The sequence below is a fragment of the Methylobacterium sp. NPDC097929 genome, assembly GCF_049543375.1.
In the GTDB taxonomy this organism is placed as follows: domain Bacteria; phylum Pseudomonadota; class Alphaproteobacteria; order Rhizobiales; family Beijerinckiaceae; genus Methylobacterium.
In genome coordinates this window covers 168348-277580 of sequence record NZ_JBMVEP010000004.1, presented here as the reverse complement: position 1 = coordinate 277580, position 109233 = coordinate 168348, and the positions used below count along the sequence as shown (strand labels likewise).

The 109233-nt window shown below is 70.2% G+C and carries 115 protein-coding genes (2 of these 115 running past the window's edge); 59 read left to right on the top strand and 56 right to left on the bottom strand.

Annotated features, from left to right (window positions below):
• Together ACPCJR_RS13800 and ubiG are read right to left on the bottom strand one after the other, a co-directional pair.
• On the bottom strand, positions 1 to 285 hold the start of the coding sequence (locus tag ACPCJR_RS13800; protein ID WP_391512623.1) for a YbhB/YbcL family Raf kinase inhibitor-like protein. The gene continues 288 nt to the left of window position 1, outside the view; the window shows 285 of its 573 coding nt (coding positions 1–285); the start codon lies at positions 283 to 285; the stop codon falls past the left edge of the window.
• Positions 286 to 342: 57 nt separating this feature from the next.
• Positions 343 to 1086, bottom strand: a complete 744-nt coding sequence (ubiG, locus tag ACPCJR_RS13795; RefSeq protein ID WP_391512621.1) for a bifunctional 2-polyprenyl-6-hydroxyphenol methylase/3-demethylubiquinol 3-O-methyltransferase UbiG — start codon at positions 1084 to 1086, stop codon at positions 343 to 345.
• Positions 1087 to 1263: 177 nt separating this feature from the next.
• Between ubiG and ACPCJR_RS13790 the strand changes: the two genes are divergently transcribed.
• From ACPCJR_RS13790 to prmC, 5 genes are all read left to right on the top strand, one after another.
• Positions 1264 to 2499, top strand: a complete 1236-nt coding sequence (locus ACPCJR_RS13790; RefSeq protein WP_391512619.1) for an aspartate kinase — start codon at positions 1264 to 1266, stop codon at positions 2497 to 2499.
• Between the two features lie 71 nt (positions 2500 to 2570).
• The gene (gene ptsP, locus ACPCJR_RS13785; RefSeq protein ID WP_391512617.1) at positions 2571 to 4832 is read left to right on the top strand and encodes a phosphoenolpyruvate--protein phosphotransferase; all 2262 of its coding nucleotides are present in this window, start codon (positions 2571 to 2573) and stop codon (positions 4830 to 4832) included.
• A 150-nt stretch (positions 4833 to 4982) separates the two neighbouring features.
• Positions 4983 to 5642, top strand: coding sequence for a DUF2268 domain-containing protein (locus ACPCJR_RS13780; protein ID WP_391512616.1), 660 nt, complete (start codon positions 4983 to 4985; stop codon positions 5640 to 5642).
• 180 nt (positions 5643 to 5822) lie between these two features.
• Positions 5823 to 6908: a peptide chain release factor 1 gene (prfA, locus tag ACPCJR_RS13775; RefSeq protein ID WP_391512614.1), complete on the top strand. Its 1086-nt coding sequence runs from the start codon at positions 5823 to 5825 to the stop codon at positions 6906 to 6908.
• A gap of 193 nt (positions 6909 to 7101) precedes the next feature.
• On the top strand, positions 7102 to 7992 hold the full coding sequence (prmC, locus tag ACPCJR_RS13770) for a peptide chain release factor N(5)-glutamine methyltransferase (RefSeq protein WP_391512612.1): 891 nt from the start codon (positions 7102 to 7104) through the stop codon (positions 7990 to 7992).
• Between the two features lie 222 nt (positions 7993 to 8214).
• Here prmC and ACPCJR_RS13765 read toward each other — a convergent pair whose 3' ends face one another.
• Positions 8215 to 8343 carry a hypothetical protein gene (locus ACPCJR_RS13765; RefSeq protein WP_391512610.1) on the bottom strand — a complete coding sequence of 43 codons (129 nt, stop codon included), beginning with the start codon at positions 8341 to 8343 and terminating at the stop codon, positions 8215 to 8217.
• A gap of 106 nt (positions 8344 to 8449) precedes the next feature.
• Here ACPCJR_RS13765 and ACPCJR_RS13760 point away from each other — a divergent pair, with 106 nt between their 5' ends.
• Positions 8450 to 9619, top strand: a complete 1170-nt coding sequence (locus ACPCJR_RS13760; protein ID WP_391512608.1) for a DUF4167 domain-containing protein — start codon at positions 8450 to 8452, stop codon at positions 9617 to 9619.
• A 102-nt stretch (positions 9620 to 9721) separates the two neighbouring features.
• Here the strand turns inward: ACPCJR_RS13760 and ACPCJR_RS13755 are convergent, their stop codons facing one another.
• From ACPCJR_RS13755 to ACPCJR_RS13745, 3 genes are all read right to left on the bottom strand, one after another.
• A complete protein-coding gene (locus tag ACPCJR_RS13755; RefSeq protein WP_391512606.1) occupies positions 9722 to 11524 on the bottom strand; it encodes a hypothetical protein in 1803 nt (600 codons plus the stop codon).
• A gap of 67 nt (positions 11525 to 11591) precedes the next feature.
• Positions 11592 to 13478, bottom strand: coding sequence for a flagellar hook-associated protein FlgK (gene flgK, locus ACPCJR_RS13750; protein WP_391512604.1), 1887 nt, complete (start codon positions 13476 to 13478; stop codon positions 11592 to 11594).
• A 47-nt stretch (positions 13479 to 13525) separates the two neighbouring features.
• Positions 13526 to 14908 (bottom strand): flagellar hook protein FlgE, encoded by a 1383-nt coding sequence (locus ACPCJR_RS13745; RefSeq protein ID WP_391512602.1) that lies wholly within the window; start codon positions 14906 to 14908, stop codon positions 13526 to 13528.
• A gap of 234 nt (positions 14909 to 15142) precedes the next feature.
• On the opposite strand from ACPCJR_RS13745, the gene ACPCJR_RS13740 reads away from it, so the two are divergent.
• Together ACPCJR_RS13740 and ACPCJR_RS13735 are read left to right on the top strand one after the other, a co-directional pair.
• A complete protein-coding gene (locus ACPCJR_RS13740; RefSeq protein WP_391512600.1) occupies positions 15143 to 15610 on the top strand; it encodes a BLUF domain-containing protein in 468 nt (155 codons plus the stop codon).
• 54 nt (positions 15611 to 15664) lie between these two features.
• The gene (locus ACPCJR_RS13735; RefSeq protein ID WP_391512599.1) at positions 15665 to 16117 is read left to right on the top strand and encodes a response regulator; all 453 of its coding nucleotides are present in this window, start codon (positions 15665 to 15667) and stop codon (positions 16115 to 16117) included.
• Between the two features lie 200 nt (positions 16118 to 16317).
• Here ACPCJR_RS13735 and dusA read toward each other — a convergent pair whose 3' ends face one another.
• The 4 genes from dusA to ACPCJR_RS13715 form a co-directional block, all read right to left on the bottom strand.
• Positions 16318 to 17337, bottom strand: coding sequence for a tRNA dihydrouridine(20/20a) synthase DusA (gene dusA / locus ACPCJR_RS13730; protein ID WP_391512597.1), 1020 nt, complete (start codon positions 17335 to 17337; stop codon positions 16318 to 16320).
• 115 nt (positions 17338 to 17452) lie between these two features.
• Complete coding sequence (locus ACPCJR_RS13725) at positions 17453 to 17662, bottom strand: hypothetical protein (protein ID WP_391512595.1); 210 nt, start codon at positions 17660 to 17662, stop codon at positions 17453 to 17455.
• A 408-nt stretch (positions 17663 to 18070) separates the two neighbouring features.
• Positions 18071 to 18223, bottom strand: coding sequence for a hypothetical protein (locus ACPCJR_RS13720; protein ID WP_391512594.1), 153 nt, complete (start codon positions 18221 to 18223; stop codon positions 18071 to 18073).
• A 144-nt stretch (positions 18224 to 18367) separates the two neighbouring features.
• Complete coding sequence (locus tag ACPCJR_RS13715; protein WP_391512593.1) at positions 18368 to 19033, bottom strand: urease accessory protein UreE; 666 nt, start codon at positions 19031 to 19033, stop codon at positions 18368 to 18370.
• 233 nt (positions 19034 to 19266) lie between these two features.
• Between ACPCJR_RS13715 and ACPCJR_RS13710 the strand changes: the two genes are divergently transcribed.
• The 5 genes from ACPCJR_RS13710 to ACPCJR_RS13690 all read left to right on the top strand — a co-directional run bounded on the left by ACPCJR_RS13710 (position 19267) and on the right by ACPCJR_RS13690 (position 23580).
• Complete coding sequence (locus ACPCJR_RS13710; protein WP_110350981.1) at positions 19267 to 19536, top strand: hypothetical protein; 270 nt, start codon at positions 19267 to 19269, stop codon at positions 19534 to 19536.
• A 328-nt stretch (positions 19537 to 19864) separates the two neighbouring features.
• Complete coding sequence (locus ACPCJR_RS13705) at positions 19865 to 20590, top strand: TerB family tellurite resistance protein (RefSeq protein WP_391512592.1); 726 nt, start codon at positions 19865 to 19867, stop codon at positions 20588 to 20590.
• Entirely contained in the window at positions 20587 to 21339 is a 753-nt protein-coding gene (locus ACPCJR_RS13700; protein WP_391512591.1) for an N-acetylmuramoyl-L-alanine amidase, read from the top strand. The genes ACPCJR_RS13705 and ACPCJR_RS13700 overlap by 4 nt, the downstream gene beginning before the upstream one ends.
• Positions 21340 to 21465: 126 nt before the next feature.
• A complete protein-coding gene (locus tag ACPCJR_RS13695) occupies positions 21466 to 23040 on the top strand; it encodes a cation:proton antiporter (protein WP_391512590.1) in 1575 nt (524 codons plus the stop codon).
• A 381-nt stretch (positions 23041 to 23421) separates the two neighbouring features.
• On the top strand, positions 23422 to 23580 hold the full coding sequence (locus ACPCJR_RS13690) for a hypothetical protein (RefSeq protein WP_391512589.1): 159 nt from the start codon (positions 23422 to 23424) through the stop codon (positions 23578 to 23580).
• 224 nt (positions 23581 to 23804) lie between these two features.
• Here the strand turns inward: ACPCJR_RS13690 and gshB are convergent, their stop codons facing one another.
• Positions 23805 to 24773 (bottom strand): glutathione synthase, encoded by a 969-nt coding sequence (gshB, locus tag ACPCJR_RS13685; RefSeq protein ID WP_391512588.1) that lies wholly within the window; start codon positions 24771 to 24773, stop codon positions 23805 to 23807.
• A 101-nt stretch (positions 24774 to 24874) separates the two neighbouring features.
• On the bottom strand, positions 24875 to 25177 hold the full coding sequence (locus tag ACPCJR_RS13680; RefSeq protein ID WP_391512587.1) for a hypothetical protein: 303 nt from the start codon (positions 25175 to 25177) through the stop codon (positions 24875 to 24877).
• A 489-nt stretch (positions 25178 to 25666) separates the two neighbouring features.
• Here ACPCJR_RS13680 and ACPCJR_RS13675 point away from each other — a divergent pair, with 489 nt between their 5' ends.
• From ACPCJR_RS13675 to ACPCJR_RS13660, 4 genes are all read left to right on the top strand, one after another.
• Positions 25667 to 25897: a hypothetical protein gene (locus ACPCJR_RS13675; RefSeq protein ID WP_391512586.1), complete on the top strand. Its 231-nt coding sequence runs from the start codon at positions 25667 to 25669 to the stop codon at positions 25895 to 25897.
• Complete coding sequence (locus tag ACPCJR_RS13670) at positions 25894 to 26700, top strand: hypothetical protein (protein ID WP_391512585.1); 807 nt, start codon at positions 25894 to 25896, stop codon at positions 26698 to 26700. The genes ACPCJR_RS13675 and ACPCJR_RS13670 overlap by 4 nt, the downstream gene beginning before the upstream one ends.
• A 148-nt stretch (positions 26701 to 26848) precedes the next feature.
• The gene (gene rnhA / locus ACPCJR_RS13665) at positions 26849 to 27520 is read left to right on the top strand and encodes a ribonuclease HI (protein ID WP_391512584.1); all 672 of its coding nucleotides are present in this window, start codon (positions 26849 to 26851) and stop codon (positions 27518 to 27520) included.
• A 21-nt stretch (positions 27521 to 27541) separates the two neighbouring features.
• Positions 27542 to 28099, top strand: a complete 558-nt coding sequence (locus ACPCJR_RS13660; protein WP_391512583.1) for a DNA-3-methyladenine glycosylase — start codon at positions 27542 to 27544, stop codon at positions 28097 to 28099.
• Between the two features lie 5 nt (positions 28100 to 28104).
• Here ACPCJR_RS13660 and zapE read toward each other — a convergent pair whose 3' ends face one another.
• The 4 genes from zapE to ACPCJR_RS13640 form a co-directional block, all read right to left on the bottom strand.
• Entirely contained in the window at positions 28105 to 29319 is a 1215-nt protein-coding gene (gene zapE / locus ACPCJR_RS13655) for a cell division protein ZapE (protein ID WP_391512582.1), read from the bottom strand.
• Between the two features lie 230 nt (positions 29320 to 29549).
• Positions 29550 to 30995 carry a pilus assembly protein TadG-related protein gene (locus ACPCJR_RS13650; protein ID WP_391512581.1) on the bottom strand — a complete coding sequence of 482 codons (1446 nt, stop codon included), beginning with the start codon at positions 30993 to 30995 and terminating at the stop codon, positions 29550 to 29552.
• Positions 30980 to 31651: a TadE/TadG family type IV pilus assembly protein gene (locus ACPCJR_RS13645; protein ID WP_391512580.1), complete on the bottom strand. Its 672-nt coding sequence runs from the start codon at positions 31649 to 31651 to the stop codon at positions 30980 to 30982. Before ACPCJR_RS13645 ends, ACPCJR_RS13650 begins: the two co-directional genes overlap by 16 nt.
• Before the next feature lie 152 nt (positions 31652 to 31803).
• Positions 31804 to 32355: a TadE/TadG family type IV pilus assembly protein gene (locus ACPCJR_RS13640; protein ID WP_391512579.1), complete on the bottom strand. Its 552-nt coding sequence runs from the start codon at positions 32353 to 32355 to the stop codon at positions 31804 to 31806.
• Between the two features lie 273 nt (positions 32356 to 32628).
• On the opposite strand from ACPCJR_RS13640, the gene ACPCJR_RS13635 reads away from it, so the two are divergent.
• On the top strand, positions 32629 to 33246 hold the full coding sequence (locus tag ACPCJR_RS13635) for a GNAT family N-acetyltransferase (protein ID WP_391512700.1): 618 nt from the start codon (positions 32629 to 32631) through the stop codon (positions 33244 to 33246).
• A 13-nt stretch (positions 33247 to 33259) separates the two neighbouring features.
• Here ACPCJR_RS13635 and ACPCJR_RS13630 read toward each other — a convergent pair whose 3' ends face one another.
• A complete protein-coding gene (locus ACPCJR_RS13630; RefSeq protein WP_391512578.1) occupies positions 33260 to 33736 on the bottom strand; it encodes a YcgN family cysteine cluster protein in 477 nt (158 codons plus the stop codon).
• Positions 33737 to 34087: 351 nt separating this feature from the next.
• Between ACPCJR_RS13630 and ACPCJR_RS13625 the strand changes: the two genes are divergently transcribed.
• From ACPCJR_RS13625 to ACPCJR_RS13605, 5 genes are all read left to right on the top strand, one after another.
• Complete coding sequence (locus ACPCJR_RS13625) at positions 34088 to 36394, top strand: transglycosylase domain-containing protein (RefSeq protein ID WP_391512577.1); 2307 nt, start codon at positions 34088 to 34090, stop codon at positions 36392 to 36394.
• A 10-nt stretch (positions 36395 to 36404) separates the two neighbouring features.
• Entirely contained in the window at positions 36405 to 37106 is a 702-nt protein-coding gene (locus ACPCJR_RS13620; protein ID WP_391512576.1) for a DUF1214 domain-containing protein, read from the top strand.
• Positions 37103 to 37705: a DUF1254 domain-containing protein gene (locus tag ACPCJR_RS13615; protein ID WP_391512575.1), complete on the top strand. Its 603-nt coding sequence runs from the start codon at positions 37103 to 37105 to the stop codon at positions 37703 to 37705. Before ACPCJR_RS13620 ends, ACPCJR_RS13615 begins: the two co-directional genes overlap by 4 nt.
• Positions 37706 to 37811: 106 nt before the next feature.
• Positions 37812 to 39110, top strand: coding sequence for an HlyC/CorC family transporter (locus ACPCJR_RS13610; RefSeq protein WP_110350922.1), 1299 nt, complete (start codon positions 37812 to 37814; stop codon positions 39108 to 39110).
• 437 nt (positions 39111 to 39547) lie between these two features.
• Entirely contained in the window at positions 39548 to 40030 is a 483-nt protein-coding gene (locus ACPCJR_RS13605) for a MarR family winged helix-turn-helix transcriptional regulator (protein WP_391512574.1), read from the top strand.
• Between the two features lie 88 nt (positions 40031 to 40118).
• Here the strand turns inward: ACPCJR_RS13605 and ACPCJR_RS13600 are convergent, their stop codons facing one another.
• Entirely contained in the window at positions 40119 to 40481 is a 363-nt protein-coding gene (locus ACPCJR_RS13600) for a c-type cytochrome (protein ID WP_110350920.1), read from the bottom strand.
• 339 nt (positions 40482 to 40820) lie between these two features.
• Between ACPCJR_RS13600 and ACPCJR_RS13595 the strand changes: the two genes are divergently transcribed.
• A complete protein-coding gene (locus ACPCJR_RS13595; protein ID WP_391512573.1) occupies positions 40821 to 42254 on the top strand; it encodes an FAD-linked oxidase C-terminal domain-containing protein in 1434 nt (477 codons plus the stop codon).
• A 5-nt stretch (positions 42255 to 42259) separates the two neighbouring features.
• Positions 42260 to 42517 carry a DUF6894 family protein gene (locus tag ACPCJR_RS13590; protein WP_391512572.1) on the top strand — a complete coding sequence of 86 codons (258 nt, stop codon included), beginning with the start codon at positions 42260 to 42262 and terminating at the stop codon, positions 42515 to 42517.
• 13 nt (positions 42518 to 42530) lie between these two features.
• On the opposite strand, the gene ACPCJR_RS13585 is transcribed toward ACPCJR_RS13590, so the two are convergent.
• The 4 genes from ACPCJR_RS13585 to ACPCJR_RS13570 all read right to left on the bottom strand — a co-directional run bounded on the left by ACPCJR_RS13585 (position 42531) and on the right by ACPCJR_RS13570 (position 46281).
• Positions 42531 to 43379, bottom strand: a complete 849-nt coding sequence (locus ACPCJR_RS13585; RefSeq protein ID WP_391512571.1) for a 23S rRNA (adenine(2030)-N(6))-methyltransferase RlmJ — start codon at positions 43377 to 43379, stop codon at positions 42531 to 42533.
• A gap of 501 nt (positions 43380 to 43880) precedes the next feature.
• Positions 43881 to 44552: a ribonuclease T2 family protein gene (locus ACPCJR_RS13580; RefSeq protein WP_391512570.1), complete on the bottom strand. Its 672-nt coding sequence runs from the start codon at positions 44550 to 44552 to the stop codon at positions 43881 to 43883.
• Between the two features lie 96 nt (positions 44553 to 44648).
• Positions 44649 to 45116 (bottom strand): hypothetical protein, encoded by a 468-nt coding sequence (locus ACPCJR_RS13575; protein WP_391512569.1) that lies wholly within the window; start codon positions 45114 to 45116, stop codon positions 44649 to 44651.
• 181 nt (positions 45117 to 45297) lie between these two features.
• Positions 45298 to 46281: an extensin family protein gene (locus tag ACPCJR_RS13570; protein ID WP_391512568.1), complete on the bottom strand. Its 984-nt coding sequence runs from the start codon at positions 46279 to 46281 to the stop codon at positions 45298 to 45300.
• A gap of 122 nt (positions 46282 to 46403) precedes the next feature.
• Between ACPCJR_RS13570 and ACPCJR_RS13565 the strand changes: the two genes are divergently transcribed.
• Positions 46404 to 47639, top strand: a complete 1236-nt coding sequence (locus tag ACPCJR_RS13565) for an amidase family protein (protein WP_391512567.1) — start codon at positions 46404 to 46406, stop codon at positions 47637 to 47639.
• A gap of 58 nt (positions 47640 to 47697) precedes the next feature.
• Here ACPCJR_RS13565 and ACPCJR_RS13560 read toward each other — a convergent pair whose 3' ends face one another.
• The 3 genes from ACPCJR_RS13560 to ACPCJR_RS13550 form a co-directional block, all read right to left on the bottom strand.
• Positions 47698 to 51528, bottom strand: coding sequence for a GAF domain-containing protein (locus tag ACPCJR_RS13560; RefSeq protein WP_391512566.1), 3831 nt, complete (start codon positions 51526 to 51528; stop codon positions 47698 to 47700).
• A gap of 114 nt (positions 51529 to 51642) precedes the next feature.
• On the bottom strand, positions 51643 to 53898 hold the full coding sequence (locus ACPCJR_RS13555) for a xanthine dehydrogenase family protein molybdopterin-binding subunit (RefSeq protein ID WP_391512565.1): 2256 nt from the start codon (positions 53896 to 53898) through the stop codon (positions 51643 to 51645).
• A 35-nt stretch (positions 53899 to 53933) separates the two neighbouring features.
• Positions 53934 to 54389, bottom strand: coding sequence for a (2Fe-2S)-binding protein (locus tag ACPCJR_RS13550; RefSeq protein WP_391512564.1), 456 nt, complete (start codon positions 54387 to 54389; stop codon positions 53934 to 53936).
• 232 nt (positions 54390 to 54621) lie between these two features.
• Between ACPCJR_RS13550 and ACPCJR_RS13545 the strand changes: the two genes are divergently transcribed.
• The 3 genes from ACPCJR_RS13545 (at position 54622) to ACPCJR_RS13535 (ending at position 59612) form a co-directional block, all read left to right on the top strand.
• Positions 54622 to 56163: a sensor histidine kinase gene (locus ACPCJR_RS13545; RefSeq protein ID WP_391512563.1), complete on the top strand. Its 1542-nt coding sequence runs from the start codon at positions 54622 to 54624 to the stop codon at positions 56161 to 56163.
• A gap of 81 nt (positions 56164 to 56244) precedes the next feature.
• A complete protein-coding gene (chrA, locus tag ACPCJR_RS13540; RefSeq protein WP_391512562.1) occupies positions 56245 to 57609 on the top strand; it encodes a chromate efflux transporter in 1365 nt (454 codons plus the stop codon).
• A 509-nt stretch (positions 57610 to 58118) separates the two neighbouring features.
• Positions 58119 to 59612 (top strand): NACHT domain-containing protein, encoded by a 1494-nt coding sequence (locus ACPCJR_RS13535; protein WP_391512561.1) that lies wholly within the window; start codon positions 58119 to 58121, stop codon positions 59610 to 59612.
• A 95-nt stretch (positions 59613 to 59707) separates the two neighbouring features.
• Here the strand turns inward: ACPCJR_RS13535 and cobT are convergent, their stop codons facing one another.
• Entirely contained in the window at positions 59708 to 60733 is a 1026-nt protein-coding gene (gene cobT / locus ACPCJR_RS13530) for a nicotinate-nucleotide--dimethylbenzimidazole phosphoribosyltransferase (RefSeq protein ID WP_391512560.1), read from the bottom strand.
• A 174-nt stretch (positions 60734 to 60907) separates the two neighbouring features.
• Here cobT and cobS point away from each other — a divergent pair, with 174 nt between their 5' ends.
• The 4 genes from cobS to ACPCJR_RS13510 all read left to right on the top strand — a co-directional run bounded on the left by cobS (position 60908) and on the right by ACPCJR_RS13510 (position 63426).
• Positions 60908 to 61735: an adenosylcobinamide-GDP ribazoletransferase gene (gene cobS / locus ACPCJR_RS13525; protein WP_391512559.1), complete on the top strand. Its 828-nt coding sequence runs from the start codon at positions 60908 to 60910 to the stop codon at positions 61733 to 61735.
• A 35-nt stretch (positions 61736 to 61770) separates the two neighbouring features.
• The gene (locus ACPCJR_RS13520; protein WP_391512558.1) at positions 61771 to 62436 is read left to right on the top strand and encodes a DUF6891 domain-containing protein; all 666 of its coding nucleotides are present in this window, start codon (positions 61771 to 61773) and stop codon (positions 62434 to 62436) included.
• Positions 62437 to 62524: 88 nt separating this feature from the next.
• Positions 62525 to 62737 (top strand): DUF1289 domain-containing protein, encoded by a 213-nt coding sequence (locus tag ACPCJR_RS13515; RefSeq protein ID WP_391512557.1) that lies wholly within the window; start codon positions 62525 to 62527, stop codon positions 62735 to 62737.
• A complete protein-coding gene (locus ACPCJR_RS13510; RefSeq protein ID WP_391512556.1) occupies positions 62734 to 63426 on the top strand; it encodes a retropepsin-like aspartic protease family protein in 693 nt (230 codons plus the stop codon). The genes ACPCJR_RS13515 and ACPCJR_RS13510 overlap by 4 nt, the downstream gene beginning before the upstream one ends.
• 34 nt (positions 63427 to 63460) lie before the next feature.
• Here ACPCJR_RS13510 and ACPCJR_RS13505 read toward each other — a convergent pair whose 3' ends face one another.
• Together ACPCJR_RS13505 and ACPCJR_RS13500 are read right to left on the bottom strand one after the other, a co-directional pair.
• Positions 63461 to 64831, bottom strand: coding sequence for a DUF5666 domain-containing protein (locus tag ACPCJR_RS13505; protein WP_391512555.1), 1371 nt, complete (start codon positions 64829 to 64831; stop codon positions 63461 to 63463).
• Positions 64828 to 65694: a DUF6502 family protein gene (locus ACPCJR_RS13500; RefSeq protein WP_391512554.1), complete on the bottom strand. Its 867-nt coding sequence runs from the start codon at positions 65692 to 65694 to the stop codon at positions 64828 to 64830. Before ACPCJR_RS13500 ends, ACPCJR_RS13505 begins: the two co-directional genes overlap by 4 nt.
• Before the next feature lie 428 nt (positions 65695 to 66122).
• Between ACPCJR_RS13500 and ACPCJR_RS13495 the strand changes: the two genes are divergently transcribed.
• The 3 genes from ACPCJR_RS13495 (at position 66123) to ACPCJR_RS13485 (ending at position 67684) form a co-directional block, all read left to right on the top strand.
• The gene (locus tag ACPCJR_RS13495; protein ID WP_391512553.1) at positions 66123 to 66329 is read left to right on the top strand and encodes a hypothetical protein; all 207 of its coding nucleotides are present in this window, start codon (positions 66123 to 66125) and stop codon (positions 66327 to 66329) included.
• Positions 66330 to 66372: 43 nt separating this feature from the next.
• On the top strand, positions 66373 to 67104 hold the full coding sequence (locus tag ACPCJR_RS13490; RefSeq protein WP_391512552.1) for an outer membrane protein: 732 nt from the start codon (positions 66373 to 66375) through the stop codon (positions 67102 to 67104).
• Between the two features lie 139 nt (positions 67105 to 67243).
• Positions 67244 to 67684, top strand: coding sequence for a hypothetical protein (locus ACPCJR_RS13485; protein WP_391512551.1), 441 nt, complete (start codon positions 67244 to 67246; stop codon positions 67682 to 67684).
• A gap of 73 nt (positions 67685 to 67757) precedes the next feature.
• Here the strand turns inward: ACPCJR_RS13485 and ACPCJR_RS13480 are convergent, their stop codons facing one another.
• The 9 genes from ACPCJR_RS13480 to ACPCJR_RS13440 form a co-directional block, all read right to left on the bottom strand.
• A complete protein-coding gene (locus ACPCJR_RS13480; RefSeq protein WP_391512550.1) occupies positions 67758 to 68159 on the bottom strand; it encodes a DUF3775 domain-containing protein in 402 nt (133 codons plus the stop codon).
• Between the two features lie 215 nt (positions 68160 to 68374).
• Complete coding sequence (locus tag ACPCJR_RS13475) at positions 68375 to 68509, bottom strand: hypothetical protein (protein WP_391512549.1); 135 nt, start codon at positions 68507 to 68509, stop codon at positions 68375 to 68377.
• Positions 68510 to 68623: 114 nt separating this feature from the next.
• Positions 68624 to 69190 (bottom strand): NUDIX domain-containing protein, encoded by a 567-nt coding sequence (locus ACPCJR_RS13470; protein ID WP_391512548.1) that lies wholly within the window; start codon positions 69188 to 69190, stop codon positions 68624 to 68626.
• Positions 69191 to 69260: 70 nt separating this feature from the next.
• Positions 69261 to 69539 carry a sulfurtransferase TusA family protein gene (locus ACPCJR_RS13465; RefSeq protein ID WP_391512547.1) on the bottom strand — a complete coding sequence of 93 codons (279 nt, stop codon included), beginning with the start codon at positions 69537 to 69539 and terminating at the stop codon, positions 69261 to 69263.
• A gap of 209 nt (positions 69540 to 69748) precedes the next feature.
• Entirely contained in the window at positions 69749 to 70321 is a 573-nt protein-coding gene (locus ACPCJR_RS13460; protein ID WP_391512546.1) for a hypothetical protein, read from the bottom strand.
• Between the two features lie 169 nt (positions 70322 to 70490).
• Positions 70491 to 70904: a hypothetical protein gene (locus ACPCJR_RS13455; RefSeq protein WP_391512545.1), complete on the bottom strand. Its 414-nt coding sequence runs from the start codon at positions 70902 to 70904 to the stop codon at positions 70491 to 70493.
• A gap of 115 nt (positions 70905 to 71019) precedes the next feature.
• Positions 71020 to 72390, bottom strand: a complete 1371-nt coding sequence (locus tag ACPCJR_RS13450) for a glutamate--cysteine ligase (protein ID WP_391512544.1) — start codon at positions 72388 to 72390, stop codon at positions 71020 to 71022.
• Positions 72391 to 72574: 184 nt separating this feature from the next.
• Complete coding sequence (locus ACPCJR_RS13445; RefSeq protein ID WP_391512543.1) at positions 72575 to 73558, bottom strand: asparaginase; 984 nt, start codon at positions 73556 to 73558, stop codon at positions 72575 to 72577.
• 27 nt (positions 73559 to 73585) lie between these two features.
• Positions 73586 to 74338, bottom strand: a complete 753-nt coding sequence (locus ACPCJR_RS13440; RefSeq protein WP_391512542.1) for a 16S rRNA (uracil(1498)-N(3))-methyltransferase — start codon at positions 74336 to 74338, stop codon at positions 73586 to 73588.
• A 322-nt stretch (positions 74339 to 74660) separates the two neighbouring features.
• On the opposite strand from ACPCJR_RS13440, the gene ACPCJR_RS13435 reads away from it, so the two are divergent.
• The 3 genes from ACPCJR_RS13435 to ACPCJR_RS13425 are packed head-to-tail and all read left to right on the top strand — an operon-like array spanning position 74661 to position 76472.
• On the top strand, positions 74661 to 75254 hold the full coding sequence (locus ACPCJR_RS13435; protein ID WP_391512541.1) for a hypothetical protein: 594 nt from the start codon (positions 74661 to 74663) through the stop codon (positions 75252 to 75254).
• A gap of 35 nt (positions 75255 to 75289) precedes the next feature.
• Positions 75290 to 76240, top strand: a complete 951-nt coding sequence (ubiA, locus tag ACPCJR_RS13430; protein ID WP_391512540.1) for a 4-hydroxybenzoate octaprenyltransferase — start codon at positions 75290 to 75292, stop codon at positions 76238 to 76240.
• A 43-nt stretch (positions 76241 to 76283) separates the two neighbouring features.
• A complete protein-coding gene (locus ACPCJR_RS13425; RefSeq protein ID WP_391512539.1) occupies positions 76284 to 76472 on the top strand; it encodes a ribosome modulation factor in 189 nt (62 codons plus the stop codon).
• A gap of 12 nt (positions 76473 to 76484) precedes the next feature.
• Here the strand turns inward: ACPCJR_RS13425 and ACPCJR_RS13420 are convergent, their stop codons facing one another.
• The gene (locus tag ACPCJR_RS13420; protein ID WP_391512538.1) at positions 76485 to 76970 is read right to left on the bottom strand and encodes a DUF6101 family protein; all 486 of its coding nucleotides are present in this window, start codon (positions 76968 to 76970) and stop codon (positions 76485 to 76487) included.
• Between the two features lie 353 nt (positions 76971 to 77323).
• Between ACPCJR_RS13420 and ACPCJR_RS13415 the strand changes: the two genes are divergently transcribed.
• Entirely contained in the window at positions 77324 to 78151 is an 828-nt protein-coding gene (locus ACPCJR_RS13415) for an inositol monophosphatase family protein (RefSeq protein ID WP_391512537.1), read from the top strand.
• Between the two features lie 32 nt (positions 78152 to 78183).
• On the opposite strand, the gene ACPCJR_RS13410 is transcribed toward ACPCJR_RS13415, so the two are convergent.
• Positions 78184 to 78411 (bottom strand): AsnC family transcriptional regulator, encoded by a 228-nt coding sequence (locus ACPCJR_RS13410; RefSeq protein ID WP_391512536.1) that lies wholly within the window; start codon positions 78409 to 78411, stop codon positions 78184 to 78186.
• A gap of 189 nt (positions 78412 to 78600) precedes the next feature.
• Complete coding sequence (locus tag ACPCJR_RS13405) at positions 78601 to 78810, bottom strand: cold-shock protein (protein ID WP_012452746.1); 210 nt, start codon at positions 78808 to 78810, stop codon at positions 78601 to 78603.
• A gap of 334 nt (positions 78811 to 79144) precedes the next feature.
• Here ACPCJR_RS13405 and ACPCJR_RS13400 point away from each other — a divergent pair, with 334 nt between their 5' ends.
• Complete coding sequence (locus ACPCJR_RS13400; protein WP_110350887.1) at positions 79145 to 79534, top strand: hypothetical protein; 390 nt, start codon at positions 79145 to 79147, stop codon at positions 79532 to 79534.
• Between the two features lie 199 nt (positions 79535 to 79733).
• Here the strand turns inward: ACPCJR_RS13400 and ACPCJR_RS13395 are convergent, their stop codons facing one another.
• Positions 79734 to 79955, bottom strand: coding sequence for a hypothetical protein (locus ACPCJR_RS13395; RefSeq protein ID WP_110350886.1), 222 nt, complete (start codon positions 79953 to 79955; stop codon positions 79734 to 79736).
• 172 nt (positions 79956 to 80127) lie between these two features.
• Here ACPCJR_RS13395 and ACPCJR_RS13390 point away from each other — a divergent pair, with 172 nt between their 5' ends.
• The gene (locus tag ACPCJR_RS13390; RefSeq protein WP_391512535.1) at positions 80128 to 80706 is read left to right on the top strand and encodes a type 1 glutamine amidotransferase domain-containing protein; all 579 of its coding nucleotides are present in this window, start codon (positions 80128 to 80130) and stop codon (positions 80704 to 80706) included.
• A 57-nt stretch (positions 80707 to 80763) separates the two neighbouring features.
• On the opposite strand, the gene ACPCJR_RS13385 is transcribed toward ACPCJR_RS13390, so the two are convergent.
• Both ACPCJR_RS13385 and ACPCJR_RS13380 read right to left on the bottom strand, forming a co-directional pair.
• Positions 80764 to 81063 carry a hypothetical protein gene (locus ACPCJR_RS13385; RefSeq protein ID WP_391512534.1) on the bottom strand — a complete coding sequence of 100 codons (300 nt, stop codon included), beginning with the start codon at positions 81061 to 81063 and terminating at the stop codon, positions 80764 to 80766.
• Between the two features lie 138 nt (positions 81064 to 81201).
• Positions 81202 to 82227 carry a TerC family protein gene (locus ACPCJR_RS13380; protein ID WP_391512533.1) on the bottom strand — a complete coding sequence of 342 codons (1026 nt, stop codon included), beginning with the start codon at positions 82225 to 82227 and terminating at the stop codon, positions 81202 to 81204.
• Positions 82228 to 82508: 281 nt separating this feature from the next.
• On the opposite strand from ACPCJR_RS13380, the gene ACPCJR_RS13375 reads away from it, so the two are divergent.
• The gene (locus tag ACPCJR_RS13375) at positions 82509 to 83729 is read left to right on the top strand and encodes a TIGR03862 family flavoprotein (RefSeq protein WP_391512532.1); all 1221 of its coding nucleotides are present in this window, start codon (positions 82509 to 82511) and stop codon (positions 83727 to 83729) included.
• On the opposite strand, the gene ACPCJR_RS13370 is transcribed toward ACPCJR_RS13375, so the two are convergent.
• On the bottom strand, positions 83726 to 84613 hold the full coding sequence (locus ACPCJR_RS13370; protein ID WP_391512531.1) for a collagen-like protein: 888 nt from the start codon (positions 84611 to 84613) through the stop codon (positions 83726 to 83728). The genes ACPCJR_RS13375 and ACPCJR_RS13370 overlap by 4 nt on opposite strands.
• Positions 84614 to 84819: 206 nt before the next feature.
• On the opposite strand from ACPCJR_RS13370, the gene ACPCJR_RS13365 reads away from it, so the two are divergent.
• The 6 genes from ACPCJR_RS13365 (at position 84820) to ACPCJR_RS13340 (ending at position 87726) form a co-directional block, all read left to right on the top strand.
• Entirely contained in the window at positions 84820 to 85053 is a 234-nt protein-coding gene (locus ACPCJR_RS13365; protein WP_391512530.1) for a competence protein CoiA family protein, read from the top strand.
• Positions 85050 to 85295, top strand: coding sequence for a histone H1 (locus ACPCJR_RS13360; RefSeq protein ID WP_391512529.1), 246 nt, complete (start codon positions 85050 to 85052; stop codon positions 85293 to 85295). The genes ACPCJR_RS13365 and ACPCJR_RS13360 overlap by 4 nt, the downstream gene beginning before the upstream one ends.
• Positions 85285 to 85563, top strand: a complete 279-nt coding sequence (locus ACPCJR_RS13355; protein ID WP_391512528.1) for a hypothetical protein — start codon at positions 85285 to 85287, stop codon at positions 85561 to 85563. The genes ACPCJR_RS13360 and ACPCJR_RS13355 overlap by 11 nt, the downstream gene beginning before the upstream one ends.
• Before the next feature lie 76 nt (positions 85564 to 85639).
• The gene (locus ACPCJR_RS13350; RefSeq protein ID WP_391512527.1) at positions 85640 to 86536 is read left to right on the top strand and encodes a hypothetical protein; all 897 of its coding nucleotides are present in this window, start codon (positions 85640 to 85642) and stop codon (positions 86534 to 86536) included.
• Positions 86537 to 86571: 35 nt separating this feature from the next.
• The gene (locus ACPCJR_RS13345) at positions 86572 to 86775 is read left to right on the top strand and encodes a hypothetical protein (RefSeq protein WP_391512526.1); all 204 of its coding nucleotides are present in this window, start codon (positions 86572 to 86574) and stop codon (positions 86773 to 86775) included.
• 54 nt (positions 86776 to 86829) lie between these two features.
• Positions 86830 to 87726 carry an IS1 family transposase gene (locus ACPCJR_RS13340; protein ID WP_391512525.1) on the top strand — a complete coding sequence of 299 codons (897 nt, stop codon included), beginning with the start codon at positions 86830 to 86832 and terminating at the stop codon, positions 87724 to 87726.
• On the opposite strand, the gene ACPCJR_RS13335 is transcribed toward ACPCJR_RS13340, so the two are convergent.
• Positions 87709 to 88224 carry a GNAT family N-acetyltransferase gene (locus tag ACPCJR_RS13335; protein WP_391512524.1) on the bottom strand — a complete coding sequence of 172 codons (516 nt, stop codon included), beginning with the start codon at positions 88222 to 88224 and terminating at the stop codon, positions 87709 to 87711. The genes ACPCJR_RS13340 and ACPCJR_RS13335 overlap by 18 nt on opposite strands.
• A 720-nt stretch (positions 88225 to 88944) precedes the next feature.
• Between ACPCJR_RS13335 and ACPCJR_RS13330 the strand changes: the two genes are divergently transcribed.
• The 7 genes from ACPCJR_RS13330 to ACPCJR_RS13300 all read left to right on the top strand — a co-directional run bounded on the left by ACPCJR_RS13330 (position 88945) and on the right by ACPCJR_RS13300 (position 96545).
• A complete protein-coding gene (locus tag ACPCJR_RS13330) occupies positions 88945 to 89385 on the top strand; it encodes a hypothetical protein (RefSeq protein WP_391512523.1) in 441 nt (146 codons plus the stop codon).
• Positions 89386 to 89550: 165 nt separating this feature from the next.
• Positions 89551 to 91083 carry a malonate--CoA ligase gene (locus ACPCJR_RS13325; protein ID WP_391512522.1) on the top strand — a complete coding sequence of 511 codons (1533 nt, stop codon included), beginning with the start codon at positions 89551 to 89553 and terminating at the stop codon, positions 91081 to 91083.
• Positions 91084 to 91350: 267 nt separating this feature from the next.
• Complete coding sequence (locus ACPCJR_RS13320) at positions 91351 to 92817, top strand: HWE histidine kinase domain-containing protein (protein WP_391512521.1); 1467 nt, start codon at positions 91351 to 91353, stop codon at positions 92815 to 92817.
• Between the two features lie 167 nt (positions 92818 to 92984).
• Positions 92985 to 94145 (top strand): YihY/virulence factor BrkB family protein, encoded by a 1161-nt coding sequence (locus ACPCJR_RS13315; RefSeq protein ID WP_391512520.1) that lies wholly within the window; start codon positions 92985 to 92987, stop codon positions 94143 to 94145.
• Between the two features lie 116 nt (positions 94146 to 94261).
• Complete coding sequence (gene msrB / locus ACPCJR_RS13310) at positions 94262 to 94678, top strand: peptide-methionine (R)-S-oxide reductase MsrB (RefSeq protein ID WP_110350877.1); 417 nt, start codon at positions 94262 to 94264, stop codon at positions 94676 to 94678.
• A 260-nt stretch (positions 94679 to 94938) separates the two neighbouring features.
• Positions 94939 to 96030, top strand: coding sequence for a hypothetical protein (locus ACPCJR_RS13305; RefSeq protein ID WP_391512519.1), 1092 nt, complete (start codon positions 94939 to 94941; stop codon positions 96028 to 96030).
• A 221-nt stretch (positions 96031 to 96251) separates the two neighbouring features.
• Complete coding sequence (locus tag ACPCJR_RS13300) at positions 96252 to 96545, top strand: hypothetical protein (RefSeq protein WP_391512518.1); 294 nt, start codon at positions 96252 to 96254, stop codon at positions 96543 to 96545.
• A gap of 40 nt (positions 96546 to 96585) precedes the next feature.
• On the opposite strand, the gene ACPCJR_RS13295 is transcribed toward ACPCJR_RS13300, so the two are convergent.
• The 9 genes from ACPCJR_RS13295 to ACPCJR_RS13255 form a co-directional block, all read right to left on the bottom strand.
• Entirely contained in the window at positions 96586 to 97569 is a 984-nt protein-coding gene (locus tag ACPCJR_RS13295; RefSeq protein ID WP_391512517.1) for a DMT family transporter, read from the bottom strand.
• Between the two features lie 97 nt (positions 97570 to 97666).
• A complete protein-coding gene (locus ACPCJR_RS13290) occupies positions 97667 to 98761 on the bottom strand; it encodes a catalase family protein (RefSeq protein ID WP_391512516.1) in 1095 nt (364 codons plus the stop codon).
• A 92-nt stretch (positions 98762 to 98853) separates the two neighbouring features.
• Complete coding sequence (locus tag ACPCJR_RS13285; protein ID WP_391512515.1) at positions 98854 to 100038, bottom strand: hypothetical protein; 1185 nt, start codon at positions 100036 to 100038, stop codon at positions 98854 to 98856.
• Positions 100039 to 100283: 245 nt separating this feature from the next.
• Entirely contained in the window at positions 100284 to 101222 is a 939-nt protein-coding gene (locus ACPCJR_RS13280; protein ID WP_391512514.1) for a tetratricopeptide repeat protein, read from the bottom strand.
• Positions 101222 to 102145 (bottom strand): VWA domain-containing protein, encoded by a 924-nt coding sequence (locus tag ACPCJR_RS13275; protein ID WP_391512513.1) that lies wholly within the window; start codon positions 102143 to 102145, stop codon positions 101222 to 101224. Before ACPCJR_RS13275 ends, ACPCJR_RS13280 begins: the two co-directional genes overlap by 1 nt.
• Positions 102142 to 103179, bottom strand: coding sequence for a VWA domain-containing protein (locus ACPCJR_RS13270; protein ID WP_391512512.1), 1038 nt, complete (start codon positions 103177 to 103179; stop codon positions 102142 to 102144). The genes ACPCJR_RS13275 and ACPCJR_RS13270 overlap by 4 nt, the downstream gene beginning before the upstream one ends.
• Before the next feature lie 6 nt (positions 103180 to 103185).
• Positions 103186 to 103650 carry a DUF4381 domain-containing protein gene (locus ACPCJR_RS13265; RefSeq protein WP_391512511.1) on the bottom strand — a complete coding sequence of 155 codons (465 nt, stop codon included), beginning with the start codon at positions 103648 to 103650 and terminating at the stop codon, positions 103186 to 103188.
• A gap of 63 nt (positions 103651 to 103713) precedes the next feature.
• On the bottom strand, positions 103714 to 104652 hold the full coding sequence (locus ACPCJR_RS13260; RefSeq protein ID WP_391512510.1) for a DUF58 domain-containing protein: 939 nt from the start codon (positions 104650 to 104652) through the stop codon (positions 103714 to 103716).
• A 178-nt stretch (positions 104653 to 104830) separates the two neighbouring features.
• On the bottom strand, positions 104831 to 105868 hold the full coding sequence (locus ACPCJR_RS13255) for an AAA family ATPase (RefSeq protein ID WP_391512509.1): 1038 nt from the start codon (positions 105866 to 105868) through the stop codon (positions 104831 to 104833).
• Positions 105869 to 106191: 323 nt separating this feature from the next.
• Between ACPCJR_RS13255 and ACPCJR_RS13250 the strand changes: the two genes are divergently transcribed.
• Complete coding sequence (locus ACPCJR_RS13250) at positions 106192 to 106908, top strand: MgtC/SapB family protein (protein ID WP_110350866.1); 717 nt, start codon at positions 106192 to 106194, stop codon at positions 106906 to 106908.
• A gap of 74 nt (positions 106909 to 106982) precedes the next feature.
• Positions 106983 to 107669, top strand: coding sequence for an SDR family oxidoreductase (locus ACPCJR_RS13245; RefSeq protein WP_391512698.1), 687 nt, complete (start codon positions 106983 to 106985; stop codon positions 107667 to 107669).
• Position 107670: 1 nt separating this feature from the next.
• Here ACPCJR_RS13245 and ACPCJR_RS13240 read toward each other — a convergent pair whose 3' ends face one another.
• Complete coding sequence (locus ACPCJR_RS13240; protein ID WP_391512508.1) at positions 107671 to 108042, bottom strand: hypothetical protein; 372 nt, start codon at positions 108040 to 108042, stop codon at positions 107671 to 107673.
• A gap of 313 nt (positions 108043 to 108355) precedes the next feature.
• Here ACPCJR_RS13240 and ACPCJR_RS13235 point away from each other — a divergent pair, with 313 nt between their 5' ends.
• Positions 108356 to 109219, top strand: coding sequence for a C40 family peptidase (locus ACPCJR_RS13235; protein WP_391512507.1), 864 nt, complete (start codon positions 108356 to 108358; stop codon positions 109217 to 109219).
• A 4-nt stretch (positions 109220 to 109223) separates the two neighbouring features.
• Here the strand turns inward: ACPCJR_RS13235 and ACPCJR_RS13230 are convergent, their stop codons facing one another.
• A protein-coding gene (locus ACPCJR_RS13230; RefSeq protein ID WP_391512506.1) for an aminotransferase class I/II-fold pyridoxal phosphate-dependent enzyme crosses the window boundary here: on the bottom strand, positions 109224 to 109233 show its final stretch. Its footprint extends 1157 nt past the window's final position; 10 of the gene's 1167 nt are visible here — the last part of the coding sequence; its start codon lies beyond the right edge, outside the window; its stop codon occupies positions 109224 to 109226.

The following is a 109233-nucleotide window of genomic DNA, read 5'->3' as shown; positions in this document are numbered from 1 at the left end:
GATGAGGTGGACGAGCGGGTGAGGGGAGGGCGCGTCCGGGTCTTCCACGAACAGCACCAGCGCCGCTGCCGCCTCCGGCACGCCCGCCACCGCGAGCGGCGGCGACAGGCCCTCGCCGTCCGCGGTGTAGCGGGCGGGGATCGGCGCATCGTTGGCGAAAGCCTCGCTCGTCACGCGCAGGGTCGCGGGAGCCTGCGCCGCGAGCGTGTGGAAGGCGGTCGTCTCGAGGCCGGCCCTCACGCCGGAGAGGGCCTCGCCCACGGCACGGGGCAGCTTTTCGAGCATGGTCCAGGGTCTCCGTTCTCGCCGGGAGACCCGTCAACGACCCTGCGGCCGCTTCGTTCAGGCGTCGGGCGGGCGATGGGCCGCCACCATGTAGTTCACGCCCGTGTCGCGGCTCGCCCGCCAGGAATCGGTGAGGGGGTTGTAGACCACCCCCGTCGTGTCGGTGACGCCGAGCCCGCCCGCGGCGATGTCGGCGGCGAGCTCCCTCGGCGTCACGAACTTCTCCCAGTCGTGGGTGCCCCGGGGCAGCCAGCGCAGGACGTACTCGGCCCCGACGATGGCGAGCGCGAAGGAGCGCATCGTCCGGTTGAGGGTGGCGGCAAACAGCAGGCCGCCGGGCTTCACCGTCTCGCAGGCCGCGCGCAGAAAACCGGCGCGGTCGGCCACGTGCTCCACCACCTCCATGGCGAGCACGATGTCGTAACGCTCGCCCCGGGCCGCCACCGCCTCAATGGTCTCGTCGCGGTAGTCGATGGTCAGGCCTTCGCCTTCCGCGTGGGCGCGGGCGGCCAGGACGTTGCCGGGCGCCGGATCGAGTCCCGTCACGCGGGCGCCGAGCCGGGCCAGCGGCTCGGACAGCACGCCGCCGCCGCAGCCGATATCGATGACGCTCAAGCCTTCGAGCGGGAAGGGGGCGGAGGGATCGCGCGCGAAGATCCGGCAGGCCTCGTCGCGGATGTAGCCGACCCGCACGGGGTTGAACTTGTGCAGGACCGCCATCGGCCCACGCTCGTCCCACCAGCGCGCGGCCAGCGCGTCGAAGCGCGCCACTTCGTCCCGGTCGATCGAGGCGCTCGTCATCCGGCTCACTTTCGCATCGTTTCAACCTGCCGTCCGTCCGATTGACACGGCCGGGGGGCCCTTGTACCCGCCGGGCGCATTCCCGGTACAGCCGCGCCGCGTTCTTTTCCCTGTCGGCGAGTTCCTGCCGGCCGCGAGGCCGGCGCCGTGGAGACGAAAGAGCAGACCGGACGCGACATGCCCCGTTTGGTGATGAAATTCGGCGGAACCTCCGTCGCCAATGTCGACCGCATCCGCAACGTGGCGCGCCACGTCGCCCGCGAGGTCGCGGCCGGCTACGAGGTCGCGGTCGTGGTCTCGGCGATGTCGGGCAAGACCAACGAACTCGTCGGCTGGGTCAAGGACGCCGACCCGCTCTACGACGCGGCGGAGTACGATACGGTCGTGGCCTCGGGCGAGCAGGTCACCTCCGGCCTGCTCGCGATCGCCCTCAACAAGGACGGCATCAAGGCCCGCTCCTGGCAGGGCTGGCAGATCCCGATCCACACCTCGTCCGCCCACGGCTCGGCCCGGATCGAGGGCATCGACCCCAAGAACCTCGACGCCGGCTTCGCCCGCGGCGAGGTCGCCGTCATCGCCGGCTTCCAGGGCGTGAACCCCGAGACCGGCCGGATCGCGACGCTGGGACGCGGCGGCTCGGACACGTCCGCGGTCGCTATCGCCGCCGCCATCGGCGCGGAGCGCTGCGACATCTACACCGACGTGGACGGGGTCTACACCACCGATCCGCGCGTGGTGCCCAAGGCTCAGCGCATGGAGCGCGTGACCTTCGAGGAGATGCTGGAGATGGCGTCTCTGGGCGCCAAGGTGCTCCAGGTGCGCTCCGTCGAGCTCGCCATGGTGCACCGGGTGCCGACCACGGTGCGCTCCTCCTTCGATCCCCCCGATGCCGCGCGGCCGGGCACCCTCATCTGCGACGAGGACCAAATCGTGGAACAGCAGATCATCACCGGCATCGCCTTCTCGAAGGACGAGGCGCAGATCACGCTGCGCGCCGTGAAGGACAGCCCCGGCATCGCCGCGGCGATCTTCGGCCCGCTGGCGGATGCCAACATCAATGTCGACATGATCATCCAGACCGTGTCCGGCGATCAGTCCACCACCGACATGACCTTCACCGTGCCGGCCGCCGAGTACGAGCGCTCCCATGCCATCCTCGACGCGCAGCGCGACACGATCCAGTTCGGCCAGATCGAGGGCGCCACCGACGTGGTCAAGGTTTCGGCCATCGGCGTCGGCATGCGTTCGCATGCGGGCGTTGCAGCCAAAGCCTTCCGGGCGCTGGCGCAAAAGGGTATCAACATCCGCGCCATCACCACCTCCGAGATCAAGTTCTCGGTGCTCATCGACGCTGCCTACACGGAGCTTGCCGTCCGCACGCTCCACTCGCTATACGGCCTCGACCAGGCCTGACCGTTCCCGTCGGCGTCGGCCTCAAGGCTCACAAGCCCAGGTTGCGCCGGCCGACCCGGATTGACGAGACGATGCCCGCTGCGCCCGGAGGCCCGCGCCTGCTGCTGCGCCGGCTCCGCGAAGCCATGGCGGAGCCGGTCAGTCCGCAGCAGCGCCTCGACCGGATCGTCGTCCTCATCGCGGCGAACGTGATCGCCGAGGTGTGCTCGGTCTACGTGGTGCGCGACGACAACACCCTCGAACTGTTTGCAACCGAGGGTCTGAACCGCGACGCGGTCCACATTACCCGCATGCGCGCCGACGAGGGCCTCGTCGGCCTGATCGCCAAGACCGCCGAGCCGCTGGCGCTCTCCGACGCACAGTCGCACCCCTCGTTCTCGTATCGGCCGGAGACGGGCGAGGAGATCTACCACGCCTTCCTCGGCGTGCCGCTGCTGCGGGCCGGGAATACGCTCGGCGTGCTGGTGGTCCAGAACAAGACCTACCGCGTCTATTCCGAGGAGGAGATCGAGGCGCTCCAGACCACCGCGATGGTGCTCGCCGAAATGATCGCCTCGGGCGAGCTGCAGGCCCTGGCGCCGGGCGCCGGCACCGCCGCGCGCCGCCCGGTGAGCCAGCGCGGCGTGGCGCTCGCCGACGGGATCGGGCTGGGCCACGTCGTGCTCCACGAGCCGCGCATCGTCGTGAAGACGCTGATCGCCGAGAACGTCGAGCGCGAGATGGAGCGCCTGGAATCGGCGATCGAGGACGTGCGCTCGGCCATCGACGAGCTGGTCGAGCGCGGCGACGGGATCGGCACGGGCGAGTCCCGGGAGATCCTGGAGACGGTCCGCATGTTCGCCCACGACAAGGGCTGGCTGCGCCGGATGCGCGAGGCGGTGCAGTCGGGCCTGACCGCCGAGGCCGCGGTCGAGCGGGTGCAGTCGGACAACCGCGCCCGGATGCTGCGCCAGAGCGACCCTTACCTGCGCGACCGCCTGCACGACCTCGACGATCTCGCCAACCGCCTGCTGCGCCGCCTCGTCGGCCAGGAGGGGCAGGGCGGGGACGGCCTGCCGGAGAACGCGATCTTGGTCGCCCGCTCCATGGGGCCGGCAGCACTCCTCGACTACGACCGGGGGCGCCTGCGCGGCGTCGTGCTGGAGGAGGGCAGCCCGACGAGCCACATCGCCATCGTCGCCAGGGCGCTCGGCATTCCCGCCGTCGGCGAGGTCGCCAACGCCACGGGCCTGTGCGACTCGGGCGACGCCATCATCGTCGACGGGCTCTCCGGCGAGGTCCAGATCCGGCCGACCCCGGAGGTCGAGGCGTCCTATGCCGAGATGGTGCGGCTGCGCGCCCGGCGGCAGGAGCAGTACCGGGCCCTGCGCGACGTGCCTGCCGTCACCCGGGACGGCGTGAAGATCGGCCTGCACCTCAATGCCGGGCTGCTCGTCGATCTGACGCATCTCAACGAGACCGGGGCGGAGGGCGTCGGCCTGTTCCGCACCGAGCTGCAATTCATGATCGCCGAGCGGATGCCTTCGGCGGCCGAGCAGCAGACCCTCTACGAGGCGGTCTATTCGGCCACCGGCGACCGGCCGGTCACGATCCGCACCCTCGACATCGGCGGCGACAAGATCCTCCCCTACATGCCCGCGCTCGAGGAGGAGAACCCGGCGCTCGGCTGGCGGGCGATCCGCATCGGCCTCGACCGGCCGGCCCTGCTGCGGGTGCAGCTGCGCGCGCTGCTGAAGGCCGCGTCCGGGCGTCCGATCAAGATCATGTTCCCGATGGTCGCCACCGTCGAGGAATTTACCCGCGCCCGCGACATCGTCGAGCGCGAGAAGGCGCACTTACGCCGCCACGGCTACGCCCTGCCGAGCGATTGCCGCCTCGGCGCCATGGTCGAGGTGCCCTCGCTGCTGTTCCAGATCGACGAGATCGCCCGGGAGGCGGACTTCCTCTCGGTCGGTTCCAACGACCTGATGCAGTTCCTGTTCGCGGTCGATCGCGAGAACCGGCGCGTCGCCAACCGCTTCGATCCCCTCTGCGGGGCGGCCATGCGCGCCTTCCGCCTGATCGCCGAGCGCTCCGCCGCGCAAGGGTGTCCGGCCACCGTTTGCGGCGAGATCGGCGGGCGGCCCCTCGAAGCGCTGGCGCTGATCGGCCTCGGCTTCCGCGACTTCTCGATGTCCCCCGCCTCGATCGGCCCGGTCAAGGCGATGGTGCTCTCCGCCCATGCCGGCGAGGTCGCGGCGCTGATCGCATCCGAACTGGGCCGGGTGACCGACGGCGCCTCGGTCCGGCCCGCGCTCGCGGCCTATGCCAAGGCGCAGGGTGTTCCGATCTAGAGCATCGTTCCGAAAGGTGGCCGCCGGCTTTCGGAAAAAGACGATGCGAAACAAGAGGCTAGACCATCGTGCCGGATACGATATCCGGCACGATGGTCTAGGGACGCGGGAACGGACGGACGGCCTTCGGGACAGCGGAAAGGAAGACGATTGGATTGGCGCGTGCACTGGCTGGAGGCCGAGGGCGATCTGGCGCCGTGGCGCGACCGGATCGCGGCGGAGATCGAGGCCGCCCGGCTCGCCGTGGCGGGCCTCCTGCCGCCGTTCCCCCTGGATCTCCTCGTGGAGCGCGTGACCGGGGCGGTCATCCCGGAAATCGGAACGACCGGCCGCGCCTACCGTCCGGGCCTGTGCGCGCTCACGGTCGATCCGCTCAATCCGAACTTCGCGGCGAGCCTCGATACCGGCGACATCCGACGCACGGTCGCTCACGAGGTGCATCACTGCCGCCGCTTCGCCGGACCCGGATACGGCCGCACGCTCGGCGAGGCGCTCGTCAGCGAGGGGCTGGCCGGGCAGTTCGCGGGCCGGCTCTTCGGCGCGCCCCCCGAACCCTGGGAATGCGCCCTGGACGACGCGGCTCTGCGGGCCCATCTCCCGAGTGCGGCGGAGCTGCGGGCGCCCAACGCGGATCACGCCGGCTGGTTCTTCGGAGCGGGCGGGCGCCATCCGCGCTGGCTCGGCTACACTCTCGGCTACCGCATCGTCGGCGACTGGCTCACCGCCAACCCCGCACCCGATGGCGAAACCTGGGTGAACGTGCCGGCCGATGTCGTCCTCGCGGCCTCCGCGTGGTCCGCCACGGCCTGAACGGTGTCGAGACCCCGCTGCGGGTCCGGGCCCATCTTCCCTCCCGCTCCCGGCGCGGGTAACGGGTGCCGGTCGGACCGCCATGAACCCGCCGTTCGAGCGAGCCGGCCGACGCGGTCCCGCGATCCGTCCCGCTCCTTTCAATTTGACGCGCACCGTCCACGAGTGTCCTAGCAGGCGATGACCCCCATTCCTCCCGATCGCCTCGATGCCATCCTGGCCCGGCACGAGTTCGTCACGGCGCAGCTCGCCGACGGCTCCGCCGATGCCGAGAGCATCGTCCAGCTCTCGCGCGAATTGTCGGAACTCGACGGCGTCGTCGCCGCGATCCGCCAGTACCGGGCGGCGGAGGCCAACCTCGCCGGCATCCGGGCGCTGATCGACGAGCCCGGGGGCGATCCCGAGATGCGGGCGCTCGCGGCCGAGGAGAAGCCGGAGGCGGAGGACGCGGTCGAACAGGCCCACCGCGCGCTCCAGCTGATGCTGCTGCCTAAGGACGCGGCCGACGAGAAGAGTGCGATCCTCGAAATCCGCGCCGGGACCGGTGGCGACGAGGCGGCGCTGTTCGCGGGCGACCTGTTCCGCATGTACGCCAAATACGCCGAGTCGAAGGGCTGGCGCGTCGAGGTGATCTCGGAGAACGAGGGCACGGTCGGCGGCTACCGCGAGGTCGTGGCCGAGGTGAAGGGCCGCTCCGTGTTCTCGCGGCTGAAGTTCGAGAGCGGGGCGCACCGGGTCCAGCGCGTGCCCGACACCGAGACGCAGGGGCGCATCCACACCTCTGCCGCCACCGTCGCGGTGCTACCGGAGGCGGAGGAGGTCGACATCGTCGTCAACGAGGCCGACCTGAAGATCGACACCATGCGGGCGCAGGGCGCCGGCGGCCAGCACGTCAACAAGACGGAATCGGCGATCCGCATCACCCACATTCCGACCGGCGTGGTGGTGTTCGTGCAGGAGGAGCGCTCCCAGCACAAGAATCGCGCCCGGGCCATGGCGCTGCTGCGCGCCCGGCTGTTCGACGCCGAGCGCACCGCCAAGGATTCGGCCCGCGCCGCCGACCGCAAGGCGCAGGTCGGCTCCGGCGACCGCTCGGAGCGGATCCGCACCTACAATTTCCCGCAGGGCCGCGTCACCGACCACCGTATCAACCTGACCCTCTACAAGCTGGAGGAGGTCATGGCCGGCCAAGCGCTCGACGAGGTGATCGACGCGCTGGTGACCGAGCATCAGGCGGAGCTGCTCGCCGCCGAGGGCATGGCGTGATCTCTCAGGGTGTGCGTCGCCCCGAGGAAGTCCTTCTCCCTCCGCGGGGGAGGGTGCCCGCGGAGCGGGCGGGAGAGGGGCCGGCTCGGGTCTATTCGGCAATGCCGCTCCCCTCATCCGACCCCCTTCGGAGGCCACCTTCTCCCGCGGAGGAGAGAGGGAGGAGGGACGCATGCGTCCCGATCCTTCGGGCATGACCTCTGACTTCGCGCCGACACTGTCCCGCGAAGCCGCCCTGCGCAGCCTCGCCCGCGCCTTGGAGGCGGCCGGCCTGCCCGATGCGCGCACCGACGCCCGTTTCCTCGCCCTCCACGCCCTCGCGCTCGACCCCCTCGACCTGTCGCTGCGCGGGAGCCAGCCCATCGGGGAGGACGGGGCGCGGAGGCTCGGCCGAGCCGCGGCGCGGCGGCTCGCGGGCGAGCCCGTGGCGCGCATCCTGGGCGAGTGGGAGTTCTGGGGGCTGCCCTTCGCGCTCTCGCCCGAAACGCTGGTGCCGCGGCCGGACACCGAGAGCGTGGTGGAGGCCGCGCTCGGGCTGTTTCCCGAGCGGGGTCAGCCGTTGCGGCTGGCCGATCTCGGAACCGGCTCCGGCTGTATCCTCGTGGCGCTGCTGCACGAGCGGCCCGACGCCTTCGGTCTCGGCCTCGACCGGTCGGCCGGCGCCCTGGCGGTCGCGCGAACCAATGCGGCCGCCAACGGCGTCGGGGCGCGCGCGGCCTTCCTGTGCGGTTCCTGGCTCGACGCGCTCAAGGGACCGTTCGACCTGATCGTCTCGAACCCGCCCTACATCGCCGCCCCGGTCATCGCCACGCTCGATCCCGAGGTCCGCCTGCACGATCCGCGCGCCGCCCTCGACGGCGGGGTTGACGGGCTGGATGCCTATCGCGCGATTCTCGTCGGGCTCGCGCAGCGGCCGGATCTGCTCGCGCCCGGGGGCGCCCTCGTCCTGGAGATCGGTTACGACCAGGGCGAGGCGCTCTCCGCGCTCGCTCGAGACGCCGGATTTGCCGAGGCCCGAATCGGCCGGGACCTCGCGGGCCGCGATCGGGTCGTCACGCTTACGCCATCCTTGGCGGGCAGATGATGCGGCAGGGGGCCGGGGCTGAGCCGTCGGCGCGCGCGCAAATCCGGTAAAAGCCGCTTTGCGCATGAAAAAATGCTTGTTGTCGAGAGCGGCAGTCACTAGCTTAGACGGGCAGATCGCCAACTCTCCGTTAAGACGGTATCGGCAGGATCGGTTTTGACCGCATCCTCCGGGTTCGGACGGTCTTCCCACCATCGAGCGGACGCGGCCGGGCAATCGCGGTCAGGCTCGGTGGGATCGAACCTGACAGTCGAGGGATGTCTCGCGGCGCGCCAAGATCGAGCGCAGCCAGTGGACGAGCGGCAAACAGCGCGGGTTGATCGCGGTCGCGCCGATGCGCTTGAGCGACATCGGACCGGTCCGCACCCGCGAGCGACGCTCCGGTGCTGTCAGTCATGCTGAGCGACAGGTTAACGAGGGTCAATCGAGGCCGATGAGACCAAACCAGAATCGACGGATGCGGGGCCGGAACCGGCCCAAGGGTCCGAATCCGCTGACGCGGTCCTACGAGTCGAACGGTCCCGACGTCAAAATCCGCGGCACCGCTCAGCACATCGCCGACAAGTACGCGCAGCTCGCCCGCGACGCCCTGGCGAGCGGCGATCCGATCGCGGCGGAGAACTACTTCCAGCACGGCGAGCACTATTTCCGGATCATCACCGGTGCCCAGGAGCCCGGTCGTCCGCAGGTCAGCCAGGGCTATGCCCGCAACGGCTTCGACGAGGACGAGGAGGGCGACGAGGAGGCCGTGCAGGGTCAGGGCGGCGAAGGTGGCCGTCAGGGCTACGGCTACGGCGGCGAGGAATACGGCGACCCGACCCAGCAGCCCCAGCCCTTCGAGCGCCACGACTTCGACAATCGCCAGGGGCGCAACGACCGCAACGATCGCAACCCGCGCTTCCAGGGTCGCGACCGCAACGACGGACGTGACCGCAACGATCGCAACGATCGCGGCAATGACCGGGGCCAGCGCTTCGAGGGCAACCGGCAGGATTACAACCGCGGCGAGCCGCGGCAGGAGTTCCGCCAGGATCGCGACCGCCAGGATCGCCCCGACCGGCAGGATCGTTCCGATCGGCAGGATCGTCCCGAACGCCAGGATCGGCAGGATTATCCCCGCCAGGATTACCGGCAGGACCGGAACCGGCAGCAGGAGCCCCGCCAGGATTACGGCTCGCCCTCGCAGGAGGGACGTGAGGGACAGGGCCGCGAGGGGCGTGCGGAGAGCCGCCGCGAGCAGCCCCGTGAGGCGGCCCGCTTCGAACCCGCCGATGCGCCCCCGGCGCCGCGGCCCGCCGAGCCCGTGCGGCCGGACGCGCCCGTGCGTCCCGAAGGGCCCCCGCCCCGGCGTGGACGCGGTCGCAGCAGCGAGGCGAGCCGCGCCCCGGCCGCCGCCGATCCGTCGGCGCTGCCCGCCTTCCTGATGACGGCGACCCGCAATCCGACGCCGCTTCCCGAGGCCGAAGCGCCCCCGCCCCGCGAGGCGGCACCCGCCGCCGAGGCGCCGAGCGCGCCGTCCGCCGACGAGGCCGCCGCACCCAAGCCCCGGCGGCGCCGCACCCGCTACAAGGGCGCCGAGGGCGAGACGGCTCCCGAGCCGAACGATACGCCGAACGCGGCCGAGTAGGCCTTCGAGAGGCTTGAGCAACGAGCAGGAGCGGCCCGGGGGATGACCCCCGGGCCGCTTCTCTTTTTCGAGCCCAGCCTTCGCCGAGCTTTCCCGGACGGCTTATCGGAGGAAGTTGACGAGGCTCATCTCGGAGAGGATCGAGGTGACCTTGTAGCTGGCCTGAAGCTGCGTCTGCAGGCTCAGGAGCTTGGCGGCGACCTCCTCGGTCGAGACCGTGTCGACGCCGTCGAGGGAACTCTCCAGGGTCGCCTTGGTGGCGCCGGCCACCGATTTGGCGTTGGCCATGCTGCTCGCGGCCAGACCGAAATCCGTGCCCATATCCTCAAGGCTCGCCGTTCCCTCGCCCGCGGTGAACAGGGTCGCCGCGCGATTGGACAGGGCCTGGAAACGATCCCCGTCCGTCGCGGCGCCGCCGAAGCGCTCGGCCGCCACCGCGGCGATGCCCGCCAGCGAGCGGCGGATCGCCTCCTCGTTGGCCTGGGCGCCGATCTCCACCGTCCGGCTCGTGCCGACCTGCACCGCCGCGGTCCCCCGCGCATCGGCCGCGGTGTCGCCCTTGTACCAGATCACGGTCTTGCTGCTCGCGGTCTGGGCGTAGCCGTCGCCGTCCGCGTTCACGCGCCGGGGGCTCAGGCCGGCCTCGGGCGATCCCTCGAAGAAGTTGAGGGAGGCGCGGGCGGTCGAGCTTGCCGAGAGGTCGGTGCTGGCGGCCTGCTGAAGCGCCCGCTTGAGCGTCGCGTCGAGGTTCGCCGCCGTCTCCGCGATCCCGGCCGCACCCGGCTTGTCGCTGATGGCGAAGGTCGTGGCCGAGGTCGCGTCGGCCGTGGCTCCCGCCGTGAGGGTGATCGTCCGCGTGGTGCCGTCGTGCATCCCGAGCTTCAGCGTGATGGCGTCGCCCGCCACCGGCTGGCTGCCCAGCGCGAGCGTGGCCGAAGCCGGGCTGCCGCCCGTGAACGCCGCCGCCACGCCGGGCGGGTTCGCGCTCTGCACGCTGGCGATGTCGGCACCACCGAGCGCCGCCTTCAGGTTCAGCGCCGTCGCCTCCTTGGTCGCGCCGATGAGGAAGGCGCCCGGCCCGTTCCCCGCTTCGCCGGCCCGCGCGGTCAGGTCGAGGGTCTTCTGACTGCCGTCGGCGAGCTGGACCACGACCCGGACCTGGCTTCCCTCGGCGGGCTGCGCCGCGAGGCTCAAGGTGACGTCCGCCTTCGTCCCGGCCGTCCGGTTCGCGAATAGGGCCCCGCTGCCCGAACTCGTCGCCGCCTCGAGGGAGAAGCCGAGATTCGCCCGCGCCTCGCCGTTGCCGTCCTCGATCAGGGTCAGGCTCGATCCGGTCAGGCGCTGCGACAGGCGCCCGTTGCCGGCGGGGCCGAGATCGGCCGCCTTCTGCTCGGCGATCAGGGTCTTGAGGCCGTCCAGGCCCTCGGAGGGAACGCCGTTCAGGATGACCTGATCGGACACGACCGGCGAGGTGTCGGTCGCGCGCCCCGAGAACACGTAGACGCCGCCCACCTGCTGGTTCAGGGCGTCGACCGCCGCCGAGAGGTTGTTGGCGGCCAGCTGCACGCTGGTCTGGGGCAGCGCTTGGTTGCGGGAGGAGACGACGTTGGTGAGGTTGGCCTGGGTCGAGTCGGCGAGCGTCTTGAGCTGGGTCAGGCTCGCGCTCGTGACCTTGACCCGGGTTTCGGCGGCGGTGATCGCCGCGAGATAGCCATCCTGGGCGCTGATCGCGGCGTGGGCGCTGAGGCTCGTCGTGCGCCCGGTGCCGAGTCCGCCATAGGTCTCGGCGGTCCGCCCGGTGGAGAGCTGGCGGGCGAGCCCGTCGAGCTGGTTCTTCATGCCGACGAGGCTCGCCGACTGGCGGTCGAAGCGGTAGGTGCCGGCGGCGAAGGCGTTGATGGTCATCGTCGGTTCCGCAAGCTGGAGCGCTCGTCGCGGGAAGGGAGCCGGCGCCTCGGACGGCGCCGGATCGTCAGATCCGGAGCAGGGTGTCGATCATGTCGCGGGCGGCGGTGAGCACGCGGGCATTGGCCGAATAGGCCTGCTGGAGCGCGATCAGGTTCGACATCTCCTCGTCGATGTTGACGCCCGAGGCCGAGGCGAAGCGCCCCTGCGCCGTCGAGAGGGCGATGCTCTGGCCCTCGTTGAGATCCTGGGCCGCCGCTGCGGCCGCGCCCTGCATCGAGATCACGCCCTGGACGAAATCCGCCACGCTCGACCGGGTCGGGGCGTTGATGCCGCCGATGGCGCTCGCGGAGGAGAAGGTGCGTTGCGCGCTCGTCAGCGCGTTGTAGAGCGCCTGCGGCCGGGTCGCGTCGCCGCTGCCCGTGGCGGCGCCCGCGACGGTGACGAGGCTCGCGGCGTTGCCCGCGACCGTTGGGTTGACGGTGATGCGCTGCGCGAAGCCCGTGAGCTGCGCGCCGTCGTCGAAGGAGCCCGTGTAGAGAGCCGCCGACTGGCCGTCGACGAAGAGCGGGATCTGCGTGCCGGCGACCTTCGTGTCGCCGGACGAGGTCGCCTGGGTGACGCTGGCGCCGGCCGCCACCAGCCTGGCGCCGCCGGTCGAGAGGATGCGCACGGCTCCGGCCTCGCCCCCCGGCACGGCCGAAATCTCGTAGCCCGCCCCCAGGGCCGCGGTGATCGCGCTGCGGATCGTGGCCGGGTCGCGGCTCGCGCCGGGCTTCGGGATCGTGAGGGGGATGACCGTGGCGTTCGCGTCGTCCGTGGCACCGGCGGGCACGGAGGGCGGCGGGGACTGGTAGGAGGGCATCAGGACGAGGTTGCGCTGCGTGCCGCTGCCGTCCTGCACGGTCAGGGTGATCGCGTTGCCCGCCGAGAGGCCGGTGAGATCGATGTCGAAGCCCGCCTTCGTCCCGTCCTGGGCGGGCACGCCGGTGGCGAGCCGGTCGGACATGGCGCGCGACAGGCCGGCCGCGAGGTCGTCGAGCTGGCGCTGGGCCTGCGGCAGGACGGTGTCGCGCAGCTCCACCGCCGCGGCGATCGAGCCGGAGCGGATCGCGCCCGAGGCGATCAGATCGATCTGCCCGCCGCCGGGCGTCGTCGCCACGATGGTGCCGACGCCGCTCTTGGCCGGGTCGGTCGCGTAGAGCGCGTTGGCCGAGAGCGTGCCGCGCGCGTTGAAGCTCAAGCTTGCGGCGTTGGAGCGGTCGAGCAGGGTGACGCCGGAGCCCGTCAGCACGCTGACGCTGCCGTCGCTCTGCGCCACGGCGTTGATGTCGATGAGCCCGGACAGGCTGTTGAGCGCCTGATCGCGCTGGTCCTCCAGATCGGGGCGGCTCGGATCCCCGGCCGAGGTCGCGACGATCCGGGTGTTGAGCTTGGCGAGCTGTGCCAGCAGGCCGCTCGCCTTCTCCGTGTCGCCGGAGAGCTGCGATTCGAGGCCGGAGCGCAGGGCCTGAACCCCGTTGGCAGCGCCGCCGATGCGGTTGGCCAGATCCTGGGCCGCGCCCAGCACCGTGGCCCGGGCGGCGGTCGAGGTCGGGTTGGCCGCCAGCGTCTGGAGCGAGAGGGTGAAGGTGTTGAACACCCCGTCGAGCGCGGAGGAATCGCCCGGCCGGCCGTAGAGCGTGTCGAGCTGTGTGCGGACGCCCGACATCAGCGAGGTGTAGGCCGCGCCCGAGGTCTCGGCCCGCAGCTGCTTGAGGGCGGCCGTGTCGAGCGCCCGGGCGATCGTGCCGGTGGCCACGCCCGAATTTCCCGGCCCCGAGGTGACCGACGAGATTGTGCGGCGGACGTAGCCCGCCGTGCCGACATTGGCGACGTTCTGCGAGACGATCCCGATCTGGGCCTGGGTGACCCGCAGGCCTGCGGTGGCCGTGCTGAACGCGTCGAGGGCCAAGGCGGGACTCCTTCTTCAGGGCTTCGTCGTCCGGAGCGTGTCCGCCCTCAGCGGATCACGTTCAGGAGGTCGGAGATCATCGTTTGCGCCGTGGACATCACCCGGGTGTTGGCAGAGTAGGCCTGTTGGGTAACGATCATCTTTGAGAATTCCGCCGCAATGTCGGTATTCGACTGCTCGACATTGGCACCCACCAGGGTGGAATCCTTGAGCCCGCTGATCGGCTCGCCCGAGGCGACGGTCTGCTGGTAGTTGCCGAGCGAATCCGCCTTCAGCCCGTCGGGGTTGACGAACTGCGCCACCTCCACCCGGGCCAGCCCGATCACCGAGCCGTTCGAGTATTTGCCGGAAATAACGCCGTTCTCCCCGACCTCGACGGAATTCAGCGTGCCGGAGGCGTAGCCGTTCTGCTTCAGGTCGTTGGTCGTCACGGTGCCGGCGGCGGAGGCGTACTGGGTCAGGCCGCCGCCGAGATCGATGTTGATCCGGCCGATGGCGGCGCCGTCGACGGTCAGGTTGTTGATCGGCAGCGTGCTCGCCGTCGGCGCGGTCAGCTGCCCGCTCGCGCTGAAGGTGAAGGCCGCCCCGACATTGGTCCAGCTGGTCTGGTTGTCCGTGACGCTGGTCTTGTCGGCGTAGAAGAGGTTCCAGGTGTCGCTGGTGCCGGTCGCCGAATCGGCGGCGGCGACCTTGGCCCAGCGCGTCCGCATGCTCACGGGCGCACCCGCCTCCGTATAGACGGTGAGCGAGGGGCCGGAGACGCTGCTGTCGATGAAGCTCTGCGCGTTGGATTGCGACACGGTGCCGGAGGTCGCGCCGTTGGCCGCGGTCACCCGGGCGTCCGTGCCGTCGGTGAAGGCGGCGAGCAGCCCGCCGCTCGTGGACGCGTTGGCCGTGGCGGGCGATTTCGGGAGGTTTGCCGAGTAGGTGATCGACGTCGTTGCCTTGGCCGGAATGATCGCATTGGAAATCTTGATCGGCCCGGTGCCGTTGGTCTGGCCGCTGACCGGATCGAGGCTGGCGCCGACGAGATAGGAGCCGCCGCCGTTGACGAGGTAGCCGTCCTTGTCCGGGGCGAAGTCGCCGCGCCGCGTGTAGAGGTTGGCGGTCGAGAAGCTCTCGCCGCCGCCCGCATCGGTGGACTTCTTACGCACGGCGAAGAAGCCCTGGCCATCGAGCGCCATGTTGGTCGAGACGCCGGTCGAGACCTTGTTGCCCTGGATCGAGTTGGTCAGCTCCGAAAAGGCGCCGACCGAGCCCGCGGCTTGGTTCCGGGCGTCCCGGTCCGCCATCATGTCGACGAAGCTCGTGTCGATCCGCTTGTAGCCGGTCGTCTGCGAGTTCGCGATGTTGCCGGAGATGTTGCCGAGCGAGAAGGACTGCGCCTTCAGGCCCGAGACCGCGGTTTGCAGCGCGGAAAAGACGTCCATGGCGTTCGCTCGTTCCTTAAGGCCGCTCGACGCGGTCTGCCGGAAAGAGCCGGCGCAACCGCCGTGCCAGAGCCAAGTCCTTGAAAATCCTGAGTCCGGTGCCGCATCGCCCGGCAGATTCGGATGGGCGAACCGGTCTCGGCGGGCAGATTCTGCCGGGTCCCGCGACGTTTACGGCCCGTTATCGCTGCAACCGTTAGGGTCCCTCCCGCGCCGCCGCCCCGGACGAGATCCATGAAGAACAAGAGGACGAGCCTCGTCCACCTGATCTACTTCTCCCGCCTGACCATCTCGAACGACCCGGCCCTGCGCGCGAGGCAGATCGGGGAGATCACCCGTCAGGCTCAGAAGAAGAACGAGTTCGCGGTGATCACGAGCTTCCTGATCATCGACCAGAACTTCGCCCTCCAGGTGATCGAGGGGGAGCGCCAGTCGGTCAACGAGACCTTTCAGCGGATCGCCGTCGATTCCCGCCACCGCGACGTGCAGATCGTCGAGTGGCGCGAGATCGCCAAGCGCGAATTCGTCACCTCGTTCACCACGGTCAGCCGCAACGGCACCAACGAACCGCACTTCTCCAAGTCGGGCCTGCTGCCGATGCTGCAGCGGGGCACGCCCCGGGGCAGTACGATTCACGGGCTGGCCGTCACCCTGCAGGCCGAGTCGATGGCCAAGCAGGGCATCGACCACCTTTTCGTTTGACCGGTCGGGATGCTCCGCCCGTCAGAGATCTGTTGAGACGCGAAGTCGAACGCCATGAGCGATACGCTGCCCATCCTCATCGTCGATGACCAGCCCAAGCTGTTGCGGCTCATCATCGAATTGATGACCCGACTCGGCTTTCCCGAAGTGGACGGGGTCTCGGACGGGGCCGAGGCGCTCCTCCGCCTGCGCGAGCGCCGCTACGCCCTCGTCATCTCCGATCTCGCCATGGAGCCGATCGACGGTCTGCAGCTGCTGCGCGAAATCCGGGCCGACGACGCCCTGATGAACACGCCCTTCATCCTCACGGAGACCTCGTTCGACTTCGAGGACATCAACCACGCCCACGTCGCGGGCGCGGACGCCTTCATCCTCAAGCCGTTCGACATCAACCTGCTCAAGACCAAGCTGAAGCAGGTGCTCAACCGCAAGCCCCGCCGCCGCGAGGCGCCGCTGCCCGCCGAGTCGGCCCTCAGCCAGGATTTCCCGATGCTGGGTAAGTTCTGAACGGCAACGCCTCGCGCCGGTTCGCCCGGGAAAGAGGCTTCTCATATCGTTGCCGGTCGAACGCCTCTCTCCGTCATCGCGAGGCGGAGCCGTCGTGACCCGGAGCGCGACCTGTCCGGACAGTGCGGAGCCCCGGATTGCTTTCGCTGAGCCTCGCAAGGACGAGGGAAGAGACCGAAGCGATCAAACGGAAACCGTTTTCAGGCGGCCTGCGCCGGTGCGCGCTCCCGCGACACCCGGGCGACCGCCTCGCGCAGCGTTCCGAGACCGGCATCCGGGGCCATCCCGGCGGTGGCGAGGTGCCGGCGAAAGGCCCTCGCCCCGGGCCGCCCGTTGAACAGGCCCAGCATGTGACGGGTATAGGCGTGCAGCCGCAGGCCGCGGGCCAGCCCCTCGGCGATCACCGGCTCCAGGGCCTCGACCGCGGCGAAGGCGTCGGCCACCGGCGCCGGCTCGCAGAACAGCTCCGGATCGACCGCGAGCAGCAGGGCCGGGTCCGTGTAGGCGGCCCGCCCCATCATGACGCCATCCACCTCGGCCAGCCGCGCCTTCGCGGCCGGAATGTTCGCGATCCCGCCATTGACCGCGATGGGCAGTTCCGGCCAGGCCGCCTTCAGCCGTGCGACGCGCCCGTAATCGAGCGGCGGCACGTCCCGGTTCTCGCGCGGGGACAGGCCCTTGAGCCAGGCCTTGCGCGCATGCACGACGAGACCGTCGACGCCCGCCGCGACCGCGGCCCCGGCCACGGCGTCGAGCGCCGCCTCGATGTCCTGCTCGTCGACGCCCAGGCGGCACTTGACGGTCACGGGCACGGCGACGGCGGCCTTCATCGCCGCCACGCAGTCGCCCACCAGGGCGGGCTCGCGCATCAGGCAGGCGCCGAAGCGTCCCTCCTGCACCCGGTCCGACGGGCAGCCGACATTGAGGTTGATCTCCGCATAGCCGAAATCGGCGGCGATCCGCGCCGCGGCGGCCAGATCCCCGGGATCGGAGCCGCCGAGCTGCACCGCGACCGGATGCTCGAACGCATCGAAGCCGAGCAGCCGCTCCCGATCCCCGTGCAGCACGGCGCCGGTCGTCACCATCTCGGTGTAGAGCCGAGCCCGGCGCGAGAGGGTGCGATGGAACGCCCGGCACTGCCGGTCGGTCCAGTCCATCATCGGCGCGACGCTGAAGCGCCAATCCTCGGCGGTGATGGAATCTCTGTCGTTGACCGTCACGTTTGACCGGAGCGTTGCCGTGCGGGGCCGCAAGGCCCGGCGAACCCGGGACGCCTAGATCATTTCGGCACCGCTCGGCAACTTCGCCGCCGCGCCCGCATGCCCGGCCGGCGCGTCAGACGAACGGGTTCGAACGGATCTGACCCTTCTGGCCTTCGCGCTGATCGGCGGCCACCACCGCATCGACCGCCTGTTCGGCGAGGGCACGGGCCACGTCGTAGGGGAGACGCGTGTTTCCGTAGATGAGGCGACTGCCCAGGGCTTGTTGGGAAATTGTCGCCGCGACCGCTCTGATGCGCTCTTCCCGGCTGGCTTGGGCCTGCATGTCGCCTCCCTGCGCAGCGCGCCGTCTGCCTTCCGATGCCGACGCCTGCTCATCAAACGACCGTGCTGGCACGCCCGAAAGGCTCGCCACTCCAGCACCGTCGTATTTTCGTCATGATCTACAGCGGATCGGCCCTTTGAGAAACTTCTTTTCTCTTTTGGCGGGTGACAGCGGCTTGAGCCGGTGAAGGCGACGCGTGTCCGCCTCAGCCGCCGCGTCGGTCTCGGGCAGCGACATGCAGCGCGTCGAAGGGCGCGAAGGGCCGTCGGAGCTGTCCTCCCGCTCTTTACCCTTGCCCGCCGACGGGACAGGCCGCGAGCCGGCTTCCGCGGGCGCGATGCCGCCTCCTTGCCGAGGCGTATGCTGGGGGAGGAAGGTGATGCAGCCCGGCCGGATCGAACCGAACGCTCAGGCGGGTCGCGGGGTCTGCCGCTCGTGAAGCCGGCGATAGGCCGCCGCGAAGGCTTCCGCACTCTCCCGCGTCAAGCCGGTGACCACGAGGTTCGGGGCGGCCACGGCCCACAGGCCGTCCTCGTTCTGAAGGAGATGAATCGTGGGCACGGCGGTCGTCCCCGTTGGCCTGCCTGTGGCAACGGGGACGACCCGAGGCATGTTCCGCCCGCGCCCGGAGCTGCGATCCACGCGGACGGTTCGGCGGACCTCTTCGATCCGGGCCGCCTCAATGCGGGTCTCGGTATGCGGGTCTCAGTGCTCGTGGCGATGGTCGTGCCCGCAGGCGCCGTGAGCGTGATCGTGGCTGTGATCGTGCTTGTGACCATGGCTGTGATCATGGTTGTGATCGTGGGCATGGTGGTGATGCCCGTGATCGTCGTGGGCGGCGTGATCGTGCGCGGCAGGCTGGTGCGCGTGGTCGTGGTGATGGTCGTGGCCGCACTGGCTGTGGTCGTGGGCCGCCTTCTCCGGCTTGAAGGGGCGCTGCACCGGCGTGGCGGTGCAGCCGGCGCCGCGCACCAGCTCGGCCGCGCGGGCGGGCACGTAGAGTGCGTCCGGGCCGACCTCGGCAGGAACGTGCTCGCCGCCGAGCTGCCAGGCGAGTCGCAGCAGCCGGGCCGGGCTGCCGGCGCGGACTTCGAGAAGCGCCTCCTCCGCCGCGCGCACCCCGACGAGGCGCCCATCCTCGAGCTTGAGCGCATCGCCGTCCTCCAGCCCCAGGGCCCGCTCCAGGGCGAGGTCGACGGACAATCCGCCCGCCGTCGTCAGGTGGGCATGCGCCTGCGCCCGGGCGGCGTGGTCGAGGATCACCGTATCGACGACGAGATCGGGCCGGACGGCGACCTTGCGGACGATCAGGCGGGCCTTGGACGAGTGAGCCTTGGATGAGTGGGCCTGGGACGAGGTGGCTTCGGACATGGGATCCTCAAGGAGCGTCGGGGCCGGCCGGGGCCGACGTTTTTGCAACAGGCGTGCCTCAGATGGCAGGCGCGGCGTCGATTGTCATGCCCCCGGTGCAACCCGCCCCAATCTTGGCCGTTTCATGTGCCGACGATGACCGCCGGTGACAGACCAAGGCCGTTTCAAGGCTTTCCGGCATCTCGCCGGCAACAATGGCACGATCGCCGATGCACAAGGGAGATCTGACCACCATGAAGAAGCTCATTGCCGCCGCCCTCGCGGGCAGCCTCGCGCTCTCGCTCGGCGCCTGCAACACGCCGCAGGACCGGGCGCTGGGCGGTGCCGCCCTCGGCGCCGGCCTCGGCGCGGCGGTCGGCGGCCTCGCCACCGGCCGAGCGGGCGGCGCGCTCGCCGGTGCGGCGATCGGCGGCGCGGGCGGCGCCATCGCCGGCGCCGCGACGGCGCCCCGCTGCCCCTACGGCACGTTCCGCGACGAGTACGGCAACGTCTACTGCCGCTGATCCCCACGCGCGGATGGCGAGGAAGGGCCGGGGCGGCAGCGCCCCGGCCCTTTCGTTTGGGACGGACCTGCAGGACGACTTGCAGGGTCGGAGTGCACGGTCGGATTGCACGGTCGGACTTGCGCCGCGCGACGCTTTGCGGCGTTAGAGTGCCGCGGGAAACACCCGGTCACGGACCGCCTCGGCCCGCCTGCCGACGGCGCGGCAAGCGCGTCGTGAGTGACACCAAGCCCCTGTGCGCGCGCCGTTGCGCCCGCGGATTACCGGAAGAGCCCTTGTCCCTGCCCGAACCCTCGCGTCACCGCACTCCTTCCGTCGGCATCTCCCGATGAGCGCCGGCCTGTGGGGAAAGATCGGCGGCGCCGGGCTCGGCGTGCTGGTCGGCGGACCGATCGGCGCGCTGGTCGGGAGCGTGGCCGGACACTTCCTCGTCGATCGCGAGGGCGCGCCGTTCGGGCCGACGCCGCGGGACGTGGTGTTCACCACGGGCCTCGTGGCGCTGGCGGCCAAGATGGCGAAGTCCGACGGGGTCGTCACCGAATCCGAGGTCGAGGCCTTCGGGCGGGTGGTGCAGGTCGAGCCCGAGGCGCGCGCGGGCGTGCAGCGCCTGTTCGATCTCGCCAAGGCGACCACCGACGGCTTCGAGGCCTATGCCGGGCAGCTCGCCACGACCTTCGGCGAGGAGCCGGCCCTGCTCGAGGACGTGCTGGACGGCCTGTTCCACATCGCCACCGCCGACGGCGCCATCCACGAGGGGGAGGAGCGCTACCTGCGCGCGGTGGCCGGAATCTTCGGCCTCGACGAGACGGCCTTCCGCCGGATCGCGGCCCGGCACCTGCGGCTGGCCGACGATCCCTACCTCGTGCTCGGCGCCGATGCCTCCGCCGACGCGGCGGCGCTGAAGGCCCATTACCGGCGGCTCGTGACCGAGAACCATCCGGACCGGGCGCTCGCCCGCGGCCTGCCGCCGGAGGCCGTGGCCATCGCCACGCGGCGGCTCGCCGCGATCAACGCCGCCTGGGACAGGATCGCGGCCGAGCGGGGCCTGACGTGAGCTTCGCTGCCGACAGCCGGCTCGTGGAGGCCGTCCTCGCCTCGCCCAATCGCGGCGTGCGGGCCGCGGGCGGCCTCGACATGCTGATCCTGCACTACACCGGAATGCCGACGGCGGAAGGAGCCCTGGACCGCCTGCGCGATCCGGCGGCGGAGGTCTCGGCCCACTACTTCGTGTTCGAGGACGGGCGCATCGTGCAGATGGTGCCCGAGGCCGACCGCGCCTGGCATGCCGGTGCGGGCGCCTGGGCGGGTTCGCGCGACATCAACTCCCGCTCCATCGGCATCGAGATCGCTCATCCGGGCCATGCCGGCGGCCTGCCGCCCTATCCCGAGGCGCAAGTCGCGGCGGTGGTCGCGCTCGCCGCCGACATCGTCCGGCGGCGGGCGATCCCCGGGCCCCGCGTGCTGGCCCATTCCGACGTGGCGCCGGCTCGCAAGGAGGATCCGGGCGAGCTCTTCCCCTGGGAGCGGCTGGCGCTTGCAGGCGTCGGGCACTGGGTTGCCCCGGCCCCGATCCGCGACGGGCGCTTCTTCGCCGCGGGCGATACCGGCGAGCCGGTCGAGGCGCTGCAGGCGATGTTCGCCCTCTACGGCTACGAGCAGCCGATCACCGGTCGCTTCGACGAAGGGATGCGCGCGGTCGTCACCGCCTTCCAGCGCCATTTCCGCCCGGCCCGCATCGACGGGGTGGCGGATTCCTCCACGATCACCACCCTGCGCGACCTGATCGCCGCACGGCCGGCCTGAGGATCGCGCCCCCGGGGGCAACGACCAGGGGCGGGCAGGGCGCGACGCGCAACATCATCCCGGGCCGACCTGCGTTCTTTCGCCACTGTCGCCCGATCCGGCGGCGCCGTCGCCCATTTCCCTTGCATGTTCGTCTTTCACTGGATCGTCGGCGTCCTGATCGGGGCGGTGCTCCTGGCCGCCCTGGCGCGGCGCCTGGGCGCGCCCTATCCCGCCTTCCTCGCTCTAGGCGGCGTCGGCCTCGCCTTCCTGCCCGGCGTGCCGAACCTCTCGCTCGATCCCGAACTGGCGCTCGCCCTGTTCCTGGCCCCCGTCCTGATGGATGCGGGCTACGACACCTCCCTGCGCGATCTCGTGCGCAATTGGCGCCCTATCGCCGGCCTCGCCGTCGGGGCGGTGGCCGCCACCACGGCGGCGGTGGCCGCCGTCGCGACCTGGCTGGTGCCGGACATGCCGCTCTCCGCCGCGATCGTGCTCGGCGCGGTCGTCGCCCCGCCGGATGCGGTGGCCGCACTCTCGGTGCTCAGCCACGTCTCCCTGCCGCACCGCCTCGCCACGATCCTGCGCGGCGAGAGCCTCCTGAACGACGCCGGGTCGCTGCTGATCTACCGGCTCGGCGTGGCGGCGGCGGTGACCGGGCACTTCTCGGTCGGGGAGGTGGCGCCGGCCTTCCTGATCGGCGTCGTCGGCAGCCTCGTGGCGGGGCCGCTCGCGGCCTTCGTCTACCTGCGCATCCTCCGACGGGTCGAGGACGCGGCCAGCGCCATCGTGCTCCAGTTCTCCGCCGCCTTCGGACTCTGGATGACGGCGGAGGCGGTGGAACTGTCCGGCGTGCTCACCGTGGTGAGCTTCGCCATCGCCGTCGCCCGCCGCGCTCCCGGCCAGACCCCGCCGCGGGTGCGGGTGATCTCGAACGCCGTCTGGGAGACCGCGATCTTCGTGCTCAACGTGCTCGCCTTCGTGCTCATCGGCAACCAGATCGGCCCGATTCTGGAGCGGCTGAGCCCGGAGCAGGAACTCTCCTACGCCCTCGTCGCGGGGGCGGTGGTCGCCACCGTGGTGCTCGTGCGCATCGCCTGGGTGCTGCCGGCCAGCCTCATCCGCCATCTCGGCGTCTCCGGTACCGGGCCGTCCGGCGGGGACGGGCCGGACCGCGATCTCGGCCTCGGCGCGGGCGCCGCCGTGGCGTGGTCGGGCATGCGCGGCCTCGTCACGGTCGCCGCGGCCCTGGCCCTGCCGGAGGGCGGCCCCGGCGGCGCGGGCTTTCCCTATCGCGACCTCATCGTGCTCACGGCCTTTTGTGTGGTGATCGGCACCCTGGTCGTGCAGGGCCTGACCCTGCGTCCGCTCCTGGCCCGGCTCGGGCTGGAGGATGCCGATCCGGTCGGCCTCGAGGTCGGCTGGGCACGGGCCGAGGCCTACGGCGCCGCGGTCGAGGCTCTGAAGGCCGACCGATCGGAGGCCGCCGAGGCCCTACGGGGGGAATTCCACTCCGTCCTGGCCCAGGCCGAAGCCCATGAGAAGGGGCTCGCACCGGAGGGATTGCCGACCGACGAGCCACGCCGCCATGCGATCCGTGCGGCCCGCGACCGGCTGCTGGCGCTCCGCTACGAGGGCCGGATCGGCGACGACGCCTACTTCGTGCTGGAGGAGGAACTCGACTGGGCAGAACTCAACGCAACGCCGAGAGCGGAGGCGTGACGCCCGCACACCGCGAGCGGACGGCGCGATCATCACCAATGTGATGTGACCATTTGCAACTTTAAATACAGAACAATGCTCACGGGTCACAATTTATTGTGAGCTATTTCGAGTTCTGCTCAGTGTTCTCGGAACGAGTGGGCCTAAAACTGCTTTCAGTAATTGATTTTGGAATTTGTGGCGTGATAGGCCCGGGCCGATGATCGAACATTTCGCCTTCTTTCAATGTCGCTCGGGCGATCTCTGCAGCACACGGCGAAGACATTCGTACGATGCAACCTTCGTGACGATGCCGGACGTTCGAAAAGATCCCGTTGAAATGTGCGAATGGAGCCGTCGCTACTGCGTGAACGGTGCCGCGTGTCGGCGGAGCCGTTGGTGATGGTCGTCGCCAGCGTTGCTTGTCTTGCCGGCGGCGTCGCTCTGGCGGCCCGGGCGGGCCGGTTCGGAGAGCGTGCCGCCGGGGCCGAGACCCTGGCCGGCGCCCTGCTGATCCTCGGCCTTGTGCTGATCGGTCTCGGCCTGCCGGTCTTCCGCTGACGCTGCGTTCCGGGCCAGCCGATCCGGCCCGAAAGCCGTTGGCGCGCGGAGGTGGTCCGTAGCCGGGTGCTGCGACCCGCTGGAGCATCGTCCCGAAAGGTGGCCGCCGGCTTTCGGCAAAGGACGATGCGAAACAAGAAAAGGTGGCCGCCGGCTTTCGGCAAAGGACGATGCGAAACAAGAGACGAGACCATCGTGCCGGATACGATATCCGGCACGATGTTCTAGGCAGCGGAGCCGGCGCCGCGGCGGGCGGCGACCCGCGCCTCGATCGCGTCCCAGACCGCAACCGAGAGATCGGGTCCGCCGAGCCGCTTGATGGTGCGGATGCCGGTGGGCGAGGTCACGTTGATCTCGGTGAGATGCCCGTCGATCACGTCGATCCCGACGAGGATCAGGCCGCGCCGCTTCAACTCCGGGCCGATGGTCGCGCAGATTTCGCGCTCGCGCTCGGTCAGGTCGGAGGCGCCCGCCGCGCCGCCGCGCACCATGTTGGAGCGGATGTCGCCCTTGGCCGGCACGCGGTTGATCGCGCCCATGGCCTCGCCGTCCACGAGGATGATGCGCTTGTCGCCCTCGGTGATCTTCTCGAGGAAGCGCTGCACCACCCACTGCTCGCGAAAGGTGGCGGCGAACAGGTCGAACATGGAGCCGAAATTCGGGTCGTCCTCCGAGACCCGGAACACCGCCGCGCCGCCATGCCCGTGCAGCGGCTTCATCACGACGGTGCCGTGCTCGGCCCGGAACGCCTCGATCTCCGCCCGGTCGCGGGAGATCAGGGTCGGCGGCATCAGTTCGGAGAAGTCGAGGACGAAGAGCTTCTCGGGCGCGTTGCGCACCTCGGCCGGATCGTTGACGACCAGGGCGCGCCCGGCGACCTTCTCCAGCATGTGGGTGGCCGTGACGTAGGCCATGTCGAAGGGCGGATCCTGGCGCATCAGCACCACGTCCACTTGGCCCAGATCGATGCGCTCGGGTGCCTGCAGGGTCGCGTGCGCGCCCTCGACATCCTGCACCGTCACCGGGGCGGCGTAGGCGGTCACGAGCCGCCCCTGCATCGAGAGCCGGTCGGGCGTGTAGGTATAGAGGCGGTGCCCCCGCGCCTGCGCTTCCAGCATCAGGCCGAAGGTGGTGTCGCCCGCGATGCGGATCGACTGGATCGGGTCCATCTGAACCGCGACGGTCAACGCCATGCTCGTCCCCGATCTGTCGGTACCCGCCTCGGGGCCGGCGGAGCCTGTCGCCCGGCCGGCCTTTCGGCGCTCTTAAAGAGGCTCTGGTCGGCGCTGCGGCCTCAGCGCTGGCCGCGGGGCTGCGAACCGCCGGTGCGACGGTCGTAATCGCCGATGGCGGCCCGGCATTCCGGCGAGAGGCGGGCACGGTTGCGGTTCATGCAGTTCTCGGCATCCGCCTCCCGGCTGGGATCGACGCCGGCGCAGAGGCGGAAGAAGTCGTTGGCGCAGCCGAGCTGCAGGCCCTGATCCTCCCGCTGAGCCTGAGCCGGAACGGCCAGGAGAAGCAGAGCGAAGGGGGCGAGTTTCAGGGCCGCGATCCGTCCGCGCATCGGGCTGCCAAGTCGTGAGAAGTCCGGACGCATCCTGCCTTGTCCTTCGCTCGATCCAAGTTGGGCTGGCCCCGCATATCGGGCATCCCCCCGCGTTAGCAAGCGCAGCACGGCCGCATCGCGGTTGCGAGGACGGGCCGGGGCACCGCGCCGCACGACGATGGCCGCGTGCGACCGGCATGCCGAAAAAAGGCCCCGCGGCGAGGTGCGCGCGGGGCTTGGAAGTCAAGGGAGGAAACGCCCGCCATGGGCCCGTGCGGCTTCGCAAGGACTATGCCGCAGCCCCCGCCGAACTCTCCTCCGCGAGGCTCTGCGGTGTGGCCGCCATGCCGCGCCGGTTCGATCGGGACGCCAGCGGAAGGCGCCTCGAAATGTTCCGTTAACCACGTTGTGCTGAGCTTGGCCTCAATCGCTCGGCCGGGTGGGCGCGTCCCGCCCCTTGGTCGAGACCCGCTTCGGACCTTCGTCGGGACATGCGGCGGGTCGGGGGGCGGCCGCCAGAAGCATCGACGGAACAGCGCCATGACGCCTTCACACACGAACCCGACGCCGCCGATCAAACGACCCACGCCGGCCCAGCGGGACCGTCAGGCCGCAGGCTCGGTCGTGCCCTTCGTCGGAAGCGGTGCACGCCGCTTCCGCCGGGACGAGGACGATGCCCCGCGCGGCCAGGTGCTGCTCTTCACCGGGGTGCGCTACGAGAGGCTGCCGGACGCGGACGCCGCGCCGGTTCCGCAGCGCCGCCGCTCGTGACGCGCCGCGCCGGATCGGCCTTCGCGCCGCTTCGCCGGTTCGGTCCCCTGCTCGCTCCGCTGCTGCTGGTCTCCTGCGCGCAGGAGGGCGATTTCGGCCGCCCGGCCCGCAGCGCCTGGAACGGCCTGATCGAGACCACGGGCACGCTGGCCGCCCGCAACCGCGAGACCCCGGCCTCGTTCTCCCCGCTCACGGACGACGAGGCGACCCTGCGCGACCGCGCGTGGCGCTTCCTGATGCCGGCCGACGGCCGCGCCGCCTTCCAGGATGCCCTCGCCAACCTCACCCGCGCCCGGGTGCTGCCGCCGCGCTGGCGCACCGACGACATCCCGGCCTATCACGCAGGATTGATCTCCGAGCCGTTCCGCTCGCCCGTCTCGCGCTACCGCCGGCTCTCGGACGACGCGACCGCCGACGGCCGTCTGATCCCGCCCTTCGCCGCGCTGGCGCAGCGGGTGTTCGAGGCGGACGGCGTGCGCCTGCGCGCGCTGCCCTTCGCCAGGAGCCTCGACGACTGGGACGTGCGGCAGGCGGCGATGCGGGTGGCGGAGAACCGTTGCCTCGTCGCCTGGGTGCGGCTGGAGGCGGGCCTGCGCATCGCCCGCTACCGCTACGCCCTCGAACATTTCCTGGTCGAGATGCCCGGCCGCGAGGCCGCCCCGGCCGAGCAGGCGATCACCTTCCTCGAAGGCCGGAAGGTGCTGCTCGACCCGCTGCTGGCGGCCGATGCCGCCGCGCGCTGCGGATTGACGGAGCCGCCCGCCCAAGCGGTGCTGGCCGGACCGGTCGTGGTCAAGTACTAGAGCGCTCGCCGCCGAAGCGGATGCCGGTTCGGCGAAAAAGAGCGCGATATAACAATGGCCTAGAGCGGCACCTCGATCCAGCGTGGTCGGGCGCGGCTCTAGGCTCGCCCCGTTCGGCCTGACCCGAGTTCGAGAGCAGACAGAAACGATGCGAACCATCGTCTACGCGGATGGCGGATGCGATCCCAATCCCGGCCCCGGTGGCTGGGGTGCGGTGATCCAGGACCCTGCCGGCACGATCGAGCTGCATGGCGGCGAGCGGGCCACCACCAACAACCGCATGGAGCTGACCGCCGCGATCCGGGCGCTGGAGCATTTCCCGGAAGGCGCGCAGATCGAGATGCGCTGCGACAGCCAGTACGTGGTCAAATCCGTCACCGAGTGGATGCGCGGCTGGAAGGCGCGCGGCTGGCGCACCGCCACAGGGCCGGTGAAGAACATCGACCTGATGCAGCGGCTCGACGCGCTCGCCAGCGCCCGCGACGTGCGCTGGACCTGGGTGCGGGGCCATTCGGGCGAGGCCGGCAACGAGCGGGCCGACCGGCTCGCGACCCTGGGCCGCCGGGAGGCCCTGGGCCTGCCGGTGCCGCCGTCGCCCGATCGTCCGCCCGCGCCGGTTGCGGCCCCCGCGCCGGCGCAGACGCCCGAAACCGTGCAGGTGGCTCTGCGTGCCGATCTCGCCACGGCGCTCGCCCGGGCGGCGGGCCGGGCCGGGATGTCGCCTCAGGCCTATCTGGAGGACGCGGTGCGGCTCGCCCTCGAACTGAAGCCGCCCGGCATCGCCCGCGTCCGCGCCGACCTGCAGCGCAAGGCGTCCTGACGCGAGGGGAGGGAGCGGCCCGTGGACCCGGCCTTCTTCGATCGCCCCGCCGCGACGGTCGCGGCCGAGCTGATCGGCCGCAGGCTGCTGGTGGCTGGCATCGGCGGCACCCTCGTCGAGACCGAGGCCTACGACCGCACCGACCCGGCCTCCCACAGCTTCAACGGACCGACCCGGCGCAATGCCAGCATGTTCGGACCGCCGGGCCGCGCCTACGTCTACCGCTCCTACGGCCTGCACTGGTGCCTCAACCTCGTCTGCGAGACGGGCAGCGCCGTGCTCCTGCGCGCGCTCGCCCCGAGCGCGGGGCTGGAGACGATGCGCGCCCGCCGCGGCCTCGACGCGCCGCGCCTCCTCTGCGCCGGGCCGGGCCGGCTCGCCCAGGCGCTCGGCATCGACCTCTCGCATGACGGCCTGCCCTTGGACCGGCCGCCCTTCGCCTGGGCCGAGCCGGAGGAGCCGGTGACCGTGGCCGCCACGACCCGCATCGGCATCAGCCGCGGGGTCGAGGCGCCCTGGCGCTTCCTCGTGCCCGGCTCGCCCTATCTCAGCCGGCCGCTGCCGCGGCGGACGCCGTAGGGCCGTCAGGTCTCCGCCAGACCGGCACTCGATTCCGAGGCGGCGCGGCCGTGGGGCGTGCCGAGATAGTCTTCCGAGCGCATCTCGATCAGGCGGGAGGCGGTGCGATCGAACTCGAAGGCCTCGCGGCCCTGCTCCGCCCGGTAGAGGTCGGTCGGCTCGGCTTCCGCGGAGGCGACGAGCTTGACGTGCGCGTCGTAGAGCGTGTCGATCAGCGTGATGAAGCGCTTGGCCTCGTTGCGCTCCGCCTCGCCCATCACCGGAATGCCGGAGACGATCAGCGTATGGTAGGCGTCGGCGAGCGCCATGTAGTCGCCCGCGCCGAGCGGCTGGCGGCAGAGGTCGTCGAAGCGGAAGCGGGCGACCCCGCCCGCCTCCTCCGGCACGGGCACCGCGCGGCCCTTCACCCGCACCGTCGTCGGCGTGCCCTTCGCCTTGCCCGTGAGCGCCTTGAAGGCGGCATCCAGCGCGCTCTCGGCGGCCGCGTCCGCCGGCACGTGGTAGACGGAGCTGCCGCCGAGCTTCTCCAGGCGGAAATCCGTGCGGGAATCGAGGCGCAGAACCTCGACCCGCCCCTTCAGCTCCGCCACGAAGGGCAGGAACAGGGCGCGGTTGAGACCGCCCTCGTAGAGCCGGTCGGGCTCGACGTTCGAGGTCGCCACCACGGTCACGCCGCGCTGGAACAGGGCTCCGAACAGGCGCCCGAGGATCATCGCGTCGGCGATGTCGGTCACCGTGAACTCGTCGAAGCACAGCAGCGTGGCCTCCGCCGCCAGCGCGTCCGCGACCGGCGGGATCGGATCGTCGCCCTTCGCCTCGCCGCGCTTGAGCGCCTGCCGGTGGGCGTGGATGCGCTCGTGCGCGTCGGCGAGGAAGCCGTGGAAGTGGACGCGGCGCTTACGCCCGGGCGCGGCCTCGTGGAACAGGTCCATCAGCATGGTCTTGCCGCGGCCCACCGATCCCCAGACGTAGAGTCCCTTGGGCGGACCGGCATCGTCGTCCTTGCGGCCGAACAGCCAGCCCAGCGCGCTGCCCTTCCTCGCCCGGCGGCGGCGCTCCAGGTTCTGCACCAGCCGGTCGAGGGCCTGGACGAGGCGGACCTGGGCCGGATCCCGCTCGATCGCGCCCGAGGCCACCAGGGCGTCGTAGCGCTCGCGCACCGGGCCGGGGGAGACCGCGCCGGCGCGGGCATGGTCGGAGGGGGCTTGGCTGTCGGGCATCCCGGCCGATCGTTCGCGTGAGGTGAGGGCTCCTCCGATGAGCGAACCCGCGGAGGAGGCCAAAGGTTGACGCCGTCGCTCTGCCGCGCCGCTTCACCGCGATCAAGCCGGCAGGGGACAACCTCACGAACATCCCTGCCGATCCGAAGCGGGACCGCCGCGGCGGGCGGGATGCCGCTCGGCCGATCCGGGTCGTAATCGATGGAAAGGCCGCTCCGGGTCCGCACCGCCTACCGGGTCAGGCGGGCCACCCGCAGGGCTTGGTCGAACATCGCGCTCAACGAGGCCGTGATGTCGGCCGGCGTATTGGCCGTAAAGAACAGGCCCTCCGTGGCGCATTTCCGCAGCGGGTCGGCCAGCGTCGGGCTGAAACCGTTGACGACCTTGTTCTCTCTGGCGACCTCGCCGCCCCTGTCGATGAAATCGATCTTGATATAGGGAATGTACAGGATCGAAATGGTTGCCCCGGCTTTTTTCAACTCAGAGCAGTTCTCAGGATCGATTTGTGACGGCTTCGAGCCATCCCAATCGGAGGCGCCGTAGCCCGGGAACTTCGATGGAGCGCCGGTGAACGTCTTTGCATCTTTATTGAGCGAGAAGTTCTGTCCGTTCTGCATTCCGTCCGTGATGAGAAACACGAACGGTTTGGACTTGTCCGCGGTGGCCCCGTTTCCGTAGGACTTGATGGTGTCCTTCATCTGCGGCATGGCCTTTTCGAAGTGGGTTCCGCCGCTGCCCGTGCCGGTCTTCGGATCGTTGTTGGTGTAGAGTTGCGTGACGCCGGTATCGAGCAGCTTCGTGAAGGCAAGCGGCCACGTCTTGTTGCACTCGGCGGAGGTCTTGAGGCTCTCGAGAGCGGTATCGCTCTCGGCGAGCGGGGCCAGCGTCGCGAGGCGGTTGATGAAAGGGTATATGCCGATTCTGTATTGCTTCGGGACGAGCGGCGTCGAGGCCCGCTTCAGAAGCTCGCAGACGGCGTTGTTCACGGCGTCCGATCGAAGCTGGATCTTTCCCGCCGCCAGGTCCCAACCGATATTGTTCGGGAAATGACAGGCGAACTGGCAGCCCTGGCGGTAATCCCAGGACAGGTCTGTATTCTTATCGGCAAGGGACTTCATGCCGGCGGCCGTCGTGGGAAGCCCCATGGAGCCCGAGACATCGACCATCAGGTAGAAGTCGAGGTAGCTCGCCAGGTCCGCGGACGCCGTGACGGTGTTGCTGATCGTCGTGGTCGGTGAGCGGAAGATCCGTCCGAACGTGTTCTGGACCGTCGCCGTGTAGGTCACCGTCGAGGTGAGGGTCTGGCCGTCCCGCTGCACCTGCGGCGGGGACAGGGTGATCTGCGTGAGCGGCATCGAGCCGGCATTGACGGTGAAGGCCCGCGTCGCCTGGTTCCGGCCGGCGCTGAGCGCCGCCTCGACCACGTTGCTCTGCCCCGCATGGTCGGCGAAGTAGCTCTTCGCCGTGACGACGGCCGCCATGGCGGCCGCGTCGGCCGCCCGGTCCAACCGCGTCTTGCCGGCGACCGCCAAGCCGTAATCGACGCCGAGGCCGGTCAGGCCCACGATCGGAACGATGGAGAGCGTGAGCAGGACATTGATGGCGCCGCCCTGATCGCCCGCGAGGGCTCTGGCCCGGCTCTTGAGCCGGCCCGCGCAGGTCAATAGCCGGGGCATTTCGTGGCGATCCCAGTGTCGTTGGTCGTGTCGTAATTCACGAGCGAGGCGTAGCGCGGCTGCATGTAGGCCGAGCGCGCGAGCCGCACCGGCGAGACGATGCGGCTGCCGAAGGTCGGCCGGAAGGTGAAGACCACGTCGACCACGATCAGCGAAGTCGGGCCGTACACCGAGCGCGGAAGGGTGGCGCGGTTGGGCGGCGCGGTGTTGTCGGCCGGCTCCTGATCGATGCCGCAGGGCCGGAAGTTGGGCCCCTCCGGCGGCTGCGCGGTGCCCGTGCTCGTCCACACCACCTTGGCAGTGTAGCAGGCGCTCATGTCGAGGCTGTCGGCGCAGGATGTGGATTTCGGTGTGAACTCGATGCTGGCGTAGTTGATCGAGATGTTCGCGTACCACGGGACGCTGCGACGGACGGAGTCCTGAAGCAGGTAGGGAAACAGCACGAGCGTCGCGTCGAAGCTGAAATGCAGGTCGCCCGCATCGACGAGCGCGACCGACTTGTTGGTCGGGGGCATCGCCTGCGAGAGCATCTGGCTGATCGACTGGGCGATGAGGTCGACCTTGCGGCTCGCATCGACGTAGAGGGTGAGCTGGCTGCCGCCGAGCAGGATCAGCAGCAGGACGGGCAGGCCCACCGCGAACTCGATAGCGGCCAATCCCCCGTCCGCCCCGAGGAACGTCGTCGCGCGAGAGGCGAGGCCGGTCGCGGGGACACGGAACGCCGTGTGCCGGCGGTCGCCGCGGCGGGCTTTCCGGCTGCTGTCGATTCGCGTGCCGGGACCGGGCGGGGGGGTGCGACCGGCCATCGTCAGAACCGCTCGTTGCGGAAGGCCGCGCCCGAGACCGCGACGAAGGCCGGCTTGCCGTCATAGGTCGTGCCGCCGCCGAGCCAGGATGCCACGACGGGCGGCAGGAAGGTGATCGGGTAGATGACCTGCAGGTACTGATAATCGCCGCGATTGCCGAGCTTGAACTGGCCGGAGGCGGCGTCGAGCTTGGGCAGCGCCAGACCGCTCATGTCGGCTTTGACGAAGGTGTAGTAGCCTCCGGGCCCGCGCGCCTTCGGGACGACGTAGAGGTTGATGATCACGTTGTTGCAGGTGAGCACGGCCGGCAGAAAGGTGCAGAGGCTCTCCCTGAACGTCGCGAGAGTCGCCGGAGTCGATTGCGATTGCGCCTTGCCGGTCAGGATCTGGCGCGAGGCGCTCGCTGTCGCATTGTCGAGCGCTTGATTGAGATACAACACGACAGCAACGGCCATCACGAAGAGGATCGTCGCGATGAAGGCGAGGCCGACCAGTGCGAACTCGACTGTCGTCGCTCCCCGTTCGTCTCGGATATATTTCGACGTGCGCCGCATGAGATCAGTCTATCGGCGGGGAGTTTAAGGAACTTATAATTTGATAGGTGGAAGTGCGTTAACGCGTCCCAACCGTCGCGGACCGCCGAGGCACGCCCCCGCGCGGCTCTCGCTCGGCCGTTTGCGGCCCGCACGGGGCCGCGACGGTCCGGCCGGACAATTTGTTGCATTGCAACAGGATCCGGCTCTGACCAGATGCATCGGGTCCGCGTTCGACGAGGGAGGCAGCGCGGGCGGTTGCATTCAGGAACAAGCGGAAGCGTTCGCGTGTCGATGCCCCCTTCGGTCTCCCCTCCGTCCTCTCCCATCCCCTCGGCGCCGCGGGCGGTGAGTTGCCGCCGGCTCTGGCCGAGCGACGGGCCGGCCGTGAGGGCCTTCTTCCTGCGACTCGATGCCGAGACCCGCGCGCGCCGCTTCCGATCGGCGGTGAGCGACCGGATGGCGGAATCCTATGCCGAGCGCGCCATGGTCGCGCGCGGCACGATGTTCGGCGTCTACGTCGATGGCAGCCTGCGGGCGCTGGGCGAATTGCGTCCCCTCGGCGCGAGGGCGAGCGGGACGCAGCGGAGCGCCGAGGTCGCCCTCGTGGTCGAGCGGGGTTTTCGCCGGGCAGGGTTCGGATCTCTGCTGCTGCGGCGCCTGGGCGAGGCGGCCCGCAACCGCGGCATCGCCGCGCTCCGGCTTCACTGCCTTCCCCACAACGCGCCGATGCGGCGGCTCGCGGCGCGCCTCGGGGCGGAGCTGCGCGTGGAAGCCGGCGAGAGCGAGGGGGCGATCCGCCTCGCACGGGCGACGCCGCTCTCGCTCTGGCGGGAGGGGATCGAGGACTGCCTCGATTTCGGCCTCGCGGCGGCGGCCTGTTCCCCGCCGCCGTTTCAGCGGGCAGCCTGACGCGCCGGCCCGCTCAGGCCGCCTCGTCCGGCCACGCCACGATCCGGTCGATCAGCTCCTCGTCGGAGAACTCTTCCTCGTTGCCGGCGACCCGCCCGCGCACCGAGATCCCCGCCTCGTGGACGCTGGCCCGGCGCCCGGTCTTCAGCGGGTGCCAGTCGGGCAGGTCGCGGCCCTCGCGCACGAGGCGGTAGGCGCAGGTGGGCGGCAACCAGGGGATCGTGCGCACCGCCTCCGGCGTCAGGCGCACGCAGTCCGGCACCCGCTTGGCGCGGTTGCGGTAGTCGCGGCAGCGGCAGGCATGGGTGTCGAGCAGGGTGCAGCCGACATCGGTGTGGTGGATCGCGCCGGTGTCGTCGTCCTCGAGCTTCAGCAGGCAGCAGCGCCCGCAGCCGTCGCACAGGCTCTCCCACTCGGTCGGGGTCATCGCCTCCAGGCTCTTGGCACGCCAGAACGGCCGTGGGCTGCGATCGGCCGTGTCGTCGGCCATGTCGGGCGCCTCGCTCTCTTCGATTCCACCGGGGAGGGTCCGGCCGGCGACGGGCGCGCGGCGGATCGTGCCGTTTCGGGACGGGCCGCCCCTCCTGACGCATGACGATTCCGGAGGCAAGCGCGGCCATCCGCCATCCACGCGCCCAGATCGTTCGGCAATCCTGTCGCCTTAAGGTTAACCTGACATCGGGCCGGCTCTGCCGGGACGGCGGCCCGCTCCTCGCGTTCCTTAACGGAAGCGAAAGCTCGCGGGCCGGCGCGTGTCCTGATACAGAACGTATCGGGACGCCGCGTCAGGATCCCGGCCCCAAGCCGACCCGGACGACGTGAAGAGAAACCGGAAAACGCCGTGCGCCTGCCCAGCCTCAAGTCGCTGACGACACGGATCAGCCGCGCGGCGCTGGCTTTCGACGCCTGGGTGAACGCGACCCTCTACGAGGGCGGCCACTCCACCACGGAGGCCTATGAGCGCTTCCAAGCACGGATGCAGGTGTTCTCCGTCCGCGGTTGGAAGCGCGTCGCGCTCGATCTCACCAGCGAGGGCGTCACCCTCGGCACCGCCGGGGCGATGGTGCTGCTGTTCCTGGCCCAGCCCGCCTTCAACCTCACCAGCGACAACTGGCTCAAGGCCCAGGATCTGGCCGTCACCTTCCTCGACCGCTACGGCACCGAGGTCGGGCGGCGCGGCATCAAGCACGACGACTCGCTCAAGTTCGACGACTTTCCCGAACTGATGATCAAGGCGCTGCTCTCGACCGAGGACCGGCGCTTCTACGAGCACTGGGGCATCGACCCGATCGGCACCGCCCGCGCCCTGGTCTCGAACTCGTCGGGCAAGGGCAACATGCAGGGCGGCTCGACCATCACCCAGCAGCTCGCCAAGAACCTGTTCCTGACGAACGAGCGCTCGCTGGAGCGCAAGGTCAACGAGGCGTTCCTGGCCTTCTGGCTCGAGACCCATCTCACCAAGAACCAGATCCTCAAGCTCTATCTCGACCGCGCCTACATGGGCGGCGGCACCTTCGGCGCGGTGGCGGCGGCGGACTATTACTTCGGCAAGCGGCTGCAGGACATCACGCTGGCGGAAGCCGCGATGCTGGCGGGCCTGTTCAAGGCGCCGACCAAGTACTCGCCCAACGTCAACCTGCCCGCCGCCCGCGGCCGGGCCGTGGACGTGCTGCACAACATGGTCGAGGCGGGCTTCGTCACGGAAGGCCAGATCCAGACGGCCCTGCGCAACCCGGCCACACCGGTCACCCGCACCAAGGACATCACCGCCGACTACTACCTCGACTGGGCCTTCGGCGAGGTGAAGCGGATGGCCGACGCGGGCAAGCTGCGCAGCGACCGCGTGCTCACCGTCAAGACGCCGCTCGACCTCTCGATCCAGAGATCGGCCGATCAGGCGGTCGAGAACATGCTGCGGCGCCTGGGAGACCAGTACGACGTGGACGAGGCGGGCGTGGTCATCCTCGATCCCGATGGGGCGCTGCGCGCCATGGTCGGCGGCGCCGATTACGGCGAGAGCCAGTTCAACCGCGCCACCGACGCCCTGCGCCAGCCGGGCTCGTCGTTCAAGCCCTACGTCTACGCCGCAGCACTTGCCTCGGGCCTCTACAAGCCGGATACGGCGGTGGTGGATTCGCCGGTCTGCGTCGGCAACTGGTGCCCGCAGAATTACGGCCGCTCCTATTCCGGCCGCCAGCCGCTCTGGCTCGCGGTGGCCAAATCGGTCAACACGATCCCGATCAAGATCACCACCGCCATCGGCAAGGGGCTGGGGATCACCCACGAGTGGAACGCGGCCAAGGCGGGTCGGGCCAAGGTGATCCAACTCGCCAAGGCCATGGGCGTGACGACGCCGCTGACCGACACGCCGTCGCTGCCCATCGGCGCCACCGAGGTGACGGTGATGGATCAGGCGGCGGGCTTTGCCGTGTTCGCCAACGGCGGAAAGGTCGCCAAGCCCTACGCCGCCACCGAGGTGCGCAATTCCAGCGGCGAGGTGATCTACCGCCACGCCGACGAGAAGCCGGTGCAGGTGCTCTCGTCCCAGGTGACCGCGGACATGAACTACATGCTGAACAAGGTCGTCGAGGAGGGCACCGCGCGCAAAGCCCAGATCGAGGGCGTGAAGGTCGCGGGCAAGACCGGCACCACCAACGGCTACCGCGACGCGTGGTTCGTCGGCTACACCGGCAATTATGTCGGCGCCGTCTGGTACGGCAACGACGACCACAGCCCGACCAACAAGATGACCGGCGGTTCGCTCCCCGCGATGACGTGGCACGAGATCATGGCGCCCGCCCACCAGGGCATCGAGCTGAAGCCGATGCCCGGCCTCAACGAGCGCAACCGCGGTGCGCAGGTCGTCCAGGCCCAGGCCGACAACGCGGCGGCGAGCACGGCGGGCAAGCTCTCGCGCCGCTCCTTCGAGGTGCTGTCGAGCCTCAACGGCCTGTTCCGCACGGTCGAGTCGAGCCGCTCGGCCGCCAAGATCGAGCCCGGCAAAACCGAGCCCGGCAAGAACGAACCCGGCAAGCCGGAGCCCGCCCGCTCCGGCGCGCTCAGCCCGGACAGGATGCGGGCTCCCGGCATCGCCCCCGTCGACGTCGCCGAGGGCGCGCGCGCCTCCGGCGGCTTCGGGACGCCCTGAGGCAGCGTCCATGGCGTCCTCGAGCGAGATCGGCCCGGCGGCCGGCACGTCCCCGCGCGGCCCGTCCACGGGGGGACGGAACGGTGCGGCGCGGCTGCGGCGCTTCGCCCAGGGGGCCGCGCGGCGCACCTCGCGGGTAGGGTTGTTCGTCTACGCGCTGAGCCTGGGCGGCCTGCTCGGTCTGGCCACCGCCGACTATGCCACCAGCGGCGGCTATCCCTTCGGCGGCACGGGCATCGGAAGCTGGACCGCCTGGCCGCGGGCCGGCTCGCTCGATTCCGACCCCTATGCCCGCGCCGTCAACGCCCGGCGCGGCGATGTCCCGCTCGCGGTCGGCGAGGGCATGCTGCTGACGGCGGCCAGCGACGATACCGGCCGGACGCTCGATGCCCGCTGCACCTATCGGCTCGCTGGGGTCACGCCGCCGGCGCGTGCCTGGACGCTGACCGTCACCGGCCGCGGCCGGCCGGAGCCGGGGCAGGAACCCGTGCGGACGGGCTACACCTCGACCGAGATCCTGCGCGAGACGGACGGGCGCTTCGCCATCAGCCTCAGTCCCGAGGTCCAGCCGGGCAACTGGCTGCCGATGCCGCGCCCGCGCGGGCCGGTGCGGCTGGCGCTGCGCCTCTACGACACGCCGGTGGCGGCGAGCGTCGGCTCGCTGGACCGGGACAGCCTGCCCGCGATCGAGCGCGTGGAGTGCCGCTCGTGAGCCGCAGCGCCTTCCTTCTCGCCACCGCCTGCGGCCTCGTCATCGCGGGGGCCGTCCACATCGCCACGGTGCTGGCGATCCCGCGATTCGCGGAAGGGGACGCCTTCACCCGGGCGCGGGCGAGCGAGACGCTCGACCACCCCCTGCGCATCCACGGGCTCGCGCCCGGCGAGGCCGCCGCGGGCGGCGATTGGCTGCCCAATCCCGACCCGTCGGTCTCGGTCGGCGTCTGCTCCTACGATCTCGACGACGGCCCGATGCGCGTCTCGGCCCAGACCGGATCGCTGATGCTCTCGGTCTCCATGCATACCCAGCGGGGCGCCTTCTACGCGGTGACCGATCAGGCGGCGGTGCGCGGCGGCCTCGATCTCGTGGTGATGACCCGCGCCCAGTTCGACGAGGCGCTCGCCAACGACGTGGCCGGCGAGGTCACCCGCGACGTGCGCATCATCGCTCCCGCCCGCCGGGGATTCGCCGTGGTCCGCGTGATCGCCGCGTTGCCGAGCGAGCGCGCCATGGCGGATGCGGCCGTGCAGGCGGTCTCCTGCACCATCGACAGCCCGGCGGAGCCGACCGGCGAGGGCGACGGCAAGAGCTGACCACGGCAAGAGCTGACCGAAGCATCGTATGGACCCGGGAGGCCGGGCGCCGCATCATGGCGGGAGCCCCGCTCGACCCGGCGTCCCGAGATCGTCCCGACCGTCCATGGAATTCACCGAACTCTGGCTCGCGGCGGGCATCGTCCTGATCTCGCTGGTGCTGTCCGCCTTCTTCGCCGGGGCCGAGACCGCCTTTACCGCCGCCTCGCGGGCGCGGATGCTCTCCCTGGAGACCGGCGGCAGCCGCCGGGCGGCGATCGTCAACCGCATCCTCGGCGACCGGGAGCGCTTCATCGGCGCCATGCTGATCGGCTACAACGTCGTGGCCATCGGCGCCTCCGCCTTCACCGCGGCCGTGCTCACCAGCCTGTTCGGCCGGGAGGGCGTGCTCTACGCCACCCTCGCGACCTCGGTGCTCGTCATCGTCTTCGCGCAGGTGCTGCCCAAGACCCTGTCCATCAACAATCCCGACCGGATCGCCCTGGCCTCCGCCCGGCCCGTCGCCTTCGCCGTCGGACTGCTGGGGCGCCCGGCGCTCGCGGTGGAGGCGCTGGTGCGCGCCGTGCTGCGCCCGCTCGGGCTGTCGATCGATGCGGGCCGCTCGATCCTGACGCCCCGGGAGGAGATCCGCGGCCAGGTCGCCCTGCTGCACCGGGAGGGCGGGGTCGAGAAATCCGACCGCGACATGCTGGGCGGCCTGCTCGATCTCAACGAGCTCACGGTCTCGGCGGTGATGGTCCACCGCACCAAGATGCGCACCATCGACGCGCGCCTGCCCTCGGAGGAGATCGTGCGCGAGGTGCTGGCCTCGCCCTATACCCGCATGCCGCTCTGGCGCGACGGCCAGGAGAACATCGTCGGCGTGCTCCACGCCAAGGATCTCCTGCGCGCGCTCGCCGCCGCCGGGGGCGATGCCGGTTCGCTCCAGGTCGAATCCCTGGCGCTCGAGACGTGGTTCGTGCCCGGCACCACGACCCTGCGCGACCAGCTCAAGGCCTTCCTGGCGCGCAAGACCCACTTCGCCCTCGTCGTCGACGAGTACGGCGAGGTGATGGGCCTCGTGACCCTGGAGGACATCCTGGAGGAGATCGTCGGCGACATCGCCGACGAGCACGACGTCACCGTCTCCGGCGTGCGCCCGCAGGCCGACGGCTCGGTCCACGCGGACGGGAGCGTGCCGATCCGCGATCTCAACCGAGCGATGGACTGGAGCCTGCCCGACGCCGAGGCGACGACGGTGGCCGGCCTCGTCATCCACGAGGCCCGGGCCATCCCCGATGCGGGTACGGCCTTCAACTTCCACGGCTTCCGCTTCCAGGTGCTGCGCAAGGCCAAGAACCGGATCACGACGCTGCGCATCACGCCGCTGGCACCACCCCCCGCCGCGCGGCACGAGGACGCGTAAGCGCACCGTCCCGGGGGGGGCGGCCGTCACGTGCGGTCGATGGCCGGGGCGGCCGCATCGCCGCATGCGGGTGGGCGCCCATCGCTGCGCGAGGCGCCAAGCGAAAAAAATTAACGCTCTTCATGCGGATGAAGGCGAAAGCCATGCGCGTGGTTCGATTGTACGCGCCACGATTTTTCTTTACGGTCCGCGTCTTAGGTCCGCCGCAAGGTTTCCGCCGCGCGGCCGCCGCCGATCGTGACGCCTGTCACGCGAAGGCGGGGAGCCGCACGGACCGGTTGCTTTGCCGAGCAGGGTCTTCTTCGAGAGGGTGCAGTGGGCGCGCGGGCGTCCGAACGATTCGTGAAGGCGGCTTGCCGCCTCCTGTCCGAAGGGCCCGGGTTCGTGCGCCGGGCCGCAAACGCCAGTGCGCCGTGTGCGCACCGAGGAAGAGTGCCATGAGTCGACCGGGCCGCGATGACCCGCAATCCCTGGACAACCAGCTCTGCTTTGCCGTCTACGCTGCGGCGCATGCCTTCGGCCGCGCCTATCGCAGCCTGCTGGCCCATCACGAGCTGACCTACCCGCAATATCTCGTGCTGCTTGTGCTCTGGGAAGAGGAGGGCCTTTCGGTCAAGGAGATCGGAAGCCGGCTCTTTCTCGATTCGGGGACCCTCACGCCGCTGCTCAAGCGTCTGGAGGCGTCGGGCCATGTCCGCCGCGCCCGCGACCGGCCGGACGAGCGGCAGGTCAGCATCTTCCTCACCGACAAGGGGCGCGGGCTCAGGGGCAAGATGGATTGCCTGCCGCTGACGGTGGGCGGCATGACCGGGATGACCCTGGAGGAGCGGCGCGGGCTGCTCGAGAATCTCGCCTCGATGCGCGACGAGTTGCATGCCCGCGCGGGCAGCGTCGGAGTGCCGGTCGACCCGCCCTGCTGACGGCGCCTCGTTCCAAAGTAAGGCCCCGAGACGAGAAAAGCCGCCCCGAGGGGCGGCTTTCATTTTTTTGACGGACGGACGCGATGCCTCAGGACTTGGTCTTGAGGTAGGCGATGATGTCGTTGACCTTCTTCTCGTCCTTGATGCCGGGGAAGACCATCTTGGTGCCGGGCACCTTCTTCTTCGGGTCGATGAGCCACTCCTTGAGGTTGGCCTCGTCCCAGGTGATGCCGGACTTCTTCAGCGCGTCGGAGAAGGCGTAGCCGTCGGCACCCTCGCCGGCCTTCATGCCGACCACACCCTTCAGGGTCGGGCCGACGCCGTTCTTCTCGAAATTGTGACAGGCCTTGCAGGGCGCGAAGGCCTTCTCGCCGGCGGCGGCATCGCCCTCGGCGTGGGCGGCGACAGGCAGCAGCAGCGCGAACGCGGCGCCGAGGATGAGGTGACGCATGTTGTTTTCCTCCTTGGGTCGGCCGTAGCCGCCTTGCTTATGGCAAAGCTTTTTGCCTTAGAACAGATATAGACTTCGCCCGCCCGGCGTCCAGTCGAGGTTGCTCCGACCAAGACGCTGCGGCTCCCGTCGGTGGCTGCATGGCTCGGTGGGAACGACCGTGCGTCCCCGAGCGCTTTCGGCTAGAGTCGCGGCTTGCATCGTCCGTCCGAGCCTGCGGCGCGGCGGCTGAAGCGGGGCTGAAGGCTCTGCTTGCACGGCCGGGACGGCGCCGCCCTGTACGGGCGACAAGGTTGCGAAGCCGCCCCCAAGGCGGCGCCTCTGGAGGAGATGCCGGCCATGTCGATAGCCTTCCCCGCCCCGAATGCCGGCGTCGTCGCCCGCCGCGAGGCGATCATCGAGGGGCTGTCCGCGCTGGTGGCGCCGGAGGCGCTGGTGACGACGGAGGACGAGCGCCGCGCCTTCGAGACCGATGGGCTGACGGCCTACCGCAAGATGCCGCTCGCCGTGGTGCTGCCCTCCACGACGCAGGAGGTCTCGGCGGTGATGGCCTTCTGCCACGCCAACGGCGTGCCGGTGGTGGCGCGCGGCGCGGGCACCTCGCTCGCCGGCGGCGCCATCGCCCAGGAGGATGCGATCATCCTCGGAGTGGGCAAGATGACGCGCATCCTCGATCTCGATTTTTCCAACCGCACGGCCCGGATCGAGGCCGGCATCACCAATCTCGCGATCTCGGGCGCGGTGGCCCACGAGGGCTTCTTCTACGCTCCCGACCCGTCGAGCCAGCTCGCCTGCACCATCGCCGGCAACATCGCCATGAATTCGGGCGGGGCGCACTGCCTGAAATACGGCGTGACGACGAACAACCTCATGGGCGTCACGCTCGTGACCAACGACGGCACCGTGGTCGAACTCGGCGGCGAGCACCTCGATGCGCCCGGCTACGATCTGCTCGGGCTGATCTGCGGCTCGGAAGGGCAGCTCGGCATCGTCACCGAGGCCACCGTGCGCATTCTTCGCGCGGCCGAGGGCGCGCGGCCGGCGCTCGTCGGCTTCTCCTCGGTGGAGGATGCCGGCGCCTGCACCGCGGCGATCATCGCGGCGGGCATCATCCCGGTCGCCATCGAGTACATGGACCGCGAGGCGATCCTCATCACCGACGACTTCGCCAAGGCCGGCTATCCGCGCGACGCGGCGGCGATGCTCATCATCGAGGTCGAGGGTTCGGACGAGGAATGCGCGGACATGCTGGCCCGCATCGAAGCCATCGCCGCGCGCTTCAACCCGACCAGCATCCGCGTCTCGAAGTCCGAGGCCGAATCCGCCGCGATCTGGAAGGGCCGCAAATCCGCCTTCGGCGCCACGGGGCGCATCTCCGACTACATCTGCATGGACGGCACGATCCCGACGGGCCAGCTCGGCCACGTGCTGGAGCGCATCGAGGCGATCTGCGCCGAGCAGGGGCTTCGCGTCGCCAACGTGTTCCATGCCGGCGACGGCAACCTCCACCCGCTGATCCTGTTCGACATCAACACGCCCGGCGAGCTGCAGAAGGCGGAGGCGGCGGGCGACGCGATCCTCAAGCTCTGCGTCGAGGTCGGCGGTTGTCTCACGGGCGAGCACGGCGTCGGCATCGAGAAGCGCGAGCTGATGCGCTTCCAGTACGCGCAGGAGGATCTGGAGCAGCAGATGCGCGTGCGCAACGTGTTCGACCCCGCCTGGCTGATGAACCCGGCCAAGGTGTTTCCCCTCGAAGGCCGAGTCGCCGCGTAAGACCGATGCCGCGCTACTTCTTCCACACGCAGATCGGCGACGACATCCTCACCGATGAGGAGGGCGCGGAGCTGCGCGACCCCGACCATGCGTGGCGGGTGGCGCAGGCGACCATCCGCGCGAGCCTGGAGGAGGAGGGCAGCGATCCGCGCCTGATCCGCGCGATCCTCGTCGTCACCGATGCGGCGGGCGAAGTGGTGCTGGAATTTCCCTTCGTCGAGACCGTCACCGGGACCGGGCCGGAGGCGGGGACGCTGCACTGAGGCGTGACCCGTCCTATCCTTCCCGCCCGAGCCGTTCGCAGCGGAAGGCGCCGTAGCCGCTGCGGGCCAGCCGCTCCGCGAGGGCGGGCAGGAACAGCTCCGCTTCCGCCGACAGGGTCCAGGGTGGGTTGACGACGACGAGGCCTGTCCCGGACAGGCGCGTCGGGTCGTCCGGCCGCTCGATCATCAGGTCGAGGCGCAGGGCCGGGCGCTCCAGCCCCGCATCGAGCGCGGCGGCCATGCGATCGACCGCCGACAGGTCCTTGATCGGATACCAGCCGAGATAGATCCCGGTCGGCCACTTCCGGGCGGCCCTGAGCAGGCTCTGGCCCAGCCGGTCGATCTCGCCGCGCTCCTCGTAGGGCGGGTCGATCAGCACGAGGCCGCGGCGCTCCGGCGGCGGGATCAGGGCGTTGAGCGCGGTCCAGCCGTCGAGATGCAGCACCTTGGTGCGGGAATCGCTGGCGTAGCGATGCGCAAGCGTCTCCGCGTCGACCGGATGGAGTTCCACGAACACGCCCTTGTCCCCGGCGCGCAGATGCTCGCGGATGATCGCGGGCGAGCCGGGATAGGTCGTGGCGCCGTGCCGCGCTCGCACCGCCTCCACCGCCGCCCGGTAGGGCGCGAGCAGCGCCTCGACCTCGGCCGCGAAGGGCGCGTCGAGCCGGCCGAAGCCGTCGTGCCACTCGCCCGTGCGCCCGGCTTCGTCCGCTTGGAGATCGTAGACCCCGAGGCCCGCATGGGTGTCGATGGCGCGGAACGGCTTGTCCTTGGCGCAGAGATGCACGAGCACGCGGGTCAGCACGACGTGCTTGAGCACGTCCGCGAAATTGCCGGCGTGGAAGGCGTGGCGGTAGTTCATACCGTTTCCGTTCGGTCGCTGCGTCGCGCTTCCGCACGCCGCCGTCGCGAGCGTCAGCGAAGCGATCCTGAAGCGCGACTGTCCCGGAGATGGCGGCGCGCTGGATTGCTTCGGCTTCGCCTCGCAATGACGGGGAGAAGACCGGAGCCAGCGGTCGGTTGTCGTCTTAGGGGGGCAAGTCCGGATCTGGAAGGGGGCGCGGCTTCGAGCCGGCAAGGGCCGGCGCCGTCATCGTCGACCGGTCGCAAGACAGCCCGTCTTGCTCGGCCGTATCAGACGCACCCTTTCCCGATTGCGATCGGCATCACCGTGACGAGAACGCGAGATGGTTGGCGCCTCGCCATCCACCTCGCGCTGATCTGATCAGGATCGTCTGACAAAAGCCCGGCGGGCTGCCACCTGCCGGACTCTACCCACACCATCATGTCGTTCGGCGGAAATCCACGATGCATGGACGTCCGGCTTCACAAAATTCGCTGCCGAATTGGCGCTATCGGAGCGTCAGCGCCCCGCCTCGATCGAGACCTCGCCCGCGCGGCAGTTCTGGCGCGCCACCTCGGGGCAGGGGGTGAAGCCGCGCAGGTCCTTGGAGAAGCAGATCCGCACCTCCTGCAACTGTCCGCGGCGGCAGGTCACCGACATCATGTCCGGGCGCAAGCCCTTGTTGGCCGCCACGAACTGCCGGGCGATGTCGATGGGGGCGGCCCGCAGGCTCGCTTCCGGCTTGGCGAAGGCTTCTGGGATCGTCACCGCCTCACGGGCGGTCTTCACGGCCTTGAAATAGGCGAGCGGATCGAGGCCGGAGCAGGTGCCGTGGGTGCGCCACTCGTGCCGGGCCAGACCCTCGCTCGGCATGATCTCGCCCGCCGCCTCGACCGCGTTGCGGGTGAGGGGGCGTTCCACCGTGGAGCAGTTCGAGGGGAAGCCGCGCTCGTATTGCGGCCAAAGTCCGTGCACCACGAAGCCGAGGCCGCGGCCCGGCGCGCACTGGCCGTTGCGGTCGCGGCGCGCGCCCTCGCCGTCGCAATAGGTCGGCGACCAGGACAGGGCCAAGACGTAGAAGTCGAAGGCGCCGGGCTCGCCGCCGCGTCGAAAGCCGCCGAAATCCTGCGCGCCCGCCCCGGTGGCGAGCGTCAGGCCGAGGGCCAGGGCGGCGAAGCGGCGAGGGATCATCGGGCGGTCTCGGGCAAGCACGGCCGCGACGATGCCGAGCCGGACATACAAGTCAAGCGTGCATCCCCCGCCGGCCCGGTCTTTTCCGCACCCGGATCAGGGCCGCGCCATCCGGCAGGCGGTGGCGTAGGCGTAGGCGAGGTTGCGGTCGAGCCCGTGCACGCAGAACTCGACGCCCCAGGTCGAGCCGATGATGCCGAGGCTCTCGCGCACGGAGTAATCGACCTTGCGGCGCACCCCGTCCGAGGTGGTGGCGAGAGCCGAGCAGTAGCGGCGCGGGATGAAGTCGACGCCGTAGGGCCGCCAAGCGGTGCGCTCGATCTTGTCGTAGGCGACGATCGTCAGCGACGAGTTCCAGAACTTCGCCTCCTTCTCGGCGAACTGGGTCGAGACCTTCTCGAGCACGTCCGCGTCCTGGCAGCCGGGGATGTCGGCATCGTAGGGGAAGGTCTGCTCCTCGGCGGGCGAGATCTCCTCGCGGCCCGAGCGGGCGAAGGCGGGAAGCACGGAGGAGGCCGCGACGAGGCCGAGAGCCAGGACGGCGAGAGGAAGGTTCGGGCGCATGCCGCTCAGATCCGCCTGTTGAGGGTGCCCCGCATCGAAAACCCCTTGCCAGAGAAGGAGCACGGCGGGCACCGGATGGGCGAGAGACGATGCTCCGCGCTCGTTCCAAGTCAAGCTTGGACCGGGCATGGGCGCCGCTTTTCGGCAGGGTTGGGGTGTGCCGGGCACACCTCAGGATGGATCAGTAGATCGGCTCGTCCGGGGCGTGGTCGGCGGCATGGGGCGCGGCCAGCGACAGCGGCGCGTAGGCCGCGTCGTGGGCCGGGACCGGACCGCGCGGGCGGCTCGGGGGCGGGGCGGCGGCGTAGGCCGTGGGAGCCGCCGGCGAGCGGGCGACCCGCGTCCCGGTCGTGCGGGAGGAGGTCGGGGCGACGCCGTAGGGATCGTCCTCCTCCACGTCGATCGGGGCCTGCGACGGCAGGGTCTGGCGCGTGGGCGGACGGGGCGAGGCCAGCGGCCGGGCCGAGCCGTCGGCGGCGGCCAGCTGCGACTCGAACTTCAGGAGCGGCTTGCAGACGCGCCGCAGGCCGCGCGGGTCGTGCATCGCCAGATCCACGTGGATGTGGTCGTAGTGATAGATGTTGGAGCCCGGCGCCAGCACCGTCGAGAAGCGGGCGCAGGCCCCGACGAACACCTCGCGCAGGAAGGCCTGCTCCGCCTCCGTGCCGCGCCAGCCGCCCTTCACGGTGATGACGTGCCCGTCGGCCAGGGTGAAGGACATGATGTCCAGCGCGTTGCCGAACGAATGCTCCGAGAGCTTGGCGCCCACTTGGTTGTTGCGGCCGCGGCAGGAATAGGAGCCCGCGTTGATCTCGGCCACCGGAACGCCGAAATAGAGGTTGGCGGCGGGCTGGATCGTGTCGGCGAGCCACGCCTCGGCCTCGGCGAGCGCCGGGCAGGCCAGCGTCATGCGCTGCTTGAGCGCGACGCTGCCGCCGCCGAGCTTCGTCACCCGGAAGGGCTGCTGCATGCCGCAGGGGCCGGGGCCGTCGATCTCCTTGGCGAGGGAGACGTAGGCCGTCGGCTGCACGAGCTTGCGGGCGATGCACATCTGCTCGGCTTGGTCGCGCCAAGCCTCCCGGCGCTCGAACCGGTTGATCGCACAGCCCGTGAGCCCCGCGCCGAACAGCACCAGGGCCGAGAACGCTAACGCTTTACGCCACATGGCCCGACGATGCGCAGCGTTGCGTAAACGCGCCGCTAACGATGCGCCGCGGTGCCGGTCCCGGTCCGGCAAGCTGTGGAACGGTGTTGACAGATCCGGCGGCTTGCGACGACTCGGGGTGCATGATTTCGCTCCTCGACACGCGCGCCCGCGTCGCTGACGGCACTCTCACGGCGGCGGGGGCGGTCCGCGCCGCCCGCGAACGCATCGCCGAGCGCGATCCCGCGCTCCGGGCCATCCTGCGCAGCGCGCCGCCCGAGACGGCGGTACCGGAGAGCGGGCCGCTCGCCGGTATCGCGGTCGGGGTGAAGGACATCATCGACACCGCCGACATGGCGACCGAGTTCGGCTCGGGCATCTATGCCGGCTGGCGGCCGAGGGCCGATGCGGCCATCGTCTCGCGGCTGCGGGCGCTCGGCGCGGTGCCGCTCGCCAAGACCGCGACCACGGCGTTCGCCGGCCTCGACCCCGCGGCGACGGTGAACCCGCACGATCCCGGCCATACGCCGGGCGGCTCCTCCTCCGGCTCGGCCGCCGCCGTGGCCGCCGGGCTCTTGCCGCTCGCGCTCGGCACGCAGACCGGCGGCTCGGTGATCCGCCCGGCGGCCTTCTGCGGCGTCGCGGCGATCAAGCCCTCGTTTCGGCTCCTGCCGACGGTGGGGGTGAAGACCTTCTCCTGGGCGCTCGATACGCTCGGCCTGTTCGGGGCCTCGGTGGCCGACATCACCCGGGCGCTGGCGCTGATCGCCGACCGGCCGGAGACCGAGGCGCGCGAGCCCGACCGCCCGCGCCTCGCCCTCTGCCTCCAGGATTTCGCGGCTGCGCCGGATGCGGATGCGCTGGCGGCCCTGACCGTCGCGGCGCGGGCCGCGGAGCGCGCGGGCGCGCGCCTGCGCGATCTCGTCCTGCCGGAGCCCTTCGCCCGGGCCTGGGCCGCGCATCCGACCGTGCAGGATGTCGAGGCGCGCCAGGCGCTCGCCTGGGAATATACCGGGCATCGGGAGGCGCTGCCGCCGGTGCTGCGCGGACAGCTCGACCGTGCGCAGGCGCTGAGCGCGGCGGATTACGATGCCGCCCGACGGGATGCGCACCGGGCGCGCCGCCTCCTCAAGGAGATGTTTTCGGAGTTCGATGCGATCCTGACGCTGTCGAGCGTGGGCCGCGCCCCGCGGGGCTTGAGCTCGACGGGGGATGCCCGCTTCAACCGGCTCTGGACCCTGATGGGCGTGCCCTGCGTCAACGTCCCGGTGCCCGGCGACGGCCTGCCGCTCGGCGTGCAGGTGATCGCCCGCTTCGGCGATGACGGGCGCGCGCTGGCCGTCGCGCGGATGATCGAGGGCGCGCTGGGGCGCGGGTAAGGCCGGCCGTCCCACGGTCCGGCTCGGCTTTCCGCGCCGCGCTGCGAAGGGGCCGGCATCAGGGATGGTCGGTCGCGCGCTCGCTGCCGCGCCGGTCCGTCAGCGGCAGGTCGATGGAGCAGTGCAGGGCATGCTCGCCCAGCGCGTAATGCGTGCGCGCGTCGAGGGCGTAGGGCAGCGCCTTCTCGATCAGTTCGCGCCCGTAGCCGTACCGGGCGGGGGGAGCCGTCGCGGACGGCCCCTCGATTCCCTCCTCGGTCCATTGCAGGGCGAGCCGCGTCCGGCCGTCCTCGTCATAGGTCCGCCACGTCACCTGCAGGCGCCCCGAGGGCACGGCGAGGGCGCCGTACTTGCGGGCGTTGGTGGCGAGTTCGTGCAGGGCGAGCGCGAAGGTCTGCACCGTCGCCTTGCGCAGGCGCACGGAGGGACCTTCGAGCAGGATGCGCTCGGCCGCCTCCCAGGCGCCCAGGGCGTCGAGTTCCGCGGTGATGACGGTGTCGAGCAGGACCGGCTCGACGTTCGAGCGCGAGAGCAGCCCCTGCACCCGCGAGAGCACGGCGAGCCGGTCGTAGAAGCGCCTGCGGAACACGTCGAGCGAGGCGCTGCTGGCCATGGTCTGCTCGGCGATGGAGCGCACCACGGTGATCAGGTTGCGGGTGCGATGCTGCAGCTCGGCCACCATCACGTCCTGCTGCTCCTGGAGGCGGCGCAGGTCGTCGATGTCGGTGGAGGTGCCGAGCCATTCCGAGTTTTCGCTCTCCCGGAGAAGCGGCAGCGCCCGCGACTGGAACCAGCGGTAGCGATCCTCCGCGTCCGACCGGATGCGGAAATTCAGGGTCAGCCCGCTGGCGGCCTCGGCTTCGGTCCAGGCCGTCCGCACCCGCTCGCGGTCGTCGGGATGGAGCGCGTCGAGCCAGCCGAAGCCCAGGGGCTCCGCCTCGCTCTGGCCGGTGTAGCGGCACCATTGCGGGCTGGCCCAGGTCCAGCCGCCGCCCATCGCCGAACGCCAGACCAATTGGGGAATGCCCTCGATCAGGGCGCGCTGCCGGGCCTCGCTCGCGCGCAGCTCCGTCTCGGCCTGCGCCCGCTCCGCCGCCTCCCAGGTCCGCGCGGCCACCTCCTCGACCAGTTTCGTCTCTGAGCGTGTCCACGCGTGGGGCTCGCGACGGATGGCGTAGAGCACGGCGCGCAGCCGGTCCTCGCGCACCAGCGGGACCGCGAGGAGGCTGCGGATCGCCGACTCGCTCCAGATGGTGAAGGTCGAAACGCTCGCGACATCCTCCGCGAGGACCGTCTCTCCATTCCGGAGCCGTTCGTGAATCCCCTCGCCGAACACCCTGATCGGCAATGGCCCGAGCCGTGTCCTGGCCTGCGCGGGATAGCCGACCTGCCTCTCGACCCTCTCGCCGTCGTCGCTGACGCGCGCGTAGCCGAGCCGGCTGACGCCGAGATGGTGCCCCAGCGCCTCGGCGACGGTTTGGAGCGCCGCCTGTGGATCAGTCAGCCTCTGCAGCCGGTCGGCGAGGTCGAGCAGGAAGGCTTGGCGTGACTCCTCCGCCCGCAGGTTTTCCGAGGCGACGTGCTGGTCGTGGATGTCGGTGGCGGCGCCGTACCAGCGCAGGATTCCGCCCTCCGCGTCGCGCGCGGGCGCGTGGCGAACGAGGAACCAGCGATAGACGCCGTCCCGGCGGCGAATCCGGTGCTGCCGCTCCAGGCCATGGCCGGTCGCGTAGGCGTCGGCGAAGATGCGGGCGGTCTCCTGCGCGTCGTCGGGGTGGATCACGGCAAGCCAGCCGCCGTTCTGCACTTCGGCGAGGGTCTGCCCGGTATATTCCGTCCACCGCCGGTTCACGAGGGCGGTCCGCCCCTGCGGATCGGCGTCCCAGAGCAGGCTCGGCACCAGTTCGGTCAGGGTGCGGAAGCGCTCCTCGCTCTCGCGCAGGGTGTCGGCGGTCCGTTTCCTCAGGAGGGCCTGGAGGATCGCCGGAGCGAGCGCCTCGGCGGCCTCCAGATCCTCGGGCCGGTAGCCGCCCGCACGGTTGCCGAGGCCGATCATGCCGATGGTCCGGCCATCCCGCCTCAGCGGCACGCCGAGGAAGGCCTTGAGCGGCGGGTGACCCGGCGGCGTGCCGATCCGGTCGGGATGCGTCTGCGGCTCGTTGAAGATGAGACCCTTCCCGTCGCGCAGCACCCGCCCGTAGAGGCCGTGGATCGGAAGGCCCGTCGGCGCCTTCCCCGCCGGGAAGACCGAGCCGTCCATGGCGAAGTGCTGCCAGCCCCGGTCGCTGATGGAGAGTTCGTCGAACCGGTCCGCCTCGACGTTGATCTCGCCCATGAAGCTGAAGGCGCTGCCCGTCACCTCCTCGGCGATGGCGAGGCAGGCGCGGCCGAGTTCCTCCTCCGTGGAGGCGCCGAGCGCTTCGCGGAAGATGCGGTTGATCCCTTCCAGCACCGCGTTCTTGTGGCGGATGTCCGCCTCGGCCCGGCCGCGCTCCACCGCGGCCCAGATGCGTTCGGCGACGTCGCGCAACAGCTCGACCTCGTCGCCCGTCCACTCTCGCGGACGGGACTGGGTGACGCAGAGCGCTCCGACGAGCTGGCCGTCCTTGACGAGCGGCGCGCCCATGCAGGCGGCGATCCGCAGCGCGGCCAGGGCCGGACGGTCGGCCGGCGGCACGGCCGGCGAGGTCTGCGTGTCGGCCACGACGTGGCACTCGTCCCGGCGCAGGATCGCGACGGACCACGCGAAATCCGCGATCCGGTGCTCGCCGGCCAGGGAGGGGGCGTCGCCGCGGACGTAGTCGCGGGCGACCCGGGCCAGACCGAGGGTCTCGTCGACCGCGACGTAGTAGGCCCGCTCCACGTCCAGCCGCCCGGCGAGAAGCCGGCAGGCCTCGCCCTGGATGGCGGCCGGATCGGTCAGCCGACGCACGGCGTCGCTCATCGCCAGGAGAAAGGCCTGCCGCTCCTCACGCTCCCGCAGGGCCGCCTCGGCCGTCTTGCGCTGGGTCACGTCGTCGTAGAGGACGAGCAGACGGTCGCCCGCCTGCGGGTAGACCGAAACTTCGTACCAGCGGCCCTGGGGCGTCTCCGTGTGCTCCAGCCGCCTCGGCACGCCCGTCGCGACGATGTGCTCGTAGGTCTCGAACCACCAAGGGTCGATCTCCGGCACGAAATCCCGCCCGCGCCGCCCGCGGGCCAGAGCCGCCGGCGGGCCGACCAGCCGCTCGAAGGCGGGGTTCACCTCGATGTAGCGCCAATCGACCGCCCGGCCCGTCGTGTCGCGCACCAGTTCGAGTTCGCAGAAGCCCTGGCCCATGGTCTGGAACAGGGTGCTGTACTTCTCCTCGCTGACCCGCAGCGCCGCCTCGGCCCGGGATTCCCGCGCTTGAGGTTCCTGCGCCGGAGGTTCCGCGCCGGTCGCGCGCGTATCCGTGACGATGGCGAGCAGGCCCGCCACCGTTCCGTCGGCCCGGCGCAGGGGCGTGAGCGAGAGCGCGACGCGCGCGCCCGCATCGCCGGCCGGCCCGCCGCCGAGCGCGAGGTCCGCGGCGGGGACGGCCTCGCCGCATCGGACGCGTTCGACGAGGGCGGCGAGCGCCTCGCTCCCGGACACGCCCCCGAGGGCGGCGAAGGGCTGCCCGAGCGGGTCCGTCCCCCCGTCGAGGAGAGCGGCGAAGGCGTCGTTGCACAGGAGGGTCGAGGCTTCGCCCCAGCCGAGGGCGGCGGGCAGGGCCATGTCGAGCACGAGCCGCGCGGCCGAGCGCAGCGCCTCGGGCCAGTCGGCGATGGGGCCGATCGGCGTCGCGGACCAGTCATGCGCGCGGACCCGCGCCTCCATCGCGCCCTCGCCCGATCGCCACGCAGTCGGGTTCGTCCGCTCGCCCATCCCACGTCCCGCGCTGGCTCGACGGGGCTGAACCTAAGCGATGGTTGGGCCGGGTTGTAAAGCCGGTCGGCGCCATCGCGCCGGCCGGCCTTTTCACAGGGAGTGCCGGAGGCCTCAGGCCCCGCGCAGGCTCGACAGATCGAGCGGCAGCGAGCGCAGGCGCTGGCCGGTGGCGGCGAAGACCGCGTTGGCGATGGCCGGGGCCAGCACCGGAACGCCGGGTTCGCCGATGCCGGTGGGCGCAACCTCGGAGGGGGTGATGTGCACCTCGACCCGCGGCATCTCGGTCAGCCGCGTCGGCTGGTAGCTGTCGAAGTTCGTCTCCTGCACCACGCCGTCCTTCAGGGTGATGCGGTTGCGCAGCACCGCCGAGAGGGCGAAGCCCACCGCGCCCTCGACCTGAGCCCGCACCACGTCCGGGTTCACGGCGATGCCGACATCGACCGCCGCGACGATCCGGTTGACCCGCACGCTCGAATCGCCCGCCGTCACGTCGGCCACCATGGCGACGTAGGAGCCGAAGGATTCGTGGACGGCCACGCCCAGGCCGCGACCCTTCTCGGACGGCTTCTGGCTCCAGCCGGCCCGCTCGGCGGCCAGACGCAGGACGCCCGACAGGCGCGGCGCGCGGGTCAGCAGCGACAGGCGGTAAGCCACCGGGTCGGCGTTGGCAGCATGCGCCAGCTCGTCGATGAACACCTCCATGACATGGGCGGTGTGGGTGTGGCCGACCGAGCGCCACCACAGCACCGGCACGCCCTCGCGGGCGTTGTGCACCTCGAAGCGATAGGCGGGCAGGGCGTAGGGCGTGTCGGAGGCGCCCTCCACGGTGGTGGAATCGATGCCGTTCTTGACGAGCATCGCCTCGAAGGGCGAGCCGATCATGATCGATTTGCCGACCATGGCGTGGCGCCAGCCGGTGACCTGCCCCTTGGCGTCGATCCCGGCCTTGACCGTGTGGTAGACCTGCGGGCGATAGTAGCCGCCGGCCATGTCGTCCTCGCGGGTCCAGACGAGGTGGACCGGGGCCTTGCCGTCCCAGGCCTTCACGATCGCGGCCGCCTCGGCGAAGTAGTCCGCGCCCGGCGTCGCCCGCCGGCCGAAGGAGCCGCCGGCCCATTGCGTGTGCAGCCGAACCTTGTCGGTCGTGACGCCCAGCGTCGCGGCCAGCACCGCCTGCTCGACGGTCTGGATCTGGCAGCCGGCATAGACGTCGTAGCTGCCGTCCGCCGCCCGCTCGATCGTGGCGTTCAGGGGCTCCATGGCGGCGTGCGCGAGGTAGGGGAAGGAGAACTCCGCCTCCAGCACCTTGGCCGAGTTCTTGATGGCGCCATCGGCGTCGCCCGCCTGCGAGGCGACGAGGCCGCCCGTCTTGGCCATCTCGCGGTACTCGGCCAGGATCGCGTCGGAGGAGCGGGTCTCGGCCGCGGAATCGTCCCAGGTGACCTTGAGGGCTTCGCGGGCCTTCATCGCGCTCCAGGTGTCGCGGGCGATCACCGCCACGCCCGTCGGGATCGTGACGACGGCGACCACGCCGGGCATGCCCTGCGCGGCCTCCGCATCGACCGCCTTCACCGTCGCGCCGAAGCGCGGCGGGTGGGCGACCAGCGCCGTGACCTGGCCGGGGCGGCGGATGTCGAGGGAGTAGATCGCGCTGCCGTCGGTCTTGGCCACCGAATCGATCCGCGGCACCCGTCCGCCGATCAGGGTCCATTCGGCCGGGGTCTTGAGGCGCGGCTCCTGCGGCACCGGCCGGGCGGCCGCAGCCTCCGCGAACGCGCCGAACCGGCCCTGCTTGCCGGATGTGTGGCTGATCACGCCCTTCGAGACGCTGACCTCGCCCGCGGGCACGCCCCAGCTCTCGGCCGCGGCGGCCACCAGCATGGCGCGGGCGGCGGCCCCCGCCTTGCGCAGCTGGAACCAGGAATTGGCGATCGCCGTCGAGCCGCCGGTGCCCTGCACGGGGCCCATCAGCAGGTTGGCGTAGAGTTTCGCGTCGGCCGGCGCGAAGGCGACCCGCATCTGACCCCAATCGGCGTCGAGCTCGTCGGCGACGATGGTGGTGAGCCCCGTCGTGTTGCCCTGGCCCATGTCGAGATGCTTGATCATCACCGTCACGGTGTCGTCGGCACCGATCCGCACGAAGGCGTTGGGCTGGGCCGGCGCCTTGGACAGCGCGTCGTTGCCGCCCGCGGCGCGGGCGCCCCGCAGGTCGAGGCGGAAGGCGAGCAGCACGGCGCCCGCCGCCGCGCCGCCGAGGAAGGCGCGCCGCGAGGGAACGGGCGCATCATTCCGTTTTGACGCGCTTTCTCGCGCCGAACCGGTGGCCACTTCGGCGGAAAGCGCTTCGGTCACATCGAGCTTGAGCATGCCGGGCTCCAAATCGTGAAAGGCTGCGGGGCGGCTCAGGCGAGCGTGCGGGCGGCTTCGTGGATGGCGGCGCGGATGCGCTGATAGGTTCCGCAGCGGCAGACATTGCCGTCCATGGCGCCGTCGATGTCGGCGTCGGTGGGCTTGGGGTTGTCGCTGAGCAGGCCGATGGCCGACATGATCTGGCCGGACTGGCAGTAGCCGCACTGCACGACATCGAGGCCGCGCCAGGCCGCCTTCACCGCGTCGGCCACCTTGCCCTGCACGCCCTCGATCGTGGTGATCTTGGCCTCGCCGACATCGCCGATGCGGGTCTGGCAGGAGCGCACGGGCTGGCCGTCCATGTGCACGGTGCAGGCGCCGCACTGGGCGATGCCGCAGCCGTACTTGGTGCCGGTCATGTCGAGCCGGTCGCGGATCACCCACAGCAGCGGCATGTCGGGATCGGCGTCGACCTCCCGGGCCACGCCGTTCAGGTTGAGGGTCAGCATGGCGGTCGGCTCCGGGATTTGGAATCGTTCCGATTCTGATCCCTCGCGTCCGCCTCCGATGTGCGCGGGCGCACCTGCATTAAGAACACGTCCGCCGCGGCCGGGATCGGCGCAATTCGCCCGATCGGCGAAGCCGCTTCTTAACGGTTCCCGGGGCACCCTGAGGGCTCCCCGACCTGCCCCGGGCGCCGCACCTCACGACCGGGCTTCCCTCGCGTTCCGATCCCGATTGATGCCCGACCTCACAGCGGAGATGGTTCAGCGCGGGCGCGGTCCCTCCTCGCAGGAGGTGGCCAAGCGTCGCGGCATCGCGCGCGACATGCGCTCGGCCCGGGAGCGGCTGACCTCGACAAGCGGCCTGGAGCGGGCCTTCGACACCGAATTGCTGCGTCTCTACGCCCAGTACCGGGTGGGAGCCGGCATCCCGCTGCTGCTGCTGGCGCTGGTGGTGGCCGGCGCCTCGACGATCTGGGTGCCCGCCGTCACGGCCGCGGCCGCCTCGGCCGGGGCGCTCGCCGCCGCCGCGATCATGATGCTGCTGTGCCGCCGCTTCCTGCGGCAGGCGCCGGGCAGTCTGCCGCTGGCCCGTTGGCGGCGGATCTTCATCGCCGCGGAGTTCGGTCAGAGCCTCGCCTGGGCGATGCTGCTGCTGGTCGGCATCCCGGAGGCGCGCACCTTCGCCCTGTTCGGGCTCGTGATCGTCGCGGCGGTGACGACGATGCTGGCCGCGACCGTGCCGGTCGCCGCGCTCTCCGGGCTGCTCCCGCTGATGCTGGCGGCGCTCTCGCTGCTGCTGTCCTCGCGCGACATGGACACGATGCTGCTCGTGGCGATGACGGTGGCGAGCCAGATCTTCTTCGCGGGGTTGGCGCGCCGGCTCTACGCCTCGGCCGTCGGCACGCTGCAATCGCGGGCGGAGAAGGACGCGATCTTCGCCGAACTCGAACAGGCCAAGGCCAATTCCGACGAGGCCCGGCGGCGTGCGGAAGAAGCGAATCTCGCCAAGTCCCGCTTCCTCGCCACCATGAGCCACGAGCTGCGCACGCCCCTGAACGCCATCCTCGGCTTCTCGGAGGTGATGAAGAACGAGGTGTTCGGCGCCCACACCGCCCCGGCCTACCGGGAATACGCCACCGACATCCACGACAGCGGGATGCACCTGCTGAATCTCATCAACGAGATCCTCGACCTCTCGCGCATCGAGGCGGGGCGCTACGACCTGAGCGAGGAGGCGGTGCAGCTCGCCCACGCGGTCGAGGAGTGCCGCCACATGATGACCCTGCGCGCCCGCAGCAAGGGTCAGACCTTCGCGAGCCTCATCGACGATTCCCTTCCGCGCCTGTGGGCGGACGAGCGGGCCCTGCGCCAGATCGTGCTCAACCTGCTCTCGAACGCAGTGAAGTTCACGCCGCCGGGCGGCGAGATCACGATCAAGGTCGGCTGGACCTCCTCGGGCGGGCAATATGTCAGCGTCAAGGATTCCGGCCCCGGCATCCCCGAGGACGAACTCGGCACCGTGATGTCCTCGTTCGGGCGCGGCTCGCTCGCCATCAAGACCGCCGAGCAGGGCTCCGGCCTCGGCCTGCCGATCGTGAAGGGGCTGGTCGATCTGCACGGCGGCGGCTTCCAGCTCAAGTCGAAGCCGCGCGAGGGCACGGAGGTGATCATCACCTTCCCCGCGAGCCGCGGCATGGACACGCTGCCCGCCGTCGATCTGGCCGCCGCGCCGGCTCCGGCCGAGACGGCGCCGCCCCGGCGCGCCCGGGCGGCGTGATCCGCGCGCCCGATTGACGGGGAGATCGCTCCTCGCCCAAGGGGAGGGTCCGCGCGGCGCAAGACGATCCATCGAAGTCCGGTGAAGAGCGAACCCCCTCACGGCGTCACCCTGGCCGAGGCCACCCGCGTCTGGGCGCGCATCGCCCTCTTGAGCTTCGGCGGTCCGGCCGGGCAGATCGCGGTGATGCACCGCATCCTCGTGGACGAGCGGCGCTGGATCGGCGAGGCGCGCTTCCTGCACGCCCTGTCCTACTGCACCCTGCTGCCGGGGCCGGAGGCGCAGCAACTCGCCACCTATATCGGCTGGCTGATGCACCGCACGCCCGGCGGGCTGATCGCGGGCGGGCTGTTCATCCTGCCGGGCGCCGTCTCGATCATGGCGCTGAGCGTGATCTACGCGGCCTTCGGCGGCGTCGGGATCATCGGCGGCCTGTTCTTCGGCCTCAAATGCGCGGTGCTCGCCATCGTGGTCCAGGCCGTGGTGCGTCTCGGCGGCCGGGCTCTGCGCAACGGCGCGATGCGCCTGATCGCGGCGGGCGCCTTCGCGGCGATCTTCCTGTTCGACGTGCCCTTCCCGCTGATCGTGCTCGCCGCGGGCCTGATCGGCTACGGCTTCGGGCGCGCGGGCGCGCAAACCTTCCGGGCCGGCGGCCACGGCCCGGCGGGCCCCGGTCTCGCCGAGGCGGACAGCCTGCTGGGCGCCGAGGTGCCGGCCCATGCCCGGCCCGATCCGCGCTGGTCGCTGCGGATCGCCGCGGTGTTCCTGGCGCTCTGGCTGGTGCCGGTGCTGGCCCTCGTCGTCGGGCTCGGCCCGGGCCATGCGCTGGCCGACATCGCCGTGTTCTTCTCCAAGATGGCGGTGGTCACCTTCGGCGGGGCCTACGCCGTGCTGGCCTACGTCGCGCAGGCCGCGGTCGAGACCTATGGTTGGCTCAAGCCCGGCGAGATGCTGGACGGGCTGGGGCTGGCGGAGACCACGCCCGGCCCGCTCATCATGGTCACGCAGTTCGTGGGCTTCCTCGGCGCGTTCCGGGCGCCGAACGGGATCGACCCCTATCTCGCGGGGGTGCTCGGGGGGCTCGTCACCACCTGGGTGACCTTCACCCCCTGCTTCCTCTGGATCTTCGCGGGCGCGCCCTACGTCGAGGGCCTGCGGGAGAACCGCGCGCTCTCGGGCGCGCTCGCGGCGATCACCGCCGCGGTGGTGGGCGTGATCCTCAACCTCGCGGTCTGGTTCGCGCTCCACCTCTTTTTCGCCGAACGCGTCGCCCTTCGCCCCGGCCTCGGCCTGCGGCTCGAATGGCCGGTCTGGACGAGCCTGAACGGGCCGGCCCTGCTCTTGGCGTCCGCCGCGATGCTGGCGGTGTTCCGCTTCCGCCTCGGCGTGATCCCGACGCTGCTGGCCTGCGCGGCGATGGGGGCTTGCCTAAATGCCTTGAATTAAGGACTAAATACTGATCCGATTGTGGTTGCGGCTATTGCAATCAATGTATCTTGCCGAGATAGTTCGCATAAATCCAACTGTGTCTGAAAATATCAATATATGAAATACAAAATAAGAAAGTAGAATTCCCTGCAAACAACGATCTTGCAAAAATTAGCGAAACAATATAGATTTTATGGAAGATTTCGTCATGTTAGGAATTGATAATTGAAGGCTTAGAGGCCGCGTTGGCTAAAGGCGCTATTTCTTCTGTGCAAGAGATAGGCAGAGATCTTCTGAAATTCCTTGGTTCCAAAGGAAAGAAGGAAATCGGGAAGATAAAAGTTGATTTCGAAATCGGTTTTGCCACATTTTTGGAAAGAAATTATAAAGCCCTATCAAAAATAAAAACACCTCTTAATCCGAAGTCTCCAGTTTCGCTTGAGTCAACTTTCGAGGCGCCAACAATCACTCTGGATGGAAAGTCATAAACTGAGCAAGAGTTAATCAATAATATTGAAGTATTTAGATTGGTTGTCATTTCGGGCATCGGAGGGTCTGGTAAATCAATTCTGTTGAAGCATTTGTATGTTCGTTTTTATAATGAGTCCCTAGGGAGAGTACCCTTCTTCATCGAGTTGCGAAATATCCCTCATAACAAAAGTTTAACAGAGTATTTGTTCGAGCGGATAAGCTCACTAATTCCCTTTCTTGATTTGGAAGGATTTGAATATGCGTTGAATTCTGGAAAGTTTTTGTTTCTATTCGATGGATTCGATGAAGTCGATTTTTCGCACATGCCGTCCCTTTCTAAGCAGATAGGTGATCTTGCATATAGATATGACAAAAACTCTATCATCATGACGAGCAGGCCCGACAGAGTATTTGACTCTTGGGGAGAATTTTATGTTGCGGATATCAATGGATTTTCAAAAAAACAGGTAATATCTTTGGTTAAAGAAATGCGATATGACAAATCTATAAAGAAAAAATTTATAGTGGCAGTGCAGGCAAGTTTATATCAAAGCCACACCCCATATTTGTCCAATCCATTGCTTTGTACAATAATGCTTCTTACCTATAATTATGGGGCTGATATTCCATCAAAAATGCACCTTTTTTATCAGCAAGCTTTTGATGCCTTATATTATAAACATGATGCGACAAAGGGGCCTCATTATAGGAGAAAATTCAAAACAGCTCTAGATTTTGACGATTTTAGAAAGTTGTTCGAATCTTTCAGCATGTTCACATATCTAGATCATGGCTCTGTGTTGTCCTACCGTGAGGCAGTTGAATGCGCTTCAAAGGCTCTAGAATTCAACAAAAAAGACCAAAAAGCTGAAGATGTAATTTATGATTTATGTACCTCGGTTTCAATGTTGCTGCGAGAGGGCGATGATATTACTTATATTCATAGAAGCTTTCAGGAATATTTTGTTGCGCTTTTTCTTTCGTACGGAGATTTTTCAGGGTGGGGGAAAGTAGTTCAGCATATTTGCATAAATATACATAATGACATAGTCATAGAATTGATAAGAGATATAAATGGCGATCGATTTGATAGAAGATTTTTAATGCCTAGGTTGCGCTCTTTGATAAAAAAAATGAATTCAATTGACGCAAAGAGCAATCCAGAAGAATTTTTTTACCTATTTTATTTAGATTTTCCTGTAGGAACTGGCGCTCGAGGGCGACGTGTTTTGTCTTGGACAGTAGGAAAAGGAAGTGTAAGGCCGGAATTTGCATATTTAATACGCTACATAGAAGAACATGGAAAAATAATTCGCTATAATGCAACTGAGTTTAACTGGGAGGAATACGCGAAAAGCTTGAGTCCTGACCATATTTTTCGATCGCAAGACGAAACGATAGAAATACGCAAAGTTACTGGAGAAATTATTAAACAAACTCCGCTATTGACGTATTTTAATTTGGTAAAAGATGCCGCTATCGATCTAGAACAAAATATATATCTCGGCGATTCAAGCAAAATAACAAAATGGTATCGCAATCTCTTATGAGCAAAAACTATCGACGCAGCCTATTCGATTAATCGCAAAGATTGATCTGCTGAATTTTGATGCATATACCAGTATGGATGTGCATACAAACAAAGCTAATCATCTGACTTCCCGGCGACGCCCGCCTGCTCGAAGGTCGCCATGTCGCGGTGGCAGGCGAGCGCCCCCTTCAGCAGGCCGAGGGCGAGGGCCGCGCCGGACGCCTCGCCCAGGCGCATGCCGAGCGCGAGCACGGGCGTGAGCCCGAGGCGCGCCAGCACCTCCCCGTGGGCGCCTTCCGCCGAGAGGTGGCCGGCGATGCAATGGTCGAGGGCCCGGGCGTCGAGGGCGTGCAGCACCGCCGCCGCGGCGGTCGCAACGTAGCCGTCGAGCACCACCGGCACCCGCTGGAGCCGCGCGGCGAGGATCGCGCCCGCCATGGCCGCGATCTCCCGGCCGCCGAGCCGGGCGAGGATCGCCAGCGGATCGGTCAGATGCCCCGCATGGGTTTGAAGCGCCAGCCGCACGGCCTCGGCCTTGCGCGACAGGCCGGCATCGTCGAGCCCGGTGCCGCGCCCGACCCAGTGCTCGGCCTGCCCGCCGTAGAGCGCGGCGTAGATCGCTGCCGCCACCGTGGTGTTGCCGATGCCCATCTCGCCGACCGCGAGGCAATCGGTGCCCGCCGCGACCGCCTCCATGCCGAAGGCCATGGTGGCCACGCAGCCCCGCTCGTCGAGGGCGGGCCCCGCGCAGATGTCGCCGGTCGGCAGGTCGACGGCGAGGTCGAACACGCGGAAGCCGAGCCCGTAGGCGGCGCAGAGCTGGTTGATCGCCGCACCGCCGGCGGAAAAATTCTCCAGCATCTGCCGGTTCACCTCGGCCGGGAAGGCCGAGACGCCGCGGGCCACCACGCCGTGGCTGCCCGCGAAGACGCAGACCATCGGCCGGTCGAGGCTCGGCACCGCCTTGCCCTGCCAGGTGCCGAGCCATTCCACGAGCCCTTCGAGCCGGCCGAGCGCGCCCGGCGGCTTGGTCAGGCGCGCGTCGCGGGCGCGGATCGCGGCGGCGGCCTCTTCATCGGGGCCGGGCATCTCGGCGAGCAGGCGGCGGATATCGGCGAAGGGCGCGGCGTCGGAGGTCATCGGGGTCTCGTTCGCGTCGGGTGCGGGGCGCCGAACGGATCGCTCGATCGGCGGGGACAATCGACCGGTTCGCCGGTAGGCCCGCGTAGCAGGCAGAAGGCTTCCGGGGCTATAGAAGGGGGCGGGCCCGCGGTACAGGCGGCCGGGCCGCGAGGGGAGCGGCGAGGGGGCGGAATGGTCGGGCGCAGCGGCAGCGATCTGGGACCGCCCTTTCCCGGGGCGGATCTGGTCTACGACCTCGCCGCCTGTCTGCGCTTCTTCACCCGCCTGCCGATTCCGCCCCTGCCCGACGAGCCGGACCCGTTCGGCGTGCCGGATTTCCGCACCGTTCCGCGCATGCTGCCCGTGGCCGGGCTGCTGTTGGCGCTGCCCGCCGCCCTCGTGCTGGTGCTGGCCTGGGAGCTTCGGCTCGGCCCCTTCGTCGCCGCCGCGCTCGCGCTCGTGGCGACCGCGCTGATCACCGGCGCCATGCACGAGGACGGGCTGGCCGACGTGGCGGACGGTTTCGGCGGCGGTCAGAGTCGCGAGCGCAGCCTGGAGATCATGCGCGACAGCCGCATCGGCGCCTATGGCGGCACCGCCCTGTTCCTCGGGCTGGCCCTGCGGGCGGCGACGCTCGCCACCCTGCTCGACCGCAGCGGTGCCCTCGCGGCCGCCGCCCTGCTCCTTGCCGCCGCGCTCTCGCGCACCGCCGCCCTGATCCCGATCGTGCGGCTCGACCCGGCCCGGCCCGGCGGCGCGGGCGCCGCGGTGGGCCGTCCGACCCGGGCGACGCTCGGGATCGCGGCTCTGCTCTGCCTGATTCTGGCCGGGCTCGGCGCGGCTCTCGGCCTGCCGCCGCTCGGATTGCTGCTCGCGCTCGTCCTCGCTCCGCTGGCGGCCCTGGGCCTGAGCGCGCTGGCCCGGCGAAAGATCGGCGGCCAGACCGGCGACGTGGTCGGCGCCTGCCAGCAGGTGGGCGAGGTGGCGGTCCTGCTCGCGCTGGTGGCGGCGACGGCGTAGCGCCAGGGAGTCGCGCACTGGGATCGGGATCGCACATGCGGGAATTCTTTCGCCGGCTCTTCGGCGGCCAACCGATCGAGAGGCCCCGGGAGGCAGCCTCCGGCGCGTCCGTGGAGCCGGTCGATCGCGCCGACACGGCCGAGCGGATCGAGGTCCTGACCTGGGGCGGCTTCGAGACGCCGGCCTCGACCCTCGAGGCGATCCTGGACGAGTATCTGATGCCCGAGGCGATCGGCCCCGACGACCGGGGCTGGATCGAGGCGGAGGTCGCCCGGGCCTTCGCGCGCAAGCGGGACGAGGAGGCGACCTGGCCGGCCCAGACGGATGTCGATCGGCTCGCCGTCGCCTTCGAGGTCTTGGACGCAGCCGGGATCATCGCGCTCCACTGCGCGGGTTACACGCGCTCGGACGGCATCTCGGACGCGGCGGAGGTTTTTCACGCGCGCCGGGAGCAGGGGCGGGCATCCCGCGGCTTCGTCTTCTACCACGGGCAGGATGTCGAGGCGGTCCTGGTCGATCGCGGGCTCTACCTCGCCTTCGGCGCCTATGACGACCGGGACGAGACCGCGGCCGGCATCGCCGCCGAGATCGTGGCGGCGGTGGAGGCGCACGGGTTGCGCACGACCTGGGAGGGCGATGTGGACAAGCGCATTCTCGTCCACCCCATCCTTTGGCTGAACCGCAGCCCGTCCGATCCGTGAGCGGACCGCCCGCGCAACGCCTGGGACGAAAGGAGCCGTCGGCAAAACCCTTGATTCACGGCCCCGCTCCGCCCCATCTGCGCAAGCGATGACGGCGATCCCTTCCCAAAAACCTTCGAGCCCCTGCACCAAGGTCTGCGTGCTCGATGCCGCCAGCGGCCTGTGCGAGGGCTGCGGGCGCACCCGCGACGAGATCGGCCTGTGGGGCTCGTTGCCCGAATCGCAGCGGCTGGCGATCATGGCGCTCCTGCCCGAGCGGCTGCGCCGGGCCTATCCGGGGCGAGGGGCGCGCACGCGATGATGTGGCTCGGGCTCGCCATCCTCGGGATCGGCCTCGTCGTCCTGATCGCCAACCACGACGGCGGCCCCGTGATGGGGCTCGACTCGGACCAGATCGCCGGCCTCGTCTCCATGGGGGCGCTGCTGATCCTGCTCACCGCCGGCCGCTGGCGTCAGGCCCTGGCCATGCCGGGCGCGACCGTGCGCGCGATCCTGATCTGGCTCGCCATCGGCGCGGTGCTCGTGGCGGGCTACGCCTATCGCGACGACGCGCAGCGGGTCGGCGCGGGTCTGGTCGGGGCCCTGCGCCCCGGCACCGCCGTGGTCGGCCCTGGCGGCGAGGTCACGATCACCCGCCGCTCGGACGGCGATTTCGCGGTTCTGGCCGAGGTGAATGGCGGCCGGGAGCAGCGCTTCGTCTTCGATACGGGGGCGAGCAGCGTGGTGCTGACCGCCGAGAGCGCCGCGGCGCTCGGCATCCGCCCGCCGGAGAGCGCCTTCACCCAGCGGGTCTCGACCGCCAACGGCACCGCGCTCACCGCCCCGATCCGGCTCGACGCGATCACCGTCGGGCCGATCACCGAGCGCAACGTCGACGCCATGGTGAGCCGGCCCGGCGTTCTGACGGTCAACCTGCTCGGGCAGAGCTTCCTCACGCGGCTGCCCTCCTACGAGGTCCGCGGCGACCGGCTGATCCTGCGCAGCCGCTGACCCGCTGCCCGAGACGGGCGATAGCCGCGCCGGCTCAGCGCGGGCCGCCCCCGCCCGGCCCACCTCCGCCCGGACCGCCACCTCCGCCGAATCCGCCCGGACCTCCGCTCGGCCGGCCGAAGCCGCCGCCGAATCCGCCTCCGGGGCTTCCCCCGGGGCCGCCGAACGCGCCGCCGAAGCCGCCGCCCGGCGCGGCGCCGCCCGATCCGGGTGCCGGCCGGGTGTCGATCGGGTAGCCGCCGGGCATCGAGGAGCCGCCGCGACCGGGACCGAAGCCCCCGGCATCGCCGCCGGGGCGAGGGGAGGGCGCGCCACTCCCCGCACCGCCGCGGCCCGAGCCCGCAGGATTCTGCGCGCCGCCAGAGCCGGCGGGACCGCTGCCACCGGGACCGCGACCGCCCATGCCTTGCCCGGCCGGTCCCTGTCCGCTCGGGCCTTGCCCACCGATACCTTGCCCACCCGATCCGCCTCGTCCCGGTCCGTCGCCGCGCACCGCTTCCACCCGCATGCGGCCGTCGCGGCCGATGTCGGTCTCGATCACGGCGGGGCGTCCGCCCTGGGGAAGCGCCGCGGGATCGATCCGGCCCGAGACCGAGAGGCCCGAGCCGAGCCGCAAGCCGCCGTCGGTCCGTGCGACGTAGGCCTCGATGGAGGCGCGGGTGAGCCCCGGGAAGGGTCGGCTGAGATCGCGGGCGGCGGCGACCCTCAGGCCCGCCGCATCCGCCTCGCCCTCCACGAGGGCGCGCCGGCCGACGAGGGCCGGCGCCAGCCCGTCGAGCCGCAGGCCGCCGATGCGTAGGCTGCCGTCCCGGCCGCGCCGCACCGGGCCGGCGAGGCGGGCGGGGCCGTCGGGGCGGGGCTCGATCAGGCTCGCGACGATGGTGCCGTCGGGGCGCCGCAGGCCGCTCACCGCGACGCGCTCGCCCAGGGCGAAGGTCTTGGACCTCGCGATCCCCGCGGTGGCGACGCTCTGCCCGAGCACCGTGAGCCGGTTGCGGGCGACGGCCTCGACCGGGCCGATCACCTCGCTCGTCACGTCGATGGCGCGGGTCGAGAGGCCGCCCTCGGCGCCGCGGGCCACCACGCGCACGACGTGACCGAGCTTCAGGTCGGCGGCGCGGGCCGGCACGCCGTCGATGCGCACCCGCACGTCGGCCGGGTAGGCGATGCGCAGGTCGTTGACGACGATGGAGCCGAAGCGGCGGATCGTGCCGATCACGCCGGTGCCGCCGATGCCGCGGTCGCCGCCGGGCGTCTCCTCCTCGCTGGGCCGCGCTCCGGTGCCGCCGATGCCGCGGTCGGACGGCACGTCGTCCGCCTGCGGCCAAGCGGGTTGGGGCTGCCACAGGGCGGTACCGGCCAGCAGCGCCAGCAGGCCCCGGCGGGTCGGGTTCGGGCGGCTCAAGACGCGCGGCCCCGCCCGGCCTCGGCAGCGGGTTCCGGCTCGCCTGCCGGCACGTCCTCGCGGTAGATGTAGATGCCGAAGTTCCAGCGATGACGCCCGCCCGCGTCGTCGGCGCAGGCGGCGTGCGCCTCGGCATTGGCCTGCTTCAGCGCCTCCATGGCGATCTCCCGCGAGCGCGCCTCCAGCTGCGCGGCCAGCGCCTCGGACAGGCCGTCGTAATGCACCGCCCGCTCGAAGAAGCGGGGCGAGGGGCCGGCGATGTTCTCCGCCGCCGCCGCGAGATGGTCGTGGAGGTTGCGCCCGAAATAGTAGAGCTGCGGCTCGGCGCCGCCGCGGGGCAGGTAGGCCGCCTCGAGCAGGCGCACGCGGCCTCTCTCGTCGAGCACGGCCACGCCCCGGTCGAGCCATTCGTCGAGCACGGCGCGGGGGCGCACGTCCTTGGTCACGCCCTCCACGAGGCTCTCGAAGGAGGGCGCGTCCCCCTCGGCGGAGCGCGGCAGCGGCAGCGGCCGGCCCTCGCCGTCGGTGAACTCGGGTGCCGCGACCCAGCGCGCGATGATCCGGCCGGTGCGGGACACGGTGGCGGGCACTTGGCTCACCGGGGCACCCGCTCCGCGCAGGCGGCGCACCTCCTTGCGGTGGATGCCGGTGAGCAGGCTGACGCGGCTGTCGGTCTGCTCCTTGCCGGGCAGGGCGAAATCGTACTCGGCCACGTTCACGTAGAGTTCGCGCAGCAGGTTCGTCAGCGCCGGGAAGGTGATGCCCCGCTGGACCAAGAGGCGCACGAGCGGACGCAGCAGGCGCGCCACGGGCCCGTGCAGGGCGCCACCGTCCAGCGGCGCGCATTCGGTCTCATGAGACATGCCCCGAGTGTAAGCGTGTCGCCGTGGGAGACAATCCCACAACGTGCGCCGACGCACCTTGGCTATTGGATTCTCCATTGACGTGGGATTTTTGCACACGTAGCACTTTTGTGGTCAATTTTCCCACGAAAGGCTGAGGTCGCGATGGACGCCACCATGATCGAATTGAGGCCGTCCCGGCTTGCGGGCGATGCGCCGCTGCGGCTCACGGCGGGTTCCGCACCGGTCCTGGACGCCTCCGCCCGTCCCCTGCTCCGTGCCGCCGCCCTCGCCGCGATCCTCGCCGCCGCCCTCGCCCTGCCGGCCTTCGCGGCGGCCGTCACCGGGTCCTATCCGGCGCGCGGAGCTTCGGTCGGGGCCGGGAGTCCGGCTGCTCCGTCGGACTCCGACGCCTCCCTGACTCGCGCCGGCCTTCGGGGGAGCGCGCGATGAAGACCGCGTTTCCGACGAGCTTTCCAACCGCCGGTCTCGCCGCCAGCCGATTCCGGCCGCGCCCGTATCCCGCTCGGCCGGCGCGAGGCCGCCCGGACAGCCGCGGCGCGGGCGAGGCCTGCGGCGGCGAGACGGTGATCGACTTCGCACTCTGCCTGCTGCTGGCCGTCCTCGTGGTCGGCCTGCTGCTGCTCGCGCTCTGAACCCGTCCCACCCGCAACAGACTCACCCGCAAGAGAGATGACCATGATCCGACGCTCGCTGCTGCCGGCCCTGACCGGCTTCCTCATCACGACCGGGGCCGGCGCCGCCGACCTTCCGCGCCGCGCGGCACCCCCGCTCCCTCCGGCCCCGCCCGTCTTCACCTGGACCGGCGTCTATGTCGGCGCCAATGCCGGCTACGGCTTCCGCGGCGGGTCATCGAGCTTCACCGACGCCACCTACGGCACGGTGACCGGGAGCGGCGGCAGCGGCGGCTTCGTCGGCGGCGGTCAGATCGGCTACAATTATCAGATCACGCCCGGCTCGGGCTGGGTGCTGGGCGCGGAGGCGGATTTCCAGGGCACCACCTTCGGCCGCCGGGGCGACGGCACCATCGGCACCACGCCCTATTACGGCGTCGCGCCGAGCCTCGACTGGTTCGGCACCGTGCGCGGGCGCCTCGGCTACGCCTTCGACCGCTGGCTCGTCTACGGCACGGGCGGCTTCGCCTATGGCGGTGGAAGCGCCTCCCCCTACGCCTCCGCCTATACCGCCACGTTGCCCGACACGACCCGGCTCGGATACGCGGCCGGCGGCGGCGTCGAATATGCCCTGACCGACCGCATCTCGGTGAAGGTCGAAGGGCTCTACGTCGATCTGGGCAAGCGCAGCACCGGCGTGACCGTCTACGACGCGACCGTCCCCGCCTATTACGGCACCGGCCGCTCGGAATCGGGGTTCGGCCTCGTGCGCGGCGGCCTGAACTATAAGTTCTGACGATCCGCCGGAGGGGCCGATGGTGCGGTGCAAATGAACTTAAGCCGGAAGAGATCGTTTGAACGGCGCAGCCTTTCCGATCGCGGGTTGGATTCCGCTGGCGGCTGTGAGGGGAGCATTTCGAACGGAGCGTTTAACCTTGGCCCTTTCTTCGCACCGCGCCGAACGGCGCTTCCCTCTGATCCTCGGCCTTTCGGCCGCACTCGTCGGCTTCGCGCCGCTGGCCGCCTCGGCCCAGACCATCGCCGTTCCCGAGGAGGAGGCGCCGGTCATCGAGGCTCCGGCCGCCCCCGCTCTCGGCAAGGGGCTGCCCAAGGGCGCCCTGGTGTTCCACGGCAATTACTGCGGTCCGGGCAGCCGCGGCGCCGGCCTTCCTCCGGTCGATGCCCTCGACCGGGCCTGCATGCATCACGATGCCTGCTCGCCCCCGGTGGGACGAGGGCTGCCGACCTGCTCCTGCAACGATGAGCTGGAGCGGGAGGCCTCCCTCGTCGCGCACTCGCCGCGGGTCCGCGAGGATCTGCGCTCGACGGCGGAATTCGTCGCCATGGGCGCGAAGGTGCTGGCCTGCGAGCCCTGAGCATCGGGCATTGACGTCACGAACCGGCCCGGATCGCCTTCGCGTCCGGGCCGTTCCCGTTTGAGGGGCCGGCTCAGGTCGCGTCCGACACGTCGAGGCTGAGGCCGAGCGCATCGAGGCCCTCGTCGAGCAGCGATCCGGCATCCGGCGAGCCGAGCAGCTCGCGCATCACCGTGTCGCCCGCGGCCTCGCGCTCCTTGGCGAAGCGGACCGCCTCACCCCATTCCGCCGCCTCGTAATCTCCGCGGCCGATATAGAGCAGCGCCCCGAGATCGGCCCGCTCATCCTCGTTGAGGCCGGCGATCATGCTGCGGATCTCCTGCTCGGTGGCGTCGTCGGTTCCGCCCACCAGCACGTCGGTCGCACCGTCATCGGTCGGGTTCGAGCCCGAATCCGGATCGGTCGGGCCCTCCTTCGCCTCGATCGCCCGCAGCCGCAGGATGATCTCGGAGACCTTGTCGAGGGCGATGTCCATGCTTCACTCCAAACTTCGGCGCCCCCGCCGGGGATGGGCCGGGGCGCCCTGTGCGAACGAAACGCGCGGGATCGCCGGGGCGCTCCGGACAAGCCGGTCTCGTCGGGCCGCGGCGGGGCGCAGAGCCTCGACAACCCGTGGCGTGGGCGTTGGTTCGCCGCGGTGCGAGCGGTTGGACCGCCGGCGCCGTCAGGGTCTGGCGTTGGGGGAGGCCGCTACGCCCGGGGCGGGTATCCGCCCGGTTCGGCGCTCACGGCCCGGACGGGGCACTCCTCTTCGCGCCGGTGCCACATCAGCAGCAGGAAGGAGACCACGAGCCAGGGGCCGGCAATCCCGATGAAGAACGACATGGGCGCATCTCCCGCGCGGCGGAGCCATTTTTCGGATCGCGCTCCGATCCGCTCGACGCGTGATGATAGACCGACCCCGCCCGCCCGCAAGCCGGGCGTCGGGCCGGGCCGGCCTCAGGCAAAAAGGTCGGGCCGGCGCAGGCGCAGGCCGAGGATCAGCGCCAGCGTCTTCATGTCGGTGATCTCGCCGGCCTCGCTCATCGCGGCGAGTTCGGCGAGCGGCATCTCGACCACGGTGATCGCCTCGTTCTCCTCGGCTAGTCCGCCGCCGGGTCCCTCGCGGTCGGCCTCCCCGTAGGGGGCGAGATAGAGGTGCATCCGCTCGGTGGAGATGCCGGGCATGCTCCAGACCGTGGAGAGAGGCTCCAGGTGCGACAGGCGCAGGCCCGTCTCCTCGTAGGCCTCCCGGCGCACGCCGGCCTCCGGGTCGGCCTCGTCGAGCAGGCCGGCGGGCGCCTCCATCAACTCCGCCACGCCGGCGGTGAAGAAGGGCGGCGCGCGGAACTGGCGGATCAGCACGGCGACCCGGCGCTCGGGATCGTAGGGCAGAACGCAGACGGCCTCGCCGTGATCCTCGATCTCGCGGGCGACCTCGGCGCCGTCCGGCGTCGTCACCTCGGCGACGAGGAAACTCGCCCAGCCATCGTGGATGGTGCGGGTGCCGCGAATCTCGGGGGGCATGGCGTCTCCGGGCTGAGGCGCGCTTCCGGATCGAGACCCGGGGCGCGGCGGAATGGCGTCGAGGCCAGCCCTAGCTAGGGCTGCGATCCGTCCGGGCGATGGGACGGATCAGGAAGCGCGAGACGGGGCCGTGCCGCTCCTGCGCGTCCAGCGCGGCGCCTTCCTCGCGGACCACGTTGGGAATGTCGATGCCGGCGAGCGGATCGGTGCAGGTCACGGCAAGCCGCGCGCCGGGCGCCAGCCCGCGCAGGGCCTTGCGGGTCCGCAGGGCCGGCAGGGGGCATTTCAGGCCGCTGAGGTCGAGTTCGACCGTGCCGGCATCCGGGGTCTCGGGCGGGATCTCGGGCATCGCCCCGGCGCCATAGCATGAAAAAGCCCCGTCGGCGGCGATGCAGGGCGCGCGTTTGAAGGGACGGGATTCCGACCTTGCGCTTCTCGGCTTCGTCGGGCGCCTGCGCGCGACGGGGCGTTCGATGTCGGGCCGGGCGCCCCTGGACCGCTATTCGGCGTCGGACGATCTGAACCGGTGCGGGCCGGTGATCGACCTACCGTCCGAAATCATGCTGCGGTCACACCGACCGCTCGAAACCCTTCGAGCGATGGCCCGGCCGGTGCCGGTTCGGGCGCCTCGCGCAGCCAGCGCTGCATGTGCGGGAACGGCAGGGCGCCCCGCGCCTGCGCCGTCGGCGGATCGTAGGTCAGCCCCATCCATTGCAGCAGCGGCAGCCCGGGCGCGTGGCCCGACCCGAACAGCTCGGTGAACCATGCCGAACTGCCGCGATAGCCGCCGGGGTGGAACACGACCGTGGGGTCGAGACTCAGATGGGTCAGCGCCGCCCAGGACCACGCGATGGCAGCGATCTCGTCGCCGAGGTTCTGGCTGATGTCGAGGCTGCGGCGGGCCCGCACCGCCGGCGTCATCACGGCGATGTGCCCGGCCTCGTGCAGGAGGTCGCCTGGATAGGTCATGCGCGCCTCGTCGACGAGGAGCCGCCCGCGCTCGATGCGGATGCCCGGTACGAAGCAGCGCCCCGGGAGGTCGGCCGCCTCGACGGGGATGCCGATCCCGGCCAGAAAGGCGGCGATCCGCGCGGTCAGCGGATCGGCGAAAATGGGGCCGGCGGAAGCCATGATGACTCGCGTGAGAGGCGCGGGACATCCATCCTGCAACCGCGATCGTCACCGATCAACGCCGGCTCGGGCTTCCCGGCGTGCCTCGGTCGCCCGCCTCCGCCTCCGCGGACCGACGCGTTCGCGACGATCCTCGGGCGGCGACGGGATTCTCGCGGGCGGGGCGCGCTTACCAGCCGTAGGGGTAGTACCCGCCGCCATAGCCACCATAACCGCCATAGGCGGGGTAGCCGTAGCCGTAATAGCCGACCGGGCGGGCGTAGCCGTAATCGTAGTAGCCGTATCCGCCGTAGTAGCGGGGCGCCGCGCTCGCCGCGATGGCACCGCCGATCAGGCCCAGCGCCGCACCCGCGAACAGGGCGCCTGCGGCGTTGCGGCGGCGGTATCCGTAGCCGTAACGGGGGCCGTAATAGCCGCCGTAATAGCCCCGGCGCCAGCCGACGGTATCGACGGTGGTGTGGGCGCCGCCGACCTGGGCGGCGCTCAGAGCCGGCAGGGGCGCCGCATCGGCGGAGGGAACGGCCGCGATGGTCAGACCGGTCGCGGCGAGGCCGGCGAGCGCCAGGGTCGTGATACGGGACATGGCTGCGGACTCCTCAACATCATCAAGGAACACACGCAGGAACAACGAGGCGCCGAACGCGTTCCACCGGCCCCGCTTGCCCGGCGGAAGAATCTGCTCCGGCTGTCGCGAAGGATCAGAAGGTGCAGGCCGTGAAGGCCGGCTCGACGGATTTCTCCCACGGCCCCTCGTAATCGGCCAGCCGCTCCTCGGCCTGGCTGCGGCCGGCGGCGATGATCGCCTCCAGCGGCTGGAGGTAGACCGCCTCGTCGCGCCCGCTTCCGTCGCGGCGGGCCCGCGCCTGGAGGCCGGAGCGGGCGATCGAGAGGGCTTCCGCCGCCACCGCGCCGAGGCAGCGCCCGCCGATGCTGGTGTGGAGCCCGAGACGGGGCACGGCGGCGCGGATCGATTCCCGCTCGCTGGCGGACCAGCGGCGCACGAGGTCCCAGGCGGCCGACAGGGCGGTCTCGTCGTAGAGCAGCCCGACCCAGAAGGCCGATTGCGCCGCGATCATCGCCCGCCCGCCCACATCGGCGCCGCGCATCTCCAGGAAGCGCTTGAGCCGCACTTCCGGAAAGACGGTCGAGGCGTGGTTGGCCCAATCGGAAACGGTGGCCCGCTCGCCCGGCAGCTGCGCGAGGCGGCCCTCCATCAGGTCGCGGAAGGAGGCGCCGGAAACGTCGTGATAGGTCTCGCCGCGCTTGACGAAGTACATCGGCACGTCGAGCAGCCAGTCGGCGTAGGCCTCGTAGCCGAAGCCCTCCTCGAAGGCGAAGGCCAGCATGCCGGTGCGGTCGGGATCGGTATCGCGCCAGATCTCGGAGCGGCGCGACAGGAAGCCGTTGGGGCGCCCGTCGGTGAAGGGGGAGTTGGCAAAGAGCGCGGTGGCGATGGGCTGGAGCGCGAGGCTGACGCGCATCTTGCGCACCATGTCCGCCTCGGAGGCGAAATCGACGTTCACCTGCACGGTCGCCGTCCGCAGCATCATGTCGAGGCCGAGCTTGCCCACCTTCGGCATGTAGCCGCGCATGATGCGGTAGCGGCTCTTGGGCATCTGCGGCGTGGCCTCGCGGGTCCATTTCGGACTCATGCCGAGGTCGAGGAAGCCGATGCCGAGCGGCGCCGCGGCGCGCTTGGAGGCGGCGAGGTGCTCGTCGAGTTCGGCCACGGTGGCGTGGATGTCGGCCAGCGGCGCCCCGGAGAGTTCGAACTGTCCGCCGGGCTCGATCGAGATGGCGCCGCCGCCCTCATGGCCCGCGAGACCGATGATGTTGCCCGCGTCGAGGATGGGCTCCCAGCCGGTCTCGCGCGCGAGGTTCTCCAGCAGCGCCCGGATGCCGCGCTCGCCCTCGTAGGGCACGGGCGCGTGGTCGGCCGTGTAGAACGGGATCTTCTCGTGCTCGGTGCCGATGGCGAAGCGCTCGCGCGGCTTCTCCCCCGCGGCGAACCACGCGATGAGTTCGTCACGCGTGGTGAGCGGGGTCGTGTCGGACGTATCGCGCGCCATGCGCTGCCTCGAAGGTGACGTCGGTCGAAGAAGTCAGCGGGCGCGCCGGTCGTCCGCCACCGGACGGGCCGGTGGCGGCCTCACCGGATGTCGTGTCCTTAGAGGACGCAGCAAGGGTGAACAACGCGCCCGCGCCGCGCATGGCTGACATGAATCCGCCTTGTGCACGATCATCGTGCGGGCCTCACGGATCCGAGAAGAAGGCTCCGTACGCGCTTGGCGCGAGGCCCGCGCGCAGCAGAAGCTGGAGCAGCAGCCGCGCTTTCAGCCCCGACAGCGAGCCGGCCGAGAGGGCGCCGCGGCGCAGGAGGTCGATCTCCCCGCCCGGATACCCGTATGTGCGGCAGAACACAGGTCCGCTCTGGGCGCGGCTGGCGAGGACCACCGGCATCCGCTCGACCAAGCCTGAGACGGTCTGCGCCAGCGCCTCCGGCACGTGGCCCGCGCCCATCCCCTCGATCACCGCGCCGGCGAAGCCAAGCCCCGGCAGGGCCGCGAGCAGCCGTCCGTCGTCACCGAGCCCGATCTTCAGGAGAGCGACCGGCGCCGCTTCTTCCGACAGGCGCCCCGTGACGAGGGGAGCGCGGGGGGCGCGCAAGAAGATCCGGGCCTCGCCCTCGATCACGAGGCCGAGCGGGCCGGCCAGCGGCGAGCGGAAGGCGGAGGGCAGGGCGGTGTGCGCCTTCTGGACGAGGCGGGCGGCGTGGATCTCGTCGTTGAGGACGGCGAGCGTGCCGAGGCCTCGCGCCGCCCGGCTCCCCGCGACGATCGCCGCGGCCAGCAGGTTGGCGGGACCGTCGGCCCCGGCGCTCTCCGGCCCGCGCATCGCCCCCGTGACGACGACCGGCTTGTCGCTCGCCACGAGGCGATCGAGCACGAAGGCGGTCTCCTCGATCGTGTCGGTGCCCTGGATCACCACCGCACCGTCGAGATCGCCCGCGAGGCGTTCGGTCAGCGTGCGCGCCACCCCGATCAGATCATCGAGGCTCAGCCCCGCGCTCGGCCGGCGTAAGGGAGACAACGTCTCGATGGCCGCCACCGCGTCGAGCCCCGGCACCGTGGCCGCGAGGTCGGACGCCGTGAGCGTCGGCACGATGCCGCCCCCGCTGCTGCGGGTCATGGTGATCGTCCCGCCGAGGGACAGCAGCAGGAGGCGGGGGAGGTTCATCTCTTCAGACATCCTTCGGACCCGCGCTCACCGCGCGTCACCCAGCACCGCCTGCACCAGCGCCAGCACGGCCACGGCGGCCGTATCCGCCCGCAGGATGCGCGGACCCAGCGAGAGTGCCACCGTGTTGGGGCGGGCGGCGATCAGCGCGCGCTCCTCCTCGTGGAACCCACCCTCGGGGCCGACCAGGACCGCCAGCGGCGGTACTCGATCTGGGTCGGCGGCCCCGCGCAGGGCTGCCACGGGATCGCGCACAGCCGCGTCCTCGTCGCAGAAGACGAGGAGGCGGTCAGCCTCCAGCGCGTCGAGGCAGGCGGGAAGCCGGGCCGGCTCGCCGACTTCGGGCACGGCGAGAATGCCGCACTGCTCGGCCGCCTCGATCGTGTTGGCCTGCAGCCGGTCGCGCTTGATCCGCTCCCCTTGCGTGAAGCGGGTGAAGACCGGCTGGAGCCGGCCCGCGCCCATCTCCACCGCCTTCTGGGCCATGTAGTCGAGCCGGCCGGTCTTCAGGGGCGCGAACAGGTAGTGCAGATCGGGCCGCGCCGGCTGCGGGCGGGTTTGCGCGACCACGCGCAGATCGGCGCTCTTGCGGCCCTGCGGCACGATCTCGGCCCGCCACTCGCCGTCGCGGCCGTTGAAGAGCAGCACGGGCTCGCCCTCCGCGCGGCGCAGCACGGTGAGCAGGTAGTTCGCCTGCGCCCGCTCCAGCGGCAGGACGCGCCCCTCCGCCAGATCCGCTTCGACGAAGAGGCGCGGGGCGGTGAAGTCGTAGGCAGCCATGGTCTCTCGCAGCGAAGGCCGGTCTCGTCGCGTGGCCGCCCCGGCCTGTCAATCGGCGCCGAACCCGGCGGGATGTGGTGCAGAAATGTCACGTCGGTCGCGTTTCGAACGATTTCCCACCGTCGTGGCCGGCGGAAGCCGCGCGGCACCATTGGCGCCACATTCCCATGCGCAACAAGCTTCCGCATCGAAACACGTTCAAGCCCCTCGCCGGGGCCCGCGGCGCAGCAGCGTTCGGGCCGAGGCCGGGCGGGCGCTGCGGGATCGGGGGCTACACCCGTCGCGGCACGCGGGGAGAAGGACCGGCCGAATGTCTGCCTGGATGTCTGCATCGTCGAAGACCGTCGCCGCCGCTTTCGCCGGCCTCGCCCTTCTGGCCGGGCCCGCGCTCGGCCAGGGCATGAGCGGCATGCCGCTGCCGTCGATGGATACGCCGGCCGAGCCCGCCCCCTCGGCGGGCGCGCCGATGAGCATTCCCGCCCCCATGGCGCCGGCGGCTCCGGCTCAGTCCGTGCCGCAGCAGGCGGGTACCGATTGCGGCTCGATCCAGAAGACGCTGATCGAGCGCAAGAATCTCGTGGCCAAGGCGAACTCGGCCTCGAACTCCAAGAAGAAGATGACGCCGCAGGAGGCCTGTTCCCTGTTCGGCCAGCTCCAGGCCAACGGCGCGACCGGCATCAAGTGGATCACCGCCAACAAGGAATGGTGCTCGATCCCCGATTCGTTCGCGGAAGGCTTCAAGGCCGACCACAACAAGGTCGGGGCGATCCGCACCAAGGTCTGCGGCATCGCCGCCCAGGCCTCGAAGATGGAAGCCCAGGCCAAGGCCCAGGCGCAGAACGGCGGCGGGGGCGGCGGTCTGCTCGGCGGTCCCGGCCTGTCCGGCGCCTTCCGCATGCCGCAGGGCGCGCTCTAAACGGCGCGCTCCGACCCGGCGAAACCGCATCCCCATTGCCTTCTCCGTCCGAGCCCGGCTCCGGCCGCGTCGCCGACGCGGTCGCCGGCCACTGGGCCGACCGGCTCGCGCCGGCCGCGGCACGGCCCTATCTCCGGCTCGCCCGGATCGAGCGGCCGGTCGGCTGGTGGCTGCTGCTGCTGCCGTGCTGGTGGTCGGCGGCGCTCGCCGCGACCGCCGCCGGGCGCCCGGGCCCCGATCCCGTCCACCTCGCCCTGTTCCTCGTCGGCGCGGTGGCGATGCGGGGCGCCGGCTCGACTTACAACGACATCGCCGACCGCAAGCTCGACGCGCAGGTCGAGCGCACCCGCTCGCGCCCGCTGCCCTCGGGGCAGGTGATGACGAAGGGCGCCGCTACCTTCCTTGTGGCGCAGGCGCTCGTCGGCCTCGCCGTGCTGCTTCAGTTCAACACGACCGCGATCCTCGTCGGCATGCTCTCGCTGGCGCCGGTGGCGATCTACCCGTTCATGAAGCGGGTGATGCCGATGCCCCAGGCGGTGCTCGGCCTCGCCTTCGCCTGGGGGGCACTGATGGGTTGGGTCGCCGTGTTCGGCCGCCTCGACCCGCCGGCCCTGTGGCTCTACGCGGGCACGATCTGCTGGATCGTCGGCTACGACACGATCTACGCGGTGCAGGACATCGAGGACGACGAGATCGTCGGCATCCACTCCTCGGCCCGGTTGTTCGGCGCGCGCCTGCGGCTCGCGGTGGGGCTCTGCTACGCAGGCACCGTCGCCCTGTTCGTGCCGGCGCTGATCGGGGCCGGCGCCGGCCCTCTCGGCTGGCTCGGCCTCGCGCTGTTCGCCGCCCACCTCGCCCGTCAGGTCGTCCTGCTCTCCGAGCGCGACGGCGCGCGCGCCCTGACGTTGTTCCGCTCGAACCGCGATGCCGGGCTGATCCTGTTCGCGGGGCTGGCGGCCGACGCGCTCTGGCAGGCGTGGCGCTGATGCCCCGGTGGCCGGGCCCGCGGCCCGCGCCATATCGGGCGGCATGAGCGAGACAGATCCGCACCGACAACCCGACGACACCATCGCCGAGGGCGCCCGCGCCCGGGCTCAGGGGCGTCCGCGCGACGCCTGCCCCTATCCGCGGGACACGCCCGAGCGCACGGGCTGGCTCGAGGGCTACGACGGCTCTCCGGCCGACCGCGCGCCGGATCAGCGGCTGGATGCCGGCTGAGACACTCGCGTCTCAGCCCCGGGAAATGATCTCGCTCTCGCCCCGGTGGATGCAGGGCCGGGCCGGGAGACGGGCGGTCTTGCGCCGCACGAGGAAGCGCGGGCGGCGGCCGCTGAGTGCGGCGTGGCGGCGGCGCTGGCGGCCCTTGCCGAGCACGACCGGCCCGAGCTGCTGCGAGACCGGGACGATGGAGCCGTCCTCGCGCAGCAGCATCCGGGCGAGGCCGCCCTTGGCCGAGACATCGCGCCACACGGCCACGACATCCTCCTCCGCGAACGGCCCGAGCCGCATCGCCACCTCGCCCTCGGCATCGACGAGCAGGAGCGCGAAGCGGTCCTCCCCGCAGGCATCGGCGGCCTCGTCGGCAAAGGCGAGGGCGACGCCGACGGGGGCACCGAGCACGAGCAGCGGGGTGGCGGGCACCTGAAGGGTGCTCACGAGGGTGCCGTCTTCGGAGCCGGGGCGAGAGTTCTGATTCAGGATCTCGAAAGTCATCATCGGTGCGACGCCCTATCCCTGGCCGCGGTCTCTGTCGGACGCGCTGATCTGACAAGCACAGTGCCGTTCGTCCTCCCCAAGCTGCCTTAAAAGTGACAGTTAAGCGTTCGTGGATCGAGCCGAAGCCTGCGGAATGCTCAACGGACCCTTGCCGCGATCGGCACAAATGCGCGCAAACGGGGCCGGAGCAGGAGGCCGTAGCGCGGGCACATGAGGGCATGGCGGCGCGGCCTGCATCGCACGGTCCCGAAAACCGATGGCCACATTTTCGAGGGATGCTTTAGAACGGAACCGCGCCGATGCCGTTGAAGCGGAACGTGGTCGGCTTCGCACGGCGGCTCCAAGCGGCTCTCATGACTCAGACGACACCCTCTCTCGAGGCGCTGCGGCCGGATCTGCGCGAGGCGATGCAGGCGGCGGCGGCCCTGGCGCTGCCCTACTTCCAAGAGGGCGGGCACACGAGCGCGAAAGTCTGGTCGAAGGCGGGCGGGTCGCCGGTCACGGAGGCCGACGTCACCGTGGACGCCTTCCTCAAGGTCCGCCTGTCGCAGATCGAGCCGCGGGCGGCATGGCTCTCGGAGGAGACCAGCGACGATCCCGTGCGGCTCGGCCACGACCTCGTCTGGATCGTCGACCCCATCGACGGCACCCGCGCCTTCCTGTCCGGGCATCCGGACTGGTCCATCGCGGTGGCGCTCCTGTCGGGGGGCGAGCCGGTGCTCGGATCGGTCTTCGCTCCGGCGCTCGGGGATTTCTACGAGGCTGCGGCGGGAGCGGGGGCCACGCTCAACGGCGCGCCGATCCGCGTCTCGACGCTGGCTGGGCTGGAGGGTGCGCGGGTCACCGGCCCCAAGCCGCTTCAGGACCGTCTGCTGGACGGCGCGGCGCGCGGGGCCGGGGGCGCGCGGCCCTCGGTCACGGTGATCGAGCGGATTCCCTCGCTCGCCCTGCGGCTCGCGCGGGTGGCCGAGGGACGGATCGACCTCGGTCTCGTTTCGAAGGATTCGCGGGACTGGGACCTTGCCGGCGCCGACCTGATCGTGCGCGAGGCGGGGGGCGCCGTCTGCAATCTCGATGGGACTCCGGTGGCCTACAACCGACCGGAGCCGCGTCACGGCGAACTCATCGTTGCGCCGCTCTCCCTGCGCGAGGCCGCCTTGGCGGCCCTGGCCGGGCGGTAGACCCCGCTCCCGAGGGCGCGGGGTTCAGGCTTTCAGGCCGCTTCCTTCAGTCGAACCGCGGCGGGGGCGAGGCCCAGCCGGTCGGCGAGGTGCCAGCGCAGCTCGCGCGGCGAGTGGTACTCGTAGGAAGAGTCGATGAGGTGGCTGAGGTCGGCGGACGCGTTGCGCGTCGGCGTTTCGACCAAGCGGTCCACCCGGAAGGTCACCGCATTGGTGACGGGTGAAATGGCGCCGACATGGCGCCGGAACTCGAAATGCATTGTCTTTTCTTCTCTCTTCACCGAATCCCGCGCCATCCGTGGCGTGGCCGGCGTCGTTTCTGGTTGTTGTGATGCTCGATCGGCGGCGGCGCCCGCCGCCGGATCCGGGCTGGATCCTGGGTCGGTGGGTGCCGCTTGATGTGTCAGGCTACGCGGTTGGGCCGGTCTGTCACCGGCCCCTTTGCGGGATCAGACCGCCTGGAGGTTTCCGGCGGCATCCTTGCCGCTGCGCTTGTCCGTCAGAACCTCGTAGGAGATCTTCTGGCCCTCGACGAGGTTGCGCAGGCCGGCCCGCTCGACGGCGGAGATGTGGACGAACACGTCCTTGCCGCCGTTATCCGGCTGGATGAAGCCGTAGCCCTTGGTCTCGTTGAACCACTTAACAGTCCCAGTATCCACGAATAGTTCCTTCGTATCTCACGAGCCAAGCGCAAGCATCTGCTCGAAGCGAGCACATGGTCTCGTCCGCCGATTTTGCGGGATGACGGGTCACATGAGGGTGGCAGCGGAATCGACCGCCTTGCCGTGCCCGTCAGGACTACATGTAGGCCGGCCGTGCGGCCTTAACAAGGCAGGACGAGCCGGCGGGAGCGGGCGGGAAGGCCGCAGGGGCGGCGCGGCCGCCCGCGCGCGACGCTTCGGCCACCCTGTGACAAAGCCTCGAGCCGGTGCATATATGACCGTCAATCCAGGCGGTTACGCACCGCCCTCAGGCAGTGCAGTCAGGCAGTTCATGGCGGGCATCTCGGTTTCCCTCGAAGGCGCGAACATCCAGCTCTCCTTCCAGAAGGACGACCAATCGACGGCGGTGGTCATGGACGCCCGCGCCGCCCGCGCCCTGGTGCGCGCCGTGGGCCAGCTCCTCACCGCCATCGACGACGACGGCGAGGCCGACCTGCCCGACGAGACGGGCGACGAGGAGATCGCCATGCTCGACGTGACCTCCTCGGCGATCGAGGTGGGCACCGACGAGCAGGGGCAGGCCGTGGTGGCCCTGCAGGCCGGCGCGCTGCCGCCGTTCCAGCTGCGCCTCACCGACGAGGAGGCCCGCCACGTGGCCACCAGCCTCAGCGAGATCCTGGCCGCGCCGCGGGATGTCCGCGCCTCCCACGGCGGGCATTGAGGCTGCGCCCCACGCGCCGCCTCGCTCGGGCTCTCAGGCCTCCGGCCTGCCGCGGCGGCGCTTGGGCACGGCGGACTGAAATGTAATGTCGATCAATTCTACCGGCCCGGAGAGTGCAAGGTCTTCCGGGCCGGCAGGAAGGCGTCGGCCTCCGGCGCTTGGTCTGACGGCGCCGGAGGCCGGTCCTCGCAACGAGGGTTCAGAGCCGGATGCCGGGATCCGTCGGGCCGCCGGGCAGATAATCGGGCTCGGAGCCGGGACCCTTGGGCTCGTCGATCCCCGGGTCATCCACCGGATAGGGCGTGCGCGGACCGGTCGGGCCGATATCTGGCATGTCGTCCGGCTGCGGCGGTGGGGGAAGGTCGCCGGGGATGTTGCCGCCGGGGGTCGGATCGGGTGTCGGGACGCCGGGATTGGCCATGGGCCGCCTCCATTCTGGTGTCGGGGATGGGCGTCCAACACATGCCTGCCGGTGCGGTTCCGTTCTCTCTTCGTCTCGCTCCGCCCGGGTGCGGCCGGGTGTCCGGCGCCGGAACCGCCTGCGGGGCGACCTGTTGGCCCGGCAAATCCCTCACTCGATCCAGAGAGACGCCATGCCCGACATCCGCGACGCCAAGATCCTCATCCTGGCCACCGACGGCTTCGAGGAGAGCGAGCTGACCGTGCCGCAGGCCAAACTCGCGCAGGCCGGCGCGACCGTGACGGTCGCGAGCCCGCAATCGCGCCAGTCCAAGGGCACGATCCGCGGCTGGGACAAGACCGACTGGGGCAAGGAGGTCGCGGTCGACCTCGATGTCGAGAGCGTGAACCCGGACGCCTACGACGCGCTGGTGCTGCCGGGCGGGCAGATCAACCCGGACAAGCTGCGGGGCGAGCCCAAGGCGCTGGAGGTGATCCGCAGCTTCCTCACCTCCGGCAAGGTCGTGGCCGCGATCTGCCACGCGCCCTGGCTGCTGATCGAGGCGGGTGCGGTCAAGGGCCGGACGCTGACATCGTTCTCCTCGATCAAGACCGACGTGATCAACGCGGGCGGCCACTGGCAGGACAAGGAGGTCGTCACCGACGGCGGCATCGTCACGAGCCGCAACCCCGGCGATCTCGACGCCTTCTGCGCCAAGATCGTCGAGGAGATCCGCGAAGGCCGCCACGAGCCGCGCCGGCTGGCCGCCTGACGCACCGTCCGAACGTCGGAGGCCGTCGGGCTGCCGCCCGGCGGCCTTTTCGTCGGCTCAGCGCTTGGCGACGGCTTTCTGGACTTTCGGCCGGTCCGTGGACGCGCCCGCCATCAGCTTGGCCAAATGCTGCTGGTCGAGGCCGGCCCCGAGGCTGGCGGGCATGACCGACGCGTCGGCCGCGCGCTCGACCTTGCGCGGGGCGATCGAGCCGGTCGTGACGGGATCGGGGAGGGCGGCCACCGGCAGGGCGGGCGCCGCCGGCTCCCGCTGGAGGCGCATCGCCCAGTGGGCGGCGGTGGACAGAGCGGCGACCGCCAGGATCGCCTTGATGCCGCTGGTCAGGAAACGCCGCATGATCGGCCCCGGGAAACGCAAGGAACGCGGCTGGTTCCCCAGCCCGTCCCCAGGATTGCCCAAGATCGTGAACGAAGCGCTCTCGCCCCGTCCGGGCGCGACGTGCCGGATCGGGATGGCGGCCCGATCCGGATGGGGTCAGCCGCGCTGGGCGGCCTCCCGGTGCGGCTTCTCGGGCTCCGTCTCCACCGCGCCACGAGTGCGCCACAGGCTGTAGACGACGCCGATCGTGAGCAGCACGAGGGTGACGAGCAGGGACACCCACGGCGGCAGGTGGACCAGCTCCAGCGTGTCGGCCACGACGATCTTGCCGCCGATGAAGAGCAGGATGAAGGCGAGCGCCGTCTTGAGGTAGGCGAAGCGGTCCACCATCGCCGCGAGCGCGAAGTAGAGCGCGCGCAAGCCCAGGATCGCGAAGATGTTGGACGTGTAAACGATGAACGGATCGGTGGTGATGGCGAAGATCGCCGGCACGCTGTCGACGGCGAAGATCACGTCCGCGATGTTGACGAGCACCAGCGCCACGGCGAGCGGCGTCAGCCACCGCACCATCCGGCCGGTCTCCGGATCGGGCCGGCGCACGACGAAGGCTTGGCCCTCGGGCTTGTCGGTGACGCGCACGAACCGCTTCAGGAAGCGCATCGAGGCGCTCTCGCGGATGTCGTGCTGGTCTTCCTCCTTCGAGACCAGCATCTTGATGCCGGCATAGATCAGGAAGACGGCGAAGATCGACAGCACCCAGTGGGCCTGCTGCACGAGGATCGAGCCGAGCCCGATCATCACGCCGCGCAGGATCACCGCCGCGAGGATGCCCCAGACCAGCACCCGGTGCTGGGCCGCCCGCGGCACTCCGAGGGAGGTGAGGATGACCGCGATGACGAAGACGTTGTCCATCGACAGCGACTTCTCGATCACGAGGCCGGTCACGTATTCCTGGGCCGGATCGGCCCCGAGCATCCACCAGATCCAGCCGCCGTAGAGCAGGCCGAGGGTGAAGTAGAAGGCGGTGAGGAGAAGGCTCTCCTTCACCCCGATCTCGTGGTTCTTGTCGCGGTGGAGCAGGCCGAGATCGAAGGCGAGCAGGCCTGCCACGAGCGCGTGGAAGCCCAGCCACATCCAGACGGGTTTGCCGAGCCACTCGTAAGTGAGAAGTTCCATCGTCATGCGGGACCCCGATGCTTCACTCAAGGAGAGCATCGGCTCCGACATCACGGACGCGTCTTCCGGGCCTCTCACGGTTTGGGCCGCCGCGACGGCGCGGACGGGGGAGGGCTCCCGTATGCGGGCAGCCTCGTGAGACGCACGGTGCGCGTTCCGCCAGAGGGGCCCGCAGCCGATCCGAGGCAGTTAGAGAGCCGGCCGCGTCGATTCAAGGGCCGCACGGCTTTCCTCTCGTCTGGGTCATCCCGCTTGACAGCGGGGTGCTCTCGGGGCCTCCCCGGGGCATGAGCAGGGATCGGGAGCATGCGGTCGCCGTCGTCGGCGGCGGGCCGGCGGGGTTGGCCGCGGCGGAGGTGCTGGCCGGGGCGGGGCTTCCCGTCACGGTCTACGAGCGGATGCCCTCGGTCGCGCGAAAGCTCCTCATCGCCGGCCGGGGCGGGCTCAACCTCACCCATTCCGAGCCGCTGCCGGATTTTCTGCGCCGCTATAGTCCGGCCGAGCCGCGCCTCACGGCCGCCGTCGAGGCGTTTCCGCCCGCGGCGTTGCGGGAGTGGTGCGCGGATCTGGGCCAGTCCACCTTCGTCGGTTCGAGCGGGCGGGTCTTTCCCGAGAGCTTCAAGGCCTCGCCCCTGCTGCGGGCCTGGCTCGCGCGGCTCGACGGGCTCGGTGTGACGATCCGGACCCGGCACCGCCTCGTCGGCTTCGGCGGCGGAGGCCTCCACTTCGAGACGCCGGAGGGGCCGCTCGCCGTCCGGCCGCGGGCGAGCCTGCTGGCGCTGGGCGGCGCGAGCTGGCCGCGCCTGGGATCGGACGGGGCCTGGGTGCCGCTCCTGACGGCGGAGGGCGTCGCGGTCGCGCCGCTCAAGCCCGCCAATGTCGGCTTCACGGTGGCGTGGTCGAGCCATTTCTCGGAACGCTTCGCCGGCGAGCCGCTCAAGCGCGTCGCCGCGCGGATCGGCGAGCACCGCGCCCGCGGCGAGGCGGTCGCGACGAAGGACGGCATCGAGGGCGGCCTGATCTACGCGCTCTCGCGGCCGATCCGTGAGGCGATCGAGCGCGACGGGGCGGCGAGCCTCGTCCTCGACCTGCGCCCCGATCTCGACGTGCCCGCGCTCGCCGCCCGGCTCGCCCGCAGCCGCTCCGGCGAGAGCCTGTCGACGCGCCTGCGCAAGGCCGCCGGCCTGAGCCCCGCCGCCGCGGGACTGCTGCGCGAGGCGCATGCCAACAGGCCGCCGGGCGAGCCGGCGGCTCTGGCCGCGGCGCTCAAGGCGGCACCCCTGCGGCTGTCGTCGCCGGCCCCGATCGCGCGGGCGATCTCCTCGGCGGGTGGGGTCGCCTTCGACGCGCTCGACGCGCGCTTCATGCTGCGGGCGCGGCCCGGCACCTTCGTCGCCGGCGAGATGCTCGATTGGGAGGCCCCGACCGGCGGCTACCTGCTTCAGGCGGCCTTCGCCGGCGGCCGGGCGGCAGCCGCCGGCCTGATGGCGTGGCTGTCCGCGCGTTAGGGACGAGCGCAGATCCCGACCATGCCGCCGCTGTCGGCGGGGCAGGTGCCCTCCCGCTCCGAGCTCAGGCTCGCCCCGGCGCCCTTGAGGCAGGTGGCCGAGGCCAGCACCTCGCCCGTCTCGCAGGCCAGCGTGCAACCGCTCTCCCCGCAGGATTGCGCCCGCACGACGCGGAACGGCGCGGCGCTCGCCCGGGCGGCCTCGCCCTTCGGTCCGGCCGCGCCCGGCGCACCGGCCTCGCCCTTGGAGCCCGGCTCACCCTTGGAGCCCGGTTCCCCCTTGGGGCCGCCGGGGCCGGGCGGTCCGGCCATGCCCGCCTCGCCCTTCGGACCTTGTTCACCCTTAGGCCCTTGTTCGCCCTTGGGCCCCTGGTCACCCTTGGCCCCCGGCTCCCCTTTCGGTCCGGCCGCGCCCGCCGGGCCGGGCGGTCCCTGCAATCCCGCCGTGCCGGCCGGTCCGGGCTCGCCCGCCTTGCCGACCGGGCCTTCCGGCGCGCAATTGGCGACCACCGCCTCCCGCTCGTCCTCGCCCGCCTTGATGACCGCGACGCAGGTCGCCGGGCGGTAGGGCAGCCGGAACTCGAAGCGTCCGCGCCGGTCGGACAGGACCGAGATGTCCTCGTCGAGGATCACGGTCACGCCGCTCTTGCGCACGCTGCCGCTGATGCGTAGGTCCCCGCCCTCGATGCGCGCGTCCCAGATCTGGATCGGTTGCGCCGGCTGGCTCGGCGCCTTGCGGGCGGCGCGCTGCGGGGCTGCGCGTTGCGGGGCGGCGGAGGGCTCGCCCGGCCCGGGCTGCTGGGCCGCGGCCGGCGCGGCGAGCGCGAGGCTCATCGCGATCAGGATCGGCCACGGCCGTCGTCCCAGGCTGCGCGTCGTCGGCATTCCCGTTCCTTCCGATCGTTTCGTCCCAGGCCCGCGCGTCTCGCGGCGCGGCGGCGGGCAGGTTTCCGCCGCCCATTTGCCGGGGTCAAGCCCGGCGCTCCGTCCACATCCGTCCACAGAGCGTATCCACGGTAGTGGGTCAGTTTGAAATTTGTGAGGGTTGACCCGCCCTTGGTCGCGGCGGGTGCGCGTGGCATGATGAGAGCATGATTATCGAAGCCCTCGTTCAGGACGGCGATCAGTGGATCGCGGTCAGCCCAGTGGAGGCACGCGCCATGCTCGGAAAGCCAATGCGCTGCCCGTCCTGCAGCGGGCCGGTCCACCTTTATACGGGCGTCGGCACCAAGCCGCATTTCGGGCACAACGCCGCCCATACGGGCTGCAAGCTGTCGCACAATTTCTCGGGCACAGCGTCGCTTCACCCGGACGCTATCGCATGACCACGCCCAAGCGCCCCCGCGATCCCAACCAGCTCGCCAAGTTCATCGTGGATGTAGCGACGGCGGTCGAACAATCGACTCGACAACCTGAAGTCACCGCCCCAGTTTCTCCCGCGACCGAATTCGCAAGAAGCGGCGGCTTAAAGGGAGGAAGGGCGCGCGCTGACAAGCTGTCGGCGGAAGAGCGCTCGCAGATTGCCCGTCAAGCCGCTGCCGCAAGGTGGCGCAAAGATGACGGCTGAAATTGCAGTAGCAAACAAGCTCGGCATAGCAATTGCCGCTGATAGTGCCGTTACTGTCGAGCAACTACACAAAGATCAGATAGTAACTAAAGTATATAACTCAGCGAATAAAATATTTACGCTATCGAAATGGCGACCGGTCGGCGCCATGATATACAACACAACCACTCTCGGCGGAACTCCGTGGGAAATAATCATCAAAGACTACAGAAAGGGACTTGGCCAATCGTCCTTTCGAACACTTGAGGAATACAAAAACCATTTTTAGCACAATCCAGTCTTCAAGCTACTTATTTCCCCAAGAAACAGTCAAAGAAATAGTATTATTCAACGTATACCGACTTTTGAAGGACATTCTCGACTCTTCGAAAACGGTATCCGACTTCAAATTAAACTTAGCGGCAAAAATCACAGAACTTGAAACCAAAGATTTTGTCGAAGGCTTCGACGCAAATTTTGAACGACGCATCTCAAGAGAATATGGAACCGAGATATCAACTGCAACAAATTACGTGCTTAAGCCCGCCTATAGCCGCGGGTGCGCTCGTTCAATCGACCGGCTAGTTCAGGTAGCTTTTTCCCGAAAAGAGCGCCTGAAAGGATATTCCGGCTTGGTACTTTGCGGCTTCGGAGAAGAAGAGGTTTTCCCGAGTCTGCTTGAATACACATGTGATATCGTTGTTTGCGGACGTGTCAGATCCTGGAAAAAGCAAAATGCGATTATTGGGAGAAACAAATCTTCTTTCGTGCTCCCATTCGCAGATACGTCTGTAATTCGCACAATGATTGAGGGTATTAATCCGGATTTTAGACAGAAGCAGTATGCCGAGGCAATAAGAGTTATGGCTTCAATGCCGGCAGAAGTCCTGTCGCAAGTCACTCAGCTTTCTCAGACAGAAAAAGACGCGTACGCACTCGCGGCCAACGCATCCATTATCAATGCATTCAGAGAATTTGCAAAAGCGATGGATAGCTACCGCCGAGAAGAATACACCGTACCAATTGACCAAACAATCAGCCTCCTCCCACTAAGCGACTTAGCTACAATTGCCGAGACACTTCTAACCGCATCCCACATACACAAACGATTAACCCCAGACTTGGAGTCGGTTGGCGGGCCAGTAGACGTTGCAGTTATTTCAGAAGGGGATGGATTTGTATGGATTAAGAGGAAGCATTACTTTGAAGAAAAACTAAATCGTTCATATGCCGCAAGATATCTTGACTCTGCCGGCCCGTAGTCTATATCATCGGGTATGTCAAGGAGGGCTCCCGCATGATTTTGGATAAATTTGAGGAGACTCGGCGGTCAAGCCAACTCGTCGATGAAGTGATGCGTGAGCTTGGCTTGCATGGACAGGACCAGCCTAAGGATTTGAGCCTAGATCGCGACGAAGGAAAAAAATCACCGTCCGAGATCGCCGTAGAGCGCTTCCGGCAGGAGTACGAGAAGCGAGTGAAGGCGGCAGCGGCGGATTGAAAAGCACCCTTGATGCTTGACTGACAAGCAAAAGGGTCATATTGAAGGAGGGCCATGAACAAGCTCTCCTCCGAAGATCGTGCGCGCATCCTGCTGCTCCTATGCGAAGGCATGTCGATCCGCGCGATCACTCGGGTGACGGGCGCCAGCAAGAACACCGTCGCCAAGCTGCTTGCCGATGCCGGCCGCGCCTGCGCGATCTATCAGGACCAAGCCTTCCGCGAGCTGCCCTGCACGCGCATTCAGGTCGATGAGATTTGGAGCTTCGTCTACGCGAAGGCAAAGAACGTCGAGACAGCCAAAGCAGCGCCGGAAGGCGCGGGCGACGTGTGGACGTGGACGGCCCTGTGCGCCGACACCAAGCTGCTTCTGTCGTGGCTGGTTGGCGGCAGGGACGCCGAGTACGCGACCGTCTTCATGCATGACATCCGGGGCCGGCTCTTGGAGCGCCCGCAGATCACGTCAGACGGCCATTACGCCTATTTGTCCGCCGTCGATGAGGCGTTCGGCAAAGAGGTCGATTACGCGCAGATCATCAAAACCTACGGCGAGTCGGCAGATAGCACCCGGCGCTACAGCCCGCCGATCTGCACGGGCGTGAAGAAGCGGACCGTTACCGGCAATCCCGACAAGGATCACGTCTCCACGTCGTTCGTAGAGCGCCAGAACCTCACGATGCGGATGCACATGCGCCGTTTCACGCGGCTGACGAATGGCTTTTCAAAGAAAGTCGAGAACCACGTCCACGCTGTCGCGCTTCACGCGATGTACTACAACTTCGTCAAGGAACAGCGAGGCATCCGCATGACATCAGCCATGAAAGCGGGCGTTACGGACACGCTTTGGACCATCGACCACATCGTTCGTGTCGTGGAACTGTTTGACGCGAAGCCGGGTAAGCGCGGGCCTTATAAGAAGGCATCGCAGACGGGGTTAGGCGCCCTCGACTAATTCGAGGATTGTTCTGATTGGCATCAGCATCTTTGGAGAGTGCTCGTTTTCCGAATAGCGAGCGAAGCCGAGGCTTTCGTAAAACGCCGTGGAGTTTTTATCATAAGATTGCAGCGTAAGTGCGTACATGCCTGCTAGCTGGGAAATTCTGTAAACCTTATCGAAGACATCCGACAAGAGCGCCGTACCAATACCCTTGCGCTGAAATTCTTTCTGCACACCCAGAAACGCTAAATGAACCGCCGGGAAAGCGGTGTAATTTTTAGTATAATCTGTAGGCTTGGTATTTAAGGCATCCATGCTCTCGTTCCCAATTTGAAGAGCATAATAGCCTATTACGCGACCGTTCGCATCGCCAATGGCTTCGAAAACGCGATACTCAGCGCGATCGAAGCACTTCTTTGAATTATTTTTGTACCAATTATCGATTGGCTTGCGTCCGCACTCAAAAAAATTGCGCGGACGCGCGCGATCGTATGGCTCGATATGAAATACCAATGTATATTAGCGCGCGTACGCCGCCCCACGATCAGAGGCATCGCTAACGTTACGGATTTCTCGGCCGCGACGATACACTTCTTTGAGCTTCGCGTTTGGAGCGCCATTCTCGTTGTAGATGCGCCGCACGAACTCAGCTGCCTCGCGTTGATTTTTGAACGCAAGCTTCTCCGACTTGTCGCTGCTGCGACTTAGCCATGATAGGAATGTTTGCAGCACGTGCATGGTTGCACCACTCAGCTCGACCCGTGATACCCTTGGACCGTTAGGTGCTGATTAACGGGGGCGCCTCTTGCGACGTTCCCTCAGTACGCGCAATCCGGCTGGCCGTCCATTCCAACTGAACGGCTCCCGGTTGCGCAGGTGACGTATCTCACAGGCAATTTAATCAAGCCGTCCGCGATGCGAGGAGGCGCGGCGGCAGGGAAGCTCTTTCCGGAAGACCCATCACTTACTCCTCTCGTCAACCCCTCCCGCCCCCTCCGAAATTTCAAACTGACCCACTACCGTATCCACAGGCCAAGGGGCTGTGACGCCTCGTCTTTGCCCGCGCGGTCCACAGGTGCCGCAGGTCTTCGCGGTGTCCCGTCGACACACCCGATCCGTCCGCGATCGAAATCGGGAAGCCAGGGACGGGACGATGATCTAAACGGGTTTCACGAAGCTCCCGGATGATCGGCCCGTCCGCGGCCGGGAGCGGAAGGAGTTCGATCCGCCGCCATGCTCGTCCCGCTTCTCGCCGTCCTGCTTCTTCTCTCGACCGCCGCCCGGGCCGACGAGTGCGACACGCTCGCCGCCCAGGTCGCCGCGGCCACGGGGGCGAAGAAGCTCGGGCGGCGGGTCGGTCCGAGCATCGAGGTGCGGGCCGCGAGCGGGGTCAAGCTCGACCTCACCTGCCGCGCCCAGCCCATCGTGCAGGCCGCCTCCGGCGATCCGTCCCCGTCCGCGGCCTATTTTCGCGAATTGACGGTCGCCGCCGAGATCGTGGTCGGCGAGCCCGCATCGACCGTGCGGCCGATCCTCGGGCGCGCCTATAAGACGGCCCTGCGCGAGGGGCGCAAATCCTTCATCCAGCAGAACGGCTGGTCGGCGAGCTGCTACACCGACAGCGCGGGCGCTCTGCGCACGCTCTGCTCGGTCGGGCGCATCCCGACGGATTGAGCGGTTCAGGGCGGAACGCTCGCCTCGCCGACGCCGGGCGGCCCTTCGAGACACTTCGGGCGCGCTTTGAAAGCGATCCTGCGTGCGCGCGGCGCGGTTCACGCTTGAACCGAGCGCCCGCCCGCGCCAATGCGGGACCCAAGAACTTCCAGGGAGGAACCCGAGATGGCCCGCCCGTCCGTCAATCACCTGTTCGACCTCGTGCGGGCCCACCTCCCGGCGGACCCGGCCGCGAAGGCCTTCATCGAGACGCCGGACGGCGTCCGTTACAGCTACGCCGACCTGATCGCCCGCTCCGGCGCCTATGCGGCCGCCCTGCGCGCCCTCGGGGTGAAGCCCGGTGACCGGGTCGCGGTGCAGGTCGAGAAGAGCCCGGAGGTGATCTTCCTCTATCTCGGCGCGGCGCGGGCCGGCGCGGTCTTCCTGCCGCTCAACACCGCCTATACCGCACCCGAGATCGCCTACTTCCTCGGCGATGCCGAGCCCGCCCTGTTCGTCTGCGATCCCGCCCGCGAGTCCGAGCTCGCCCCGGTCGCCCGCGAGGCCGGCGTGCCGGAGTTGCGCACCCTCGACGCCGCCGGGCGCGGGAGCATGGCGCAGGCCGCCGACGCGGGCGATCCCGACTTCGCCGACGTGCCCCGCGGGCCCGACGACCTGGCCGCGATCCTCTACACCTCGGGCACGACCGGGCGCTCCAAGGGCGCCATGCTGAGCCACGACAACCTCGCCTCGAACGCCCTGACGCTGGCCCAGTACTGGCACTTCACCGAGAGCGACGTGCTGATCCACGCCCTGCCGGTGTTCCACACCCACGGCCTGTTCGTGGCCACCAACATCGTGCTGGCCACGGGTGGGACGATGCTGTTCCTGCCCAAGCTCGACCCGAAGAAGATCCTCGAGGTGATGCCGCGGGCGACCGCGATGATGGGCGTGCCGACCTTCTACACGCGCCTGCTCAAGGAGCCGGGCCTGACCCGCGAGGCCGCGGCCCATATGCGCCTGTTCGTGTCGGGCTCGGCGCCGCTGCTGGCCGAGACCCACCGGGAATGGTCGGAGCGCACGGGCCACGCCATCCTCGAACGCTACGGCATGACCGAGACCAACATGAACACCTCGAACCCTTACGAGGGCGCACGGCGGGCCGGCACGGTCGGTTTTCCGCTGCCGGGGGTGACGCTGCGCGTGGTCGCGCCCGAGACCGGGGCGCCGCTCGGCCCCGAGGAGGTCGGGATGATCGAGGTGAAGGGTCCCAACGTCTTCGTGGGCTACTGGCGCATGCCGGAGAAGACCGCCGCCGAGCTGAAGGTGGACGGGTTCTTCATCACCGGTGATCTCGGCAAGATCGACCGCGACGGCTACGTGCACATCGTCGGCCGCGGCAAGGACCTGATCATCACCGGGGGCTACAACGTCTACCCCAAGGAGATCGAGGCCGAGATCGATGCGCTGCCGGGGGTGATCGAATCCGCGGTGATCGGCCTGCCGCACGCCGATTTCGGCGAAGGCGTCACGGCGGTGGTGGTTCCGGGCGCCCATCCGCCGGACGAGGCGGCGGTGATCGCCGCCCTTGAAGGGCGGCTCGCCAAGTACAAATGCCCCAAGCGCGTGCTGTTCATGCAGGAACTGCCGCGCAACACCATGGGAAAGGTGCAGAAGAATCGTCTGCGCGAGACGCATGCGGATCTCTATCGCGGCTGACTTCGCCCGTGCGGCGCCGGATGATCGGGCGACGTTCCGTTTCGCGGGCCGAGTCGGTTCGGCCCTCGGAGGATTGCCGGCCCTGCAGGGTAGAGAATACCTGGGTCGCGCCCCGTGCCGGTGCTCTCAAGCCTGTGATGTGCCGCCCGGCGACGGACGGTGATATGAGCCGTCCCGTCTTTTCGGGGCGCCTCCCTCCTGCCGACGCGGATGCCGCCGCGGCCCGCGCCGCGTATGCTTTTTCGAACCGCGGAGATTCGTCCGACCGTGACCAGCAGTGCCGAGCATGACCGGATCGAGGCCGAGCTGGTCAGTGTCTCCGAGAGTTCCGACCCTTTCGCCGCGGCCGTCAAGGCGACCCGGATGCCGATGCTCGTCACCGATCCGCATCGGCCCGACAATCCGATCGTCTTCGCCAACGACGCCTTCACCCGGCTGACCGGCTACACGCGCCCGGAGATCCTGGGACGCAATTGCCGCTTCCTGCAGGGGCCGGAGACGGACCCGCGCGACGTCGCCCGCATCCGCGACGCGGTCGAGCGGCGGGTGCCGATCGAGATCGATCTGCTCAACCACAAGAAGGACGGCGCGGTCTTCTGGAACCGGCTGCTGATCTCCCCGGTCTTCGACGCGGAGGGGCATCTCACCTACTTCTTCGCCTCGCAGTTCGACGTGACGCTGGAGCGCGACCGGCTGGTGCGGCTCCAGCGCGATCACGATGCGCTGGAGCAGGAGGTCGAGCGCCGCAACGACGACCTGACCCGCAGCGAGCACCGCCTCGAATTCATGCTCGCCGCCGGCCGGCTCGGCGCCTGGAGTCTCGACCTCGCCGAGCGCCGTCTCGTCGCCTCGGATCTGTGCAAGCAGAATTTCGGGCGGCCGCTGGGCGAGCCCTTCACCTATGACGACCTCGTGGCCGCCGTGGTGCCGGAGGACCGCGAGCGCATGCGGGCGGCCATGCAGGCGGCCATCGAGCGGCGCGCCGACTACGACGTGGAGCACCGGGTGACCGCGCCCGGCGACGAGGTGCGCTGGGTGCAGCTGCGCGGCCGGGCCTATTACCGGGCGGACGGGGCGCCGCTCTCCATGGCGGGCATCTCGCTCGACGTGACGGAGCGCAAGCGCGCCGACGAGCAGCGCGCCCTGCTCGCCGCGGAGATGAAGCACCGGGTCAAGAACTCCATCGCCACCGTGCAGTCCATCGCCCACCAGACCCTGCGCAACGCCGCCTCCCTGGAGGATGCGCGCAAGACCCTCGACGCGCGCCTGAACTCCCTGGCCAACGCGCACGACATCCTCACCTCGGAATCCACCGCCGGCGTCACCCTCGCCGAGGCGGTCGAGAGCGCGCTCCAGCCCTTCCGCGTCAGCCCGCGCAACCGCATCCGCTGCGGCGGGCCGGAGGTGCGCCTCACCTCCCGCCTGACGGTGGCCGTCGTGATGGCCCTGCACGAACTGGCCACCAACGCCGTGAAGTACGGAGGCCTGTCGAACGAGTCGGGCCGGGTGATCCTGAACTGGGAGGTCGAGGCTGGACGGCCCGGCCAGCTGCTGATTCGCTGGGAGGAACTCGACGGGCCGCCGGTCGAGAAGCCGTCGCGTATCGGCTTCGGCACGCGCATGATCGAGCGGGTGCTGGCCGCCGAGTTCGGCGGCACGGCGCGGATCGACTACAGGCCCCGCGGCCTCGTCCTCACCGTCGCGGCGCCGCTGCCCGAGCGCGAGTGCGGCTGATCCTTCTCTGCAGCGCCTCGGTTTCGCCGCGCGATGAGGGCGCGGCGCCAGATCCTTGTCCGGTCTCGGCTTTTCCGGGGACGGCAGCCTGTTCGAGGGAACGGCCAAGCCTGGCTGGCGTTTGATCGGCGTCCGCCCCAGGCGCCTGCGCCCGACCGCACCGAACCATGCCCTCCTCGCCCCCTTCCCCGTCGCGCATTCCCGCGGAGGGCACGGCCTCCGTGCTCTGGACCCTGATGATGGGGGCGGCCCTGGTCGCGCTCGCCGCCGCGCATCGCCGCAGGGCCGATGAGGACGTGCATGAGCCGGCGCGCGCCGTGTCGAAGGAGTCCAACGGCGGCGCGCATTCGCACGAGGGCCGTGCCGCCCGCTGGGTGGCGGCGACGCAGCCCGAGCGGGGACGCGACGCCAACCATCCGGGAGAGATCCCGGCGCCCGGCTGGTGGGACATCGTCGTGCGGGTCTACCAGGAGTTCAACAAGGACCGGGTGCTCTCGGTGGCGGCCGGCGTCACCTTCTACTCCCTGCTCTCGCTGTTCCCGGCCATCGCCGCGCTCGTGACCTGCTACGGGCTGGTCGCCGACGTGAACACCATCAACGTCCACCTCGCCACCCTGCAGGGCGTGCTGCCGAGCGGGGCCATCGAGATCATCGGCGAGCAGGTGAAGCGCATCGCCGCCAAGGGCAGCGGCACGCTGGGCGTCACCTTCTTCACGAGCCTCACGCTCTCGCTGTGGAGCGCCAACGCCGCCATGAAGGCGATGTTCGATGCGCTCAACGTGGTCTACGAGGAGGAGGAGAAGCGCAATTTCTTCTGGCTGAACGTGCGCTCGCTGACCTTCACCGCGGGCGCGCTGCTCTTCATCATCCTGGCGCTCACCGCCATCGTGGTGCTGCCGGTGGTGTTCAACTTCCTCGGCCTCGGCGACGGGGCGCGGCTCATCGCCTTGGCCCGCTGGCCGGCCCTCTTCCTCGTCCTGCTCGGCGGGCTCGCCGTGCTCTACCGCTACGGCCCGAGCCGCGAGCGGGCGCGCTGGCGCTGGGTCGGCGCGGGCAGCGTGATCGCCGGCCTGCTCTGGCTCGTCGCCTCGATCCTGTTCTCGTGGTACGTCGGCAGCTTCGGCAATTACAACGAGACCTACGGCTCGCTCGGCGCCGTGATCGGCTTCATGACCTGGATCTGGATCTCGGCCACGATCGTGCTGCTGGGCGGCGAGATCAACGCCGAGATCGAGCACCAGACCGCCCGCGACTCCACCACCAGCCCGCAGCAGCCCCTGGGCCGGCGCGGCGCGCGCATGGCCGACACGGTGGGCGCGGCGGCCTGAGGGCCGGATATCGGTGCGGCGACCTATCATCGGTTCTTGCGCGGCCGGGTCGCACTCGCGACAAGCGGTGCCCGGCACCATCTCGGACAACGAGAGAGGCACGGGAGGAACGCGACATGGCCGGATCGAACGTCGTCGAAGGCGATCCCGACACCCGCACCGACGCGGAATGGCGCGCCGCGTTGACGCCGGAGCAGTACCGCGTGCTGCGCGAGCACGGCACCGAGCGGGCCGGGACGAGCTGCCTCAACGCCGAGAAGCGCCCGGGCACCTTCTTCTGCGCGGGCTGCGGCGCGCCGCTGTTCGAGACCGGGACGAAGTACGAATCGGGCAGCGGCTGGCCGAGCTTCTTCGCCCCCCTCGAGGGCGCGGTGGAGACGCAGGTGGACCGCAGCCACTGGATGACCCGCACCGAAGTGCATTGCGCCCGCTGCAAGGGCCATCTCGGTCACGTCTTCGAGGACGGACCGGCGCCCACGGGCCTGCGCTATTGCATGAACGGCGTCTCCCTCGCCTTCGAACCGGAGGGATGACCCCCTACCCACTTCGGGCAATTCTCCCGGGAATTCCACGCCTTTTCGGGCTTCCGGGTTGCTGCCCGGTTGTTTCGGGGCCTTCACTTCGTCATGAAGGACCCAGTGAAGAACAGGTTAACGCCCCGGTCTTCGCGATCCGCCCGTCTGTGAAGACGGTCGGCGCTCGTCGGTCCTTGAGGGTCGACCTCGCGCGCGAAGGCCGAGCATCCGGTGGCGATCCCGGGCTCAGGGGCATGCCGACCCGCGGAGGGAAGTGAATGAGTGTCGTTCGCCGGTTTCTCGTGGCGCCCTCGCTGGTCCGCCTCCTGCGCAAGGAGCGCGGCGGCGCCCGCGTCACCGAAGGCTACTTCGCGCCGCAGGCCGGGCGGACCTCCTTCGTGCGGTTGCAGGGCACCAACTGCTTCCTCGTGCTGATGACCGGCGCCGAGGGTGCCATGGCCGAGGAGCGCACGGAGGTGCCGCGCGCCCACGGCGACGCGCTCCTCGACGTCTGCGCCGGCCGCGCCGTCTACGAGCGGACCACGGTCGCGCTCGGCGGCGGCGGCGAGGCGCTGGTCGATCGCTACGTGCGTCCGGCCGGGCTCGACGTCGTCAGCCTCGTCTTCCCCGATACGGGTGCCGCCCAGGCCTTCACGCCGCCGGTCTGGTTCGGTGCCGAGGTGACGACGGACAAGGCCTATGACGGCCAGTCCATCGCGCTCACCGGCATCCCGACGCCGGGCGACATCCCGCTGAACAACGCCGCTCTCGACGCGGTGCTGGACCTGATCGAGCCGCGCTTCGGCTCCGGCCGGCCCCCGCTGGGCTCGCCGAAACCGCTGTCGCCGCGGGACACGGGCTTCCCGCCGCGCGCCTCCGAGCCGCCGAAGCCGGCCCCCGTGCCGGAGGCACTGCTGGCCGGGGCCGCCGCGGATTCCGCCGCACCGGCCGAGCCGAAGGCGGAGGAGCAGCCGCAGTCCAGCGAAGAACCTCTCCCGGCCGCGTCCGGACAGGCGGAGCCGAGCGCGGAGGCCGCCCCCGAGGCTTCCCCGGTCGAGGCGCCCGCGCCGGCCGAGCCGGTCGTCGAGGAGACGCCCGTGCCCGCCGAGGAGCCGCAGCCGGCCGAAGCCGTCCAGGTCGAGGAGCCGCAGCCGCCGGCGCAAGCTCCCGAGGCCGAAGGCCGCCCCGCGGCTCCGGCGGAGTCGCAGGAGCGCCTGCCGCCGGATGCGCGCATCGACGACGTGATCGAGAGCCTGTCCAAGGCCCTCGGCGCGGCGATCCGCAATCCGCAGGAGCCCGGCCGCGACGAGGAGGTCACCGAGGCCTTCGAGCGCTGGCAGGTCCGCCCCCGCCGCACGCAGCAGACTTGAGCGGGCCGGGCCTCGGAGCCCGTCTCGATGCGCACGCATCGTTTGCAGGATCGGGCGACGGCTCTACCGAGGGTCGGCGCCCGTCTCGTTTTTACCATCACGCGGGTCCGGGTCGGCGGGGCCGGAACCGGCGCGGATCAGGCTTCGTTGGCAGGCACCGGTCGCGGCTCACCATCGAGAGGGCGGCCGGCACGCTTTCGCTCCCAAAGAGGAACGCCGCCATGAAACGCTTCGCTGCCGTCGCCGCAGGGCTGATGCTCTGCCTCCTGCCTCTCGCCGGTGAGGCCCAGGCCCAGGGTATCCCCGGCGGCATGCGCCGCGGCGCGGCCGAGGGCGACCGGGTCGCCGGTCCGATCGGCGGCATCGTGGGCGGCGCCGTCGGCGGCGCGGTGGGTGGCGTCAACGGCGTGCTCGGCATCGATCCGGGCCGGCGCGCCTATCGCACCCGGCTGCGTTCGAACCGCCACCATCACCACCGCCGCCACCATCACCACAACCGTCGCCACTACCGCTGAGCGGTAGCCACGACCGCTGAGCGGTCAGCGCGGCGGGGTCTCAGCCCCGCCGCGCGCGCCGGCGCCGGAGGGAATCCTCGGCCAGCAGAGCGAGGCCCGAGGCGACGATGACGCCCGTGCCCACCACGGTCCAGAGGCCTGGCACGTCGCCGAAGACGAGGTATCCGAGCAGCACCGACCACAGGATCTGCGTGTAGATGAAGGGCGCGAGCAGACTCGCCGGAGCGCGGGCATGGGCCAGCGTCAGGAGCCAGTGTCCGGTCGTGCCGAACAGCCCAACGGCAACCAGCATCGCCCAGACGCGGGGCGAGGCCGGCGCCGACCAGATCCAGGGCAGGAGCGGGCTCATCACCGCGAGGCCGCCGAGCCCGGTGAAGAACACCGTCGTGGCCGTGGAATCGTAGGCGGCGAGCTTGCGCGTCACGATCACGTAGACGGCGTAGCAGAGCATCGCGCCGAGGCTGAACAGCATGGCGGGCTTGGCCGCCAGCGCGTCCGGCCGCACGATGATGAGGACGCCGAGAAAGCCCGCCGCCACTGCCGCGAGCCGCGCCCGCGACGACCACTCGCCGAGCAGGGGCCCCGCGAGCAGAGCCACGGTGAGCGGAGCCGCGAACTGGATCGAGACCGTCTCGGCCAGCTGGAGCGAGCCCAGCGCCAGGAAGTTGAAGGCGGTGGAGCCGAACAGCAGGAGCGAGCGGACGATCTGCAGCGGCAAGCGCCGCGAGCGCGCCACGCCGGGCCGCGTCACCGGATTGAGGAAGGCGGTCACCAGCGCGACGTTGACCGCGTAGCGCATGAAGGTGGTCAGCAGCGGATCGACGCCCGCCGCCGCCAGCAGCTTGCCCGTGGTGTCGAGGCTCGCGAAGAAGACCGGCGCGACGCACATCAGCAGGATGCCGGCCAGATGCCGCGGATCGCGGCCCGTCATCCGCCCCGCCTCGGCGGCCTGTTTCGCGGACACGCTGTTCTCCCGGTCTCCGGCCCGTCTGAGGCTCTGGCCGTAGACCAAGCCGGGGCGCATGGCATCCCGGCGCCGCGCGGGTCTCCTCTGTGGGGAGGGGCGATCCGAGGCTCCGCATCGCCGCCTCCCATGCCCGCGCGAAAACGATCGTCGCGGGTCAGCCGTCCTTGGAGGCCGGTCCGCCCGGCTCGTGGATCGGGCAGCCGTTATGCTCTGCCCGGAAGCCGGCGGATGCGGGATAGGCCGCCCGGCGCGCCCGCATGATCGAGCCGAGGGGGCGGTGCGCGGCCAGCGCGTGCCAGGGATTGAAGGCGAGCCGATCGTCGATCCGCTTCACGTTGGCCGCGCTCCACGCGTCCTGCCGTGGCACGGTGAGGCGGGCCACGGCGACGTAGGGGCTCGTCTCTTCCGGCCAGGGCTTCGAGGCGTCCTCCACCGGCATCGTCTCGGCGTCGGTGCGCAGCTGCGCCCGCAACTCCCACACGCCCTCGTGCTCGGCGAAGAAGACGGTGACCGCCTCGCGCAGGCCGTTCGGCCGGCCGTTGACGTCGAGGGCCGCCCCCGTGAGCGCCGTCAGCGCGGGCGAGACCGGGGCGACGGCGACCTTGGCGACGTAGTCGCCCCAGCGCAGCGGCACTTGGCTGTAGAAGGTCTCGCCGAGGATGTGCGTCTCCGGGTGGCCGCCCATCGCGATCAGGGTCGGGCTCTTGGTGCCGAGGCTCTCCAGCACGGTCTCGACCCCGCGCAGCATGGCGGAGAACGCCCTCTTGAAGATCTGCGGCGTGTCGGTGGTGGCCGCGAGCAGCTTCAGGCTCTTCAGGAAGGCCGCGTCGTCCGGGGCCGTGAAGGAGGGAGCGTTGGCCATCACGAAGTCCTGCGTCGTGCCCTCGGCGCCGTCCAGGCGCTCGCCCGGAACGCCGACGATCTTGAGCGCGAGGCCGCGCGGGGTCGAGACGCTGTCGTCGAGGATGTCGCCCGGATTGGTGGAGAAGCGCAGAACCGCCTCGTAGGAGCCCGGCCGGGTGCACAGGCCCTGCGCCAGGGCCGGCGGCAGGCCGTCCAGCACCTCCAGACGGCCGGTGAGCAGGCCGTGCGCCTTGGCGTGGACGCCGCGCACCGCTCGGCCGTAATCCTCGAAGGTGGTGCACTGGATCTTGGCGAAGGTCGCCAGCATCTGTGCGTGAACGTCCTCCTCGTCGTCGCGCGGCTGCTCCACCGACGGATGGTAGGGAATCGGGCTCGCGGCGTTCACGTCCAACCTCGTCTCGCTGGCTCTCGGACCGCGTCGGAGCGATCGTTCGGGGCCAACCGAGCTCGGGGCGCGGCCGTTCACCGGCTCGAGGCTCACGCCTGCGCGATGGGTCCGTCGAGGGGCGCGAGCCGGGGCGCGGGGGCGAGCGCGCCCGGAACGGGCGGGCGCCGCGCCTGCCCGAGCCTGCGGGCGAGGCCGGGAAGGTCGGGCCGGGCGTCCCCGGCGGGAACCCGGCCGAAGACCTGCCGGTCGAGGGCGGCGAGATCCCGCGCGAGATCCGGCTCCGCCCGCCAGAGGGCGGCCAGCGCCGGATGGGCCTGCTCGGCGCTGGCCAGCGCTGCGCGGAAGGCCGCCGCATCGCCCGCGGCTGCGGCCCCGCGCAGGGCGCGGGCCCGGGCGCGTTCGAGGCGCAGGCGTCCCGGTCCGGTTCGGAAACCGATCAGCGCCAGCCCAAGGCCGAAGGCGGCCAGGGCCGCGGCGCCGAGGACGCCCCAGGAGGCGGGGGCGGCGGGCTTCAGGTCGTCCTCGCGCTCGGCAAAGCCACCGCCGATCTGGCGGGCGGGGATCTCAGCCTCGCGCATGGTGCGCGTGAGCGTGTCGAACCAGGGGATCTTGATGGCGTCGAGCGGGATCACCTCGGCCACGCCCTTCTTGATGTCCCACTGATAGGTCGCCCGGGCCACGGGGCCGGTGGGGGTGATGATGGTCTCGCGCTTCACCGGCCCGGCGAAGGTGATGATGCCGCGGGTGCGCATCACCGGACGCGGCGGCAGCCCCTCGGCCAGCATCCCCTGCGCTTCGAGGGTGACGATTCGCCGGGCGGTCTCGCCCTGGTTGATCGTCTCCGGGTCGGGGTCCCAAGAATCGCTGATCGCCACGTCGCGCGCCGGGAGCCACCAGGGCTCCGCCGCGTCGGGACCGCCGCCCTCGCCCTTCCAGGGCGCCACGGGGAAGGGGACGGGTTCCGAGCGCACGTCGATCTGCTTGCGCTCGCCCCCGTCGTTGATGGTGAGCCGATGCACGAACGGGTCGATGGTGAAGTGGCCCGTGTGCTGCGGGAAGATCGCGATGGTGCGCTCGAATTCCAGCGCCATCTGCCCGTCGGGCATCCGCGTGCGGCCCCAGCTATCGCGGCCGAGCTGCGTCCAGGAGAAGTTGACGAGCGCCGGCTGGCGCACCTCCTCCAGCAGGATCTGCGTGCGGTAGACCCCCCGCAGGCGCAGGAGCACCATCTCGCGGGCGTAGGGCGGCGCGCCGCCGGAGAGATCGGGCGTCACCGTGAGGGTGAGGTCGCCGGGTTCGATGGCGTGGGCGGGAGAGGCGAAGGCCAGCAGGACGAGGAGCGTGAGAACAACCCTCCCCCCTCTGCGGGGGAGGATGCCCGCGGAGCGGGCGGGAGAGGGGAGCGACCGTCCCGGAACGTGCTGAGTCGGCCCCTCACCCGTCCCCCTTCGGGGGCCACCCTCTTCCGCGGAGGGGCGAGGGCGTGCGGCCGAGCTGCGCCCGAAAAATTCCAAAACCATCACCACGGGTTGCTGCCTCCCGGGATCGCGGTGCCGGCCTCGACGCGGCGGGCCTGCTCGGCCTTGAGGCGCAGCTTCAGGTAGCGGCCCGGCTCGTCCGGCAGGGTCTGGAGCCAGAGCCGGTCGGGGTGGATCTCGTGCGCCTCGAAGCTCTTGGTGACCCGCCGCGCCTCCCGCTCGGGGGCGGCGGCGACCATGGCCGAGCCGGCGCCCTGGCGTCCGCGGCCCGCCGCGTCGCTGGCCGAGCCGCGGGCCTGGCCCTTGCCGGAATCGATCGCCTGCTGCTCCGCCTTGCCGCGGCGCGCCACGGGGCTGGTGCCGGGCAGGGACGCGGAGGAACTCGCCTCCTTGTTGCCGGCCAGACCCTCGCCGCTGGAGGTGGCGCGGATGTCGTCGTTCTGGTCCTGGTTGGCGGTGTTGTTGTAGCGGGCGCCGTACTGGGCCGCGGCATTGGCGATGCCGCCGCCCTTGCCGCGGTCGATCTCCTCCTCCAGCGCCCGCGCGATCAGCGAGCGGTTGGCCTGGGCGTCGGCGTCGCGCGGATTGTAGAGGAGCGCCTCGTCGTAGGCGTCGAGCGCGCCCTTGAGGTCGCCCGAGCGGGCGAGCGCGTTGCCGAGATTGTAGGCGCCGCGCTTCCCCTGCGCCCGGAACAGCGGGATCGCCTCGTGGGTGCGTCCGGCCTCGTAGAGGGCGGCCGCCCGCCACGCGGGCTGATCGAAGACCGAGACCGCCGCACCCGGAAACCCGCTCGCCATCAGGAGCCGACCGAGGCTGGTACGCGGCTCGGACAGCAGCATCAGGCCGAGGATGCCGGCCCCCGCGAGCGCCAGCCCGGCGATGCGCGCGAACCGGCGCCAGTGCCGGGGGAAGGCCCGGGGCATGCCCCGCAGCAGCGGCGTCGCGGACGCGAAGGCGCGGGAAGGCAGCGGCGCCGTCATCACGCGCTCCGTCGGAACAGGAAGAGGGCTGGCACGAGGGCGAGCAGCAGGAGCCAGCGGCCGAGATCGGCGAAGGCGAGCACGCCGTAGCCGCCCGCGGCGAGGTGCTGCGCGGTCGAAGCGCCGACCCGGTCGAGCACCGGCCCGGCGGCCTCGATGTCGGCGGCCCGTCCTCCGCCCGCGGCGGCGAGGCGGTCGAGGGCGGCGCGGTCGGTCTGCGGCGCGCCCGGCGGCAGGGCCCTGGCGGCGGGCACGAACAGGCCGTGAAGCTGCCAGCCCAGAGCGCGGATCGCGGCGGCCTCGCGCTCGGCGGCCTGCCCAATGCCGTCGCCGTCCGAGATCAGCACCACGTCGGCGGAGACGACGTTCGATTCCGCGAGCGTGCGGCGGGCCAGCGCGAGGCCGCGCTCGGGATGGGTGCCGCGGTCGGGCACGGTGTCGGCGTCGAGGGCGAACAGGGTGGTGGCGATGCTGTCGCGGTCGGTCGTGGGCGAGACGGCGGTGTAGGCGTCGCCCGCGTAGACGATCAGCGCCGCCGAGCGGGTGCCGGCGGCTTCCGCCACGGCCTGTGCCGCCTGCCGCGCCTCCTTGAAGCGCCCGCCCTCGGTGACCGAGCGGGAGAGGTCGAGCACGATCACCGTGGCGTCGAGGTTGCGGAAGGTGGCCGCCTCCGGCCGCTCCACGGCCGGGCCGGTCAGCGCCAGGGCGAGGAGCCCCGCCGCGAGCGCCGCGGCGAAATTCGCCTGCCGCCGCCCGCCGAGCACCGCGCCGCGGCGGGCGAGCAGCGCCATCAGGTGCGGATCGACGGCCTTGCCCCAGTCGCCGAGCGGGGCCGAGCGCCACGCGGCGCGCAGGGCCAGAGCCGCCACGAGGGGAATCGCCAGGAACCAGAGCGGGCGCAGGAGGGCGAAGGATTCGATCACAGCCGGCGCCTCGTCGCGAGCAGTCCGCAGGCGCAGAGAAAGGCGAGGGCCGCCGGCCAGGGCCAGAGGTCCCGGCGCAGCGGCAGCGGCGGCGCCTTGGCGCGTCCGCCCTCCAACTCGTCGATGGCGGCGGCCACGCTCTCCAGATCGTCGGTGGTCTTCACCCGGAAGGCGCGGCCACCGCTGACCTCGGCCATGGCGCGCAGGGTCTCGACATCGACGACATCCTGCTCGTTGTTGGGATTATCGGCCATGTCGATCGGCCCGAGGGCGATGGTGTAGACGCGCACGCCCAGATCCTTTGCCAGTTCCGCGACCTCCTTGGGGGCGGTCTGGCCGGCATTGTTGGCCCCGTCCGAGAGCAGCACCACGACCTTGTCGCGGGACGGGGGAGGGCCGCCGCCCTCCGCATCGGCGATCTGTGCGGGCGCGAGGCGCTTGAGGGCGAGGCCGAGCCCGTCGCCGATGCCGGTGGAGCGCCCGACGAGGCCGATGGTCGCCTCCTCCAGCGTGCGGGCGACGGAGGCCGTGTCGAAGCTCGGCGCGGCGGCGACGTAGGCCTGATCGGCGAAGGCGACGAGGCCGATCCGGTCGCCGGCCCGGCGGCGGATGAACTCGGCGCCGACGCGCTTGACCGCGGCGAGCCGGCTCACCGTCTCGCCGTCGAGGGAGAAATCCTTGCGCTCCATGCTGCCGGAGAGGTCGAGCGTCAGCACGATCTCGCGGGCGGAAGCCGGCAGGGCCGTGGCGGGCAGGACGAGACGGGGACCGGCCAGCGCCACGACGAGCGCCGCCCAGAGCGTGCCGGTGAGCCAGAGCCGGCGTCGGCCGCGCGCGGCCACGCTCTCGGCCCGCTCCGCCGCGCCGACGAGGGAGGGCGGTACCCGTAGGGCGCCGCTGCCGCCCTCCCGTTCCGCCGGGATCAGCCGGGCGGCGAGCAGGGGCAGGGGCAGGAGCAGCAGCGCAAGGGGGCTCGCGAAGTCGAAGGCGGAGGCGAGCGCCGTGAGCCAGGCGGGGACGAGATCGACGGGCATGGCGGCTCAGGCCCGGATCTTGGCGACGAGGCGGCTCAGGCCGGCATCGATCCCGGCGGGGTCGCCGCTGCCGGGCCGGCGGTAGAGGTCGTCGGCGAAGGCGCGGCCGGCGCCGTTGCGGAAGAAATCGGTGCCGAAGGTCGCGTCCAGCGTCTCGGCCCAGGCCGGGCCGCGGGCGCGGGCCGCTTCCTCGCCCCTGAGCGTGCGCACCACCCGGCGCAGCAGCCGGGCCTGGGCCACGCGCCGCGCCTCCGGCTCGAGCCGGCTCGCCAGCGCGAGTTCCCGCAGGGCCGCCCAACGCACGGACGCGCCGCGCCGCGCCCGAAGAAGGCGCAGGCCGCCGACGAGCAGCGCGAGGGCGAAGCCGAGCGCGATCGCGGCCACCATTTCGGGGTTCACCGCGCCGCCGCCGCCCGTGGGCAGGTGCAGGCCGCGCAGGGCGGAGAGGTCGGGGGAGGGGGTGACAGTCATCCGCGCCCCCTCCGAGTATCCTCTCTCCCTCGCACGCGGGGAGAGGGGAATGCGCCTCCGGCCTCACAGCACCGCATCGAGCCGCTCCATCAGCGGGGCGTAGCTCTCGGGGCCGCCCTCGACATCGATGCGCAGGCTCTCGACGCCGCAGGCGTGAAGGCGGGCGAGGCGCGGATCGTCCGCGCCGCCGGCCTCCGCCGCCGGAGCGCCGGGGCGGGCTTCCACCGTGCCGCGGCGGCCGTCGGGCAGGGCGTAGGGGTAGAAGCCCGGCCGGCGCTGCCGCTCGAAGGCGTCGCTGACGAGGAGCAGGCGGATCGAGAGCCGCTCGGCCAGGGCGGTGAGCAGGCTCTCCCAGTCCGGACCCGGGGCGTCGAGGGCGCTCGCCAGCACCAGATGGCCGCCGGAGGGCAGCAGCGAGCGGGCCAGCGCCAGGGTGTCGGTGAGCGGCGGGTCGTCCTTGGCTGTGCCTGCGAGCGCTGCCGCGTGGGCATGGGCGAGCGCGCCCGTCACCGCGGTCATCGCCCGCTCGCCGCCGGCCGGGCGCACCACGGCGGGCTCGCCCGCGCGCGCGACGATGAGGCCGATGCGCCCGCCGTCGCCGACGATGCGCCAGCCGAGCAGGGCGAGCGCTTCGGCCGCCGCGACCGAGCGCAGAGCCCGGCGGGTGCCGAACAGCATGGAGGGCCGGAAATCGGCGAGCAGCACCACGGCGCGGTCGCGCTCGTCGTGGTGGGTGCGCACGTGGAGTTCGCCGGTGCGCGCGGTGGCGTTGCGGTCGATGAAGCGGCGGTCGTCGCCCTCCGACCAGGGCCGCACGTCGTCCGGCTCCGAGCCGCGCCCGCGCTTGCGCGTGACGATGCCGCCGGGCAGGCCGGCGATGGTGCGGGTCGAGGGCGAGACGCCGCGCCGGGCGAGGTGGCGCAGGCTCATCAGGCCGGCCCCGGAGAGATGGATGCCGGGGGCGTCGGTCGAATCGCTTGCAGGCGCCGCGGTCGCGGTCATGGCGTGCCCGTCCCGTCATGCGTCCCACCCGCGCCCTCATCCTGAGGTGCGAAGCGCAGCGAAGCCTCGAAGGGTGCTCCAGCGATCGCGCGCCTTCTGGAACACCCTTCGAGGCCCGCTGATGCGGGCACCTCAGGATGAGGGTGTGGGTGGGAGGACCGGTCGAAGCCTCTCACGTTCAGAGCGCCCGCGTCCGCTCGACCAGCCCACTGACGATGCCCCGCGTGGTGCGCCCCTCGGCCGCCGCCCGCCAGGTCAGGCCGATGCGGTGGGAGAGGGCATCGGCGGCCAGTTCGGCGATATCCTCGGGCACCACGTGGTCGCGCCCGTGCAGATAGGCCCGCGCCTTGCCGGCCACCATCAGGGCCAGCGTGCCGCGGGGCGAGGCCGGGTGCTCGATGGAGGCACGCAGGTCCGGCGCCACGGCGTCGGTGCGCGTCCCCGACACGAGCCGCACGAGGTAGTCCTTGAGCGCGGGCGAGACGTAGGTGGCGAGCGCGGCCTCGCGGGCGGCGATCACCTCGGCTACCGAGAGCTTCACCGGCATCGCCTCGGCGTGATGGGTCAACTCGCCCTCCACGAGGTCGAGGATGCGGCGCTCGGAGGCTTCGTCGGGCATCTCGACGACGACGTGGAGCAGGAAGCGGTCGAGCTGCGCCTCCGGCAGCGGGAAGGTGCCCGCATGCTCGATGGGATTCTGCGTCGCCACCACCATGAAGGGATCGGGCAGGCGGTGGGTGTGACCCGACACCGTGATCTGGCTCTCGGCCATGGCCTCGAGCAGGGCCGACTGCACCTTGGGCGGCGCGCGGTTCACCTCGTCCACGAGGATCAGCGAGTGGAACAGGGGCCCGGGCAGGAACTCGAACGTGCCCGCATCCTGACGCCAGACCGTGGTGCCGGTGAGGTCGGCGGGCATCAGGTCGGGCGTGCACTGCACCCGGGCGAAGGAGCCGTCGAGCCCGTCCGAGAGGCGCTTGACCGCGCGGGTCTTGGCGAGCCCCGGGGCACCTTCGATCAGCAGGTGGCCACCGGTCAGCAGCCCGATCAGCAGGCGCTCGACGAGCTTCTCGGCGCCGATCAGCCCGTGGCTGAGGCCGTCGCGCAGCTGGAGGATACGGTCGCGGATGCCGGCATCGGCTTTGCGGGCGGGTGCTTCGGCCAAGGGGGCAGCCGGGTGGGCGGCCGGGGGGTCGGCGAGGGCCTGACCGCTCATGCGCGGAGGCTCCCGGCGTCCGCCGGACGGACTACCGGACTCGTCGCAGGGGAAAGATCCTGCCGCATCGGCATCTCCTCGCCGTGGGTTCTTCTTATCGGTCCCACAATCTTGCCGGTTTGCCCGCTGCCCACGCGCCCCGTCAATCCCGCCGCGTCGCCGCTCCCTCGGGCAAATTGACCGCCCGGTCTTCGTGGCCGAAGAGGCGGGCCGCGCCCTTCCTGCTTCACGAATACGCGGGCCGCCGCACAACGCGGCGCATGTCACGCAACCGTCACGCTCCTGCGACAGCGGAGAGCCTCTTCGCCAGACACCAGGACATCATGGCCGGCCCCTTTCCCGTTCCGACTCCCGAAGCGCTCAATTCCGGCATCAGCCTCGTCGTCGCCTTCGGCCTCGGCACCCTGATCGGGGCCGAGCGGCAGTACCGGCAGCGCACGGCGGGCCTGCGCACCGCCGTGCTGGTGGCCTTGGGCGCCGCCGCCTTCGTGGATCTCGGCATGCGGCTGACCGGCGGCGAGGGGGCGACGCGCACCGTGGCCTACGTGATCTCGGGCATCGGCTTCCTGGGCGCGGGCGTGATCATGAAGGAGGGCATGAACGTGCGCGGCCTCAACACCGCCGCGACGCTCTGGTGTTCGGCCGCGGTCGGCGCCTTCGCCGGGGCCGACCTGCCGCTGGAGGCCTGCTTCGTCACCGCCGCGGTGCTGGCCGGCAACACCCTGCTGCGCCCGCTCGTCAACCTGATCGACCGCATCCCCATCGACGAGAGCGCGACGGAGGCGACCTACGAGGTGCAGGTGAGCGTCGCACCCGAGGCGGCGGGCCCCGCCCGCGACCTGCTGGTCGAGCGGCTGGAGGCAGCGGATTATCCCGTCGGCAGCACGGAGGTGGAGGAGCGCGGCGAGACCAGCGTCGACGTGATCGCCACGCTCACCGCGACGGCGGTGGAGGCAAAGGATCTCGACGCCGTGGTGGCCGATCTCGCGAAGCGGCCGGAGGTGCGCCACGCGACATGGTCGGTGCAGACGGGGGATTGATCGATCGTCGCGCGCCGACTTACCCGATGCATGCCCATCCCGCACGGGCGCAGTCGCAGGTGCAGAGTACGACCATGCCCGACCGCAAGAAATCCGCACTGATCGTCGGAGCCTCCCGCGGGCTCGGGCTCGGGCTCGCCGAAATCTTTCTCGATCGCGGCTGGCGGGTGACGGCGACGCGGCGGGGGGCCTCGCCGGGCCTCGAAGCGTTGGCGGCGCGCGGTCTGCGGGTCGAGACGGTGGAGATTGACGACGACGCCTCGGTCGCCGCCCTACGGGAGCGGCTGGCGGGCGAGACCTTCGACCTGATCTTCGTCGTGGCGGGCGTCCTGATCGAAGCGGAGAAACCGCTCCACGCGGTGCCGCGGGCGGTCCATGCGCAGGTCTACCTCACCAATGCGGTGAGCCCGATCCTGTTCGCGGAACGCTTCGCCGACACCCTGGCGCCCGGCGCCACGCTGGCCTTCATGTCCTCGGTCCTCGGCAGCGTCGCCCTCAACGCCGAGGGCGGCTGGGAAAACTACCGGGCGAGCAAGGCGGCGCTCAACACCCATGCCCGCAGCTTCGCCGCGCGCCACGCGGCGCGCGATTTCGGCGTGCTGCTGCTGCATCCGGGCTGGGTCGCCACCGACATGGGCGGCGAGGGCGCCGACCTCGACGTGGCGACGAGCGCCGCCGGTCTGGCGGACGTGATCGAGGCGCGGGCCGGCCGGGCCGATCCGGCCTTCCTCGATTACCGGGGCGAGACGCTGCCCTGGTGACTCAGCGGCGCGGGTCGAGAGGGCGCCCGCGGCGCTCGATCACCACGGTCGGCCGGCTGCGCCGCTCCACCACCACCGTCCTCGGGGGGGCGCGGTTGGGGCTGGAGGGCGCCAGGATGCGGTGCTCCTGCGGGCGGTGAGCCGGCCGGGCCGCCGCGGCCTTGGCGGCCGCGACCACGTGCGGGCGCACCTCGTCCGGGCTCAGGCCGATCAGCCCGGCGGCGATCTCGACCTGCTGCTCGACGTCGTCGGCGAGATCCTGCGCGGCGGTCACCGCCTCGGTGATCGTGGGCGGCTCGCGCCGCACCCGGATCGGCGGCAGATCCTGGAAGCTCTTCTGGGTTTTTTTCACGGCACGACTCGCGGTCTTCATGCACCGATCTTAGGACGGTCCGTCCGGTTTGTGCAGTGCACACAGATCGGACGTGACGGACCGTCAGCCGCATGGCTTGACCGACGGACGCTCCCGCTCGTCTCCCATGCAGGATGCGCGCCGGTTGCAACGAGGCGCCAGTACATTCGATGACGATGCGAGCCGGCCGCTCGGCGCGCTTCGGGGCAAAGTGTCGCGGCGCTGCGGCAAGGCCAGGCTTCGAGCGCAAGATGTCATCCGCTTCCACGCCATTGCGTCGGCATGGGCCGGCGATCCCCAATCCCGCCCCGATCCAGGGCGAAGCAGGGCCATCATGTCCGATACGCACGATCCCCGCCTCACCCCGGCCCGGCCCGACCTCGCCGACATCCGCCTGCGCGGGATCGTCGAGGCAGATCGATACGTCGCCGGGGAGCCGGCACGGGTCGTCGCCCCCGCCGCGCCCCTGCGCCGGGCGCCGCGCCCGGCGTCGGGGCTCGACACGCAGGTCGTGATGGGCGACGCCGTGACGGTGTTCGACCGGCGCGACGGCTTCGCCTGGGTCCAGATCGCCCGGGACGGCTATGTCGGCTACCTGCCCGAGGCCGCGCTCGGGCCCGCCGATCCGGCGCCGACCCACCGGGTCGCGGCTCTGCGAACCTTCGTCTACCCGGCGCCCGACCTGAAACGCCCGCACGTCGCGCATCTGAGCCTCGGCGCCGCCCTCGCGCTGGAGGGGGACGAGGGCGAGTACGCGCGGCTCGCGCAGGGCGGCTACGTCTTCGCCGGCCACGTCGTGCCCCTGGGCTCCGCCGAACCCGATTTCGCGGCCACCGCCGAGCAATTCGTCGGCACACCCTATCTCTGGGGCGGTCGCACCAGCCTCGGCCTCGATTGCTCCGGCTTGGTCCAGCTCTGCCTCGAGACGGCGGGCCGCGCCTGTCCGCGCGATGCCGACCAGCAGGAGCGGGCCCTCGGCGCGCCGCTGCCGCCGGGGCTCGACGGCTTGGCGCGCGGCGATCTCGTGTTCTGGAAGGGCCATGTCGGGCTGATGCTCGACGCCGACCGGCTCATCCACGCCAACGGCCACCACATGGCGGTGGCGGTCGAGCCGCTGCGCGAGGCGGTCGAACGCATCGCCGCCAAGAGCTTCGGCGCGCTCACCTCGATCCGCCGGCTCGCTCCGCGCGCCGCCTGATCCGTCAGGGGGCG

Bases quoted from the DNA above. Each gene is read 5' to 3' on its own strand.
- ACPCJR_RS13380 (WP_391512533.1), bottom strand. From the start codon at position 82,227: ATGACGATGGAACTTCTCACTTACGAGTGGCTCGGCAAACCCGTCTGG.
- ACPCJR_RS13610 (WP_110350922.1), top strand. From the start codon at position 37,812: ATGGAATTCACCGAACTCTGGCTCGCGGCGGGCATCGTCCTGATCTCG.
- ACPCJR_RS13255 (WP_391512509.1), bottom strand. From the start codon at position 105,868: ATGAGCGGTCAGGCCCTCGCCGACCCCCCGGCCGCCCACCCGGCTGCC.
- ACPCJR_RS13570 (WP_391512568.1), bottom strand. From the start codon at position 46,281: ATGTGGCGTAAAGCGTTAGCGTTCTCGGCCCTGGTGCTGTTCGGCGCG.
- cobT (WP_391512560.1), bottom strand. From the start codon at position 60,733: ATGACCTCCGACGCCGCGCCCTTCGCCGATATCCGCCGCCTGCTCGCC.
- ACPCJR_RS13585 (WP_391512571.1), bottom strand. From the start codon at position 43,379: ATGAACTACCGCCACGCCTTCCACGCCGGCAATTTCGCGGACGTGCTC.
- ACPCJR_RS13695 (WP_391512590.1), top strand. From the start codon at position 21,466: ATGTTCGTCTTTCACTGGATCGTCGGCGTCCTGATCGGGGCGGTGCTC.
- ACPCJR_RS13385 (WP_391512534.1), bottom strand. From the start codon at position 81,063: ATGCGGCGTTTCCTGACCAGCGGCATCAAGGCGATCCTGGCGGTCGCC.
- ACPCJR_RS13500 (WP_391512554.1), bottom strand. From the start codon at position 65,694: ATGTCTCATGAGACCGAATGCGCGCCGCTGGACGGTGGCGCCCTGCAC.
- cobS (WP_391512559.1), top strand. From the start codon at position 60,908: ATGGTCGGGCGCAGCGGCAGCGATCTGGGACCGCCCTTTCCCGGGGCG.
- ACPCJR_RS13475 (WP_391512549.1), bottom strand. From the start codon at position 68,509: ATGTCGTTCTTCATCGGGATTGCCGGCCCCTGGCTCGTGGTCTCCTTC.
- ACPCJR_RS13260 (WP_391512510.1), bottom strand. From the start codon at position 104,652: ATGACCGCGACCGCGGCGCCTGCAAGCGATTCGACCGACGCCCCCGGC.
- ACPCJR_RS13395 (WP_110350886.1), bottom strand. From the start codon at position 79,955: ATGGCCAATCCCGGCGTCCCGACACCCGATCCGACCCCCGGCGGCAAC.
- ACPCJR_RS13565 (WP_391512567.1), top strand. From the start codon at position 46,404: ATGATTTCGCTCCTCGACACGCGCGCCCGCGTCGCTGACGGCACTCTC.
- ubiG (WP_391512621.1), bottom strand. From the start codon at position 1,086: ATGACGAGCGCCTCGATCGACCGGGACGAAGTGGCGCGCTTCGACGCG.
- ACPCJR_RS13690 (WP_391512589.1), top strand. From the start codon at position 23,422: ATGGTCGTCGCCAGCGTTGCTTGTCTTGCCGGCGGCGTCGCTCTGGCG.
- ACPCJR_RS13590 (WP_391512572.1), top strand. From the start codon at position 42,260: ATGCCGCGCTACTTCTTCCACACGCAGATCGGCGACGACATCCTCACC.
- ACPCJR_RS13555 (WP_391512565.1), bottom strand. From the start codon at position 53,898: ATGCTCAAGCTCGATGTGACCGAAGCGCTTTCCGCCGAAGTGGCCACC.
- ACPCJR_RS13765 (WP_391512610.1), bottom strand. From the start codon at position 8,343: ATGTCGCTCAAGCGCATCGGCGCGACCGCGATCAACCCGCGCTGTTTG.
- ACPCJR_RS13455 (WP_391512545.1), bottom strand. From the start codon at position 70,904: ATGTCCCGTATCACGACCCTGGCGCTCGCCGGCCTCGCCGCGACCGGT.
- ACPCJR_RS13745 (WP_391512602.1), bottom strand. From the start codon at position 14,908: ATGGACGTCTTTTCCGCGCTGCAAACCGCGGTCTCGGGCCTGAAGGCG.
- ACPCJR_RS13360 (WP_391512529.1), top strand. From the start codon at position 85,050: ATGACCACGCCCAAGCGCCCCCGCGATCCCAACCAGCTCGCCAAGTTC.
- ACPCJR_RS13295 (WP_391512517.1), bottom strand. From the start codon at position 97,569: ATGCGCCCCGGCTTGGTCTACGGCCAGAGCCTCAGACGGGCCGGAGAC.
- ACPCJR_RS13445 (WP_391512543.1), bottom strand. From the start codon at position 73,558: ATGAACCTCCCCCGCCTCCTGCTGCTGTCCCTCGGCGGGACGATCACC.
- ACPCJR_RS13675 (WP_391512586.1), top strand. From the start codon at position 25,667: ATGACGCCTTCACACACGAACCCGACGCCGCCGATCAAACGACCCACG.
- ACPCJR_RS13760 (WP_391512608.1), top strand. From the start codon at position 8,450: ATGCGGGGCCGGAACCGGCCCAAGGGTCCGAATCCGCTGACGCGGTCC.
- ACPCJR_RS13740 (WP_391512600.1), top strand. From the start codon at position 15,143: ATGAAGAACAAGAGGACGAGCCTCGTCCACCTGATCTACTTCTCCCGC.
- ACPCJR_RS13370 (WP_391512531.1), bottom strand. From the start codon at position 84,613: ATGCCGACGACGCGCAGCCTGGGACGACGGCCGTGGCCGATCCTGATC.
- ACPCJR_RS13545 (WP_391512563.1), top strand. From the start codon at position 54,622: ATGCCCGACCTCACAGCGGAGATGGTTCAGCGCGGGCGCGGTCCCTCC.
- ACPCJR_RS13600 (WP_110350920.1), bottom strand. From the start codon at position 40,481: ATGCGTCACCTCATCCTCGGCGCCGCGTTCGCGCTGCTGCTGCCTGTC.
- ACPCJR_RS13520 (WP_391512558.1), top strand. From the start codon at position 61,771: ATGCGGGAATTCTTTCGCCGGCTCTTCGGCGGCCAACCGATCGAGAGG.
- ACPCJR_RS13635 (WP_391512700.1), top strand. From the start codon at position 32,629: ATGCCCCCTTCGGTCTCCCCTCCGTCCTCTCCCATCCCCTCGGCGCCG.
- ACPCJR_RS13425 (WP_391512539.1), top strand. From the start codon at position 76,284: ATGAGCGAGACAGATCCGCACCGACAACCCGACGACACCATCGCCGAG.
- ACPCJR_RS13315 (WP_391512520.1), top strand. From the start codon at position 92,985: ATGCCCTCCTCGCCCCCTTCCCCGTCGCGCATTCCCGCGGAGGGCACG.
- ACPCJR_RS13340 (WP_391512525.1), top strand. From the start codon at position 86,830: ATGAACAAGCTCTCCTCCGAAGATCGTGCGCGCATCCTGCTGCTCCTA.
- ACPCJR_RS13240 (WP_391512508.1), bottom strand. From the start codon at position 108,042: ATGAAGACCGCGAGTCGTGCCGTGAAAAAAACCCAGAAGAGCTTCCAG.
- ACPCJR_RS13575 (WP_391512569.1), bottom strand. From the start codon at position 45,116: ATGCGCCCGAACCTTCCTCTCGCCGTCCTGGCTCTCGGCCTCGTCGCG.
- ACPCJR_RS13595 (WP_391512573.1), top strand. From the start codon at position 40,821: ATGTCGATAGCCTTCCCCGCCCCGAATGCCGGCGTCGTCGCCCGCCGC.
- ACPCJR_RS13515 (WP_391512557.1), top strand. From the start codon at position 62,525: ATGACGGCGATCCCTTCCCAAAAACCTTCGAGCCCCTGCACCAAGGTC.
- ACPCJR_RS13390 (WP_391512535.1), top strand. From the start codon at position 80,128: ATGCCCGACATCCGCGACGCCAAGATCCTCATCCTGGCCACCGACGGC.
- ACPCJR_RS13460 (WP_391512546.1), bottom strand. From the start codon at position 70,321: ATGGCTTCCGCCGGCCCCATTTTCGCCGATCCGCTGACCGCGCGGATC.
- ACPCJR_RS13365 (WP_391512530.1), top strand. From the start codon at position 84,820: ATGATTATCGAAGCCCTCGTTCAGGACGGCGATCAGTGGATCGCGGTC.
- ACPCJR_RS13450 (WP_391512544.1), bottom strand. From the start codon at position 72,390: ATGGCGCGCGATACGTCCGACACGACCCCGCTCACCACGCGTGACGAA.
- ACPCJR_RS13355 (WP_391512528.1), top strand. From the start codon at position 85,285: ATGACGGCTGAAATTGCAGTAGCAAACAAGCTCGGCATAGCAATTGCC.
- ACPCJR_RS13755 (WP_391512606.1), bottom strand. From the start codon at position 11,524: ATGACCATCAACGCCTTCGCCGCCGGCACCTACCGCTTCGACCGCCAG.
- ACPCJR_RS13300 (WP_391512518.1), top strand. From the start codon at position 96,252: ATGAAACGCTTCGCTGCCGTCGCCGCAGGGCTGATGCTCTGCCTCCTG.
- ACPCJR_RS13705 (WP_391512592.1), top strand. From the start codon at position 19,865: ATGAGCGCCGGCCTGTGGGGAAAGATCGGCGGCGCCGGGCTCGGCGTG.
- ACPCJR_RS13375 (WP_391512532.1), top strand. From the start codon at position 82,509: ATGAGCAGGGATCGGGAGCATGCGGTCGCCGTCGTCGGCGGCGGGCCG.
- prmC (WP_391512612.1), top strand. From the start codon at position 7,102: ATGACCTCTGACTTCGCGCCGACACTGTCCCGCGAAGCCGCCCTGCGC.
- ACPCJR_RS13480 (WP_391512550.1), bottom strand. From the start codon at position 68,159: ATGGACATCGCCCTCGACAAGGTCTCCGAGATCATCCTGCGGCTGCGG.
- ACPCJR_RS13550 (WP_391512564.1), bottom strand. From the start codon at position 54,389: ATGCTGACCCTCAACCTGAACGGCGTGGCCCGGGAGGTCGACGCCGAT.
- prfA (WP_391512614.1), top strand. From the start codon at position 5,823: ATGACCCCCATTCCTCCCGATCGCCTCGATGCCATCCTGGCCCGGCAC.
- ACPCJR_RS13280 (WP_391512514.1), bottom strand. From the start codon at position 101,222: ATGACGGCGCCGCTGCCTTCCCGCGCCTTCGCGTCCGCGACGCCGCTG.
- ACPCJR_RS13400 (WP_110350887.1), top strand. From the start codon at position 79,145: ATGGCGGGCATCTCGGTTTCCCTCGAAGGCGCGAACATCCAGCTCTCC.
- zapE (WP_391512582.1), bottom strand. From the start codon at position 29,319: ATGCCCGACAGCCAAGCCCCCTCCGACCATGCCCGCGCCGGCGCGGTC.
- ACPCJR_RS13265 (WP_391512511.1), bottom strand. From the start codon at position 103,650: ATGACTGTCACCCCCTCCCCCGACCTCTCCGCCCTGCGCGGCCTGCAC.
- ACPCJR_RS13440 (WP_391512542.1), bottom strand. From the start codon at position 74,338: ATGGCTGCCTACGACTTCACCGCCCCGCGCCTCTTCGTCGAAGCGGAT.
- ACPCJR_RS13465 (WP_391512547.1), bottom strand. From the start codon at position 69,539: ATGCCCGAGATCCCGCCCGAGACCCCGGATGCCGGCACGGTCGAACTC.
- ACPCJR_RS13680 (WP_391512587.1), bottom strand. From the start codon at position 25,177: ATGCGTCCGGACTTCTCACGACTTGGCAGCCCGATGCGCGGACGGATC.
- ACPCJR_RS13735 (WP_391512599.1), top strand. From the start codon at position 15,665: ATGAGCGATACGCTGCCCATCCTCATCGTCGATGACCAGCCCAAGCTG.
- ACPCJR_RS13490 (WP_391512552.1), top strand. From the start codon at position 66,373: ATGATCCGACGCTCGCTGCTGCCGGCCCTGACCGGCTTCCTCATCACG.
- ACPCJR_RS13560 (WP_391512566.1), bottom strand. From the start codon at position 51,528: ATGGGCGAGCGGACGAACCCGACTGCGTGGCGATCGGGCGAGGGCGCG.
- ACPCJR_RS13510 (WP_391512556.1), top strand. From the start codon at position 62,734: ATGATGTGGCTCGGGCTCGCCATCCTCGGGATCGGCCTCGTCGTCCTG.
- ACPCJR_RS13250 (WP_110350866.1), top strand. From the start codon at position 106,192: ATGGCCGGCCCCTTTCCCGTTCCGACTCCCGAAGCGCTCAATTCCGGC.
- ACPCJR_RS13650 (WP_391512581.1), bottom strand. From the start codon at position 30,995: ATGCCCCGGCTATTGACCTGCGCGGGCCGGCTCAAGAGCCGGGCCAGA.
- ACPCJR_RS13620 (WP_391512576.1), top strand. From the start codon at position 36,405: ATGGCGTCCTCGAGCGAGATCGGCCCGGCGGCCGGCACGTCCCCGCGC.
- ACPCJR_RS13605 (WP_391512574.1), top strand. From the start codon at position 39,548: ATGAGTCGACCGGGCCGCGATGACCCGCAATCCCTGGACAACCAGCTC.
- ACPCJR_RS13725 (WP_391512595.1), bottom strand. From the start codon at position 17,662: ATGCAGGCCCAAGCCAGCCGGGAAGAGCGCATCAGAGCGGTCGCGGCG.
- msrB (WP_110350877.1), top strand. From the start codon at position 94,262: ATGGCCGGATCGAACGTCGTCGAAGGCGATCCCGACACCCGCACCGAC.
- ACPCJR_RS13470 (WP_391512548.1), bottom strand. From the start codon at position 69,190: ATGCCCCCCGAGATTCGCGGCACCCGCACCATCCACGATGGCTGGGCG.
- ptsP (WP_391512617.1), top strand. From the start codon at position 2,571: ATGCCCGCTGCGCCCGGAGGCCCGCGCCTGCTGCTGCGCCGGCTCCGC.
- ACPCJR_RS13710 (WP_110350981.1), top strand. From the start codon at position 19,267: ATGAAGAAGCTCATTGCCGCCGCCCTCGCGGGCAGCCTCGCGCTCTCG.
- ACPCJR_RS13630 (WP_391512578.1), bottom strand. From the start codon at position 33,736: ATGGCCGACGACACGGCCGATCGCAGCCCACGGCCGTTCTGGCGTGCC.
- ACPCJR_RS13415 (WP_391512537.1), top strand. From the start codon at position 77,324: ATGACTCAGACGACACCCTCTCTCGAGGCGCTGCGGCCGGATCTGCGC.
- ACPCJR_RS13270 (WP_391512512.1), bottom strand. From the start codon at position 103,179: ATGCCCGTCGATCTCGTCCCCGCCTGGCTCACGGCGCTCGCCTCCGCC.
- ACPCJR_RS13715 (WP_391512593.1), bottom strand. From the start codon at position 19,033: ATGTCCGAAGCCACCTCGTCCCAGGCCCACTCATCCAAGGCTCACTCG.
- ACPCJR_RS13495 (WP_391512553.1), top strand. From the start codon at position 66,123: ATGAAGACCGCGTTTCCGACGAGCTTTCCAACCGCCGGTCTCGCCGCC.
- ACPCJR_RS13435 (WP_391512541.1), top strand. From the start codon at position 74,661: ATGTCTGCATCGTCGAAGACCGTCGCCGCCGCTTTCGCCGGCCTCGCC.
- ACPCJR_RS13790 (WP_391512619.1), top strand. From the start codon at position 1,264: ATGCCCCGTTTGGTGATGAAATTCGGCGGAACCTCCGTCGCCAATGTC.
- rnhA (WP_391512584.1), top strand. From the start codon at position 26,849: ATGCGAACCATCGTCTACGCGGATGGCGGATGCGATCCCAATCCCGGC.
- ACPCJR_RS13305 (WP_391512519.1), top strand. From the start codon at position 94,939: ATGAGTGTCGTTCGCCGGTTTCTCGTGGCGCCCTCGCTGGTCCGCCTC.
- ACPCJR_RS13245 (WP_391512698.1), top strand. From the start codon at position 106,983: ATGCCCGACCGCAAGAAATCCGCACTGATCGTCGGAGCCTCCCGCGGG.
- ACPCJR_RS13410 (WP_391512536.1), bottom strand. From the start codon at position 78,411: ATGCATTTCGAGTTCCGGCGCCATGTCGGCGCCATTTCACCCGTCACC.
- ACPCJR_RS13345 (WP_391512526.1), top strand. From the start codon at position 86,572: ATGATTTTGGATAAATTTGAGGAGACTCGGCGGTCAAGCCAACTCGTC.
- ACPCJR_RS13640 (WP_391512579.1), bottom strand. From the start codon at position 32,355: ATGCGGCGCACGTCGAAATATATCCGAGACGAACGGGGAGCGACGACA.
- ACPCJR_RS13420 (WP_391512538.1), bottom strand. From the start codon at position 76,970: ATGATGACTTTCGAGATCCTGAATCAGAACTCTCGCCCCGGCTCCGAA.
- gshB (WP_391512588.1), bottom strand. From the start codon at position 24,773: ATGGCGTTGACCGTCGCGGTTCAGATGGACCCGATCCAGTCGATCCGC.
- ACPCJR_RS13330 (WP_391512523.1), top strand. From the start codon at position 88,945: ATGCTCGTCCCGCTTCTCGCCGTCCTGCTTCTTCTCTCGACCGCCGCC.
- ACPCJR_RS13235 (WP_391512507.1), top strand. From the start codon at position 108,356: ATGTCCGATACGCACGATCCCCGCCTCACCCCGGCCCGGCCCGACCTC.
- ACPCJR_RS13580 (WP_391512570.1), bottom strand. From the start codon at position 44,552: ATGATCCCTCGCCGCTTCGCCGCCCTGGCCCTCGGCCTGACGCTCGCC.
- ACPCJR_RS13325 (WP_391512522.1), top strand. From the start codon at position 89,551: ATGGCCCGCCCGTCCGTCAATCACCTGTTCGACCTCGTGCGGGCCCAC.